The 112,563-nt window shown below is 68.3% G+C and carries 101 protein-coding genes and 1 riboswitch (1 of these 102 only partly in view); of the genes, 46 read left to right on the top strand and 55 right to left on the bottom strand.

Going from position 1 to position 112,563, the window contains the following annotated elements:
- Window positions 1–1,568, bottom strand: the 5' portion of a protein-coding gene (locus tag AC6CHY_RS15250) for a PucR family transcriptional regulator (protein WP_498227254.1). It extends 85 nt beyond the left edge of the window; only the first 1,568 of its 1,653 coding nucleotides appear in the window; the start codon lies at window positions 1,566–1,568; the stop codon falls past the left edge of the window.
- A 120-nt stretch (window positions 1,569–1,688) separates the two neighbouring features.
- On the opposite strand from AC6CHY_RS15250, the gene AC6CHY_RS15245 reads away from it, so the two are divergent.
- Window positions 1,689–3,182 (top strand): CoA-acylating methylmalonate-semialdehyde dehydrogenase, encoded by a 1,494-nt coding sequence (locus AC6CHY_RS15245; RefSeq protein ID WP_498227253.1) that lies wholly within the window; start codon window positions 1,689–1,691, stop codon window positions 3,180–3,182.
- Window positions 3,183–3,215: 33 nt separating this feature from the next.
- Window positions 3,216–4,589, top strand: a complete 1,374-nt coding sequence (locus tag AC6CHY_RS15240) for an aspartate aminotransferase family protein (RefSeq protein WP_498227252.1) — start codon at window positions 3,216–3,218, stop codon at window positions 4,587–4,589.
- Window positions 4,590–4,674: 85 nt separating this feature from the next.
- Here the strand turns inward: AC6CHY_RS15240 and AC6CHY_RS15235 are convergent, their stop codons facing one another.
- Complete coding sequence (locus tag AC6CHY_RS15235) at window positions 4,675–5,076, bottom strand: hypothetical protein (RefSeq protein WP_498227251.1); 402 nt, start codon at window positions 5,074–5,076, stop codon at window positions 4,675–4,677.
- A 329-nt stretch (window positions 5,077–5,405) separates the two neighbouring features.
- On the opposite strand from AC6CHY_RS15235, the gene AC6CHY_RS15230 reads away from it, so the two are divergent.
- Complete coding sequence (locus AC6CHY_RS15230; RefSeq protein WP_498227250.1) at window positions 5,406–5,999, top strand: hypothetical protein; 594 nt, start codon at window positions 5,406–5,408, stop codon at window positions 5,997–5,999.
- Window positions 6,000–6,108: 109 nt separating this feature from the next.
- On the opposite strand, the gene AC6CHY_RS15225 is transcribed toward AC6CHY_RS15230, so the two are convergent.
- The 9 genes from AC6CHY_RS15225 to AC6CHY_RS15185 all read right to left on the bottom strand — a co-directional run bounded on the left by AC6CHY_RS15225 (window position 6,109) and on the right by AC6CHY_RS15185 (window position 17,038).
- Complete coding sequence (locus AC6CHY_RS15225; RefSeq protein WP_498227249.1) at window positions 6,109–7,545, bottom strand: aldehyde dehydrogenase family protein; 1,437 nt, start codon at window positions 7,543–7,545, stop codon at window positions 6,109–6,111.
- An 89-nt stretch (window positions 7,546–7,634) separates the two neighbouring features.
- The gene (locus tag AC6CHY_RS15220; protein ID WP_498227248.1) at window positions 7,635–9,125 is read right to left on the bottom strand and encodes an APC family permease; all 1,491 of its coding nucleotides are present in this window, start codon (window positions 9,123–9,125) and stop codon (window positions 7,635–7,637) included.
- Window positions 9,126–9,223: 98 nt separating this feature from the next.
- Entirely contained in the window at window positions 9,224–10,195 is a 972-nt protein-coding gene (locus tag AC6CHY_RS15215; RefSeq protein WP_498227247.1) for a formylglycine-generating enzyme family protein, read from the bottom strand.
- Between the two features lie 45 nt (window positions 10,196–10,240).
- The gene (locus tag AC6CHY_RS15210) at window positions 10,241–11,839 is read right to left on the bottom strand and encodes a sulfatase family protein (protein WP_498227246.1); all 1,599 of its coding nucleotides are present in this window, start codon (window positions 11,837–11,839) and stop codon (window positions 10,241–10,243) included.
- On the bottom strand, window positions 11,836–12,624 hold the full coding sequence (locus AC6CHY_RS15205; RefSeq protein WP_498227245.1) for an ABC transporter ATP-binding protein: 789 nt from the start codon (window positions 12,622–12,624) through the stop codon (window positions 11,836–11,838). The genes AC6CHY_RS15210 and AC6CHY_RS15205 overlap by 4 nt, the downstream gene beginning before the upstream one ends.
- Window positions 12,625–12,683: 59 nt before the next feature.
- Complete coding sequence (locus tag AC6CHY_RS15200; protein ID WP_498227244.1) at window positions 12,684–13,463, bottom strand: ABC transporter permease; 780 nt, start codon at window positions 13,461–13,463, stop codon at window positions 12,684–12,686.
- On the bottom strand, window positions 13,460–14,296 hold the full coding sequence (locus AC6CHY_RS15195) for an ABC transporter permease (RefSeq protein ID WP_498227243.1): 837 nt from the start codon (window positions 14,294–14,296) through the stop codon (window positions 13,460–13,462). The genes AC6CHY_RS15200 and AC6CHY_RS15195 overlap by 4 nt, the downstream gene beginning before the upstream one ends.
- Window positions 14,268–15,266 (bottom strand): ABC transporter substrate-binding protein, encoded by a 999-nt coding sequence (locus tag AC6CHY_RS15190; RefSeq protein WP_498227242.1) that lies wholly within the window; start codon window positions 15,264–15,266, stop codon window positions 14,268–14,270. The genes AC6CHY_RS15195 and AC6CHY_RS15190 overlap by 29 nt, the downstream gene beginning before the upstream one ends.
- Before the next feature lie 83 nt (window positions 15,267–15,349).
- Window positions 15,350–17,038 (bottom strand): amidohydrolase, encoded by a 1,689-nt coding sequence (locus AC6CHY_RS15185; protein WP_498227241.1) that lies wholly within the window; start codon window positions 17,036–17,038, stop codon window positions 15,350–15,352.
- A 179-nt stretch (window positions 17,039–17,217) separates the two neighbouring features.
- On the opposite strand from AC6CHY_RS15185, the gene AC6CHY_RS15180 reads away from it, so the two are divergent.
- The gene (locus AC6CHY_RS15180; protein WP_498227240.1) at window positions 17,218–17,850 is read left to right on the top strand and encodes a TetR family transcriptional regulator; all 633 of its coding nucleotides are present in this window, start codon (window positions 17,218–17,220) and stop codon (window positions 17,848–17,850) included.
- On the opposite strand, the gene AC6CHY_RS15175 is transcribed toward AC6CHY_RS15180, so the two are convergent.
- On the bottom strand, window positions 17,811–18,740 hold the full coding sequence (locus tag AC6CHY_RS15175; RefSeq protein WP_498227239.1) for an AraC-like ligand-binding domain-containing protein: 930 nt from the start codon (window positions 18,738–18,740) through the stop codon (window positions 17,811–17,813). The genes AC6CHY_RS15180 and AC6CHY_RS15175 overlap by 40 nt on opposite strands.
- A gap of 133 nt (window positions 18,741–18,873) precedes the next feature.
- Entirely contained in the window at window positions 18,874–19,485 is a 612-nt protein-coding gene (locus AC6CHY_RS15170; protein ID WP_498227238.1) for a TetR/AcrR family transcriptional regulator, read from the bottom strand.
- A gap of 179 nt (window positions 19,486–19,664) precedes the next feature.
- Here AC6CHY_RS15170 and AC6CHY_RS15165 point away from each other — a divergent pair, with 179 nt between their 5' ends.
- Window positions 19,665–21,581: a primary-amine oxidase gene (locus AC6CHY_RS15165; protein WP_498227237.1), complete on the top strand. Its 1,917-nt coding sequence runs from the start codon at window positions 19,665–19,667 to the stop codon at window positions 21,579–21,581.
- 10 nt (window positions 21,582–21,591) lie between these two features.
- Window positions 21,592–22,062, top strand: coding sequence for a hypothetical protein (locus AC6CHY_RS15160; protein WP_498227236.1), 471 nt, complete (start codon window positions 21,592–21,594; stop codon window positions 22,060–22,062).
- A 74-nt stretch (window positions 22,063–22,136) separates the two neighbouring features.
- Here the strand turns inward: AC6CHY_RS15160 and AC6CHY_RS15155 are convergent, their stop codons facing one another.
- Window positions 22,137–22,835: a TetR/AcrR family transcriptional regulator C-terminal domain-containing protein gene (locus AC6CHY_RS15155; RefSeq protein WP_498227235.1), complete on the bottom strand. Its 699-nt coding sequence runs from the start codon at window positions 22,833–22,835 to the stop codon at window positions 22,137–22,139.
- Between the two features lie 132 nt (window positions 22,836–22,967).
- Between AC6CHY_RS15155 and AC6CHY_RS15150 the strand changes: the two genes are divergently transcribed.
- The 4 genes from AC6CHY_RS15150 (at window position 22,968) to AC6CHY_RS15135 (ending at window position 28,055) form a co-directional block, all read left to right on the top strand.
- Window positions 22,968–24,635 carry an amidohydrolase gene (locus AC6CHY_RS15150; RefSeq protein ID WP_498227234.1) on the top strand — a complete coding sequence of 556 codons (1,668 nt, stop codon included), beginning with the start codon at window positions 22,968–22,970 and terminating at the stop codon, window positions 24,633–24,635.
- A 77-nt stretch (window positions 24,636–24,712) separates the two neighbouring features.
- Window positions 24,713–26,179, top strand: coding sequence for an NAD(P)/FAD-dependent oxidoreductase (locus AC6CHY_RS15145; protein WP_498227233.1), 1,467 nt, complete (start codon window positions 24,713–24,715; stop codon window positions 26,177–26,179).
- A complete protein-coding gene (locus AC6CHY_RS15140) occupies window positions 26,176–26,574 on the top strand; it encodes a cupin domain-containing protein (RefSeq protein WP_498227232.1) in 399 nt (132 codons plus the stop codon). The genes AC6CHY_RS15145 and AC6CHY_RS15140 overlap by 4 nt, the downstream gene beginning before the upstream one ends.
- Window positions 26,571–28,055, top strand: coding sequence for a gamma-aminobutyraldehyde dehydrogenase (locus AC6CHY_RS15135; protein ID WP_498227231.1), 1,485 nt, complete (start codon window positions 26,571–26,573; stop codon window positions 28,053–28,055). Before AC6CHY_RS15140 ends, AC6CHY_RS15135 begins: the two co-directional genes overlap by 4 nt.
- On the opposite strand, the gene AC6CHY_RS15130 is transcribed toward AC6CHY_RS15135, so the two are convergent.
- On the bottom strand, window positions 28,042–28,734 hold the full coding sequence (locus AC6CHY_RS15130; protein ID WP_498227230.1) for a class I SAM-dependent methyltransferase: 693 nt from the start codon (window positions 28,732–28,734) through the stop codon (window positions 28,042–28,044). The two genes, AC6CHY_RS15135 and AC6CHY_RS15130, sit on opposite strands and share 14 nt — an antisense overlap.
- A 245-nt stretch (window positions 28,735–28,979) precedes the next feature.
- Between AC6CHY_RS15130 and AC6CHY_RS15125 the strand changes: the two genes are divergently transcribed.
- Window positions 28,980–30,296, top strand: coding sequence for a YibE/F family protein (locus AC6CHY_RS15125; protein WP_217390040.1), 1,317 nt, complete (start codon window positions 28,980–28,982; stop codon window positions 30,294–30,296).
- A 124-nt stretch (window positions 30,297–30,420) separates the two neighbouring features.
- Window positions 30,421–31,515 carry a metal ABC transporter solute-binding protein, Zn/Mn family gene (locus AC6CHY_RS15120; RefSeq protein ID WP_498227229.1) on the top strand — a complete coding sequence of 365 codons (1,095 nt, stop codon included), beginning with the start codon at window positions 30,421–30,423 and terminating at the stop codon, window positions 31,513–31,515.
- A 93-nt stretch (window positions 31,516–31,608) separates the two neighbouring features.
- Here AC6CHY_RS15120 and AC6CHY_RS15115 read toward each other — a convergent pair whose 3' ends face one another.
- The 9 genes from AC6CHY_RS15115 to AC6CHY_RS15075 form a co-directional block, all read right to left on the bottom strand.
- Window positions 31,609–32,754, bottom strand: a complete 1,146-nt coding sequence (locus tag AC6CHY_RS15115) for a baeRF2 domain-containing protein (protein ID WP_498227228.1) — start codon at window positions 32,752–32,754, stop codon at window positions 31,609–31,611.
- A 198-nt stretch (window positions 32,755–32,952) separates the two neighbouring features.
- Window positions 32,953–34,311: a magnesium transporter gene (gene mgtE / locus AC6CHY_RS15110; RefSeq protein WP_498227227.1), complete on the bottom strand. Its 1,359-nt coding sequence runs from the start codon at window positions 34,309–34,311 to the stop codon at window positions 32,953–32,955.
- 494 nt (window positions 34,312–34,805) lie between these two features.
- Window positions 34,806–35,327, bottom strand: a complete 522-nt coding sequence (locus tag AC6CHY_RS15105) for a GNAT family N-acetyltransferase (protein WP_498227226.1) — start codon at window positions 35,325–35,327, stop codon at window positions 34,806–34,808.
- A gap of 63 nt (window positions 35,328–35,390) precedes the next feature.
- Complete coding sequence (locus tag AC6CHY_RS15100; protein ID WP_217390035.1) at window positions 35,391–36,800, bottom strand: L-serine ammonia-lyase; 1,410 nt, start codon at window positions 36,798–36,800, stop codon at window positions 35,391–35,393.
- 157 nt (window positions 36,801–36,957) lie between these two features.
- On the bottom strand, window positions 36,958–38,277 hold the full coding sequence (gene glyA, locus AC6CHY_RS15095) for a serine hydroxymethyltransferase (RefSeq protein ID WP_498227225.1): 1,320 nt from the start codon (window positions 38,275–38,277) through the stop codon (window positions 36,958–36,960).
- The gene (gcvH, locus tag AC6CHY_RS15090; RefSeq protein WP_217390034.1) at window positions 38,274–38,654 is read right to left on the bottom strand and encodes a glycine cleavage system protein GcvH; all 381 of its coding nucleotides are present in this window, start codon (window positions 38,652–38,654) and stop codon (window positions 38,274–38,276) included. The genes glyA and gcvH overlap by 4 nt, the downstream gene beginning before the upstream one ends.
- 86 nt (window positions 38,655–38,740) lie before the next feature.
- On the bottom strand, window positions 38,741–39,853 hold the full coding sequence (gene gcvT / locus AC6CHY_RS15085) for a glycine cleavage system aminomethyltransferase GcvT (RefSeq protein WP_498227224.1): 1,113 nt from the start codon (window positions 39,851–39,853) through the stop codon (window positions 38,741–38,743).
- Window positions 39,854–39,892: 39 nt separating this feature from the next.
- On the bottom strand, window positions 39,893–42,730 hold the full coding sequence (gcvP, locus tag AC6CHY_RS15080; RefSeq protein WP_498227223.1) for an aminomethyl-transferring glycine dehydrogenase: 2,838 nt from the start codon (window positions 42,728–42,730) through the stop codon (window positions 39,893–39,895).
- 180 nt (window positions 42,731–42,910) lie between these two features.
- Window positions 42,911–43,011: riboswitch (glycine riboswitch) on the bottom strand.
- 147 nt (window positions 43,012–43,158) lie between these two features.
- Window positions 43,159–43,743, bottom strand: a complete 585-nt coding sequence (locus AC6CHY_RS15075; protein ID WP_498227222.1) for a hypothetical protein — start codon at window positions 43,741–43,743, stop codon at window positions 43,159–43,161.
- A 295-nt stretch (window positions 43,744–44,038) separates the two neighbouring features.
- Between AC6CHY_RS15075 and AC6CHY_RS15070 the strand changes: the two genes are divergently transcribed.
- Window positions 44,039–44,536, top strand: coding sequence for an NADPH-dependent F420 reductase (locus AC6CHY_RS15070; RefSeq protein ID WP_498227221.1), 498 nt, complete (start codon window positions 44,039–44,041; stop codon window positions 44,534–44,536).
- A gap of 317 nt (window positions 44,537–44,853) precedes the next feature.
- Here AC6CHY_RS15070 and AC6CHY_RS15065 read toward each other — a convergent pair whose 3' ends face one another.
- The gene (locus tag AC6CHY_RS15065) at window positions 44,854–45,795 is read right to left on the bottom strand and encodes a GlxA family transcriptional regulator (RefSeq protein WP_096222961.1); all 942 of its coding nucleotides are present in this window, start codon (window positions 45,793–45,795) and stop codon (window positions 44,854–44,856) included.
- Window positions 45,796–45,903: 108 nt separating this feature from the next.
- Here AC6CHY_RS15065 and AC6CHY_RS15060 point away from each other — a divergent pair, with 108 nt between their 5' ends.
- From AC6CHY_RS15060 to AC6CHY_RS15050, 3 genes are all read left to right on the top strand, one after another.
- Window positions 45,904–46,215, top strand: a complete 312-nt coding sequence (locus AC6CHY_RS15060; RefSeq protein WP_498227220.1) for a putative quinol monooxygenase — start codon at window positions 45,904–45,906, stop codon at window positions 46,213–46,215.
- 632 nt (window positions 46,216–46,847) lie between these two features.
- Window positions 46,848–48,173: an ISL3-like element ISPfr2 family transposase gene (locus AC6CHY_RS15055; protein ID WP_026138135.1), complete on the top strand. Its 1,326-nt coding sequence runs from the start codon at window positions 46,848–46,850 to the stop codon at window positions 48,171–48,173.
- A 103-nt stretch (window positions 48,174–48,276) separates the two neighbouring features.
- Complete coding sequence (locus tag AC6CHY_RS15050) at window positions 48,277–48,411, top strand: hypothetical protein (protein WP_498227219.1); 135 nt, start codon at window positions 48,277–48,279, stop codon at window positions 48,409–48,411.
- A gap of 93 nt (window positions 48,412–48,504) precedes the next feature.
- On the opposite strand, the gene AC6CHY_RS15045 is transcribed toward AC6CHY_RS15050, so the two are convergent.
- From AC6CHY_RS15045 to AC6CHY_RS15030, 4 genes are all read right to left on the bottom strand, one after another.
- The gene (locus AC6CHY_RS15045) at window positions 48,505–49,227 is read right to left on the bottom strand and encodes a VIT1/CCC1 transporter family protein (RefSeq protein ID WP_498227218.1); all 723 of its coding nucleotides are present in this window, start codon (window positions 49,225–49,227) and stop codon (window positions 48,505–48,507) included.
- Between the two features lie 77 nt (window positions 49,228–49,304).
- A complete protein-coding gene (locus AC6CHY_RS15040; RefSeq protein WP_498227217.1) occupies window positions 49,305–50,078 on the bottom strand; it encodes an SGNH/GDSL hydrolase family protein in 774 nt (257 codons plus the stop codon).
- A gap of 104 nt (window positions 50,079–50,182) precedes the next feature.
- Window positions 50,183–51,346, bottom strand: a complete 1,164-nt coding sequence (locus AC6CHY_RS15035; protein ID WP_498227216.1) for a serine hydrolase domain-containing protein — start codon at window positions 51,344–51,346, stop codon at window positions 50,183–50,185.
- A gap of 59 nt (window positions 51,347–51,405) precedes the next feature.
- Window positions 51,406–52,443 (bottom strand): RNase H family protein, encoded by a 1,038-nt coding sequence (locus AC6CHY_RS15030; RefSeq protein WP_498227215.1) that lies wholly within the window; start codon window positions 52,441–52,443, stop codon window positions 51,406–51,408.
- Between the two features lie 267 nt (window positions 52,444–52,710).
- On the opposite strand from AC6CHY_RS15030, the gene fdhA reads away from it, so the two are divergent.
- Window positions 52,711–53,931 carry a formaldehyde dehydrogenase, glutathione-independent gene (fdhA, locus tag AC6CHY_RS15025; RefSeq protein ID WP_217390026.1) on the top strand — a complete coding sequence of 407 codons (1,221 nt, stop codon included), beginning with the start codon at window positions 52,711–52,713 and terminating at the stop codon, window positions 53,929–53,931.
- Window positions 53,932–54,094: 163 nt separating this feature from the next.
- Here fdhA and AC6CHY_RS15020 read toward each other — a convergent pair whose 3' ends face one another.
- The 3 genes from AC6CHY_RS15020 to AC6CHY_RS15010 all read right to left on the bottom strand — a co-directional run bounded on the left by AC6CHY_RS15020 (window position 54,095) and on the right by AC6CHY_RS15010 (window position 57,178).
- Window positions 54,095–55,651: an SPFH domain-containing protein gene (locus tag AC6CHY_RS15020; RefSeq protein ID WP_498227214.1), complete on the bottom strand. Its 1,557-nt coding sequence runs from the start codon at window positions 55,649–55,651 to the stop codon at window positions 54,095–54,097.
- A 3-nt stretch (window positions 55,652–55,654) separates the two neighbouring features.
- Complete coding sequence (locus AC6CHY_RS15015) at window positions 55,655–56,131, bottom strand: hypothetical protein (protein ID WP_217390024.1); 477 nt, start codon at window positions 56,129–56,131, stop codon at window positions 55,655–55,657.
- A gap of 525 nt (window positions 56,132–56,656) precedes the next feature.
- Window positions 56,657–57,178, bottom strand: coding sequence for a GNAT family N-acetyltransferase (locus AC6CHY_RS15010; protein WP_498227213.1), 522 nt, complete (start codon window positions 57,176–57,178; stop codon window positions 56,657–56,659).
- A 123-nt stretch (window positions 57,179–57,301) separates the two neighbouring features.
- On the opposite strand from AC6CHY_RS15010, the gene AC6CHY_RS15005 reads away from it, so the two are divergent.
- On the top strand, window positions 57,302–58,036 hold the full coding sequence (locus AC6CHY_RS15005) for a class I SAM-dependent methyltransferase (protein WP_217390022.1): 735 nt from the start codon (window positions 57,302–57,304) through the stop codon (window positions 58,034–58,036).
- A gap of 13 nt (window positions 58,037–58,049) precedes the next feature.
- Here the strand turns inward: AC6CHY_RS15005 and AC6CHY_RS15000 are convergent, their stop codons facing one another.
- The 3 genes from AC6CHY_RS15000 to AC6CHY_RS14990 form a co-directional block, all read right to left on the bottom strand.
- A complete protein-coding gene (locus AC6CHY_RS15000) occupies window positions 58,050–58,967 on the bottom strand; it encodes an SDR family oxidoreductase (RefSeq protein ID WP_498227212.1) in 918 nt (305 codons plus the stop codon).
- Window positions 58,968–59,098: 131 nt separating this feature from the next.
- On the bottom strand, window positions 59,099–60,211 hold the full coding sequence (locus AC6CHY_RS14995) for a glutathione S-transferase family protein (RefSeq protein ID WP_498227211.1): 1,113 nt from the start codon (window positions 60,209–60,211) through the stop codon (window positions 59,099–59,101).
- A 215-nt stretch (window positions 60,212–60,426) separates the two neighbouring features.
- Complete coding sequence (locus AC6CHY_RS14990) at window positions 60,427–61,002, bottom strand: NADPH-dependent FMN reductase (protein WP_217390019.1); 576 nt, start codon at window positions 61,000–61,002, stop codon at window positions 60,427–60,429.
- A 127-nt stretch (window positions 61,003–61,129) separates the two neighbouring features.
- Here AC6CHY_RS14990 and AC6CHY_RS14985 point away from each other — a divergent pair, with 127 nt between their 5' ends.
- Window positions 61,130–61,597, top strand: coding sequence for a MarR family winged helix-turn-helix transcriptional regulator (locus AC6CHY_RS14985; RefSeq protein ID WP_498227210.1), 468 nt, complete (start codon window positions 61,130–61,132; stop codon window positions 61,595–61,597).
- A gap of 46 nt (window positions 61,598–61,643) precedes the next feature.
- Here the strand turns inward: AC6CHY_RS14985 and AC6CHY_RS14980 are convergent, their stop codons facing one another.
- Window positions 61,644–62,093 (bottom strand): cytidine deaminase, encoded by a 450-nt coding sequence (locus AC6CHY_RS14980; RefSeq protein ID WP_498227209.1) that lies wholly within the window; start codon window positions 62,091–62,093, stop codon window positions 61,644–61,646.
- Window positions 62,094–62,303: 210 nt separating this feature from the next.
- Between AC6CHY_RS14980 and AC6CHY_RS14975 the strand changes: the two genes are divergently transcribed.
- Window positions 62,304–63,995, top strand: coding sequence for an HNH endonuclease signature motif containing protein (locus AC6CHY_RS14975; RefSeq protein ID WP_498227208.1), 1,692 nt, complete (start codon window positions 62,304–62,306; stop codon window positions 63,993–63,995).
- 208 nt (window positions 63,996–64,203) lie between these two features.
- Here the strand turns inward: AC6CHY_RS14975 and AC6CHY_RS14970 are convergent, their stop codons facing one another.
- On the bottom strand, window positions 64,204–64,731 hold the full coding sequence (locus AC6CHY_RS14970; RefSeq protein ID WP_498227207.1) for a PTS mannitol transporter subunit IIA: 528 nt from the start codon (window positions 64,729–64,731) through the stop codon (window positions 64,204–64,206).
- A 62-nt stretch (window positions 64,732–64,793) separates the two neighbouring features.
- The gene (locus AC6CHY_RS14965; protein ID WP_217390015.1) at window positions 64,794–65,516 is read right to left on the bottom strand and encodes a TetR/AcrR family transcriptional regulator; all 723 of its coding nucleotides are present in this window, start codon (window positions 65,514–65,516) and stop codon (window positions 64,794–64,796) included.
- A gap of 137 nt (window positions 65,517–65,653) precedes the next feature.
- Between AC6CHY_RS14965 and AC6CHY_RS14960 the strand changes: the two genes are divergently transcribed.
- Together AC6CHY_RS14960 and AC6CHY_RS14955 are read left to right on the top strand one after the other, a co-directional pair.
- Window positions 65,654–67,339, top strand: coding sequence for a putative PEP-binding protein (locus AC6CHY_RS14960; protein WP_498227206.1), 1,686 nt, complete (start codon window positions 65,654–65,656; stop codon window positions 67,337–67,339).
- Window positions 67,340–67,468: 129 nt separating this feature from the next.
- The gene (locus AC6CHY_RS14955) at window positions 67,469–68,170 is read left to right on the top strand and encodes a class I SAM-dependent methyltransferase (protein WP_498227205.1); all 702 of its coding nucleotides are present in this window, start codon (window positions 67,469–67,471) and stop codon (window positions 68,168–68,170) included.
- A gap of 228 nt (window positions 68,171–68,398) precedes the next feature.
- Here the strand turns inward: AC6CHY_RS14955 and AC6CHY_RS14950 are convergent, their stop codons facing one another.
- Window positions 68,399–70,300: an ABC transporter ATP-binding protein gene (locus AC6CHY_RS14950; protein WP_498227204.1), complete on the bottom strand. Its 1,902-nt coding sequence runs from the start codon at window positions 70,298–70,300 to the stop codon at window positions 68,399–68,401.
- A gap of 105 nt (window positions 70,301–70,405) precedes the next feature.
- Between AC6CHY_RS14950 and AC6CHY_RS14945 the strand changes: the two genes are divergently transcribed.
- A complete protein-coding gene (locus AC6CHY_RS14945) occupies window positions 70,406–70,873 on the top strand; it encodes a MarR family winged helix-turn-helix transcriptional regulator (RefSeq protein WP_498227203.1) in 468 nt (155 codons plus the stop codon).
- Window positions 70,874–70,942: 69 nt separating this feature from the next.
- On the opposite strand, the gene AC6CHY_RS14940 is transcribed toward AC6CHY_RS14945, so the two are convergent.
- The 3 genes from AC6CHY_RS14940 to AC6CHY_RS14930 are packed head-to-tail and all read right to left on the bottom strand — an operon-like array spanning window position 70,943 to window position 75,263.
- Window positions 70,943–72,916: an SIP domain-containing protein gene (locus AC6CHY_RS14940; protein ID WP_498227202.1), complete on the bottom strand. Its 1,974-nt coding sequence runs from the start codon at window positions 72,914–72,916 to the stop codon at window positions 70,943–70,945.
- Window positions 72,917–72,924: 8 nt separating this feature from the next.
- The gene (locus AC6CHY_RS14935) at window positions 72,925–74,154 is read right to left on the bottom strand and encodes a FecCD family ABC transporter permease (RefSeq protein WP_498227201.1); all 1,230 of its coding nucleotides are present in this window, start codon (window positions 74,152–74,154) and stop codon (window positions 72,925–72,927) included.
- Window positions 74,151–75,263 carry a FecCD family ABC transporter permease gene (locus AC6CHY_RS14930; protein ID WP_498227200.1) on the bottom strand — a complete coding sequence of 371 codons (1,113 nt, stop codon included), beginning with the start codon at window positions 75,261–75,263 and terminating at the stop codon, window positions 74,151–74,153. Before AC6CHY_RS14930 ends, AC6CHY_RS14935 begins: the two co-directional genes overlap by 4 nt.
- A 56-nt stretch (window positions 75,264–75,319) precedes the next feature.
- On the opposite strand from AC6CHY_RS14930, the gene AC6CHY_RS14925 reads away from it, so the two are divergent.
- Window positions 75,320–76,114, top strand: a complete 795-nt coding sequence (locus AC6CHY_RS14925; protein ID WP_217390009.1) for an MBL fold metallo-hydrolase — start codon at window positions 75,320–75,322, stop codon at window positions 76,112–76,114.
- A gap of 54 nt (window positions 76,115–76,168) precedes the next feature.
- Here AC6CHY_RS14925 and AC6CHY_RS14920 read toward each other — a convergent pair whose 3' ends face one another.
- The gene (locus AC6CHY_RS14920) at window positions 76,169–77,215 is read right to left on the bottom strand and encodes an ABC transporter substrate-binding protein (RefSeq protein WP_217390008.1); all 1,047 of its coding nucleotides are present in this window, start codon (window positions 77,213–77,215) and stop codon (window positions 76,169–76,171) included.
- Window positions 77,216–77,455: 240 nt separating this feature from the next.
- Between AC6CHY_RS14920 and AC6CHY_RS14915 the strand changes: the two genes are divergently transcribed.
- From AC6CHY_RS14915 to AC6CHY_RS14890, 6 genes are all read left to right on the top strand, one after another.
- A complete protein-coding gene (locus tag AC6CHY_RS14915; RefSeq protein WP_498227199.1) occupies window positions 77,456–78,256 on the top strand; it encodes an SDR family NAD(P)-dependent oxidoreductase in 801 nt (266 codons plus the stop codon).
- Window positions 78,257–78,622: 366 nt separating this feature from the next.
- Window positions 78,623–79,567 (top strand): siderophore ABC transporter substrate-binding protein, encoded by a 945-nt coding sequence (locus tag AC6CHY_RS14910; RefSeq protein ID WP_498227198.1) that lies wholly within the window; start codon window positions 78,623–78,625, stop codon window positions 79,565–79,567.
- A 29-nt stretch (window positions 79,568–79,596) separates the two neighbouring features.
- Window positions 79,597–80,637, top strand: a complete 1,041-nt coding sequence (locus AC6CHY_RS14905) for an ABC transporter permease (protein WP_498227197.1) — start codon at window positions 79,597–79,599, stop codon at window positions 80,635–80,637.
- Window positions 80,630–81,679 carry an iron chelate uptake ABC transporter family permease subunit gene (locus AC6CHY_RS14900; protein ID WP_498227196.1) on the top strand — a complete coding sequence of 350 codons (1,050 nt, stop codon included), beginning with the start codon at window positions 80,630–80,632 and terminating at the stop codon, window positions 81,677–81,679. Before AC6CHY_RS14905 ends, AC6CHY_RS14900 begins: the two co-directional genes overlap by 8 nt.
- Window positions 81,676–82,434, top strand: a complete 759-nt coding sequence (locus AC6CHY_RS14895; RefSeq protein WP_217390004.1) for an iron ABC transporter ATP-binding protein — start codon at window positions 81,676–81,678, stop codon at window positions 82,432–82,434. The genes AC6CHY_RS14900 and AC6CHY_RS14895 overlap by 4 nt, the downstream gene beginning before the upstream one ends.
- Before the next feature lie 236 nt (window positions 82,435–82,670).
- Window positions 82,671–84,137 (top strand): amino acid permease, encoded by a 1,467-nt coding sequence (locus AC6CHY_RS14890; protein WP_498227195.1) that lies wholly within the window; start codon window positions 82,671–82,673, stop codon window positions 84,135–84,137.
- 78 nt (window positions 84,138–84,215) lie between these two features.
- Here the strand turns inward: AC6CHY_RS14890 and AC6CHY_RS14885 are convergent, their stop codons facing one another.
- The 3 genes from AC6CHY_RS14885 to AC6CHY_RS14875 form a co-directional block, all read right to left on the bottom strand.
- The gene (locus AC6CHY_RS14885; RefSeq protein WP_217390002.1) at window positions 84,216–85,544 is read right to left on the bottom strand and encodes a permease; all 1,329 of its coding nucleotides are present in this window, start codon (window positions 85,542–85,544) and stop codon (window positions 84,216–84,218) included.
- Entirely contained in the window at window positions 85,544–86,338 is a 795-nt protein-coding gene (locus AC6CHY_RS14880) for an ABC transporter ATP-binding protein (protein ID WP_498227194.1), read from the bottom strand. Before AC6CHY_RS14880 ends, AC6CHY_RS14885 begins: the two co-directional genes overlap by 1 nt.
- A 114-nt stretch (window positions 86,339–86,452) precedes the next feature.
- Window positions 86,453–87,040, bottom strand: a complete 588-nt coding sequence (locus AC6CHY_RS14875; protein ID WP_498227193.1) for a hypothetical protein — start codon at window positions 87,038–87,040, stop codon at window positions 86,453–86,455.
- A 113-nt stretch (window positions 87,041–87,153) separates the two neighbouring features.
- Between AC6CHY_RS14875 and AC6CHY_RS14870 the strand changes: the two genes are divergently transcribed.
- Window positions 87,154–87,414, top strand: coding sequence for a thioredoxin family protein (locus AC6CHY_RS14870; RefSeq protein WP_498227192.1), 261 nt, complete (start codon window positions 87,154–87,156; stop codon window positions 87,412–87,414).
- A gap of 61 nt (window positions 87,415–87,475) precedes the next feature.
- Here AC6CHY_RS14870 and AC6CHY_RS14865 read toward each other — a convergent pair whose 3' ends face one another.
- A complete protein-coding gene (locus tag AC6CHY_RS14865) occupies window positions 87,476–88,324 on the bottom strand; it encodes a sugar phosphate isomerase/epimerase family protein (protein WP_498227191.1) in 849 nt (282 codons plus the stop codon).
- Between the two features lie 203 nt (window positions 88,325–88,527).
- On the opposite strand from AC6CHY_RS14865, the gene AC6CHY_RS14860 reads away from it, so the two are divergent.
- Window positions 88,528–89,178 carry a YqaJ viral recombinase family protein gene (locus AC6CHY_RS14860; RefSeq protein ID WP_498227190.1) on the top strand — a complete coding sequence of 217 codons (651 nt, stop codon included), beginning with the start codon at window positions 88,528–88,530 and terminating at the stop codon, window positions 89,176–89,178.
- Between the two features lie 42 nt (window positions 89,179–89,220).
- On the opposite strand, the gene AC6CHY_RS14855 is transcribed toward AC6CHY_RS14860, so the two are convergent.
- Window positions 89,221–90,315 carry a mechanosensitive ion channel family protein gene (locus AC6CHY_RS14855; protein ID WP_498227189.1) on the bottom strand — a complete coding sequence of 365 codons (1,095 nt, stop codon included), beginning with the start codon at window positions 90,313–90,315 and terminating at the stop codon, window positions 89,221–89,223.
- Window positions 90,316–90,497: 182 nt separating this feature from the next.
- On the opposite strand from AC6CHY_RS14855, the gene AC6CHY_RS14850 reads away from it, so the two are divergent.
- From AC6CHY_RS14850 to AC6CHY_RS14840, 3 genes are all read left to right on the top strand, one after another.
- Complete coding sequence (locus tag AC6CHY_RS14850) at window positions 90,498–91,064, top strand: AMIN-like domain-containing (lipo)protein (RefSeq protein WP_217387640.1); 567 nt, start codon at window positions 90,498–90,500, stop codon at window positions 91,062–91,064.
- A 189-nt stretch (window positions 91,065–91,253) separates the two neighbouring features.
- Window positions 91,254–92,249: a PhzF family phenazine biosynthesis protein gene (locus AC6CHY_RS14845; protein ID WP_498227188.1), complete on the top strand. Its 996-nt coding sequence runs from the start codon at window positions 91,254–91,256 to the stop codon at window positions 92,247–92,249.
- A gap of 76 nt (window positions 92,250–92,325) precedes the next feature.
- The gene (locus tag AC6CHY_RS14840) at window positions 92,326–93,840 is read left to right on the top strand and encodes a DHA2 family efflux MFS transporter permease subunit (protein ID WP_498227187.1); all 1,515 of its coding nucleotides are present in this window, start codon (window positions 92,326–92,328) and stop codon (window positions 93,838–93,840) included.
- Between the two features lie 28 nt (window positions 93,841–93,868).
- Here the strand turns inward: AC6CHY_RS14840 and AC6CHY_RS14835 are convergent, their stop codons facing one another.
- The gene (locus tag AC6CHY_RS14835) at window positions 93,869–94,312 is read right to left on the bottom strand and encodes a DoxX family membrane protein (protein ID WP_217387638.1); all 444 of its coding nucleotides are present in this window, start codon (window positions 94,310–94,312) and stop codon (window positions 93,869–93,871) included.
- 200 nt (window positions 94,313–94,512) lie between these two features.
- On the opposite strand from AC6CHY_RS14835, the gene AC6CHY_RS14830 reads away from it, so the two are divergent.
- The 5 genes from AC6CHY_RS14830 (at window position 94,513) to AC6CHY_RS14810 (ending at window position 98,975) form a co-directional block, all read left to right on the top strand.
- Complete coding sequence (locus tag AC6CHY_RS14830; protein ID WP_217387637.1) at window positions 94,513–95,196, top strand: TetR/AcrR family transcriptional regulator; 684 nt, start codon at window positions 94,513–94,515, stop codon at window positions 95,194–95,196.
- Between the two features lie 22 nt (window positions 95,197–95,218).
- Window positions 95,219–95,812 carry a GNAT family N-acetyltransferase gene (locus AC6CHY_RS14825; RefSeq protein WP_498227186.1) on the top strand — a complete coding sequence of 198 codons (594 nt, stop codon included), beginning with the start codon at window positions 95,219–95,221 and terminating at the stop codon, window positions 95,810–95,812.
- An 87-nt stretch (window positions 95,813–95,899) separates the two neighbouring features.
- Window positions 95,900–97,132, top strand: coding sequence for an acyl-CoA dehydrogenase family protein (locus tag AC6CHY_RS14820; protein WP_498227185.1), 1,233 nt, complete (start codon window positions 95,900–95,902; stop codon window positions 97,130–97,132).
- Window positions 97,133–97,503: 371 nt separating this feature from the next.
- Window positions 97,504–98,334 carry an SDR family NAD(P)-dependent oxidoreductase gene (locus AC6CHY_RS14815; protein WP_217387634.1) on the top strand — a complete coding sequence of 277 codons (831 nt, stop codon included), beginning with the start codon at window positions 97,504–97,506 and terminating at the stop codon, window positions 98,332–98,334.
- A gap of 239 nt (window positions 98,335–98,573) precedes the next feature.
- Entirely contained in the window at window positions 98,574–98,975 is a 402-nt protein-coding gene (locus AC6CHY_RS14810) for a peptidase (protein ID WP_217387633.1), read from the top strand.
- A 26-nt stretch (window positions 98,976–99,001) separates the two neighbouring features.
- Here the strand turns inward: AC6CHY_RS14810 and hrpB are convergent, their stop codons facing one another.
- From hrpB to AC6CHY_RS14795, 3 genes are read right to left on the bottom strand one after another with little or no spacing between them, the layout of a single operon-like run.
- Window positions 99,002–101,644 (bottom strand): ATP-dependent helicase HrpB, encoded by a 2,643-nt coding sequence (gene hrpB / locus AC6CHY_RS14805; RefSeq protein ID WP_498227184.1) that lies wholly within the window; start codon window positions 101,642–101,644, stop codon window positions 99,002–99,004.
- 51 nt (window positions 101,645–101,695) lie between these two features.
- Entirely contained in the window at window positions 101,696–102,430 is a 735-nt protein-coding gene (locus AC6CHY_RS14800) for an ABC transporter permease (protein ID WP_217387631.1), read from the bottom strand.
- Window positions 102,427–103,209: an ABC transporter ATP-binding protein gene (locus AC6CHY_RS14795; protein ID WP_498227183.1), complete on the bottom strand. Its 783-nt coding sequence runs from the start codon at window positions 103,207–103,209 to the stop codon at window positions 102,427–102,429. The genes AC6CHY_RS14800 and AC6CHY_RS14795 overlap by 4 nt, the downstream gene beginning before the upstream one ends.
- 151 nt (window positions 103,210–103,360) lie before the next feature.
- Between AC6CHY_RS14795 and AC6CHY_RS14790 the strand changes: the two genes are divergently transcribed.
- On the top strand, window positions 103,361–103,888 hold the full coding sequence (locus AC6CHY_RS14790) for a universal stress protein (RefSeq protein WP_217387629.1): 528 nt from the start codon (window positions 103,361–103,363) through the stop codon (window positions 103,886–103,888).
- A 36-nt stretch (window positions 103,889–103,924) separates the two neighbouring features.
- On the opposite strand, the gene AC6CHY_RS14785 is transcribed toward AC6CHY_RS14790, so the two are convergent.
- The gene (locus tag AC6CHY_RS14785; RefSeq protein WP_498227182.1) at window positions 103,925–104,716 is read right to left on the bottom strand and encodes an alpha/beta fold hydrolase; all 792 of its coding nucleotides are present in this window, start codon (window positions 104,714–104,716) and stop codon (window positions 103,925–103,927) included.
- Between the two features lie 53 nt (window positions 104,717–104,769).
- On the opposite strand from AC6CHY_RS14785, the gene AC6CHY_RS14780 reads away from it, so the two are divergent.
- The 4 genes from AC6CHY_RS14780 to AC6CHY_RS14765 all read left to right on the top strand — a co-directional run bounded on the left by AC6CHY_RS14780 (window position 104,770) and on the right by AC6CHY_RS14765 (window position 109,387).
- Entirely contained in the window at window positions 104,770–105,957 is a 1,188-nt protein-coding gene (locus tag AC6CHY_RS14780; RefSeq protein ID WP_498227181.1) for an acetyl-CoA C-acyltransferase, read from the top strand.
- A gap of 281 nt (window positions 105,958–106,238) precedes the next feature.
- A complete protein-coding gene (locus AC6CHY_RS14775; RefSeq protein WP_217387626.1) occupies window positions 106,239–106,376 on the top strand; it encodes a hypothetical protein in 138 nt (45 codons plus the stop codon).
- Window positions 106,377–106,695: 319 nt separating this feature from the next.
- Window positions 106,696–107,760 (top strand): aldo/keto reductase, encoded by a 1,065-nt coding sequence (locus AC6CHY_RS14770; protein WP_498227180.1) that lies wholly within the window; start codon window positions 106,696–106,698, stop codon window positions 107,758–107,760.
- 217 nt (window positions 107,761–107,977) lie between these two features.
- Entirely contained in the window at window positions 107,978–109,387 is a 1,410-nt protein-coding gene (locus AC6CHY_RS14765; protein ID WP_498227179.1) for an NAD-dependent succinate-semialdehyde dehydrogenase, read from the top strand.
- Between the two features lie 118 nt (window positions 109,388–109,505).
- Here the strand turns inward: AC6CHY_RS14765 and AC6CHY_RS14760 are convergent, their stop codons facing one another.
- Entirely contained in the window at window positions 109,506–110,603 is a 1,098-nt protein-coding gene (locus AC6CHY_RS14760) for an SH3 domain-containing protein (protein ID WP_498227178.1), read from the bottom strand.
- A 497-nt stretch (window positions 110,604–111,100) separates the two neighbouring features.
- Between AC6CHY_RS14760 and AC6CHY_RS14755 the strand changes: the two genes are divergently transcribed.
- Window positions 111,101–112,279, top strand: coding sequence for an AI-2E family transporter (locus tag AC6CHY_RS14755; RefSeq protein WP_498227177.1), 1,179 nt, complete (start codon window positions 111,101–111,103; stop codon window positions 112,277–112,279).
- A gap of 93 nt (window positions 112,280–112,372) precedes the next feature.
- Here AC6CHY_RS14755 and AC6CHY_RS14750 read toward each other — a convergent pair.
- A partial coding sequence (locus tag AC6CHY_RS14750; protein WP_498227176.1) for an SH3 domain-containing protein occupies window positions 112,373–112,563 on the bottom strand: 191 nt, incomplete at its 5' end.

Raw genomic sequence — 112,563 nt, 5'->3', positions numbered from 1 at the left:
TTGTCCTCGAGCTTCTCGAGCCGGGCATAGAGCGCGGGCCGGCTCAGGAAGCCGGTGCGGGCCAGTGCGGACTTGTTGCCTCCGTGCTTGAGGTAGAGGCCAAGCAGCTCGAGCGCCGGTTCGTCCGGCGGGTCCAGGATGCCGGCCAGCTCGGCCTCGGCAAAGGACCTCAGGCGCGCATCGTCGTGCATCAGCGCGAGCACCCCGCGCAGCCGCACGTCGGCAAAGCGATAGAAGGGCCGGGCACGGGTGTCGAAGGTTGCCACGGTCTCGGCCACCTGGGCCGCCTCCTCCAGGCCGTGGGCGGCGTCCTTCACGCCCCTTCGTCCGCGCCCCACGCCCACGGACCAGTCGACTGCTTCCTGCACCCCCGCCAGTTGCCGGCAGATCCGCTCCAGCAGCGGTTCCTCCAGCTGCTTGGCACCCACGCCCAGCACCATGCCGATCTGGCCGCTTTGCAGGCTGGCGGCCAGCGCCGTGGCCCTGGCCGAATCCACCACGGCGTTGAGCGCATCCAGCAACGCGCGCTCGCGCAGCTGCACCCCCGTCGGTGTTTGCCCGGCGCGGACATCCAGCCGGAACACCACCGGGACGTAGTGCGGGGAGTCGGCCAGCCCCAGCGCACCGGCGCGGATCAACACCTCGGCCTCCCCCAGGGCATGTTGCTGGCGCAGTTCATGCAGCAGCCCCGCCCGGGCCTGGTGCAGCAATTCCTTTTGGTCGCGCCCGGCCAGGCGCGCGATCGACAGCGTCTGCCCGGCACGTTCCAGCACCATGGCCGCGTCCGAGTCGGAGCCCGGTTCGCCGGGGACCACGAGCCGGCCCCAGCGTTGGCCCTGGATGCCGACGGGCGTCTGCAGCCAGCTCTCCTCCCCCGCCCCGCGCCCCGTGCTTTCCAGGTACCCGACCCTGCGCGACCTCTCCGGCCAGTGCGCGAGCAGCCCCGGGTCGGGGTCCGCGCCGGCGGCAAAGCCCAGGACCAGGTGGGCCACGTCCTCCAGCACCACCGGCGCCCCGATGAGTTCGGCGGCACGCGCCACGATCCCCTCCTCGGTGGCGTTCTGCAGGCTCAGTGCGGTGAAGACCTCGTGGATCATCCGGGAGCGTTCCAGCGCGGCAAGCTGGTCCGAAACCAGCATCCGGTGCACCACCTCGGTGATCTCGACAAAGCGCACCCGCCGGTGCAGCAGGATGACAGGGAAGTCATTCTCCCCCGCCACCCGGCGCAGCGCGGCGATCGAGGCATCGTGATCCCTGCCGGCCCCGGCAACCAATTCGACGATGAGGCCGGCGGCCCGGCCCGCCCGCACCTGGGCCAGGAATCCGGCGACCCCTGCCCCGGCCTCCCCGAAGGCCATCCCGGTGGTCAACACCAGTTCCCCTCCGGAGAGCAGTTCTGACGGCTCGGGGGTTTCGGCCACATGCACCCAGCGCACGGGGTTGCCCAGCAGGTCCGAACCCGCCAGGACCTCGGGTTCCCCGGCGGAAACCGCAGGCAATTCAAGGACGCGGGCGATGCTCAGGGTCCCGGCAACGGGCGGCTTCTGGTGGCTGGCGACGGCACTCATGGACAAAGTGTATTGCTTTTACGCAAAGAGTTGACAGGTTGCCGGTGTCGCAGGTGTGTCCGGGACGACACAATGGATTCAACGCCGGATTGTCACCGCCTTGAAAGGAACCCGCGCACCATGCAGACGCTCTCCCACTGGATCGATGGAACCACCCTCGAAGTCCCCGCCGATTCCCGCTTTGCCGACATCACCAACCCGGCCACCGGCAAGGTCTCCTCGCGCGTGGCCCTGGCTTCAGCTGCCACCACCGGCGAGGCCATTGCCGCCGCGCATGCTGCGTTCCCCGCCTGGCGCGACACCTCGCTGACCCGCCGCGCGCAGATCCTGTTCAACTACCGCGAGCTGCTGAACAAGCGCAAGGCCGAGCTGGCCGCGATCATCACCGCCGAGCACGGCAAGGTGCTTGACGACGCCATGGGCGAGATCTCCCGCGGCCAGGAGGTCGTCGAGTACGCCTGCGGCATCCCGCACCTGGTCAAGGGCGGCTACACGGAGAACGCCTCCACCAAGATCGACGTCCACTCGATCCGCCAGCCCCTGGGCGTCTCGGCCATCATCTCCCCCTTCAACTTCCCGGCCATGGTCCCGATGTGGTTCTTCCCCATCGCCATCGCCGCCGGCAACACCGTGGTGCTCAAGCCCAGCGAGAAGGACCCGACCGCCGCCCAGTGGATGGCCGAGCTCTGGAAGGAAGCCGGGCTTCCGGACGGCGTGTTCAACGTGGTCCACGGCGACAAGGAATCGGTTGACACCCTGCTGACCGACCCGCGCGTCTCCTCCGTCTCCTTCGTGGGCTCGACCCCGATCGCCCAGTACGTCTACGCCACGGGCACCGCGCACGGCAAGCGCGTCCAGGCCCTGGGCGGGGCCAAGAACCACATGCTGGTTCTCCCGGATGCGGACCTTGACCTTGCGGCCGACGCCGCGGTCAACGCGGGTTTCGGCGCGGCCGGCGAGCGCTGCATGGCCATTTCGGCCATCGTCGCCATCGACTCGATTGCCGATGAACTGGTCGCCAAGATCGCCGAGCGCACCGCAACGCTGCGGGTGGGCGACGGGACCCGCGGCTGCGACATGGGACCGCTGGTCACCGCGGCACACCGCGACAAGGTCGCAGGCTACATCGACGCAGGCGAGGCCGCCGGCGCCACCATGGTGCTGGACGGGCGCAAGGTCAACCCTGACGCCGAGGGCGAGGGCTTCTTCCTGAACCCGACCCTCTTCGACAACGTCACCACCGACATGTCGATCTACACCGACGAGATCTTCGGCCCGGTGCTCTCCGTTCTCCGCGTGGATTCCTTCGACGAGGGCATCGAGACCATCAACGCCAACCCGTTCGGCAACGGCACCGCGATCTTCACGAACGACGGCGGGGCGGCCCGCCGCTTCGAGAACGAGATCCAGGTCGGCATGGTGGGAATCAATGTGCCCATCCCGGTACCGATGGCCTACTACTCCTTCGGCGGCTGGAAGAACTCGCTCTTCGGGGACACCCACGCCTACGGCGCGGAGGGCATCCAGTTCTTCACCCGCGGCAAGGTCGTCACCTCGCGCTGGCTGGACCCCAGCCACGGCGGCCTGAACCTCGGCTTCCCGCAGAACGCCTAGGCTCGACGTACCGCCAGAAAGGGCAAACACACCATGAGCATCGATGTGAACACCGAAACCATCGCCGCCGAGCAGATCGCCGTGGGCGCGCGCGCCCACGAGCTGGACCGCGCGCACGTCTTCCACTCCTGGCAGGCGCAGGGCCAGTTCGACCCGATGACCATCCTGAAGACCGAGGGTTCCTGGGTCTGGGACGGGGCGGGCAACAAGCTGCTCGACTTCTCCTCGCAGCTGGTCAACACCAACATCGGCCACCAGCACCCGAAGGTCGTTGCGGCGATCCAGGAGCAGGCGGCGCAGATCTGCACCGTCGCCCCGCAGTACGTCAACGACGCACGCTCGGAAGCCGCACGCCTGATCGCCGAGCTGACCCCCGGGGACCTGAACCGCATCTTCTTCACCAACGGCGGCGCAGACGCCAACGAGCACGCGATCCGCATGGCCCGCCTGCACACCGGCAAGCACAAGGTCCTGGCCGCGTACCGCAGTTACCACGGCGGCACGCACCTGGCGGTGAACGTCACCGGCGACCCGCGCCGCGTGGCCTCCGACAATGCCACCGACGGGGTCGTTCACTTCTTCCCGGCCTACCCGTACCGCTCCTACTTCAACTCCACCACGGACGCAGAAGAGACGCAGCGCGCACTGCGCCACCTGGAAGACACCATCATCCTGGAGGGCCCGAGCACCATCGGCGCCCTGGTCCTGGAATCGATCCCGGGCAGCTGCGGCATCTACGTGCCGCCGGCGGGCTACATGGAGGGCGTGCGCGAGCTGACCCGCAAGTACGGCATCGTCTTCATCGCCGACGAGGTCATGGCCGGCTTCGGCCGCGCCGGCAAGTGGTTCGCCGTGAACCACTGGAACGTGACCCCGGACCTGCTCACCTTCGCCAAGGGCGTGAACTCCGGTTACGTCCCGCTCGGCGGCGTGGCCATCTCGGATGCCATCTTCGAGACCTTCCGCGACCGTGTCTACCCGGGCGGCCTGACCTACTCCGGCCACCCGCTGGCCTCCGCCGCGGCGATCGCCACGATCAACGCCATGAAGGAAGAGGGGATGGTGGAGAACGCCGCCCGCCTCGGCGAGGACATCATCGGCCCGGCCCTGGACGAGCTCAAGGCCAGGCACCCATCCGTGGGCGATGTCCGCGGAACCGGCTGCTTCTGGGCCGTCGAGCTGGTCACCAACCGCGAGACCCGCGAGCCCATGGCACCCTACGGCGGCTCCTCGCCGGCCATGGCCGCGGTGACAGGTGCGTTGAAGAAGGCCGGCATGCTGCCGTTCGTGAACTTCAACCGCGTCCACGTGGTCCCGCCGCTGAACATCAGCGACGAGGACCTGCGCGCAGGTCTGGCCATGCTTGATACGGCCCTGTCGGTGGCCGACGGGTTCGTGGACGCCTAACCGGCTTCGCACCGACCATATTGGCCGTGCCCCGCGGGAACAATCCCGCGGGGCACGGCCAACGGCGGTTAACCGGCCGGTGCTGCTACCGGGCCTTCTGGGTCACGAGCACCTGCCAGAGTTGCCGTTCCTCGGCCCCGACCTCGATTTCCACCCGGTGGCGGCTGGTGCTCGTGAATGAAGTCCGGTTGACCTGGTTGACCTGGAAATCCTCGCAACGCGCGTCGAATCCGGTGCCGTCGCTGAACGCGATGCCGAAGGGACCGAACCCGTCACAGGTCCAGGAAACGAAGGTCTCGCCCTTCTCCAGGGTGTAGCCGCCTCCCGCGGACCCGTGATAGCCGGAGAGGTAGAACACCGCCGTTTCGCCGTCCTCGGGCACCAGCTTCGATATTTCCGGTGGTGTGGCCGGGCGCACGGTGTTCGGGGACCGCACCGTTGGCTCGATGCCGCCCGAGGGGCCCGGAACCTCGTCCGTCAGCATCATGCACCCGGACAACAGTGCAACAAGACCCCACGACCCGAACCATCTCCATGTTGTTTGGCGCCCCATGTCCTTCATGCCGCTCCGCCCCGGCCTTCTTCGCCGCCGATGCGCTTCGACGGCCCCTCGGGGATCGCTCCCCCCTGGGCACGAGCCTAGGGCAATTCCCAGCGGAGCGAAACCACCCGGCGAGGTCACCGAGACGGCTCCGAAAGCGGTACCTTCGTCCCGGATATTGCCGGCCGCCCTCCACCCGCGGGCCTAGCCGGACACCGGAAACGTGCGCCCTTCCTCCGATGTGCGCCGTGCGGTCCGCTTAATATGCTGAAGGCATGACACAGACAGCCCTCCCCCGGACATCGACGACGCCGCGCCCCAAGGCCCCGATGCTGGTCTCGGCCGCCGTCCTGGCCGCCCTGGCCCTGACCGGCTGCGGTGCGCTGGGCATCGAATCCACCTATGACAAGAGCGCCAGCCACGATTTCGCCACAGGAGCCGAAGGCAAGGAAAAGAACGTGCTTCCGGCCTGGGTCCCGGACTCGGCCACGAACGTCAAGGAGGTCGTGCGGACCACGGGGAACGAACGCATCCTGCGCATGGACCACGCCGGGGAGCTGCCCAGGGGTTGTGTTGCCGTCGCGCACACCGGCAAGCCAACCGTGGCGGAGCTGGCCGAGGGGCTGGAATCGGAGGACCCCGCCCCCATGCAGGAGATCGCCGAGCGGGTGGATTCCCAATACCAGACGCCCCTACTGGCCGCCGATTGGTGGCCCACCGGGCAGGAAAACCTGACCACCCACCTATGCGGGAAATGGTGGGTGGCCAGGGGCGCCGGCAGCCTCACGGGCTACGCCCCGGAGCTCAAGGGCATTGCCGAGAACATTCTCGCGGAGCAGGCCAGGGCGCAGCGCGCCAAGGTCGACTAGCCCCCGGCTAACGTTGCCTCGGTCGTGGAGGTGCGCGCAAAAAGGGGTCGGGGCGTGGTGCTCCCGCCTGGCTGGAGCACCACATCCCGACCCCTGCAGTGGTCCGACGCTAGCCGTTGATGACCTGCGGCTGGCCCAGGGCCTTGAGCCCGTCGACGCCGAACTCGACCCCGTAGCCCGAGGACTTGGCACCGCCGAACGGAATCCGCGGATCCACGCCACCGTGGCTGTTGATCCACACCGTGCCGGCCTGCAGGCGTGCGGCAACCTCGCGCGCCGCGTCGCGGTCGGCGGACCACACCGAGGCACCCAGCCCGACGTCCAGGGAGTTGGCCAGCTGGACCGCCTGCTCGATCGAGTCGACCTTGACAATCGGCAGCACCGGGCCGAACTGCTCCTGGAGAACCAGCGCGTTGTCGGCGGCGATGTCGGCGATCAGCGTGCTCGGGTAGAAGTATCCCGGCTGGTCCGCCTGCGGGTTCGCCCCGATCAGCACGCGGGCGCCGGAGTCGGTGGCCTGGCGCACCAGCGAATCGACGATGTCGTACTGGGCCTTGTTCTGCAGCGGGCCAAGCACGTTGGCCTCATCCAGGCCCACGCCCATCGGCATGTTCCTGGCGACCTCGGTCAGCGCCGCGCAGACCTCCTCGTAGATGTCCGCATGCACGTAGAGGCGCTTGAGCGCGGCACAGGTCTGGCCGGTGTTGATGAACGCCCCCCAGAACAGGGACTCGGCGATGGCTTTCGGGTCCGCGTCCGGCAGCACGATGCCCGCGTCGTTGCCGCCCAGTTCCAGGGTCAGTCGCTTCACGGTGTCCGCGGAGGAGCGGATGATGGCCTTGCCGGTGGCCGTGGATCCGGTGAACATGACCTTGTCGATGTCCTTATGGGTGCTCAGCAGCTGCCCCACGTCGCGGCCGCCGGCGACCACGTGCAGCACGCCGGCCGGGAGCACCTGGTTGATCACGTGGCCCAGGGCCAGCACGCTCAACGGGGTGTACTCGCTCGGCTTCATCACCACGGTGTTGCCCATGCGCAGGGCAGGGGCCAGCTGCCAGACCGAGATCATCATCGGCCAGTTCCACGGGCCGATGGCACCGACGACGCCGAACGGGCGGTAGTGCATCTCCGCGTAGGTCGTTCCGTCGTCCACGAGCACCTCGGCCTCGAGGTCGAAGGCGGCCGCGGCGCGCAGCCAGGCCACGGCGCCCCCGACCTCGAAGCGGGCGTTCGGGCCGTTCAGCGGCTTGCCCTGCTCGCGCGAGAGCAGGTGGGCCAGCGCCTCGGCGTTTGCCTCGATGGCATCCGCCGCCCGGTTCATCAGGGCGCGGCGTGCCTCGTGGCCCAGTCCGTCCCACCCCGGCTGTGCCGCGTGGGCGGAGGCGATGGCGGTCTCGAGGTCTGCGACCTCGTGCTCGGGTGCGCGGCCCACCAGCTCGCCGGTGGCAGGGTCGAGGATTTCGCGTCCCCCGGTGGCCGGCTGGATCGCGGCAAGCAGCTCGTCCGCGGTGGCGTAGGTGGCGACGGTGTTGGTTTCGGTGCTCATGGATCGTTCCCTTTTCTTGTCTCTGGGTTTGCCGGAAGTCGTGATTGTCGAAGCGGTCTGGTTGACCGCCCGGTGAGTTGTTGGTTGGTTCAGGGCTGCACGTTCTCCGCGTCGTCGGCGAGGTCGCCGCCGTGTCCAACGCCCGCGTAGATCGCCGGTTGGGTGGAGCGCAGCCTGAAGGCCCACAGCAGGCCGAGGATGCCCGGGGCCACGACGAGTGCCGGCAACAGCCAGCCCAGGACGCTGGCGCCCTGAAGGCCGATCAGCACGTCGAAGTTCGCCACGATGGCCCCGAAGAGGACCACGAGGGCGACACCGGCGACCAGCGGCGCCACCACGGTGGTCCACCGTCCCAGCCCGTGCGGTTCGCTGCGGAAGTAGCCGATCACCGCGAAACTGGTCAACGCCATGAGCATGACCAGCCCGAACGCACCGGTGTTGGTGAGCCAGGTGAACAGCGTGAACACCGGGAACATGACGTCCGCTCCCGCCCCGGCGATGGCGAAGACCACCAGGACCAGCAGCGCCAGCGCCGACTGGGTCAGCGAACCGAGAACCGGCGCGTGGCTGTGTGGGTTGGTCCTGGCCATGGCCGCCGGCAGCACGCCCTCGCGGCCCAGCGAGAAGAGGTAGCGGGCCACCACGTTGTGGAAGGCGATCAACGCGGCGAGCAGGCTGGTGATGAACAGCAGGTTCCCGAGGGTGACGAACCACCCCGGGGTGTGTGCTGCCAGGAACCCGAAGACCAGGCCCGGACCCGCGGCGGAGTTTTCGATGACGGCGCCGTGCCCCTCGCCCACGGCCATGGCCCACGCGGAGAGCGCATAGAAGACGGCGATGATGCCGATCGCGATCAGCGTTGCCCGCCGTGGGGTGTTCCGGGGGTCCTTGACCTCCTCGCCGTAGATGGCGCCGGATTCAAATCCCATGAACGCGGCGATGCTGAAGGCCAGGGCCGCACCGACGCCCGCGGTGAACAGGCTGGCAGGTTGCAGCGACTCGGTGGAGATTCCCTCGGGCGCGACCTTGAAGGCCAGCACGTCGTAGACGATGACGACGAGGAATTCGCAGGCCACCACGACGCCCAGTACCTTGGCGGAAAGGTCGACCTTGTTCACACCCAGGATCGCCACGACTGCCCAGCCGATCAGGGCGCACACCCACCAGGGGGCAGGGATCCCCCACGTCGTGCCCAGGAAATCGGCAAGCGCGAAGCCGAACATCCCGTAGATGCCGATCTGCATGGCGTTGTAGCTGACCAACGCCACCCAGGCGGCACCGATGCCGGTGGGCTTGCCCAGGCCGCGGGCCACGTAGGCGTAGAACGCGCCGGCGTTGCGCACGTGCTGGCTCATGGCCGTGTACCCCACGGCGAAGACCAGCAGGACCACGCCGAGCACGACGAAGGACAGCGGGATGCCCAGCACGCCGGTGACGGCGTAGTTGCTGGTGACTCCCCCGGCGACCACCGTCAGTGGCGCGGATGCCGCGATGATCATGAACACCAGCGCCGGCACGCCGAGCGTGCGTTTGCCCAGCCCCGGTGCCCGGGTGTCCGTCGAATCGGTTGATGTTGCCATGGGGATTCCTCCTTGAAGCGAATTTACCTCCAGCCTGCGCCGTGGAGGGCACCGAAGGCTTGGCTTTGCGTGAGCAACACTTGGCGAATCGTGCAGAGTTATCCTGCCGCCTCGCCTTCGGGCGGGCGGGACACCGTCCTGAACCCGCAGTGGCTGCTCGAGGAATCGGGCGAATTCCGGCTCCGCGCCGCCACGCGGTAGCGGTTGCAATACGAGTCGTGGCACAGGAACGAGCCCCCGCGCATCACCCTCCCCTCGCCGAAGGGCGGACCCTGCGGATCCAGTTCCGGGCTTCGCCTGTAGTAGCGGGGAAGAAACCAGTCGGCGCACCATTCCCAGGTGTTCCCCGCCATCTGCCACAGGCCGTGCCCGTTCGGTTCGAAGGACTCGACAGGGGCGGTGCCCGTGTATCCGTCCTCCCCGGTGTTGCGGGACGGGAACTCGCCCTGGAAGATGTTGCAGCGGTGCGCGCCACCCTCGGTGAGCGAATCCCCCCACGGATAGCGTGCGCCCTCCAGTCCTCCGCGGGCGGCATATTCCCATTGGGCCTCGCTGGGCAGTGCACGCCCCGCCCACTCGCAGTAGGCCAGCGCGTCGTTCCAGCTCACGTGCACCGCCGGGTGTCCGTCGGCGGCCGCCGAACCGGGACCCAGTGGCTCCCGCCAGCTGGCCCCGGGGACATCGACCCACCACGGCATCGACGCCACCGCCCGGCTGCCGGCGGGCCGGGCGGCCCGCTCACCCAGCTGGAGGTGGAACACCGCCGAGGAACCCAGGACCTCGGCCTCCGTCACGTACCCGGTTTCCGCCACGAACAGCGCGAACGCTGCGTTGGTGACGGCCGTGGCGTCCATCCGGAAACCCCCCAGCTGCACCGGGTGCACCGGGGTCTCGCCGTCGCCCGGGTAGCCCTCGGCGAAGTGGTCACCCATCAAGAAGGCACCGGCCGGCACGTGGACCTGTTTGATCCCGTGCCGCGGCGCGGCCCCTGCCTGCACCGGCGCCGCGGGCAGGGGCAGGGAGCGGGCCGGGAAGCGGGCCGGGGCCGCTGGTGGCTGGCAACAGGACACGTGATGCTCCTTGTCCGGGGTCGGTGGGGTGGGGCCGTGGCGCCGCTAGGCGGCGGCCGTCGGCGTGGGTGCGTTGTCGCAGACCATCGCCATTTCCTGGAGCAGCGCCAGTTCCAGCGACCGCTGCAGCTCCGCCGCGCCGGGTTCCCCCGCCACGTTGTGCAGTTCCTCCGTGTCGCTGCGGTGGTCGTAGACCTCCACGCCGGGTGCCCCGAAGTACCTGGTCAACCGACCCTCCCGGGTCACCACCGTGCGCATCCGCACCGGTGCCGGCAGCCCGTCGATGGAAAAGGGCTGGTCCTCCTCGATCAGCACCGCCTCGCGGATCGCATCCGCAGAACCGTCCAGCAGCGGGCGCAGGCTCAGGCCCTGGATCCCGTGGAACCGGCGCACCTGCGCCAGATCCAGCAGGGTGGGGGCCAGGTCGGCGGTGGACACCAGGGCGGTGCTGCGCCGGGCGGCGTCGGCACCGCGGCCGGGGATGCGGATGGCCAACGGCACCCGGGTGACCGATTCGTAGTGCACGAAATGCTTGAGCATCAGCCCGTGGTCCCCGAACATGTCGCCGTGGTCGGAGGTGAACACGATGATGGTGTCCTGCTCCTGGCCGGAGTCCTCCAGCGCGTCGAGGATCTTCCCGACCTGCTGGTCCATGAGTTCGATCAGCCCGTACTGGGCCGCGGCCGCGCGGCGGTACTGCTCCTCGTTGACCGCGAAGGTCATGGTGGCATCCGGGTGCGGGGTCCCGCGGTCCCGGACCATGGTGCGGATGTGCTGGGGGGAAGCGCTGTGGTCCTGTTCGAATCCGTTGGGCAGCGCCACGGACCCCGGCTCGTAGAGCGCGGAGTACTCCTCGGGCGGGGCAAAGGGGTGGTGCGGGTCGGGGAAGGAGACGAAGAGGAAGAAGGGGTCCTCCCCCGCCGCTGCCTCCTTGATCCGTTCGGCTGCCCGCTCCCCGACGTAGGTGCTGGGGTGGGCCTGCAGCGGGATGGAGGTGGTGTAGACCTGGTCCCAGCCCGGCAGCGCGTCGCGCCCTGCCGCATGGCCGCCCAGCGACCGGGGGTCCACGCCGCGCTCGCGCGCCCAGTGCACCCAGTGTCCGCCCGGGGCGTCCCCGTGTCCGATGACCAGGTCGACTTCCTGGTAGCCGTAGTAGTCCTCCGGCATCTGCACGTACCCGGCCTCGTGGCGCTCGCGGTTCTCCCACTGGTCCCAGCCGGCGCCGCGCTCGCGGGTGACAGCGCGCTCCACCGCGGCGTCCAGCAGCAGCGGATCGGTGTCGTGGATCTGCACCGACTGCTCCGGCTCGAAGTCCCACCCCATGTTCTGGTGGTGGAGCTTGCCCACGGCCGCGGTGCGGTACCCGGCCCGGGCCAGCGAGCGCACGAAGGTGGAGGTTTCGGGATCCAGCGGGATCCCGTTGCACCGGGTGCCGTGGACCGAGGGCCAGCGACCTGTCAACAGGCTGGCGCGGTTGGGCATGCAGGTCGGGTTGGCCACGAAGGCGCGGTCGAAGACCGCGGACCCTGCCGCCAGGCGGTCAAGGTTGGGGGTGCGCACCTCGGTGTTCCCGTTGAACCCCAGGTGGTCGGCCCGCAGCTGGTCGGCAATGATGAACAGGATGTTCGGCCGTGGCTCGGTCATGACTGGGCCCGGCGGATCAGCGAGAGCGTGCGGGTGCGCAGTTCGGCAAACGCGGGCAGGGCCCGGGTTCCGATCTGCTCGCGTTCGGCGGGCAGGTCGACGTCGATGACCTCCAGCACCCGGGCGGGCTTGGAACCGATGGCCACGATGCGGTCCGAGAGGTAGACGGCCTCGTCGATGTCGTGGGTGACCAGCAGGATGGTCATGCCGAAGTCCTTGCGGATCTTCAGGCACAGGTCCTCGAGCTCGAAGCGCGTCTGCGCATCGACCGAGGCGAAGGGCTCGTCCATGACCAGGATCTCCGGGCGGTAGGCCAGCGCGCGGGCAATGGCCACGCGCTGCTGCATGCCTCCGGAGAGCTGCCACGGGTACTTGTTCTCCGCCCCGGCCAGGCCGACTGCGGCCAGCGCCGTGTCGCAGCGCTCGGCCAGTTCGGCCGGGTCCAGGTGCAGGTGCCGCAGCGGCAGCACCAGGTTCTTGCGCACGCTCAGCCAGGGCATGAGCGAACGCGAGTAGTCCTGGAAGACCAGGGCCATTTCCTTGGGCGGTCCGGAGATTTCCCGACCGTCGATGCTGATGGTTCCGCCGGTGCTCGGGTGCAGCCCGGCCAGGCACTTGAGCAGCGTGGTCTTGCCGACTCCCGAGGGGCCGACGATGCAGACGACTTCCCCGGCGTCAACGGAGAAGGTGAGGTCCCCGATCACGTGTGCGGCGGCCGGGCCCGAGCCGTAGCTCTTGGCCAGGGACTGGACCTCGAGGCGCGGGAGTGAGGTTGTTGTTTTCAAGGGTTCCTCCGAAGAGTGGCGAGGCGAAAGGTGTTGGGGCTTGGGGAAGGCGGGGGCACTCATGCCGCACGCTCCAGGCGGCGCGAGCCGATGTACCAGCGCAGCACCCGGCCCTTGAGGAGCTCGAAGCCGATGTTCACGAGGAACCCGATCACGCCGAGCAGCAGGATGCCTGCCCACATGTCGGCGGACATGAAGGACTGCTGGGCCAGCAGCGTCATGGCTCCGATGCCCTGGGAGGACCCGAGCATCTCGGAGGCGATCATGACCACGAAGCTGACCTGCAGGCTCACCTGCAGGCCGGAAAAGATCTGCGGTCCGGCCGCCGGCAGGTACACGCGCAGCATGCGCTCGGAACGGGTCAGCCGGTAGACGGAGCAGACGTCCTTGAGCGAGCCGTCGATCCCGCGGATCCCGTCCATGGTGGCGATGAGGGTGGGGAAGAACGCGGCCAGCGCGATGTTGGCCACGCGCATTTCGGTGCCGAAGCCGATCAGCGTGATGACGATCGGGATCATCGCCACCGGCGGGATGCCGCGGAAGAAGTGGATGGTCGGTTCGAACATCCAGCGGACCGGCGGGATCATTGCCAGCACGAACCCGATGACGACGCCCGCGGCGATGCCGATCAGGAACCCGCTGAAGAGGTTGCCCATGCTCAGCAGGACATCGGAGGCGAAGTGCTCAAAGAGCCACAGGTCCGCGAAACGCTGCAGGATCAGGGACAGCGGCGGGAAAAAGCTGTTGGTCGAACTCTCCGAGAATGTCCACCACGCGGCCAGCAGCGCCAGCGGGCTGGCCACTCCCAGGAGAACCAGTGGGGCCTTGTTGTTTTTCACAGTGCTACCTCCCGGTGGGATGGGTGCCAGTGCAGGGCCTTGGCCTCGGCCCACGAGCTGGCCCCGTGGAAGGCCAGTCCCAGCAGGCCCAGGACGAAGACCAGGGCATAGAGCGTGGCGAAGTTGCCGGCCGCCTGGGCCTGGTAGATGGAGCGGCCCAGGCCAGGGGCCCCGCCCAGCAGCCCCGCCACCACGGCGATGACCAGGGCGGTGGGTGCCGCCACGCGCATGGCGGTGCCGATGAAGGGACTCGCGCTGGGCAGCACGATCCGCGCCTTGATCTCCAGCGGACCCATTCCGTAGGACCGTGCGGTGGCCAGGGCCACCGGGTCCGTGTCCTGGACTCCGGACGCCGTTTGCATGACGATCGCCAGCGAGCAGCCGAAGGCCACCAGCACGAAGGCCATCGGCCAGGTGGGTCCCAGGACCATGACGGCCAGGGGCAGGACGACGATCGGCGGGATCGGCTTGAGGAACTCGAAGACCGCCAAGGTCAGGCTCCGCACCAGCGCGGAGGTGCCGATCAGGACGCCCAGGCCGATCCCAAGCACCGCGCTGAACACGAGCCCGGCCAGGGCAATGAGGATCGTGACCGACAGTTCGGACCAAAATGCCTGGCTGACCAGCAGGGATGCCAGCTCGGCCGCGGTTTCCGGAACCGACGGGACCGCGTCCCCGAAGACCTTTCCCACGGACACGAGCTGCCAGGCGGCCAGCACCGCGAGGGCGCCGGCTGCGCCGTACAGGGCCTGGGTCCGGCGCGAAGCGCGCTTCGGGAGGACCAGCAGGCCGTTGGGTACCCGGCTACTTGTCGCTGAGGATGAGGCTGTCATCGATCTTTACCTCCTTGGCCAGGAAACCCAGCTCGGTCAAGCGCGTGTTGACCCGCTGGATGTCTGCGAGGCGCACCTCGGTGGGCCAGAACGTCAGGGCCGAGTTCTTCACGACCTCCAGCGGGGTGTCGGTCAATTCCGCGGCGACTTCCAGGGCCTCGTCGTGGTGGTTGTTGGCGTAGGCATTGGCCTTGTGGATGGCCCGGGCGAAGGCCTGCAGCTGCTCGTTCTTCTTGGTTGCGGTGGAATCGCCGGCGACCCAGAGGCCGATGGCTCCGCGCTCAAAGAACTCCACGCCAGGCGAGGAGAGGACCTTGCCGCCGGCGGCAACCGCCTTGGACGTGAACGGGGCGACCAGTCCGGCTGCGTCGATGCGGCCCTGGGCCAGGGACTGCACGGCCGAGGAGAAGTCAAGGACGATCCAGTTGATCTTCGACGGGTCCCCGCCGGCTTCCTGCACGGCGCGGGTGATGGTGACCTCCAGCTGGGCCTTGCGGGCCGGCACCGAAACGGTCTTGCCCTCAAGCTCCGCCGGCGAGGTGATGGGCGAGTCCTTTCCGATGATCAAGGCGGTGTCGTCGATCAGCGTCAGGTCGCCCTGGTCGAGGGCCTCGTCGGCGTAGCCGTCGGCGGCCGCGACGATCTTCAGCGGCACGCCCTGGGAGAGGGCATTGAACATCGGGATGGAGGGGGTGTAGGTCAGGTCCAGCTGCCCGCTCTGTGCCGCGGCGACGCCGGCGGGCGGGTTGGCCACGACGGAGGTCTCCACGACCAGGCCTTCGTCCTTGAAGTAGCCCTTGGACTTGGCCAGTTCGATGGCGGCATCGGACGTGAGCCCGATGGTGCCGACCTTCAAGGTGGTGCTGTCCCCGGAGGCCGGGGCGGCATCGGTGCCGGAGCCGCAGGCGGCCATGGCCAGGGTCAGGGAGCCCACGGCGAGCAGTGCCATGGAACGGAGGGATTTTTTCATTGTTGCTCCTGGTTTCTTGGTGCGCCACAGCATTGTGGGTCGCGTTGGTTGGTTGTTCCCGGTTCGGTGGACGAACGGTTCATTCACGTGGCCGAGTGGACGAGTGTGCCGTTGGAAATCGTGTGGGTGGCGGGATTTGTCCGCAGTGCGCGGATATCCCGGTCGATGGGGTTTGCCAGGATGCACAGGTCGGCGAGGTACCCGGGGGCCAGCCTGCCCTTGCGGTGTTCGGCGTGGTCCTGGCGCGCCGGTTGGATGGTCATCATTTCCAGGGCCTGGGCGAATCCCACGCGCTCGGGGTCGGTCGCCGCACCGGGCCCGGCGGTGGTGTCCCGGGTGACCGCGGCGATGACCGATTCCCGCCAGTCGGGCGTGGTGACCGGGGCGTCGGAGGCAATGTTGGTGCTGACGCCGGCCGCAAGCAGGGACCTCAGCGGCTGCTGTCCCTCGAACCTTGCCGCGCCCAGGATCCTTTTCATCAGGGCCCCGGCCTCGGAGCGGATGCTGGGGTTCGTGCTCAGCCCCACCCCGTGGCGCCTGAGGGCGTCAATGGTCTCGGGTCCGCGGAAGGCCCCGTGGATGATGTAGTGCCGCGCGTCGCGCGGGTTGCCCTGCTGGGCCGCGATGATGCCCCGCAGCGCGGCGTCGGTGGTCGCGTCCCCGGTGGCGTGGATCCCCGCCTGGAAGCCTGCATCGTGGATGCGGGCGATGATGCGGTGCAGCTCGGCCTCGCGCTCGGCCTCGGTGTTCCCGGCGATGACCATGGAACCGTGGCTGTGGCCGCAGGGCGTTTCGTAGGGTTCGGACATCCAGGCCGTCCCCGAGCGCGGGATTCCGTCGGCGAAGACCTTGACCCCGGCAATGCGCAGCAGCTCGTCGCTGATGCCGCGGCGGGCCAGGGTGCCGGGCAACCCCGAGGCAAGCCCCGCGCGGACGTCCTCCTCGTTGGCCCCTCCCGTGGAGGAAAACAGCAGCAGTACGTTGATGCGCATGCTCAATTCGTTCCCGGCGGCCAGGTCCGCCAGCAGCTCGAGGCTGCTCGTTGCGCTGGACCCGCCGAAAAGTCCCTCGCCGCCGGGGCCCAGGCCCGGTTCGGTCAGGGACGTGATGCCCATCGAGTGCAGGAGGCGCTGGTGGGCGAGGATGCATCGGCGCACGTCGGCGATTCCCAGGGCCGGAACGATCCTGCCGGCGAGTTCGACCGCGGCGTCCACGAGCAGGCCGTTGGCGCGGCCGTCGGGAAACGTGCCGACGACGCCGTCGGGGTAGCCCGCGGTCCAGGAGTCCAGGGAGGCCAGGCGTGCAGCGGTTTCGTTGAGCAGCAGCTGGTGCCCGGTTTGGTCGTAGGCGACCAGCGGGGCATCCGGGCGCAGGCCGAAGATGCAGTCGGGGCCCCCGTCGCCCAGGACGGCTTCGTCCCAGCCGTGGGCCCGGATCCATCCGTCGCTGCCGGGAACCGCGTCCCGGAGGATGCCGGCGACCTGGTCCCAGCTCGCCGCGGCCTTGCTTCCCACCGAAAGCGTTCCGTGTTCGGAGACCGCCGATTCCACGAAGTGCAGGTGGCCGTCGTTGATGCCGGGCAGGACGGCTCCGCCCTGCGCGTCGATGACACGCGTGGAAGGGCCGACGAGGTCCGCAATCCCCGCATCGCCGAGGGCCGAAATGTGCCCGCCGGTGATGGCAATGGCAGTGGCGTTCCCGGCCTCCGGGCCGGCACCGTGAAGCTGCCCGTTGACGACGACGATGTCTGCGCCGCGACTGGTCTTGGTCATGTGACAGCAGTCCCCTTTCCTGGAATTCCTGCGTCTGGATGTGATTCAGCTAACGTGACAACTAGAGTATGTCGTATGACTTAGTCGTTTGACCAGAAGTTTGGAAAAGTTTCTTTCCACGCCCTGTCGAGGGGGTCCGTAGGATGGAATGAAAGTTGCTCAGAAAGGCGCCCACCAAAATGGCCCACGTTTCCATCAAAGATCGCAGTCACCAGTTTGTAGAGGCGGCCGCTCGGGTAATTGCACGTGAAGGGATCGCCGCGGCAACGACGCGCAGGATCGCCGCGGAGGCCGACGCGCCCCTGGCCGCGCTGCACTATTGCTTCCGCAGCAAGGACGAGCTGCTCGACGAGGTCTACAATTTCCTGAGCCGGGACTACGCCCGGGAACTGGAGCCCATGGACAGCAACCTGGACCTGGAGGAATCGGTTCGCACCCACGCGACGCGGATCTGGCGGCGCATGCTGAACACCCCCCACGAGCAGGTCACGACGTTTGAACTGCTCCTGCGCCGCAACCGGCTCAAGTCCGACGACGAGGTGGAACGCGCAGCGGCCATCAACCGCTCGATGTACCAGGGCTGGATCGACTCGACGACCGCGATCTTCACCGAGGGCGCACGGGTCTCGGGCGTGGAGACGCCTCGGGACATGGACATCATTGCGCGTTCCTTCATCGCAAACGTCGATGGCATCAGCCTGCAGCACCTCTCGGATCCCGACGAGGAACGGTCATGGAAGCTGATCGAGATCCTGATCGACTCGGTCGTTTTTCAGGTACTCAAGCGGAACGCGGTGGGCGAACAGCCGTAGGCCGCACGGAAGACCCTGCTGAAATGGGCGCCGTCGGGCAACCCCCACCTCGCACCGATGGCACCGACCGGAATGTGCACCTGCATGGGATCCTCCAGGTCGCGGCGGCACCGCTCGAGGCGACGGGTGCGTATCAGTTCGGCCACGGTGTGGCCCGTTTCGCCGAATAACTTGTGCAGACTCCGCAGCGACATGTAATGTGCGGCGGCCACCGAACCCGGGGACAGCTCAGGGTCCGGAATATGGTCCTCGATGTAGTCCTGGATCGCGAGGACCTGGCGCAGCCGGGCCCCGTCGCCCAGCGCGTTGCGCTCGTGGATTTCACTGGCCAGCATGCTCCCGGCGATGTCGACCGCATTGGCGGCAAGGCGCCGCCCCACGGGGCCGGCCAATTGCGGCAGCATCTGGGCCAACTGGGCCAGGAACGGCGTGACAGCGCGCCCCAGCGGATTCCCCGAACCGAATGCGACCGCCGTCAGTTCCGCGACGTCGCCGACCGGAAGCCCCAGCTGGTGCTGTGGAAACATCAGCACCAGCGTGCGGAAATCCCCGTCAAAGAGCATCGTATAAGGCCGCTGGGTGTCATAGATGGCCAGCTCACCGGGGCGCAGCACGGTCTCCCTGCCGCCTTGCAGGAGCAGTCCATGGCCGGCGAGCTGCAGGTTGATCTTGAAGCGGGGGGCATCCCCCGCTGCAACCAGCTCCTCCGTCCTGCGGACCACATGGGCCGAGGCCGCGACCTCCATCACGCCAACCTGGCCCAGCTGGGCCCCGGAGACCGTCCCCTCGAATGGCTGGGCCCGGATGGGTTCGGAACACAGCGGCACGAAGGCGCTCGAAACGAGCGTCTTCCACGAGCTGAACGAATCAACATGCTGCACTTGGTACACGAGCTAGCGACCTTTCCCCAATCCGGCCACGCCCCGCACCGCGGACAAACCGGCGCGGGGTGAGTGGCGTCACATTGTTGCCAATGTACGCGGAATGGCCCCCAAAGTCACGTTTTTTCTCTGCTCGGAGGTTTTAACCCGCGCCGGGGACAGCCCGTGCCGCCAACGTGCGCAGGTGCGCCTCCAGCTGCTCACCCAGTTGCCGGGGGCTGTTGAATGCGGCGTCCAGGACCGCCACCACCTGCGCTCCCATGAGAAACGTCAACAGCGCCTCGCCGGCCGCCGCCGACCTGACCTCCGGCCGGATCTCCCCGATCTCGACACCGCGGGCGATCCAACGACCGATCCACAGCCGCCACTGGGCCATGGCCTCGTCGTTGACCGCGGCGAACTCCGGCTCATGGATGGCCATCTGCCAAAACGGGATCACCACGCGCGCCTCGTCCAGCCGGTCGACATCCAGCGGAAGCACTTCCATGGCGAACCTCCGCAATGCCTCGAGCCCCTCGAGCCCCGCCGTGGCACCCCGGATGCGTTCGTTGGTGCGACCGAAGACGTGCGTGAAGGTCGCCCGCATCAGGCTGGCCCGGGTGGGGAAGTAGGGCTTCAGCGCCCCGTTGGCGAATCCGGCCTCGGCGGCGATGTCCCGCAAGGTCACCCCGTCGAAGCCCCGGCGGGCAATGACCCTCCAGGTGACCTCGACAAGTTCGAGGCGGCGGGCATCATGGTCGACAATCTTTGGCATGCCACCCATCCTACGGATCCCCCCGCCACCCCGGGCGCAGCGCCCCGCCAATGCACCGACCCCTTGCCACGGAGGCGAAACGCAGTTATTCTCTACAGCTAGAGAATAAAAACGTGGTGCACGTCACCGCTTCCGGTAATGCACGTCTCGCACCACCATCCTTTTGAAAGGGCAAAGCCATGACCCTCAGCAACGCCACCGACCAGCAGACGGGCCTCGGCGCCTACTCGCTTGCCACCGAACAGGAAATCGCGGCAGTGCGCGCCATCCTCGCCGAGAACGGACACTTCCCCGACTCGGCCCGCGTTGCCTACCTGGGGCTTGAGGATCCGCGACGCGGCACCAAGGAAGTCGATCGCCGCTTCCGCGCCTTCCTCCTTGATGTCGCCGGCGCCGCTCCCAAGGACGTCGTGGTCTCCGTGACCCACGCCAGGGTGGAAAGCGTGATCGAGCTGGACACCGCCACCAGCGGCGAGCTGCCGGTGCTGGAGGAGGAGTTCGAGGTCGTCGAGCAGCTTCTCGCGCAGGACCCGCGCTGGCTCGAGGCGCTGGCCAAGCGGAATCTCGACGTGGAGAAGGTGCGCGTCGCCCCGCTGTCGGCCGGCGTGTTCGAGTACCCGGAGGAATCCGGCCGCCGCATCCTGCGCGGTCTGGCCTTCGTGCAGGACCACCCCGAGGACTCGGCCTGGGCCCACCCCGTCGACGGGTTGGTCGGCTATGTGGATGTGGGAAACCGCAGCGTGGACCAGGTCATCGACCTGGGCGTCGTCCCGATCCCGACCGAGCACGGCAACTACACCGACCCGGAGCTCACCGGAGAGCTGCGCACCACGCAGAAGCCGATATCCATCACCCAGCCCGAGGGCCCCAGCTTCACCGTCGCCGGGGGCAACCACGTCGAGTGGGAAAAGTGGAGCCTGGACGTGGGCTTCGACGTCCGCGAGGGCCTCGTGCTGCACAACATCTCCTTCGAGGACAAGGGTGCACCGCGGCGCATCCTGAACCGCGCCTCCATTGCCGAGATGGTGGTCCCCTACGGCGACCCGTCCCCGGTGCGCAGCTGGCAGAACTACTTCGACACCGGCGAATACCTGGTGGGCCAGTTCGCGAACTCGCTCGAGCTGGGCTGCGACTGCCTGGGCGAGATCCACTACATCTCCCCCGTGGTCTCCAACGCGCGCGGCGAGGCCCGCACCATCCGCAACGGCATCTGCATGCACGAGGAGGACTACTCGATCCTGGCCAAGCACTCGGATCTGTGGAGCGGCATCAACTACACGCGCCGCAACCGCCGCCTGGTGATTTCCTTCTTCACCACCATCGGCAACTACGACTACGGCTTCTACTGGTACCTCTACCTCGACGGAACCATCGAGTTCGAGGCCAAGGCCACGGGCATCGTGTTCACCAGCGCCCTGCCCGACGGGGAAACCCCCTACGCCTCCGAGCTGGCCCCGGGCCTTGGCGCCCCCTACCACCAGCATCTCTTCGGGGCACGGCTGGACTTCGCCCTGGACGGCGGCCCGGGCCGCGTCGAGGAGGAGGACGTCGTGCGGGTCCCGACAGGCCCGGAGAACCTGCGCGGCAATGCGTTCTCGCGCAAGCGCACGGTCTTCACCCGCGAATCCGAGGCCATCCGCGATGCCGACGGCACCAAGGGCCGCACCTGGGTCGTCTCAAACCCCGAATCGAAAAACCGCCTGGGCCACCCGGTGGGCTACAAGCTGCACCCCCAGGGCAACCCCACGCTGCTGGCCGACGAGGATTCCTCGATCCACCGCCGCGCCACCTTTGCCTCGAAGGCGCTGTGGGTCACCCCGGCCACCGAGGGCCAGCGCTACCCGACCGGCGACTTCGTAAACCAGCATGCCGGCGGTGCGGGGCTGCCCGAATGGGTCAAGGCTGACCGCAACATCGACGGCGAGGAGATCGTCCTGTGGCACACCTTCGGGCTCACCCACTTCCCGCGCCCGGAGGACTGGCCCATCATGCCGGTGGACACCGTCGGCTTCAAGCTGCGTCCCGAGGGCTTCTTCGACCGCTCGCCGGTCCTGGATGTCCCGGCCCCGGCAACCGGCAAGTCCTGCCACTCCTAGTCGGCACGCCATGACCACGAATCTTGCCGGCGCCCCCGCCGCGTGGCCCGCGCCGCGGATCGGGGCGAGCGTGCGGACCCGCGCGGCCCGGGTGACGGGGCCGGTGGCCTACGCGCGGAGCGTTGCCGCACTGGCCGTGGCACTGGGCCTGGGGCATGTGTGGGTCATGGTCGCGTTCCCGCACGGGCCGTGGGTGGGCGCCGTCCTGGGTGCCATGGTGCTGGTGTGCCTCAAGTGCGCGCACCGGGCCTGGGGAAACCCGGCGGCCCTTCTCGAACTGCTGGCCATGTCCGCGCTCATGGCCCTGGCGCACACCTTCATGGCACTGGGCGTCCACGGGCACCGGCACGGCGGCGAGGGCCCTGCCGCGGCCGCCGGCGCCGGCGCGATGCTGGGGGTCGCCGCGGCCGAGCTGGCGCTGGTGATGCTCTGCGCGATCGGCGTGCGGCTGGCCGCTTCCCGTTCGGCTGCCGGCCGGTAGCCGGAGGTCGACGCAGCACCGCCGCGGCGGGGCACCCGGATTCTTCCCGGTGCCTCGCCGTGGTCGTTTCGCGCTCAGGGTTCGAGCCGCGCGGCGATGCCTCCCAGCAACAAATCCAGCGCGAAGCGGTGGTTGTCCTCGTCCTGGACCGACGCCATGAGTGCCACTGCCGACACCGCCAGCGGGTATTGCTGCTCCGGGACCTCCGCGTAGCTGCGCACCCAGGCCTCGTCGTCCTGCGCTGATTTCTCACCCAGCAGCAGCAGGCCCGCACTGAATCCGGTCCAGGCCAGCATGAAGTCGCCGCAGGCCCGGTAGACCAGGGCCGCCTCCCGCCGCTCGAAACCCGCCCGCTCCAGGGCGGCGAGCACGGCCTCGATGAATTTCAGCTCTCCCTCCTGGCGGGTCACGCGCAAGGCTGCCAACGTGGCGACCTGCGGGTAGCGCAGGAAACTTGCCCGCGTCCGCAGCATCAGGTCCCGCAGCGAATCGTCCCAGCTCGGACTCGGACGGTAGCCCTCCATGCCCCTGGCAATGACGCGGTCGGCGAGCGCCAGCAGCAACTCGTCCTTGTCGGCGAAGTGGCGGTACAGCGCCGTGGGGTCGGCCCCGAGTTCCTTGCCGATCTTGCGGAAGGACAGCGCGTCAGGTTCGGTTCCGGCTGCCAGCTTCAGGCAGGCCTCGAGGATGACCTCCCGGCCCAGCCCCTGGGCGCGGCGGCGCGGGGCCGGCGCCCTGGCCCCCGATTCGTTGGCCGGTCCGTTGGTGTCCATCGATGGATTCAGCTCCCTTGCCGCTCACTAAAGTCAACACCGTTGACTTTAGGCCATGGTTGCGATTTTATGAACTGGGACACACCATCCGTCCAGCGGCCTTCCCCGCACCTCCCCGCCGAAAGGGCACCCGTGAGCGAGACCTGGCTATTTCATTCAGGCACCATATTCGACGGCCACACCACGCTCGGCCCGGGCAGCGCCGTCGCGGTGCGCAACGGCCGCATCCTGGCCGTGGGCCCCGAGGCGAACGTCCGCGCGGCGCTGCCGGAACCCCTGCACGACGTGTCCCTGGACGGCCGCGCCCTGTCCCCCGGATTCACCGACGCCCACGTCCACGCCCTGATGGGCGGGGTAGAGTCCCTGGCCTGCGACCTCGCCGCCGCCGCAGGCATCGAGGGCACCCTGGCGGCCATCGCCGCCTACGCCACCTCCACCGCCGGGGGCTGGATCACCGGCGGCGGCTGGTCCATGGCCGATTTCCCCGGCGGCACGCCCACCGCCGGGCTGCTGGACGCGGTCACGGGCGAACGGCCCGCCTACCTGATCAACCGCGACCACCACGGCGCCTGGGTCAACACCGCCGCCCTCCGGCTGGCCGGAATCACCGCTGCCACCCCGGATCCCGTCGACGGGCGCATCGAACGCGACGGGCAGGGAAACCCGACCGGAACCCTGCACGAGGGTGCCATGGACGTGGTCAACGCGCTCGTCCCCTCCCCCGACGACGCAACCCTGCGCGCGGGGCTGTTGGCCGGCCAGGAGCATCTCCACTCCTTCGGGATCACGGGCTGGCAGGAAGCGATCCTGGGCAACTACGCCGGATACGCCGATGCCTCGGGGATCTACCGCGGGCTCCAGGCCCGGGGCCTGCTCACCGGACAGGCCGCGGGCGCGCTCTGGGTTCCCCGCGAGACAACGCTTGAGGGCATACCCGCCCTGGTCGAGGACTTCCTGGCCCGCCGGAAGGAAAACGCCGCCGCCGGGTTCCGCACCACCACCGCGAAAATCATGGTCGACGGGGTCGCGGAGAACCGGACCGCCGCCATGCTCGAGCCCTACCTGCGCTCCTGCGATTGCGCCCCCGGCTCCCCGGGCGACACCGGACTGCGCTACCTCTCCGCCGAGGTGCTCACCGCGGTTGCCGTGGCGCTGGACGCCGCGGGTTTCGACCTCCACCTGCACGTCATCGGCGACGGGGCCGCCCGCATGGGCCTGGATGCGCTCGAGGCCGCCCGCGCGGCCAACGGCACCAGCGGCGGACGCCACCACCTCGCCCACCTGCAGGTCATCCACCCCGACGACGTGGCACGGTTCGGGGCACTGGGCCTGAGCATCAACGCCCAGGCGCTCTGGGCCTGCAACGACGAGCAGATGGTGGAGCTGACCACCCCGATCCTGGGCGAGGAACGCGCCGGCTGGCAGTACCCCTTCCGTTCGCTGATCGACGCCGGGGCGCACCTGGTCATGGGGTCGGACTGGCCGGTCTCCACGCCCAACCCGTTCGAGGCCATCCACGTCGCGGTCAACCGCACCGCGCCGGACCGCCCCGATGTCCCACCGCTGGTTCCGGAGCAGGCCATCACCGTGTTGGAGGCCATGCGCGGCTACACGGCCGGCAGCGCCTGGGTGAACCGCGACCACGAGGGTGGCAGCCTCCGTCCCGGGGCACGGGCCGACATGGTGCTGCTGGACGCCGACCCGTTCTCCATCCCATCCTCCGACTTGCACCGCGTGGGGGTGGAACTCACCCTCGCCGCCGGGCGCACGGTCTTTGCCCGTGCCTCCGCAAGCGTCTAGGGGGCCCGGTCCCTTCCGGCTCCCCACGCATTTTGCACATGAACGCCACGTTCGCTTCTTCCATGCAAGGAACCTCCATGAGCAGCATTCCTGCCACGTCCAACGCCAGCCCCGTCTCCTTTGACCGCTTCGAGGCAGCGATCGCCGAGTCCACCATCGACAAGTCCCTGTCCGGCATCACATACTCCCCCTACTGGCTGCAGCATCCCGACCGCCCGGTGGCCCTTCCCGCGCTGGAAGGCAAGGCGTCCACGGACCTTCTGGTCGTCGGCGGCGGCTACTGCGGCCTGTGGACGGCGCTGCTGGCCAAGGAAGCCGACCCGGCCCGCGATGTCACGCTGATCGAATCAGAGACCGTCGGCTGGGCCGCCTCCGGGCGCAACGGCGGGTTCTGCGAGGCATCCCTGGTCCACGGGGAATCCAACGGCGAGAGGCACCTTCCCCGGGAAAACGCCAGGCTCACCGAGCTCGGCGCCGAAAACCTGGCCGGCATCATCAGGACCGTCGAAAAATACAACATCGACTGCGACCTGACACCCAGCGGCGTGCTGACCGTCGCCACCGAAAAGCACCAGGTGCCCTTGCTGCGGGAAGAGGCGGCGGCCAACCCCGAGGCGCCCTTCCTGGATGCCGACGAGGTGAGGACCCACATCAACTCCCCGATCTTCGAGGGCGGAAGCTGGGATCGGCACACCACCGTGCTGGTCCACCCGGCCAAGCTGGCCTGGGGCCTGCGCCGGGTGTGCCTGGAGCTGGGGGTGAGGATCTTCGAACACACCACCGGCGAGGAACTCACCTCCACCCCCGGATCCATCGAGGTCCGCACCGGCGCCGGGCACATCACCGCCCAGCGGGTCGCCCTGGCCACCAACGTGTTCCCCTCGCTGCTCAAGCGCCACCGCCTGCACACCATCCCGGTGTACGACTACGCCCTGATGACCGAGCCGCTCACCGCAGCCCAGCGCGAGTCCATCGGCTGGAAGGGGAACATGGGCCTGGCCGACATGAACAACCGCTTCCACTACTCCCGCCCCACCCTCGACGAGAACGGCGGCTGGCGCATCCTCTTCGGCGGCTACGACGCCGTCTACCACTACGGGCGGGCAGTCAAGCACCAGTACGACAACAACCCCCAGACGTTCAGGAAGCTGGCCGCGCACTTCATCGGCACCTTCCCGCAGCTGGAGGGCATCAGCTTCTCCCACGCCTGGGGTGGGGCCATCGACACCTGCAGCCGCTTCTTTGCGTTCTTCGACACCTCGCACGGCGGCCGCGTCGCCTACTGTGCCGGATACACCGGCCTGGGCGTGGGCGCCACGCGCTTCGGGGCACGGGTCATGCTGGACCTGCTCTCCGGCGCCCAGTCCGAGCTGACCGAACTGGAGATGGTCAGGAAGAAGCCGCTGCCCTTCCCCCCGGAGCCGGTGGCCTGGGTGGGCGTGAAGCTGATGACCAACTCACTGGCCAAGGCCGATCGGAACGAGGGCAGGCGCGGCCCGTTCCTCAAGGCCATGGACGCTCTCGGCATGGGGTTCGACTCGTGAGCACCCCCGGCTTCCCGCACCTTCTGGGCGGCCAGGCGCTGCGCGTGAACCGCGTCCCCCTGGACCACGAGCCCGTCCCCTCCGACCGGGCCCCCGCCACACCCACCACGACCGCCGCCGTGTCCCTGGGTATGCTGGCCGGCACCGAGTTCGGCATCTGGGAGATGGGCGCCGGATCCATGTTCGATGTGGAGGCCGAGGAGGTCTTCGTGGTCACGGCCGGGCACGGCACCGTGGTCATCGCGCCCTTCGACGGGCACCCGGCACGCACCGCCGATCTGGTCCCGGGAACCGTCATGCGGCTGAGCGCCGGCATGCACACCACCTGGACCGTCACCGAACCGCTGCGCAAGATCTATTTCACCCCCATCGAAGACCACGGGAGCGATTCATGAGCACGACCACCCAGGGCCACCAGTACATCAACGGCGCGTACCGCGTCGGACGCGGACCGACCGCCAAGCGGGTCAACCCGGCCACCGGCCAGGTCGCCCAGACCCTGGACTACGCCTCGATTGCCGATGTGGAGGACGCCGTCGCCGCGGCCTCCGCCGCCTTCACGTCCTGGTCGCGGCTGACCCCGGGCGCCCGCGCCGACCACCTGCTGGCCTTCGGTGCCGAGCTGAAGACCCGCGCCGACGAGCTTGCCGAGCTGGAAACCGCGCAGACCGGCAAGTCAACCCGCATGGCCCACGAGTTCGACGTGCCCGGCACCATCGACAACGTGAACTTCTTTGCCGGCGCTGCGCGGAACCTGCAGGGCCAGGCCGCCGGCGACTACGCGGGGAACTCCACCTCGATGATCCGGCGCGAGGCCATCGGCGTCATCGGTTCCATCGCCCCCTGGAACTACCCGTTGCAGATGGCCGCCTGGAAGATCCTGCCGGCCATCGCCGCCGGCAACACCATCGTGCTCAAGCCCAGCGAGCTGACCCCCGGCACCACGCTGCTCTTCGCCGAGGCCGCAACCGCCGCAGGAATCCCCGACGGCGTCATCAACGTGGTCGTCGGCACCGGCCGCGAGATCGGCGAGGCCCTGGTCCGCCACCCGCACGTGGTCATGAGCTCCTTCACCGGCTCCACCGCCGTGGGACGGCGCATCATGGAAATGGCCGCGGCAACGGGGAAGCGCGTCCATCTGGAGCTCGGCGGCAAGGCACCCCTGGTGGTCTTCAAGGACGCCGACGTGGAGGCCGCGGCCCACGGCGCGGTGGCAGGATCCACCATCAACGGCGGCCAGGACTGCACCGCGGCAACCCGCGCCTACGTGCATTCCTCGCTCTTCGAGGCGTTCACCTCCCGCGTGGCCGAACTCATGGACACCATGGTCGTGGGCGACCCCGCCAGCGAAGACACCGACATGGGCTCGCTGATCTCCCACCGGCACCGCGACAAGGTCGCGTCCATGGTCGAGCGCGCCAAGGAGGCCGGCGCGACGGTGCGTGCCGGAGGCGTGGCCCCCGACGTGCCCGGCGCCTTCTACCGCCCCACGCTGATCACCGGCGCCGCCCAGGACAGCGAAATCGTGCAGGAGGAGATCTTCGGACCCGTGCTGGTCGCCCTTCCCTTCGAGACCGAGGACGAGGCCATCGAGCTGGCCAACGACACCCCGTACGGACTGGCAGCCTCCGCCTGGACCAACAACGTCAACCTCGCCATGCGTGCCGCCGCGGAGATCCAGGCCGGCTGCGTATGGGTCAACGAGCACATCCCGATCGTCTCGGAAATGCCGCACGGCGGCTACAAGGCCTCGGGCTTCGGCAAGGACATGAGCAGCTACTCCTTCGAGGAGTACACCAACGTCAAGCACGTGCTCATCTCCCACGACACCGACGTGCACAAGCAATGGCAGGACACGGTCTTCAGGCAGCGCTGATTGTCCGGGCCCAGGGGGCGGGTGCGGGATCCGCGGGACGTCCGCGCCCCGCCGGCCGGTCGGTGCCCCGGGACCCGGGACCCGGCTTGCGCGCAAGAATGGCGCCATGGGGCCGGTGGCCTGGATCCGTCCGCGTGTGGACCTCGAGGATGGCGAAACCGGCAGCCTCGAGTTCCCCGCAAAGACGCTGGACCGGCCACCGGTAGGCCGTCACGACCTGGTGCTCGAAGGCCTGAACGGCGGGTCCGTCGAAAAACCCCAGGAGAACCAAGCCGCCTGCCGTGACGCTGCGGGCAAATTCCCGCAAGATCGTGCCCACGTCCCGCGGTTGGGTGTGGATGATCGAGTACCAGGACAGGATGCCCGCCACGGACCCGTCCCGCATGCCCAGGGCTTCAAGGTTCCCGACCCTGAACGGCACGAGCGGGAATCTTTGCCGGGCACGATCGATGAATGCCGGGGAAAGATCGACACCCTCCACCTCGCTCCCGTGTTCTTGGAGGAAGTCCGTCCAATGACCCGGGCCGCAACCGGCATCAACGATGCGGCCGCCGGCCAGTTTCGCGAATCTGCGCACCAGCGCAAGATCCTCCGGATGGACATCGCCCATCGATCCGCAGGCCTCGATGTACTCGTCGGCCCTCTCCGAGTAGGCGGCGCAAACGCGGGAAGTGGACATGGGACCGAGTCTAGTTCCTGGCACGGGGTCCGGTCCCGCGCCTCCCATGCCATGTCGACTGCCCGTCCTCGCGACACCCCGAGGCTCGCGGCAGCTTGGAACGCGATTTGCACGCACGCCGTGACCACTCGCGGCGTGCTCGGCGAAAGCCATGGGGCCCTGCGCCCTGGCCGAATCGCTACACTGTTCTGGTGGGGGTCTCTTGGGGAGACACGGCACGCAATCGATCTGGAGCTGAACCTTTCATGGGTGGACACCACCACGCGGACGTACTCGTTGACCCGGCCCGGCGCCGACGCGCCAACCTCATCCTCTGGATCCTGCTCGCCCCCGTGGGGGTGCTGGCCCTGGTGGCAACCATCATGCTCTGGCCCAGCGGAAACATCACAAAGTCGCCACTCAACGACGTTTTCAACACCGCGAACGGGGTGGAGCTCTCCACCGGGACCGTTACCCGGACCGTGAGCGAGACCTGTCCCTCCACCGAGGGGTTGGATGAGGTCGGCGGCAAGGAACTGCTCTGCGACATTTCCTATGTCGCCCCCGAAACGGGCGGCGCGTCCTTTGCCCTGGAGGTTCCCCCGGAAACGACCCAGTCACGTCCGCTGGTGGCCGGCGACAAGATCAAGTACCTCGACCTGTCGCACACCACCGATTCCTCGGCACCCTATGTCTTCGTTGACTTCGTGCGCTCGACCCCGCTGGCATTGCTGGGCATCGCCTATGCGGTGGTGGTGTGCTGGGTGGCGCGATGGCGCGGGCTGCGCGCCCTGGCCGGACTCGCCGGCGGGTTGTTCTTCATCGTCAGCTTCATGATCCCGGCCCTGCTCGAGGGCAAGTCCCCCATGATTGTCGGGCTGACCACCTCCACCATTGTCATGTTCGCGGCCTTGTACTTCGCCCACGGCTTCTCGGCCAGGACCTCCACGGCCCTGCTCGGGACGCTGTTCGGCCTGGGGGTCACCGCGGCCATTGCCACCTGGGCCACGGATGCGGCGGCGCTGACCGGCGCCACGGAGGATTCGGCCCTGACCCTGAGCACCGTGGTGCCCGAGCTCAGCCTCTCCGGACTGCTGTTGTGCGGGCTGCTCATTGCCGGCATGGGCGTGCTCAACGACGTGACCATCACCCAGTCCTCCGCCGTGTGGGAACTGGCCGAAATCGCCCCGCATTCCACGGCGCGGCAACTTTTCGCTTCGGGGATGCGCATCGGCCGCGACCACATCGCCTCGACCGTCTACACCATTGCCTTCGCCTACGCCGGAGCCGCCCTGCCGATCCTGGTGCTGGTGAGCCTGTACAACCGCCCGCTGATCGACACGCTCACCACCGGACAAATGGCCGAGGAAGTCATTCGGATCCTCGTGGGATCCATCGGCCTGGTGCTGGCAATTCCCGTGACCACCGCCATCGCGGTGGCCGTGGTCAAGGCGGTCGGCCCCGGCGCCAAGGGCTCCGGCGAGGTCACCGGGCCCGGGGAAACAGCCGTTTCCCGCGCGTCGGGCCGTCGGGCCCTCAGGCCGGAGGGCGCCGACGCCACAGCGGCGTCCGGCATAGACTAACCGGCGTCCACGGAGTCCCGCCCCGTGGACGTTTTCCTCACAAGTAAACGATAATGGTTCTTGTTTAGGTTAGAGTGGATATCCGTACGCACTCGCCACATGTCCCCAAAGGATCGCTTCACCCATGAATCGTCGAACTCTTCGCCTTGTCCCCCTGGCCCTCGCCGGCACCCTCGCCTTGGCGGCCTGCGGCGGAAACGCCGCAAGCCAGGAATCGGTCCCCGCCGGGCAGGACAGGTTGCAGGTGGTCACCAGCACCACCGTCTACGCCGACCTGGTGAGCCGGATCGGCGGCGACGAGGTGGAGGCAACCCCCGTCATCAATTCCGTGTCGCAGGACCCGCATTCCTACGAGGCCACGTCGCGAGACAAGCTGGCATTGTCCAAGGCGCAGCTGGTCGTGGCCAATGGCGGCGGATACGACGCGTTCATGGACGTCCTGGCCAAGGACTTGAAGCTTTCGGACGCCACCCTCGTCAACGCCGTGGACACCTCGCCGATCGCGGAAGGCGAGGAAGGCGCAGCCGACGAACACGCGGACGAAGCGACAGCCCACGACGAGCACGCCGGCGAAACCGCCGAGGAGCATGCGGCACACGACGAGCACGCCGGCGAAACCGCCGAAGAGCACGCGGCACACGACGAGCACGCCGACGAAACCGCAGAGGCCGAGGGGCATGAGGGCCACGCCCACGGCGCCTTCAACGAGCACATCTGGTACGACCTTGAATCCATGCGCATGCTCACCGACGAGATCGCGAAGCGCATGGGCACCCTGAAGCCCGAGTCGGCCGCAGTCTTCACCGAAAATGCCGCGGCACTGACCAGCGACCTGAAGGGACTCGAGGCCCGAGTCGAGAAGCTGCACGGCGCACTGGACGGCAAGAAGTTCGCCATGACCGAGCCGGTCCCCTTCCACCTGCTCACCGACATGGGCATGGTGGATGCCACCCCGGAGGGCCTGAGCGAATCCATCGAGGGCGGCGGCGAGGTCTCCCCCCAGGCGTTCAACGAGATGGGCAAGCGCTTCGAGGCCGGGGACATCGACGTCCTGGCCTACAACACCCAGACTGAGAGCCCGCAGACCGAACGCATCCGCAAGCAGGCCGAGGGCGCGAAGGTCCCGGTCGTCGACTTCACCGAGACCCTGCCGGAGAACACCGACTACGTCTCGTGGATGGGTTCCAACATCCAGGCCATGGAGTCCGTGGCCAAGTAGCCGGGACCCGCAGGCGCCACAAGGCCCGGCGGCCGTCGAACCGATCTCCGGTTCGACGGCCGCCGGGCCCTTTCATGTCCTCTTCTCTTGCCCTCAGTCGCCCGCATCCGTGGTCTTGGGCCACCGCAGCAATGCGGCGATGCCCACGCCGTCGGGCAGCACGCCCTCGGGCACGTAGCGGATGGCGGCGTCCGTCAGCGCCGTGGCCCGCAGGAGCACCTCCGGCGCCGGCCAGGCGCCGATCACCGAGTCGGAGTGTTCCTCCGAGTCCTCGCCGCAGAGCCACGGGTCCGCGTCCAGGGCAATGAGCGTCTCATCGTCCTGGTACTGGCCCACCAGCACCGTTTCGGCCTGTGCCTGCTGCAGTGCCGCGACGACTTCGTCGAAGCCCAGGGCCAGTTCCGTCCGGCCGTTTCCACTGCGGTTTGCCACCCGGTCGGAGAGATCCTGCACGTCCCTGCCCAGGACCTCGTCGATCTGCTCCTGCACGGCGGCGGCAAACGCCGCCTGGTCCGCACCTCCGGTGCGCGTGTGCTGTTCGAGGATGCTGGTGATCGGCCGGTGGGCCGGTGCGAGCTTGCTGGCCACCAGTTCGCGGGCCTTGACGTCCCCGGCCAGCACAATGAGCTTCACGTAGTTTTCGCGGGCGAGCTCGTCGATCTGCTTGGCCAGGTCGTCGGCGTTGCGCCGCCAGATTTCCTCGGTCGAGGACTGGTTCTTCGGTTCGTCGTAGCGCCCCGGGACCTTGCGTGCGTGGTGCGCCTCGTCCGGGTCCCCGGTGACGCCGCGGCGGTCCTCGACACCCTGGACCGCGGAGTGGTAGAGCCGCACCTCGCCGCCGTCGCGGCCGGCTTCGGCGACCAGGTAGGGAAATTGCCCGCCGCGGGCCCGTGCCAAGGCCACCAGGTTGGGGAAGGGTCCGCAGTCGACGTCCGCAGACTCGACCTTCAGCCCATCGATGATCTCGTCGACAACGACTTCGCCGTTGTTCACCGCCACAAAGCGGGCAACGGGGGCCGCGTGCCCCTCGGCCGGCAGCAGGGCCGCCGTCAGGGCGCCAATGTCCGCCTCCGACGCCTGTTGCGATCCGAGCAGTTTTCCTACGTGTTCAGGGAGTGCATCAACCGCTTCCTGTGCCGCGGTTGTTCCTAGCGAAACGTCGACGAGAGCTGTACACCATTGGCCCTCTCGACGGTAAAGCGAGGCGTCGATTCCTGTGGAACCTGCGCGTGATGCCATGGGGGAGCTCCTTCCCACGCGGGGAAGCCCGCGTGCCGATTCGATCCGTCTGCTCACCGTAGCACCGGAACAGACCCCGCCGAAAGGGTCTGCTCAAAAGCGATTTCATTAGGTACGATGGTGCGATCCGTGCCCTGCGGGGGGCCGTCGGGACAGGTGCCTTAAGCCGCACGTCGAACGCCGGTTGGCCGCCCGTGGCTACAGACCCAGGATGGCGGTGGCGACCAGGAAGTAGATGACCAGCCCCGCCGCATCGACGAACGTGGAAATGAAGGGGTTGGAGAAAACCGCCGGATCCGCGCGCACCGCCTTGCCCAGCAGCGGCATCAGCCCGCCGATGCTCGCTGCCATGGTGCACACCCCCAGCAGCGTCAGCCCAATGACCAGGCCAAGGGGCACGCTGAAGGCCAGCGCCGCGATCGAGAAGCCGAGTGCCCCCAGCAGCAATCCCAGCAGCGCGCCGACCCGCACCTCCCTCACGAATACCTTGAGCACGTCCCGCGGGCGCACATCCCCCAGCGCCAGGGCGCGGGTGATGGTGGTGGCCGCCTGGTTTCCGGTGTTCCCGCCCGTGCCGATGAGCAGCGGGATGAACAGCGAGAGCACCACCTGCGCCTCGAGGGTCTCCTCGAACGCGCCGATGACCTGGACGGTCAGGGTCGCACCGAGGGCCAGCACCAGCAGCCAGACCACGCGGGCCCGGACGATCGAGCGCACCGGCGTCGCCAGGTAGGGACGGCGCAGCGGCTCGGTGCCTCCGGAGCGGGCGGCATCCTCGGACTCGGCCTCTTCCAGGATCCGCAGTGCGTCGTCCACCGTCAGGATCCCCACGAGGCGCTCCTCGTCGTCGACCACCGGCAGCACCAGGACCTTCGCGTCGGCACAGTAGCGGGCGGCCTCCTCGGCATCGAGCGAAGCCGCCACGGATATGGGCTTCTTCATGATCCCCTCGATCGGCTCCCCGGGTTCGGCCCGCAGCACATCGCGCAGCGATACCACTCCCACCAGGCGGCGGCCCGCGTCGGTGACGAGGATGGTGTAGACGCTCTCGGCCTCGTCGAGCAGGGCGCGCACCCGCGCCAGGGTCTCCCCCGCGCCGAGCCCGGGACGGGTGGTCACGAACTCCGGGCTCATGTAGCGTCCGACCGCGCCCTGCGGGTAGCCCAGCACCGTGCCGGTCAGCGCACGTTCCTTCGCGTTCAGGCCCAGGATCAGCCGGTTCGCGACCGCGGCAGGCAGCTCGTCGAGCAGGGCCACCCGGTCATCGGGGCTCAGGGAGGCAAAGACCTCCGCGACATCCTTTTCCTGCAGGCCGGACACCAAGTCGGCCTGGAGCGAGGCATCAAGGCGCTCGAAGACCTCCAGGGCACGGTCCTTGGGGAGCGTGCGGTAGGCCAGGGCCCTGTCAATGGTGTTCAGTCGCTCGAGTTGCTCTAGGGTTTCGGTGGTCCCCAGGGGATGGAAAACCCTTGACGTTGCGGCTATGTCGTTGGCGGCCAGCGCCTTGGCCAGTTGCTCCGAGCTGATATCGAACGAGCTCGCGGGGGTCTTGATCATGGTCCGGTTCCCTCCGGTGGACACCCACGCCGGCATCAGACCTCCGGGTCACGGAGGCGCGTTTTTGCAGCGGGTGTTGTGGGCTGGGGCAGTGTGTGAAACAGCAGCCGCGCAGCACCTGAAGGGCCGTTACGGGAAATCCCCATGGACGTGGAGCCTGGAGCCCTCGAAGCGGGTCCATTCCCGGCGCGAGGCGCCGGGCGGGTCTTATCCTGACTTCACCGACCCGGTGCTTGGCACCTGGCGGGGAATAGGACTGTCATGGCTGGATGGTGGGGAAATCCCGGGCACAGAGGTGTTGCCCGCGCGGCGCGGTAGATCGACTAGGCCCGTCTTCCATGCGTGCGGTCACCTCCATCCGTGTTGGGGCCGGGATATCCCCTGGCAGACAGCGCCGTGGCGTGGCCGCACCGGGGCCGGGCGTTTGTCCCATGCTAGGCCACGCTCCAGGTGTTCGGCCAATCCGGGTCTCCGCCCCCGGGCAGTGCGGGCGCTCAGCGACGCGGCGTCGCGCGGGTGGGAACCCAGTATCTCCGGGTGGGCCCGTCGCTGGCCTCGACGAGGTTCTCCAGCACTCCCCCGTTGGCCTCGATGGTGCGGGCCGAGCCGACATTGTCGTCCCTGCAGGTCACCAGCGCCGAGTCGATGTTGCGTTGCGCCAATTGGGCCAGCGAGAGGCGCAGGATGCCGGTGGCGTGGCCGCGCCTGCGATGCCCGGGGCGGACGGCGTAGCCGATGTGCCCGCCGACCGCGAGCAGGTTTTCGTTGAGTTCGAACCGGATGCAGGTCCTGCCCACCAGCGTGCCGTCGTCGAAGGCTCCCCAGAGTGCGGAGCGGACCCACCCGGGCAGCAGGCCCAGGCCCTGCTCGTGGGCAGCCAGCTGTTCGAGGTAGGACTCGAATCCCCGGCGGGCCGAGTAGCCGAGCAGGAAGTCGAAGTCGTCGGCGTCCAGCTCGGCGCGCGCGTCAAGTGCTGCTGCGGCGTCGGCGCCGGTGAATGGTCGGATTTCAAGCATGCTTCGAAGGCTACCAGCCCGAAACCATCCCCGGCGCCGCGGCCCCGTGGCGGGACTACGCCCCTAGCACTCGATCACGTTCACGGCCAGCCCGCCCATCGCGGTTTCCTTGTACTTGTCGCTCATGTCCTTGCCGGTCTCGCGCATGGTGATGATGACCTCGTCCAGCGTGACGTGGTGCTGGCCGTCGCCCATCAGCGCCATCTTGGCCGCATTGATGGCCTTGGAAGCGGCGATGGCGTTGCGCTCGATGCACGGGATCTGCACGAGCCCGCCGATGGGGTCGCAGGTCAGCCCAAGGTTGTGCTCCATGGCGATCTCCGCGGCGTTTTCCACCTGGTCAACGGTGCCGCCGAGGATCTCGGCCAGTCCGCCAGCGGCCATGGAGGACGCGGAACCGACCTCGCCCTGGCAGCCGACCTCGGCGCCAGAGATCGAGGCCTGCTCCTTGTAGAGCACGCCGATCGCGGCGGCGGTGAGCATGAACCGGACGATCACGTCCTCGCGCTCCTCCTGGTTCCAGTACTGGGCCCCGGGCGCATAGTGGGTCGCGTAGAACATCACGGCGGGAATGATGCCCGCCGCGCCGTTGGTCGGCGCGGTGACCACGCGCCCGCCGGAGGCGTTTTCCTCGTTGACGGCAAGCGCCACCAGGTTGACCCATTCCTGCCAGTACACCGGGTCGCGGTCCTTGTCTTCCTTGGCCAGGCGCTTGTGCCATTCGGGAGCGCGGCGGCGGACCTTCAGCCCGCCGGGCAACACTCCCTCGCGTTCCAGCGCCGAATCCTTGCAGTCCTCCATGACCTGCCAGATGTGCAGCAGGCCCTCCCGGATTTCCTCCTTGGAGCGGTAGACCTCTTCGTTGGCGGCCATGACCCCGGCAATGGACAGGCCCGAGGTGGCGCAGTGCTCCAGCAGCTTTGCCGCGGTGGTGAAGGGGTAGGGCTGCGCGTTGAGCGCCTCCTCGAGGTTGGCTGCAAGCTTTTCCTCGGCACCCTCGCGCACGATGAAGCCACCACCCACCGAATAGTAGGTGTCCTCGGCCAGGACGTTCCCCTCGGCATCCAAGGCAGCCATCTTCATGCCGTTGGTGTGCCGCGGCAGCACCGTGAGCGGGTGCTGGATCATGTCCTCGACCTTGTAGTCGATTTCCTTGCCCTCCCCCAGCGCCTTGCACAATTGCAGCTTGCCGGTCGCCGCCATGTCGTCAAGTCGCGTATCGACCTCGGCGGGCAGGATGGCCTCGGGCTCGTAGCCCTCGAGGCCCAGCATGATCGCGGTGAAGGTTCCGTGGCCGCGGCCGGTGGCGGCAAGCGACCCGTAGACATCTACACGCAGCGATGCGGTCTGCACGAGTTTTTCCTCGCGCACCAGCTTTGCGGCAAAGGCGTGGGCGGCGCGCATGGGTCCCACCGTGTGTGACGACGATGGCCCAATGCCGACGGTGAAAAGATCAAAAACACTGATAGCCATTGAACAAGCTTCCTTCGTAGGTACTGCTGCGGGAGTTCTCGATGGTGGACGGCGGAAACACGAGGCGTGTGACGTGCAACACGGCATGCGGTGCAAAGACCGCGAGCCCGGGACCGTTCTGGTCCCGGGCTCGCGGCGTCATGCAAGGAGTCCGGGACTAGACCAGTTTGGCCAGTTCCGGGTACAGCGGGTGGGCGTTGGCCAGGGCGTGCACGCGGTCCTTCAGGGCCGCGAGCGTTGCCTCGTTGTTCTCCTGGGTGCCGGCGATGAGGGTCTCGGCGATGATGTCGGCGACCTCCACGAAGGCTGCCTCGGAGAAGCCGCGGGTGGCCAGGGCCGGGGTGCCGATGCGCAAGCCGCTGGTGACCATCGGCGGGCGCGGGTCGAAGGGGACAGCGTTGCGGTTCACCGTGATCTCCACCTTCGCCAGCAGGTCCTCGCCCTGCTGGCCGTCCAGCTGGGAGTTCCGCAGATCCACCAGGACCAGGTGCACGTCGGTGCCGCCGGTGAGCACGCTGATGCCCGCCGCCGCGACATCCGGTGCGGTGAGGCGCTCGGCCAGGATCCGCGCCCCGGCCAGGGTGCGTTCCTGGCGCTCCTTGAACTCGGGCGTCGCGGCGATCTTGAAGGCCACGGCCTTGCCCGCGATCACGTGCTCCAGCGGGCCGCCCTGCTGGCCGGGGAACACCGCGGAGTTGACCTTCTTGGCGATGTCCGCGTCGTTGGTCAGGATGATCCCGCCGCGCGGGCCGGCAAGGGTCTTGTGCGTGGTGGAGGAGACGACGTGGGCGTGCGGCACCGGGGAGGGGTGCAGCCCCGCGGCCACCAGGCCGGCGAAGTGCGCCATGTCCACGAACAGGTACGCCCCGACCTTGTCGGCGATCTCGCGGAAGCGGGCGAAGTCCAGCTGGCGCGGGTAGGCGGACCAGCCGGCGACGATCATCTTCGGCTTATGCTCCAGGGCCAGGGCCTCGACCTTGTCCATGTCCACCACCAGGGTGTCCTCCTCGACCCCGTAGGGGACGATGTTGTAGAGGCGGCCGGAGAAGTTGATCTTCATGCCGTGGGTCAGGTGCCCGCCGTGGGCCAGGTTCAGGCCCATGATGGTGTCGCCCGGGCGGATCAGCGCGTGCATCACCGAGGCGTTGGCCTGCGCGCCGGAGTGCGGCTGCACGTTCGCGAACTCCGCGCCGAACAGCGCCTTGACCCGCTCCAGGGCCAGGGTCTCCACGACGTCGACCTCCTCGCAGCCGCCGTAGTAGCGCTTGCCCGGGTAGCCCTCGGCGTACTTGTTGGTCAGCACCGAGCCCTGCGCCTGCATCACGGCCAGGGCCGTGTGGTTCTCCGAGGCGATCATCTCCAGCCCGCGCTGCTGGCGCGCCAGCTCCGCGTCGATGCGCTCCGCAATCTCCGGATCCAGGGTCCCGATGTCCTGCGTCAGCGACGCAGGGGCAAGGGATTCGAACACTGCGGTCACGCTACGTCGCCGCCGTTTGCGGAGGCGTAGTCTGCTGCCGAGAGCAGCGGGCCCTCCTCGGTGACCTCAACGGTGAACAGCCAGCCGGCGCCGTACGGGTCCTCGTTCAGGATGGCCGGGTTGTCGATGGCCTCCTGGTTGACCTCGACGATGGTGCCGGTGACCGGGGCGTACAGGTCGGAGACCGACTTGGTCGACTCGACTTCGCCACAGGTCTCGCCTGCGGTGACGGTGTCGCCAACCTCGGGCAGGTCAACGTACACGACGTCGCCCAGGGCGTCTGCCGCAACCTGGGAGATGCCGACCTTGGTCGGGGTCGAGGCGTCGACCCATTCGTGTTCGGCCGAGTAACGAAGGGATGCGAGAACCTTGCTCATGGGGGTGTTTCCTCTCAAAGAATGTGGGTAAAGAAGTTAAGCCGGTTGATCGGTGGCGGGACGCGTCGCGCCCGCCACCGACAACGTTACTTGGCTCGGGTGTAGAACGGCAGTGCGACGACTTCGAATGCCTCGGGCTTGCCACGCAGGTCAACATCGACCTTCGTGCCGACCTCGGCGAACTCCGGGGCCACGTAGGCCAGGGCCACCGGGTAGCCCAGGGTCGGCGAAGGCTGGCCGGAGGTGACGGCGCCGATCTGCGCACCGTCGACGGACACCGGGTAGCCGCCGCGGCCGGCGCGACGCCCCAGGCCCTTCAGGCCCACCAGGGTCCGCTTGGCGCCTTCGGCCTTGATGGCCTCCAGTGCCTTGCGGCCCACGAAGTCCTCTTCCTTCTTGAAGGACACGATCGGGCCGAGGTTGGCCTCGAACGGGTTTCCCTCAAGGGAAAGCTCGTTACCGTACAGCGGCATGCCCGCTTCCAGGCGCAGCGAGTCGCGGCATGCCAGGCCGGCGGGGACCAACCCGTGGCTGGCGCCGGCGGCCATCAATGCGTCCCAGAGTTCCGCAGCCAGCTCGTTGGGCACGTACAGCTCGAAGCCGTCCTCGCCGGTGTAGCCGGTGCGGGCCAGCAGCACGTCGACGCCCGCGACAGCGGTTTCGTCGGCCGCGTAGTAGCTCATGTCGGAGACGAGCGACTTGGCGGATTCCGCCACCAGCTCGTGCAGGATGGCCACGGCGGCCGGGCCCTGCACGGCGATCAGCGAGGTTTCCGCCGACGCGTCGGTGACGGTGACGTCGAAGCCCTTGGCGCGCTCGGCCAGGGCGGCGGCAACCACCGGGGCGTTGCCGGCGTTGGGCACGACCAGGAACTTTTCCTCGCCGCGGCGGTAGGTGATCAGGTCGTCGATGATGCCGCCGTCTTCGCTGCAGATCACCGAGTACTTGGCCTTGCCGATCTTCATGACCGCCATGTTGCCCGCCAGCGCGGTGTTCAGGTACGTTGCGGCGTCGGGTCCCTCGACCCAGACCTCGCCCATGTGGGAGAGGTCGAACAGGCCGGCGGTGGCGCGCACGGCCTTGTGCTCGGCCAGTTCCGAACCGTACTTCAGCGGCATGTCCCAACCGCCGAAGTCGGTGAAGGACGCGCCAAGTTCCGCATGCTTGGCATGCAGGGAGGTTTTCTTCGGGTCGCTCATCAAGCTACCTTTCGTGGGGCTCAAAAATGAGTGGCTGAATTAGTTTTCGAAGGCTTCGGGTGCCGGGCAGGAGCAGATCAGGTTCCTGTCGCCGCCCGCGCCGTCGATGCGTCCCACGGCCGGGAAGTACTTGTCCACCTTCAGGTGCGACACCGGGAAGGCCGCCTGCTCGACGGTGTACTTGCGGTCCCAGGCGGTGTTGACCACTGCCGACACGGTGTGCGGGGCGTTGCGCAGCGGGGAGTCCTCGATGGCGAAGTCCCCGGCGAGCACCTGCTCCATTTCGCCGCGGATCGCGACCATGGCCTCGATGAAGCGCTCGATCTCGGCCAGGTCCTCGGATTCGGTCGGCTCCACCATCAGGGTGCCGGCGACCGGGAAGGACAGGGTCGGGGCGTGGAAGCCGAAGTCGATCAGGCGCTTGGCCACGTCCTCGGCGGTGACGCCGGTCTTGCTGGTCAGCTCGCGCAGGTCAAGGATGCACTCGTGTGCGACCAGGCCCTTGTTGCCGGTGAACAGGATCGGGAAGTGCTCGTTGAGGCGGCTGGCGATGTAGTTCGCCGAGAGGATGGCGGTCTTGGTGGCGTCGGTCAGGCCGTCGCCGCCCATCATCGCGATGTAGGCCCAGGAGATCGGCAGCACGCCGGCGGAGCCGAACATGGTGGCAACCACCGGCACGCCGTCGCGCGTGGAGTAGGTGCCCGAGGCATCGCCCGGCAGGAACGGGATCAGGTGCTCGGCAACGCCGATCGGGCCCACGCCCGGTCCGCCGCCGCCGTGCGGGATGCAGAAGGTCTTGTGCAGGTTCAGGTGCGAGACGTCGCCGCCGAACTGGCCCGGCTGGGCCAGGCCCACCAGGGCGTTCATGTTGGCGCCGTCGATGTAGACCTGGCCGCCGGCCGCGTGGACCTTGTCGCAGACCTCGCGCACGTCGGCGTCGTAGACGCCGTGCGTGGACGGGTAGGTGATCATGATGGCGGCAAGGGTGTCCTTGTTGGCCTCGATCTTGGCATCAAGGTCGGCCGCGTCGATGGATCCGTCGGCGGCGGTCTTGACCACGACGACCTTCATGCCTGCAAGCACGGCGGAGGCGGCATTGGTGCCGTGCGCCGAGGCCGGGATCAGGCAGACGGTGCGCGCGTCCTCGCCGTTGGAGCGGTGGTAGGCGCTGATCGCGAGCAGGCCCGCGTATTCGCCCTGCGAACCGGCGTTGGGCTGGATGGAGACGCCAGCGTAGCCCGTGATGGTGGTCAGCCGGCCCTCGAGGTCGGTGATCAGTTCGCGCCAGCCCTCGGTCTGGTGTTCCGGGGCGAACGGGTGGATGGAGGCGAATTCCGGCCAGGAGATGGATTCCATCTCGGCGGTGGAGTTCAGCTTCATGGTGCACGAGCCCAGCGGGATCATGGTGCGGTCCAGGGCCAGGTCGCGGTCCGAGAGGCGGCGCAGGTAGCGCAGCATCTGGGTCTCGGACTTGATGGTGTTGAAGATCGGGTGCGTCAGGTAGTCGCTGGTGCGCTGCACGGCGGCAGGCAGCTCGAAGCCCTCGGCGGCGAAGGACTCGCCCTCGATGCCGAAGACACCGGCGATGGCTGCCACGTGGGCGGCGGTGGTGGTCTCATCGGTGGAGATGCCCACGGTGGTGGAGTTGACGCGGCGCAGGTTGATGCCCGCGTCCTCGGCCTTGGAGATGACGGCGTCGGCGTTCTCGACGGTCACCTGGACGGTGTCGAAGAACGACTCGGCGGCAAGGCCCAGTCCGGAGCCGGAGAGCGCCGTGGCGATGGCGCGGGCGTGGTTGTGGGCACGCTGGGCGATGCGCTTGAGGCCCGCCGGTCCGTGGTAGACGGCGTACATCGAGGCGGTGATGGCCAGCAGCGCCTGGGCGGTGCAGATGTTGGAGGTGGCCTTCTCGCGGCGGATGTGCTGCTCGCGGGTCTGCAGTGCCAGGCGGTAGGCCGGGGTCCCGGCGTTGTCCTTGGACACGCCGACCAGGCGGCCGGGCAGCGAACGCTCCAGGCCGCTGCGCACTGCCATGTAGGCCGCGTGCGGGCCGCCGAAGAACAGCGGGACGCCAAAGCGCTGGGTGTTGCCCACGGCGATGTCCGCGCCCTGGTCGCCCGGGGCGGCGATCATGGTCAGCGCCAGGATGTCGGCGGCGACGGTGACCATCGCGCCGCGTTCCTTGGCGGCTGCAATGATGCCGGAGTGGTCGATGACGGCGCCGTTGTTGCCCGGCTGCTGCAGCACGATGCCGGAGATGTCGCCATCGGGCAGGCCAGCGGTCAGGTCCACGATCTCGACCTCGAAGCCCAGCGCGTCGGCGCGACCCTGGACCACGGCCACGGTCTGCGGGAAGAGGTTGGCATCGAGCACGGTCTTCGCGGTGGCCTTGGCCTTGTTGGCTCGGCGCATCAGCAGCACGGCCTCGGCGACGGCGGAGGCCTCGTCAAGCATGGAGGCGTTGGCGATCGGCAGTGCGGTCAGGTCCATGACCATGGTCTGGAAGTTCAGCAGCGCCTCGAGGCGGCCCTGGGAGATCTCGGGCTGGTACGGCGTGTACGCGGTGTACCAGGCCGGGTCCTCGAGCACGTTGCGCAGGATCACCGGCGGCGTGTAGGTGTCGGAGAAACCCTGGCCAATCATCTGGGTCTTCATCACGTTCTTGTTCGCCAGCACGCGCAGGTCCGCCAGGACCTCGGCTTCGGTGCGCGCAGCGGGAAGCTCCAGCGGTTCGGACTGGCGGATGTCGGCCGGAACGGCCGTATCGACGAGTTCGTCGAGGGAGGAATAGCCAAGCTGGGCAAGCATGGTGTCAATGTCGCTGCCCTGGGGGCCAATATGGCGGGCGACGAACTCAGCGGACGGGGTCACGGTCATGGGGAACTCCATTGGGTCATCGGCGTGTAGACACACCGAACGAGCTGCAAGTTCCTCCCCGACCCTGTTGCTTTGACCTGAGAGTTTCCGCGACGCACCGCCCCTTTGGAGGGCGGGGAACGCTTGCACCTTCGGTGAGCAGCACCGCCGAACGGCGTTGTTGCTACTTTCCAGAGTTGCCTCTTCGCGGCGGTACGGGGGCCTGAGAGTTTCCCGGGGAGGAATTGCTCCTACGGCGCCCGACCAACTTACGTTGAACGGGACTCTCCCGCCGCATGTCAGTGGCTGTGCCCCCTGCGAGGCACGTCTCCCATCCTACCGGCGATGCGTGAGGCAGACAACACAGACCCGCCCGGGGCAGGCGAAGCCGTCTTTTTCGCGTCACGGGCCGTCCCGGAGGGTCGAACTTGCACCCCGCGCCCGTCCATTCAGTCCTCTTCGCCGAGCCAGGAACTGCAATCAGGCATGGCCTCGAAGCGCGGCCCCACGTCAACCCGATAGGGCAGCCCCCAGCGATTGCGGTATTCAACGCGCATCGCCCGCACCGAGGATTCGCTTCCCGGGTCCACCGGCACCAGCGCCAGGACCACCGCCTCGTCGGGGCCGCTCCCGAGACGAGCGGGCAGCTCGACGCGCTCGAACCAGGCCGCGGCCTCGAGTGAGCCGTCGTCGACGACGGGATACCCCAGCGCGCCGATGCCGCGGGTCGCACCCTGCACGCCTGCACCGACCAGCTCATAGTTCACCGGGTCGACGAGCCTGACCGATCTCACGTCCAAGGACCACCCAGGCTTCACGACGATATATGGCGTGGTGTAGACGCCCAGGGAGGCGTCAGGAATGCCGGTGCTGTGGCAAACCCCGTTTCCCACCCCATGCTCAGCCACGGGATCCAGCAGGCGGTATCCGCTCCAGCCGGCCGCGGCAATCAGCACCGCGGCAATTGCCCCGAAGGCCAGGCCCCGAGGCAACCTGTCCCGATGGGCAAGGATTGTCGAACCCGACTCCCTCATGACGCCATGCCTTCCCGCATCCGGAGCCCTACCGGGGGTCCCATGGATATTCAGATCAGATTAACCCCTGCAGTCACCGATGGACAGGATCCAAGATCGATGGTTCGACTCCCCCGCCGACAAGGCAGCGTCGGATACATTCCAGCCCGGACCGGCATTCCCAACCCGCATTACCCCTCACAGCCGGCCGCACCCGGAAAGGATTTCAACCCACAGCAAAGAAATACTTGACACTTCAACCAAATGGGGGCTAGAGTATTACTTGAAGCTTCAATCAACAGGATTTGAGGATCAGATGAAGAACTTCCTCGCTCGACTCTTCGGAAAGAAGAACACCATGAACATCACCATCATCGGCACCGGCAACATGGGCCGCGCACTTGCAACCCGCACGATCGCCGCCGGCAAGAGTCTGCAGGTCATGGCCAGCACCAGCGAGACCGCTGCCGTGTTCGCTGCCGAATTCGGCGCGGGAGTCGCCAGCGGCACCACCTCCGAGGCCCCGGCCGGACGCATTGTCGTGCTCGCCCTGCCCTTCGACGCCGCCAAGGAATACGTCGCCGCCCAGGGCTCGGCGCTGGACTCGAAGATCCTCATCGACATCACCAACCCCGTGGACTTCGCAACCTTCGACTCGCTGACCACCGCTGCGGGCAGCTCGGCCGCCGAGGAAATCTCGGCCCTGACCACCGCCACCGTCGTGAAGGCCTTCAACACCACCTTCGCCGGACCACTAACCTGGCTCTTCCCAGATGAGGGTGTAGGTCGGCCGGGCGCGTCGGTCCGCAGATAGACGTCGAGGTCTCCCGACGATGGAGGTTCCTACGCCATCCATCCGAAAGACCTCGACGTGTCCGACGCTACCCCGCCGGCCGGCTTCGGCCGCCCTGACCTGACCGCCTTCGCGTCTCATCCCAATCGACCCTGATCGGGTCTGCTGATCCTCTCGACGAGAACGCAGCGACATCATAGCCACCCAACCCCGACCGTCCGGGAAGCCGGGGCACGTCGCATGGCCTGTGCTGCGGGCGTGTCGAGTGGGGCGTCCAGGGGCGACGCAGGAGCGTCGACGCGACGTGCTGAGAGGTGGTTCTAAGGCATGGCGATAGGTCAGGAACGGCGTCGCTCCCTGCGCAGGAGGGAGCGCAGAGTCTCGGCGTTCGCGTAGCCGACCCGTAGCGCGATCTCGGCGGAGGTGAGGTCCGTGGTTGCTGAGAGGTGCCGAGCTCGTTCGATGCGAAGCCGTTGGACGAAGCCGAGCGGAGTGAGGTTGAGCGCCGCACGGACTCGTCGTTCGAGGGTGCGCCGGCTGGTGCCGAGCGACTGCGCGACGAAGGCGACGTTGAACGGTTCGTCCAGGCGGGCGCGCACGAAGCGTTCGAACTCGACGACGATCGGGTCCTCGTGCCGGAGATGTTCGTAGGCGACGAAGGCCGCCTGCGACGGACGCTCGTCGATGATGAGGAGCTTGGCGACATGTTGGGCCAGGTCGGGGCTGATCGATCGCACGAGTGAGAGCGCGAGGTCGATGTGGGCGAAGGCGGCGCCGGCGGTGACGAGGTTCCCGTCGACCACGACCATGGTGTCGAGATCGAGGGCGACGGTCGGATAGCGCTTCAGGAACTCCGGCCCCAGGAACCAGCTGGTCGTCGCCCGCCGATGATGCATCCGTCCGGTCTCGGCGACGGCGAACACGCCGGTGCACGCCGCGGCGATCCGGGTGGTCGCCTCGTCGAGGCGCCCGAGCGAGGCGATGACCGAACGAGCATCTCGGCTCTGGAGGGCGTCGTTGGTAGCGGCGGCCGTAAGGGTTCCAAGCGCAGGGACGACGACCACGTCGAACTCTCCGGACTCCGACAGCGGGTGGTCCACCGACAGGGTCATCGATGCCGTCGTGGTCACTCGCCGTTTCGGTCCGAGGATGGCGAGTTCGATCGGGTCGATCCGCGGGTCGACATCGCCGCGGGCTCCGTCGGCCACCCGCACGATGTCGATGATCGACGCGATAGCCGAACCGAAGCAGCCGTCGATCGCGATCAGTCCGATACGCATGACGTAAACAATAGCAATACTGCCGTATACGCCACTTCTCACATGCCCTTGCTCGTCATACACTGAACTCGCTTCACCAAGAAACCTCGACACCTAGGAGAACCCCTCATGTCAACACCCGCATCACTTCCGTATGCCTTCGTCGCCAAGATCGTCGCGGCCGATAGACAGCACGACGCGCTCGCCGATCTGCTCGCCGGCGCTGTCGCGCTCGCCAACGAAGAAGTAGGAACGATTGTCTGGTTCGCGGTCAGGACCCACGCCGACACCTTCTGGATCTTCGATGCATTCCCCGACGAGGCCGCTCGCGACGCCCACGCCAACGGCGCCATCGTCGCAGCCCTGATGGCCAACCAGCACCTCCTCGGCGCAGCACCCGAGATCCTGGCGGCCGACGTCCTCGCGTCCAAGCTCCCGTAGTCCGCCAACGCACGAGACCATCGCGCCCCGCCGAGCCGTCGCCAGGTCGCGACGCAACGCCACGCTGCGTTGCCGAGCGGTGCGAGGCCTATCGGCACACGGACAGGATGCCGGCCGCGAGCGCTCAGCCTGCGAGGGGTCCGTCGCAGAGGAGAGCGACGTCGGTGTCGGGCAGAGCCGTGAGGCCAGCGCATCGCGCGACCACCAGAACCGAACAGCCCCTGCCCTGCGTTTCCGCAGGTCAGGGGCTGTTCGCCGGAGCCGCCTGTCGGAATCGAACCGACGACCGAATCACGTCGGCTTTGCGTCTATCGCTTGATGCGCCCACTGGGCGAACGAGCCGCTGACCTGCGCAAACGCCGAGCGTGGGGGACGCCGCCATCCGGTGGTGACCGACGACGACCGACCAGTACCGACCGTTTCACCGGAGCTTGCGGCGGCGTCGAAGCCGAGCAAGCTCCATTCCTTTAGCTCACCGCGCCCTCCTCCTCGCCGGTCCCGTCGTCGTCGAAGACGTTTCAGGGGTCTTCTCAGATGACGGTGTAGGTCGGCCGGGCGCGTCGGTCCGCAGATAGACGTCGAGGTCTCCCGACGACGGAGGTTCCTACGCCATCCATCCGAAAGACCTCGACGTGTCCGACGCTACCCCGCCGGCCGGCTTCGGCCGCCCTGACCTGACCGCCTTCGCTCGACTCGACGGCCTCGGTCTGAGCGTGACCGGACAACGACTTGAACCGGATCGTGCGGTCCTCGCGTGCCGCGTGGTGGAACCAGATCAGTGGTGCCGACGGTGCGGCAGCGAAGGCGCTGCTCGTGACACCGTGATCCGGCGGTTGGCCCACGAGCCGCTGGGCTGGCGACCGACCGTGCTGGAAGTTGTAGTGCGCCGCTACCGCTGTGCCGACTGCGGACACGTGTGGCGCCAAGACACCAGCGCCGCGGCGGAGCCACGCGCGAAGCTCTCGCGCACCGGGCTGCGGTGGGCGCTGGAAGGGATCGTGGTCGCACACCTCACCGTCGCCCGTGTCGCCGAGGGACTCGGGGTCGCGTGGGACACCGCCAACAACGCGGTCCTGGCTGAAGGCAAGCGGCTGCTGATCAACGACCCCACGCGGTTTGAGGGCGTGAAGGTCATTGGCGTCGATGAGCACGTCTGGCGCCACACCAGGCGTGGCGACAAGTACGTCACCGTGATCATCGACCTCACCCCGGTCCGCGATGGCGCCGGCCCAGCAAGGCTGCTGGACATGGTCGAGGGCCGGTCGAAGGCGGCGTTCAAGACCTGGCTCGCCGACCGCGACGACGCCTTCCGTGACGCGGTCGAGGTGGTCGCGATGGACGGCTTCACCGGGTTCAAGACCGCCGCTGCAGAGGAGATCCCGGACGCGGTCACGGTGATGGATCCCTTCCACGTCGTGCGCCTGGCCGGTGACGCCCTCGACAGGTGCCGGCGCCGGGTCCAACTCGCGATCCACGGGCACCGTGGGTTCAGGGACGACCCGCTCTACAAGTCGCGGCGCACGCTGCACACCGGCGCGGACCTGCTCACCGACAAGCAGAGCGACAGGCTACGCGCGCTGTTCGTTGATGACGCTCACGTCGAGGTCGAGGCGACCTGGGGTGTCTACCAGCGCATGATCGCCGCCTATCGCCACGAGGACCGGCAACGTGGCCGCGAGCTCATGGAGAAGCTGATCACCGACCTCAGCGCCGGCGTCCCCAAGGTGCTCACCGAGCTCACCACCCTGGGCCGGACCCTGAAGAAGCGAGCCGCTGACGTGCTCGCCTACTTCGAACGACCCGGCACCAGCAACGGGCCGACCGAGGCGCTCAACGGACGGCTCGAACACCTGCGCGGCTCCGCACTCGGGTTCCGCAACCTGACCAACTACATCGCCCGAAGCCTGCTCGAGACCGGCGGCTTCAGACCCCAACTCCTACACCCCCGATTGGGATGAGCCACTAACCTCCGGAACCGCCGACGGCGCCCCGCTGGATGTCTTCGTTGCCGGCGATGAAACCGCCCGCGGCGAGGTCGCGGCGTTCGTCGCCGCCGCCGGCATGCGGCCCTTGGAGGTCGGCGGGCTGCACCACGCCCGCGAGCTCGAGGGCTTCCAGCTGCTGGTCATGGCCATGCAGGTCAACCCGGCACTGCCCGATTTCAACTGGGGCACCGCACTGAAGGTCGTGGGCTGAACCACCACGCCCGCATGACCCCGATGGTCGAATGACGGAGCTGCCACCGGCAGTTCCGTCATTCGCGCGCCATGGAAGGACCCACCGGGCCGGCTAGATAATCCCGGAGACCCCCAGCCACGAACCAATGGCGAAGGTGACGGCGAGCGCCGCCGTCCCTCCGACCAGCACCCGCAGGGTCGGGCGCAGCACCGGGGCCCCGCCCAGCTGGGCGCCCAGCGCGCCGGTCACCGCCAGCGCGAGCAACACCGCCGCAAAGGTCACCGGGACCCTCAGCCCCACGGGCAGGAACACCGCGGTGGCAAACGGCAACACGGCGCCGACCGTGAAGGCGATCCCCGAGGCGATGGCGGCATTCCACGGATTGAGAACCTCGTCCTCGTCGAGCTGCAGCTCGGCATCAAGGTGTGCCTTGAGCACATCGTGCTCGGTCAATTCCAGGGCAACCTGCTGAGCCGTTGCGCGGCTCAGCCCCTTGGCCTCGTAGAGACCCGCCAATTCGGCCAGTTCCTCCTCGGGCATCTCGGCCAGTTCCCGGCGCTCCTTTTCAATGAGCGCCTTCTGCGAGTCCGCCGAGCTGGACACCGAGACGTACTCCCCCAGCGCCATGGAAATGGCGCCGCCGATCGCCGCGGCGGCACCGGCGGCCACGACCGGACCCGTGGCGGTGGTGGCTCCGGCAACGCCAACCACTACCGCCGCCACCGAAACGATCCCGTCGTTGGCACCAAGCACCCCGGCCCGCAGCCAATTCAGCCTTTCGGCCACGCCCTGGTCGTGCGGTTCGCCCTCGTGCCTTGTCTCCTGCTGGTCCATGGACACCAGCAAAGCACCAGGCGGCACTCCTTGGCCAGCATCCCGCCCTTTTTGGCCTCCGGGGCGCCGAAGGGGAGCTACTGCGCCGCCGTCCCCAGCGAGACATAGTCGGGATAGCGGGGGGTCAGGGCGTCTCCCGAGGATTTCCCGGTGAGCCGGCGCTTGACCCACGGGGCCAGGTATTCCCTGGTCCAGGCGGCGTCCCCGCGCAGCCTTTGCAGGCGCGAGGTGGCCGCGGCCGCCGAGAGTTCGGGCAATTCGATGTGTGCTTCGTGTTCCAGCACGCCGAGCACCTTGCCGGCCATCAACATGTGCCCCGCGGCATTCATGTGCAGGCGGTCAGTGGCCCAGTAGCGCCAGTCGCGGAATTCGCGCCAGCGCCAGTAGTCCGCAATCACCGCGCCGAACTCGTCGGCAATCTCGCGCACCGCCTCGTTGTAGATCGCGGTGCGGCCGCGGGTCTTCCCGAAGATGGCCGAGCCGCTCGAGTCAAAGCCCGTGAAGAGCACCAGGGTTGCGCCGGTGGCCGCCAATTGCGCCACAGCATCCCGGTATTTGACCATCAGGTCGTCGATGTCCACGGCGGGGCGCAGGATGTCGTTCCCGCCCATGTACAAGGTGACGAGCGTTGGCTTCAGCGCCAGGGCGGCCGGCAGTTGCTCGGCGACGACCTGGCCGATCTTCTTGCCGCGGATGGCCAGGTTCGCGTACCCCCATTCCGGGTCCACGCAAAGTTTTTCGGCCACGCGGTCGGCCCAGCCGCGCACGTGGTTGGGGCGCAGCTCATCCACGTCTCCCATGCCCTCGGTGAAGGAGTCGCCCAATGCCACAAATCGTTTCGCAAATTCCACCGCTCCAGCCTAGCGGGGCAGCGGCCCGGGTCAGGTTTCTGCCACGCTGGACGGTTCCCCGCCCGGGCCGGCATCGTGGCACCCCCGGCCCAAGGGTCCGGCAATCAGCCGGCGAGCAGCACCTGGCGGGCCAGCACGCTGAGCTGTCCGCCACGCGAGCCGGTGCCGTTGGCCTCCGCGCGCGCCGGGACGTACCCCAGCGCCAGCCCGTAGGCCGGATCGGCGTAGCCGAGGGACGCGTTGGCACCGTCGTGGCCGAAGGCCCGGGCGGAACCGAAGTCGTTGTCCGGGTGGGCCTTCATGAAGCCGATCGCGAACGCTCCGGGATTCCCGTTGGCCCGGGACAACCCGTACACCCGGTCCTGGCTCACCGCGGCAATGGTCTCGGCGGTGAGGAACGGGGCGTGCTCGTCGCCGGCTTCGTCGACGAACCCGGTGGTGGCCGCCGCATACAGCTTGGCCAGGCCACGGGCGTTGGCAACCCCGCCGAGGGCGGCCAGGCCGGCCTCGCGGATGGAGCGCACGTTGGGCACCTCCAGGATGTCGAAGCTCGGCCCCTTCGGGCCGTCGAAGCCGCCGGTGGAGTTCACGGCAAGTCCCAGCGGGGAGAACGGGTCGATGAACGGGGCCGGCGCGGCTGCATTGTCCTTGAGCACCGGGCGGAAGCGCGGCTCCAGCTCCTCTGGCAGGCCCAGGTAGAAGTCGATGCCGTGCGGGGCGCGGATGCGGCGCTCGAAGATGTCCTGCAGGGATTCCTGCGCGCAGCGGCGCGCGAGCTCTTCCATGAAGACGCCCATGGTCAGTGCGTGGTACGAATGGGTTCCGGCGGCATTCCACAGCGGGGCGGCGGCAGCGATGATGCCCGCTGCCAGCCTGGAGTCGACTAGTTCCTCCTGGGTGAACCCGCCCTCGACGCCGGGCAGCCCCGCCTGGTGGCTCAGCAGCTGGGCCACGGTGATCCCCGCCTTGCCCGCCGCGGCGAACTCCGGCCAGTACACGGCCACGGGGGCCTCCAGGTCCAGCAACCCCTGTTGCACCAGCAGCGAGATGACCAGCGCTCCGGCGCCCTTGGAGCAGGAGAACACCCCGGTCATCGACTCGCGCTCGCTGTTCTCCCCGACGGCGGCATCAAGCACCAGCGTGCCGGCCTGGTAGATGGCCAGCTGCGCGGAATAGCCCGGGTCGGCGTCGGCGAAGGATTCCAGCAGCTCGGCCACCGGGGCGAAGCGCTGGTCAATGACGTTGATCGTGTTCGTCTGCGTAGTCACCTGCACAACACTACCCATCGCCGGGCCGTTGCGCGCGCCGAAACGTTCCGCCGCAGCGCCTAGGCCGCCGGGGTTTCCTGCCGGTAGCGCAGCAGCCAGCGGTCATCGACCTGCTGCCAGAAGGACGAGCAGAGGATCACGTCGTCGCCGGCCAGCAGCCGGTACGCCAGCTGCACCTTGTTCTGGCCCCAGGGCGTGGCGGCGAGCACCTGCAGCGCGCCGCCGGCCGGCAGTGCATGGCCTCCGGTGAGCGCGGCGATGATGGTGGAGCGGTCGGTGAGCGAGCCGTCCCGGCTGATCTCCTGGAATTCCGGGTGCAGGAACGCCATGACCTCGTCCAGGTCCCCGCGCACCGCCGGCGAGAGCAGCTCGCTTTCCAGCTCGAAGACCATCTGCAGGTCCGCGGCGCTGCGCTCCGAGGGGTCGGTGGCGCGCGGGGCGGACGGCTCCGGGGCCGGGGCCGCCGGCGCGGATTCCCCGGCTGCCGGGGTCGTTGCGGTTGCGGCAATCGTGGCCGGCGGCGTCGTCGCGATGGGTGCCGCTGCGGCGTCCAGGTCATCTACGGCCAGCGGGTCGTGGGCGTCGGGCCCCGGGACCCCGCGGCCGGCGGCAGGTTCCCCGGAGCCCGGCGCCCCCTCGAGCCCGGGGCCCGCGTCGGGCTCCCTGCCGGCCTGGTAGGCGGTCGCCGCGTCGCGCGCCCGCACATCGGCGGCCTCGTTGAGCTCGTGGCCGGCATGGCCCTTGACCCACTCGAAGGTGTACTTGCGGCCCTTGATGGCGGCGTCGATCTCCTGGAGCAGGTCCAGGTTCAGCACCGGCTTGCCGTCGGACTTCTTCCAGCCCTTTTTCTTCCAGCCCGGCATCCACTTGGTCACCGAGTTGATCACGTACTGCGAGTCGCACAGGATGTGCAGGTCCTCGTCGGGCAGGTGGGCGGTGGAGCGGAAGAGGTCCAGGACCGCCATGAGCTCGCCCATGTTGTTGGTGCCGTGGGCCCACCCGCCGGCACGCCAGTGCTCGTCGTCGATGTACCAGGCCCATCCTGCCGGTCCTGGGTTTCCGAGGGCTGATCCGTCTGCGGCTGCGGTGATCGTCATGGTTTCAATCCTGCCACGAGCCCACCGACGCTTTCGCATCGGCCCACTTTGGCGGGCATTCACGCGACTATGGCCATGTCAGCCAGGGCGTCGTAGGCTGGGGCGACAAGGATGGGCCCGGGCACCGCGGCACCATGCACCACCGCCGGCGACGACCGAAGTGCAGCCGCCCGCGCCGGGGAATCCCCGGCACGGGGGCATTCCGTCCGTCGCCGGGTAGCCGGGGTCCCGTCCGCCACGCGAAAACTGCGGAAGGTACTGCTGCCCATGTCTGAAAACAAGGCCGTCGCCTACAAGTCGCCCGGTGTCGTCGAGGTCATCGACACCCCCTACCCGGGCTTCGAGCTCAAGGACGGCCCCGGGGTGAACGCCGCCAATGTGGGCCGGAAGGTCCCGCACGGGGTCATCCTGCGCACCGTGGCCACCAACATCTGCGGCTCCGACCAGCACATGGTCCGCGGCCGCACGACCGCTCCCCCGGGCCTGGTGCTGGGGCACGAAATCACCGGCGAGGTCATCGAGACCGGCCCGGACGTGGAATTCATCAAGGTCGGCGACATCGTCTCGGTCCCCTTTAACATCTCCTGCGGACGCTGCCGCAACTGCAAGGAGGCCAAGACCGGGATCTGCCTGAACGTGAACCCGGACCGGCCGGGCTCGGCCTACGGCTACGTGGACATGGGCGGCTGGGTCGGCGGCCAGGCCGAATACGTACTGGTCCCCTACGCCGACTGGAACCTGCTCAAGTTCCCGGACCGGGACCAGGCGCTGGAGAAGATCATGGACCTGACCATGCTCTCGGACATCCTGCCCACCGGCTTCCACGGGGCGGTCACCGCCGGGGTGACCGTCGGCTCCACCGTCTACGTGGCCGGTGCCGGGCCCGTCGGGCTGGCGGCGGCCGCGTCCGCCCAGCTGCTGGGCGCCGCGGTGGTCATCGTGGGCGACATGAACGAGGACCGCCTGGCCCAGGCCCGTTCCTTCGGCTGCGAGGGCATCAACGTCGGCGCCGGGGACCCGGCGGACCAGATCGAACAGCTGCTCGGCGTGCGCGAGGTCGACTGCGGCATCGACGCCGTGGGCTTCGAGGCCCGCGGGCACGGTCACGGCGCCGAGGCGCGGGAGGCGCCGGCAACGGTGCTGAACTCGCTCATGGACCTCACCGTCGCCGGCGGCTCGCTGGGCATCCCGGGACTTTATGTCACCGGCGACCCCGGGGCAGTCGACGATGCGGCGAAGAAGGGCAGCCTGTCCCTTTCGCTGGGCACCGGCTGGGCCAAGTCCCTGTCCTTCACCATGGGCCAGTGCCCGGTGATGAAGTACAACCGGCAACTGATGATGGCCATCCTGCACGATCGGATCCACATCGCCAAGGCCGTCAACGCCCAGGCGATCTCGCTCGCCGACGCGCCGCGCGGCTACGCGGAGTTCGATGCCGGGGCCGCCACCAAGTACGTCCTGGACCCCAACGGCTACCTCTCCAACTAGACCGCCGCCAGCGCCGCGGACGCCGGCGGGCTTTCGGACCCGCCGGCGGACGACGCCCGGTCACTGCCGCACCCGACGCGCGGGTGGGCGGGTGGGCGGGGAGGCGGCATCGCCACACAGCGAAGCACCCCGTCCTATTGAACGGGGTGCTTTGCTGTGTGGGTTAGTTCCGCTCGGCTACGGAATCATCCAAGGCCACCGCCGGTGCCGGCGCCTGGTCAGCGGTTGATCCCGCGCCGCCCAGGAGCCCCGAGAGCATTGCTGCCACATCGATCTCGGTGCTGCCCTTGATCATGGCAAGTCCCTCGGTGACGATGCGGTTGGCCTGCTTGACGGCATCCGAGGCTCCGTCCGAGCTGATCACCGTGTAGTTGTCGATGCCGGCCACGGCATCCGAGCTGGCCTTGACGATGTCCGGCAGGGCGCTGATGGCCAGGAACGCCAGCGAGGACTGGGTGTGGCCGGTCAGGGCCACGGCCTTCGCGTCCTCAGCCCTGGCGGTTGCCTCGCCAATGGCGGCAATCGAGGCACCCTCGGCTTCGCCTCGCAGGCGCACGGCGTCGGCTTCCGCCTTGGCATTGAGCTCAATCGCCGTTGCCAGACCCTGGGCCCTGAACACCTCGGCGTTCTTGGAAGCCTCGGCCTCAACGGTCTGGGCGGCGGCGCGGGCCTCGGCATCGGCGATGGACGCCTTCTTGGAGCCTTCAGCCTCGATGGCCTTGGAGTTGGCGCGCGCGGTGGCGCTGAACACGTCTGCATCGCGCTTGGCCTCGGCGTCGGTGCGCATCTTGTAGGCCTGGGCGTCGGCCGGCTTGTGCACCTCGATGTCCAGGCGTTCCTGCTCCACCAGGGCCTGTTCGGTCAGCGCCTTGCGCTCCAGCTCCGCGACGGTCACGTCCTGCTCCGCCTTGGCGATCCCCTTGGCCGCCTCGGCGATGGCTTCGGCTCGGTCCTGCTCGGCCTTGAAAGCGGCCTTCTTGATGGCCAGGTCCCGTTCCAGGGCGGCGGTGGCGCCTTCCTGCTCGATGCGGGCCGCCTCCGATTCCTGGAAGGCCTTTGAGGTGGCGACGCGGGCCTCGCGCTTGGCCCGCTCCAGGCCCGGCTTGCCGACTTCTTCCAGGTAATCGATGACGGTCGGCTTGTTGTCCGGGCCGATCACCGTGCGCGAGGGGGTGCTGACCGACGAGATGTTGAACGCGTCGATCTGGATCCCCTGTTCGGCGAACTGGGTGACCGCCGATTCCAGGGACTGGTCCTGGAATTCCTTGCGGTTGTTGTTGGCGTCCTCCACCGACATGGCCGAGACGATTCCGCGCAGCACGCCCTCGGCCGACTTGGTCACCGAGGCGTTCAGGTCCTCCTTGGAGTGCGTGAGGAAGCGCTGGACGGCCTTGCTCATTCCCTCCACCGAGTCGTCGAACTTGAAGTTCAGGCTGGCGGTCACCGAGGTGGTGATGAAGTTCTTGTCAACGCCTTCCACTGCAAGCTCCACCTGGCGCTGTTCGAGGGACATGACGTATTTCTGGTGGATGATCGGCAGGAAGAGCACAATGCCCTTCGTGAAGATCTGGACCTGGCCCTTGGCACCCTTGCCGGCGCGGATGATGGCCTGGTTGGGGGCGACAGTGACCAGTCGCGTGGTGGCATACCAGACGAGTGCGATCAGTACGGCGAGGATTGCTGCGACGGCGATGACCGTCCCGTTTACGGCAAAGTCCATGGGTTAAACTCCGTTCAGTTCAGAGGTGGATGCGACCCTGATGCGGTCTCCAACAACGGCCACGACGGCAATTGGTGTGCCCTGCTCGATGGGGCTGCTTGAAAAGGCGAGGCGCTGGTTGATTTCATTGGGGTGGTTCAGCTGAACCTTTCCAACGACGTTGTTGATGTCTGTGGTGGCGACGCCCAGAAGGCCGATGACTTCGTGGGGCTGTGCATCAGTTATGCTGGCCATCTTCCGGGCGAGTAGCGCTACTCCGATGATGCCGATGGCTCCCAGGAGGGAGCCCGCGAGGTAGGCCAGCAGCAGTGGGCCGTCGTTGAGCAATACGATCGCACCCGCGGCGCCGAAGAGCGTGGCTGCTGCCCCGACCGCTGTAGTGGAGATGATTCCGTCGAAGAGATCGAAAATCTCTCCCAGGGTCATGGACATGATGAGGAGCAGGAGGCCAAAGCCTCCGATCACTGCGAATGCAAGCATGCGGATTCTTTCGTGAGTCGTTTGCGGGCCAATAGGTGGAGCATGATCCAGGTGCGGCAAAGGCGGCGACTCTTGATTCCGGGCCTCCCACGGTGTGGATGTCCCCCGACGCATGGGCACGATTACCGGCCCGGTTCCCCTCACGATTGCCTCACTCAATATAAAGTCTATCGGTTTGCCGTAAAAACGTGAGGTAGGTGACGCCACAAGCGGGTCGGTCCATCTACGGCCCCCGCAAAAGGGGCGTCGAAGGGCGGGCCCAAGGCACCGGGCACCATGGGAGATGCGGGCGGAGCTCACTTTCACGGCGTGCGTGGCGATCACGGAGATGCGGCGCACGATCGGTGCCATGGCGCTCTGTCGGGCAGTGACGTTCGGTTCAGACGCGGTCAGGCGGCAGCCGAGGGCACGGGCCGCTGCGCAAGAATCCCGGCAGTGCATCCCCTGCCCCAGCGATGCCCGGCACCGAAGCGGTACACCGGCACCACGATTTGCGTCGTTGCCTCCGGGGCATCGACCGCGATTTCAGCTCGCGAACACCACCGAGTCCCGCGCCTCTCCTTCGATCAACTTGTGACCCTGCAGGTAGTCGATCTGGTGCATGCCGATCTTTTCCAGCACCCGGACCGAGGCGAGGTTCTCCGGCCGGCAGGTGGCCAGCACCCGGGTCGTCCCGCACGCGTTCCGGGCCAGCTCGAGCACGGCCGCCGCGGCCTCGGCCGCGTATCCGTGTCCCCAGGCATCGGCACGCAGCACGTAGCCGATCTCTGCCTCGCCCGGTCCCCGGACCAGGTCGGATCCGGCGGCCATCAGGGCTACCGAGCCGATCACGACCGAGTCGAGTGTCACCGCGAGGGTCACGGTCACCCGCGGCCGCGCCAGCCTCTCGTCCCGGCACTGGCGCAGGAACGCGGCCGTCTCCTCGCGGGTGTTCGGGCCCCATTCGACCATGGCGCACACCGCCGGGTCTGCGGCGTAGGCATGGACGGCGTCCAGGTCCACGGCGGTGAATTCCCGCAGGACCAGTCGCTTTGTGGCAATCTCCATGGATGACATCCTCCCACGGTCCGCCCGTGGTGCCGCGGGACACCGCGGGACGCCGCATCCCGGCCGCGGGGGCGGGGTGTTCGGCCCCGCGTGGCCGCGCCCGCGGGCAGTATGCTCATACCCATGGGCTCAATGCTGAGTGCAGCACAGCGGGCCGATCTATACGATGCGGAAAACCGCTGGGCTGCCGACGACGACTTCTTCCTGACCTTCATCAACGAACAACCCGCAAGCCGCGTGCTGGACCTGGGCTGCGGCACCGGGCGGCTGACGCTTGCCCTGGCCCGGGCAGGGCACCGGGTGACCGGCATCGATCCGCACCCCGGCTCGCTGGCCGCGGCACGGGCCAAGCCCGGCGCCGATGCGGTGACCTGGATCGAGGGCACCTCCACGGCACTGGGCGGAGATGATTCCTTCGATGCGGTCCTGATGACCGCACACGTCGCCCAGGCCATCATCGATGACCACAAGTGGAGCCGGACCCTGGCCGACATCCGGCGGGTACTGGTTCCCGGCGGCAGGCTGGTCTTCGACTCCCGGGACCCCCGGGCGCGCATCTGGGAACGCTGGACGCCCGCCACCACGCGGAACCAGTTCACCCTGCCGGACGGCACCAAATTACACCTGTGGGTCGACTCGGCGCCGCGCGGGGAGGGACTGGTGAAGATCACCGAGCACCGGCTCTTCGCCGATGGATCCCGCGAACTGGAGGACGCGGTGCTGGCGTTCCGCAGCGAGGACAGGTTGCGCCGGGACCTGGAAGCCGCGGGGCTGCATGTCGATGCGGTGCTGGGCGGCTGGAACGGCGAACCCGTCGGCCGGGGCGCCGGCGAACTCATCGTCGTCGCACACCGCTGAGCCGCCCGCCGGCTCAGCGATAGCCCGTGGCGTCGGCGGGCAACCCCGGGTCCTGCACCTCCACCATGTAGCGCCAGCACTCGGGGGCCGAGCCGTCCACATCGGTGAATCCGTACTCGCGGGCCAGCTCCCCGGAGGAGAAGGACCCGCCGCTGCGGGCCAGGACGCCGGGGTCCGCGGCCAGCGCCGCCACGGCACGGCCCACGAAGAGCGGGGATTCGCTGATCGCGGCAAAATGTCCGTGCTCCGCGGTCGCCGAGCGCCAGTTGGCTTCGGTGACGCCGAAGGCCTCCAGCATCATCTCCGAACGCAGCCAGCCCGGGCTCAGGGCCACGGCGGTGCAGCGGTGCGGCGCCAGCTCGCGGGCCAGGGTGAAGGCCATGCGCAGCGCGGCGTTCTTGGCCAGGTCGTAGAACGTGGAGAGCCGGTAATTCTCCCGGTTGTAGGCCGCGGTCCCGTCGGTCACCTCAATCACCAGCCCTCCGGGATTGCGCACCATCAGCCCCAGCGCATGGTGAGAGGTGATGAGGTGGGTTTTCACACCCAGCTCCAGCATCCGCAGCCCCGCGCCCAGGTCGTGTTCCCAGACCGGCTGGTTCCAGCCGATGAGCTTCTCCCCGCCCCAGATGTCGTTGACCAGCACATCCAGCCGGCCCTGTTCGGCCTCGATGCGGGCGATGAGCGCGGCGACGGCGTCGGGGTCCAGGTGGTCCACCGCCACGGCGATGCCTGCGCCCCCGGCCGCGGTGACCAGCTCGGCGGTCTGCTCGATGGTCTCGGGGCGGTCGTACTCGCTGCGCGCGGCCCGGGTGCTGCGTCCGGTGCAATACACCGTCGCCCCCGCCTCGCCCAGGGCGGTGGCGATGCCGCGTCCTGCGCCGCGCGTGGCGCCGGCAACCAGCGCGATCTTCCCGCCCAATGAACCGTCCATGGCTCCACGCTAGCCCCGACCCGCGGGGCACGGCATGCAGGGGCCGCGGATTCGCCCGGCCCCTGCATGCCGTGCCGCCGGGAACGCAGATGCCCCGCCCGGATGGGCGGGGCATCGACGGCGCGGTGCGCCTAGCTCGCGGGGTACAGCGGGTTGTGCCCCGCCGCGACCCGCTCGGATTCGCGGACCGGGCCCGGGGCGGTGCCGCCACCCCACGGGTTCCCGCCCAGTGCCTCGCGTCCGTGCGGCTCGAGCCAGTCGGACAGGTCCGGGCCGACCGGGACAATCTGCGTCGGGTTGATGTCCTCGTGGACCACGTAGTAGTGCTTCTTGATCTGGTCGAAGTCCACGGTGTCGCCGAAGCCGGGGAGCTGGAACAGCTCGCGGGCGTAGGCCCAGAGGTTCGGCATCTCGGTGAGCTTGTTTCGGTTGGTCTTGAAGTGCCCGTGGTAGACCGGGTCGAAGCGCACCAGCGTGGTGAAGAGGCGCACGTCGGCCTCGGTGACCGAGTCCCCCATCAGGAAGCGGCGGGTTGTCAGGCGTTCCTCGAGCCAGTCCATCGCGGTCCAGAGCCGGTCGTACGCCTGGTCGTAGGCCTCTTGCGTCCCGGCGAAACCGCAGCGGTAGACGCCGTTGTTGACCTCGGTGAAGATGCGCTTGATGACCGGCATCATTTCCTCGAGCTTGTCCGCAGGCAGCAGGTCCGGGGCGCCTTCGCGGTGGAATTCCTTCCACTGCGTGGAGAAGTCAAGGGTGATCTGCGGGTAGTCGTTGGTCACCACGGCACCGCTGGGCACATCGACGACGGCCGGGACGGTAATGCCGCGCGGGTAGTCGGCGAAGCGCTTGAAGTAGTTCTCCTGGATGCGCTCGGTGCCCAGCACCGGGTCCACCCCGCCCTCATCCAGGTCGAAGGTCCAGGAACGCACGTCGTGCACCGGTCCGGGGGTGCCCAGCGAGATCGCGTCCTCCAGCCCCAGCAGCCGCCTCACGATGATGGCCCGGTTGGCCCAGGGGCAGGCCCGGGCGGCGACCAGGCGGTAGCGTCCGGCTTCGACCGGCCAGAGCTCGGCACCCTCGGCGATGCCCGCGTGCACGTTGCCGATGCTTCCCTCGGTCGGCCCGCCGGAGGCGCGCACCGCCTCTGGATCTGCAACGATCCGGTCCTGGATGTAGTTGGTGTCGCGCGTGAATTCCGCGCCCGTCACATACGCACCGGCGGTGCTGTGCTTGTTTTCGCTCATAACCCAACCCTAGTTTCGTGTGCCTGATGCACCAAGGAGAAAAAGAATGGGCCCGCCCGGGAGGGAAAGATCCCGGGCAGGCCCTGGTCCCGTCCGGCCTGCGCACGCGTGCATGGAAGCACGCGGCGGCAGGCCCGGACGGGGGAAGCGGATGACCGGCCCCGCGCCACCCCAAGGTGCGCGGGACGGGTCATCCGAAACGTGGAGGCAAGGCCCTAGGCGGAAACCAGGGCTGCGTCGCGAACCGACTTCATGGCAACGGTCCACGGCACCAGCTGGTCGAGCACCGGGGCAAGCGAGGCTGCCTGCATCTCGGTGGGCTTGAACACCGAGAAGTTCTCGAAGTCGGTGAACAGCGAGAACATGCCGGTCTTCTGGACGTGGGCGATCTGCAGCTCGGAGAGGATGCCGCGCAGGTGCTCGACGGCGCGCACGCCGTAGGCCGAGCCGTAGGAGACGATGCCTGCGGCCTTGTTGGCGAACTCGGCGTTCAGGTAGGACAGCGCGTTGGCCAGGGCCGGGGCGACCGAGTGGTTGTACTCGGGGGTGACGAAGACGAAGCCATCAAACTCGGAGATCTTGGCGGACCAGGCCTTGGTGGCCTCGTTCTGGTAGTTCTGGTACGCGGCCGGGTAGGCTTCGTCCAGGAGCGCCAGGTTGAAGTCCGCGATGTCGACGAGCTCGTAGTCGGCGTCGCCGCGCAGCTGTGCCTGTTCCAGTACCCACTGCGCCACGCCGGTGTTGTTGCGGCCCGGACGGGTTGAACCGGTGATGATGGCAATCTTGGTCATGCGTGATCTCCTTGAATTGGGACGAGGCGCGCCCTGTTTGCTGACGCGTCAACTACAACTTGATATTTACATCCTGCCGCGAGAAGATTGACGTGTCAACTAAATTTCCCGAAGTGTGAGGCATGCCATGTCCGAGCCCCGATGGCTCAACGAAGAAGAACAACAGCTGTGGCTGGAGTTCCGCGAATTCCTCTGGGGATTCCCCCGCTCGATGGACCGCCAGCTCGCCCGCGATGCCGGGATGTCCAGCGGCGAATACTCGGTCCTTGCGGCCGTTTCGCAGGCCGCGCCCGACGCCCTGCGCCCCGGCGACCTGGCCACCTCGCTGGAGTGGGATCGCTCGCGGGTGTCCCACCTGTTGCGCCGCATGGAGGGCAAGGGCCTGATCGAGCGCTGCGCCTCCAGCTGCGATGGCCGCGGCCAGGACATCAAGCTGACCGATGCCGGCTGGAACACCATCCGCGGCGCAGCACCGGGACATGTGTCCTTCGTGCGGGAGACCCTTTTCGATTCACTCTCCGGGGACGAACGGGAGCGGTTTCGCGCCATGCTCGCCAAGATCCGGTCGGCGGCGGTCGAGCGCGAGCTCTGGTGACCCCGCCGGGCCACGGACGCGGGTTTCCCGGATCGGCGCGGCGGGCCTATTCCCCGTGTTCGGCGGTGGACGGCCACTGTCCCTGGGCAGTGAACGACGTCGCCCAGTAGTACGGATTCAACTCCCGCAGCGTGCGCATTTCCCACTCGGCTCCGCCGGCGGATCCCGGGACGGCCGCCAGGACCCCGGGCCCCCACACGGCAAGCCGCTCCTGGCAGATTCCGCACGGCGCCAGCACCTGGTAGGTTCCCTCAGCGGTTCCCCCGGTCACGCAGGCCGACGCCACCACCCGTTTCCCCAGCGTGTAGGCCTGAGCCACCGCGCCCGTCTCGGCGCACAAGGTCGCGGCCGCATTGAAATTGTCGAAGCTGACGCTGGTCAGGATTTCTCCGTCCTCCAGCACCACGGCGGCGGCCGCAACCGAATCCCGGGCCCCGGGCCACCTGGTCCGTAGCTGTTCGATGGCGGCTTCAACGAGTTTTTGGTTCGGGTCCATGCGGCAATTCTGCCACGGCAAGCACGTTCGTGGCCTTCGAAAGCGAAGACATCCCAAGAAGCCCGGTCTCGAAGACAACGGCCCGGTGCCCGCCACCCAGACACCCGGGACCGCTGCCCCGCGGTCCATCGCTGCCCTCCGCGCGACAGGTTTTCCACACCCCCGCGCACCTTGGCCCCGCCGCTTCCAAGGGCGTCCACAATGGGAGGCATGGATACGCAGGAGCTCATTGAGGCACTCACCGGCGACGGTGGCGATCCGGGACACCCAGTGTCGCCGGTGGAGAAGCTGCGCCTGCTCCATGCCCTGTCCCGACGCGCCGACGAACTCGCCGGCCAGCTGTCCACTGAGATCTCCTCCCCCACCCAGGCGGCGCTCTTGGCCCACACGGTCGAACGCACCCACCGGCAGACAGAGTTCTCGCAGATCCGCGCGGCGCACACCGCCCAACGCACCCTGGTCCAGGACCTGCCGACGCAGAACCTCGAACAGGTGCGGGCGATTGCCGAAGACCCGGACGCGTTCATCCGTGGCCGCACCGCGCTTCTTGCCGACCCGGCCACGGTGCCCGGTGGGCTGATGCCGTTCAAGGACACCACCGCTTTTCTCCAGGGAGCCCTGGGACTGGGCCACTTTGCCGCCCGCGACCGCCTGCACGCGGCCAACAGCCTGCTCCCCCGTACGGACATCCACGGCAACGCCTGCGGTCCGCGCTATCCCAAGCTCGCCGAGCAGGTGCATGCCGGCGCTGCCCGCCTGGGCGCCGCCACGGCCGCGGCCCGAAAGCTTGACAAGCTCGCCCCCTCGATCGCCGCCCATCCGGAGATGCCCGACCTCGCCGGGCGCCTCGAGGAACAGGTTGCCCAATCCGTCGCCGCCGGAATCCCGCGCGCCACCAACATGCTGTTTGATGCACTGGCCGACGAACTCGACAATGCCACCGAGCAGGAACCCTCACCGGATGAAATCCGTGCCAAGACGGGAATTTTCGTCACCAAACGCACGCGGCACTACACCTGGATGTCGATGTGCATGCTGAATGCGGACGCAGAGGTTTTCCTCTCCCACTTCGCCGCGTCGGGCAACCCCCGAACCCTCGCCGGAAACCGCGAGGCGCTGGCCTCGGCGGCCACCGGGATGACCCCCGCGGCCGGAACCCTAGCCGACGCCAACGGTGCCGCCACGGGCGGCAACTCCGCGGAAACCCCGGACGGCCCGGATTGGTTCACCCGCCCCGCAAACACCGAAAACGACTTTCTGGAGGCACCTGCACCCGGACCAGGCGACCCGCTCAACGGCACTGTCCCTGGCGCCGATGGCCTCACGCCTCCCCAACGGCATCTCCAGACCTTGCTCAACCTCATGCGTGCACCGAACAAGCCGCCGGGTAAGGGAACCACCGGGCTGCCCAGCGCCCAATTGGTCATTCACTGCCGGCTCGACACCCTCCTCGGACTGGCCAAGGGAGCTGGCTGGAGCGCGCACGGCCTGGAAATCCCCATCGGCGAGGTCCGAAGGCGGCTGGCCACCGACGGTGTGATCCCGCTGGTTTTGGGCGGCCAAAGCGAAATTCTCGATCTCGGCCAGGAGATGCGTCTGGCACCCGACTACATGCGGCGCGCCATCCTTGCCAGGGACGGAGGATGCTTCTACCCCGGTTGCACGGTCCCGCCCGAGCTCCTGGAAATGTGCCATATCGACGGATACGCCCAAGGCGGCCGCACCAGCGTCGGCAGAATGACCGGAGGGTGCAGCTGCCACCACCACATGGCCGACAACGGACTGCTCACACTCCTCGTCCACAACGGCTTGCCGCATGTCATCCTGCCCAAGCATCTCGACCCCGAACAGTTGCCTCGCCGCAACGCCTTCTGGCAGCGCCCCGAAGCCACGCTGTTCTAATACTCCCGAGAGCATTGTTGTCCGCAGTCAGCGTGCGGGCAACGCCTCGGTACAGGTTTTCCGGGAGATTCAGCGATTAGGTGCGAATACCACCAAATCCCAGTCCCCGCCCCTTACCGGGCACGGCCATCGGCCGACAAGCAAACAACCCCAGGCAACGTGGTGACGGACCACCGGCCCCCTGCCGCCGACCCGATTGCGCAACCCATTAGGATTCGTTGACCTTGCCAAAAATGTGGAGGATCTCCTCGCGGGTGACGGCGTTTTCCAGCCGCGAGACCAGTTCCCGGTCGGCAAAGACCCTGGCAACCGAGGACAGGATGGCGAGGTGATCGTTATTCACCCCGGCGATGCCCACCACGAACCTGACCTCCTGGCCGTTCCAGTCGATGCCTTCCGGATAGCGGATGATCGACACCGCCGTGCTGGTGATGTGCCCTTTGGCTTCGTTGGTGCCGTGCGGGATGGCCAGAAAGTTGCCCATGTAGGTTGACACCGTGGCCTCACGGGCATGCATCGAGGCCACGTACTGTTCCTTCACGGACCCGCGGCCAAGCAGCAGGTCCCCGGCCTCGTCGATGGCACCGTCGCGCGAGTGCGCGGTGCCGGTGAGCACGATGCTGTCGAGGACCAGGACCTGCGTGCGTGCCGCGCCAGCGGATTCCTGCGCGGCTTTCGCGGCCGTGGGAGGAACCGGCGGGTCGACATGCGCGGCGGATTCAGAGTGAGTGGCCATGGTTTTTCCTAATCAGTTGTCCTGCAGCGCCGCAGGAAAAGAATGTTGGCACGCCTGGATGCCTACGAGGTCTTGGAGATGCGATGCAGCCATTCCAGGAACATCTTCATCTCGGTGCTGGAGAGCTGCTGCGGGTTCGAGGATTCGAGGGCGGCATTCAGGGCGATGGCGGCCACCACGACGGAGGAGGTCTCCACCGGCGTTGCGGAGTCGGCAATGCCCGCATCCGATGACACCGCGGTGATGACGGCATCGCGGGTCATGTCGGAGAGCTCGAAGTTCCGCTCGGCCGCTGGCTCGGCGATGAGCATCAGGGTGACCCCGATGTTCGCCGCCAGGATGCTGCGCACCGCATCGGGCGGCGCCACGTTCAGGTGCCCTGCCTCCGCGGCCCGATCCAGCTTTTCGCGCAGCAATGCCTCGGCCTCGGCGACCCGGTTGGAGCGGCTCCCGGGCCGAACATTGCCGAACATCACCAGGTACAGGTGGGGCTGTTCGATGCCGAAGCGCACATGCTGGTCCCACATGCGCCGCACGTCGTCGAGCGGCTTTTCGGTGTTGGCACGACCGATTTCCCGGGCAAAATACTGTTCGAAGCCCACGGCTACGACCGCGTCGAACAGTCCTTCCTTGTCCCCGAAGTGGTGGTACAGGGTCGGCGCCGTCACCCCGGCCAACTCGGTGATTTTCCGGGTCGAAACGGCGGCCCCGTCAGAATTGGCCAGAAGCTCGACGGCGGCCTGCAGCAGCCTCTCTCTCGGCGGAAGCTGGAAGTCAAGACTCATGACTGCTACCGTATCACCTATAGCATTGCTATATGAAGGGGATCACACCTATGCCCATGCTCGAGTCCTGGAGTGATCGACGGCTGCCGCGCGCATCGGACAACCACCAGAGCAACCCACCGGATCGAGGAACCCAAGTGCTGAACTTCGCAGGAGTGGGCGTCACGCCCGGACGCGTCATCGGAACCATCCGCCACATGCCCCCGGCGCTCACCGAACCTCCCGCGGGGGATCCGCTCGATGGGCTGATGTCGGCCGACCAGGCCATCGCCGCACTCAAGGATGCGGCGGTGCGAGTGCAGGTGGAATTGCGCACCCGCGCGGCCGGAGCCAGTCCCGAGGCCAAGGCCGTTCTTGAGGCCACGGCCCTGATGGCCACCGACTCCATGCTGCTCAAGGGCGCCAACAAGATGATCAACGGCGGGCTCTCCGCCGAACGCAGCATCTGGCAATCGGGCGACACCGTCGCCCAGATGCTCATCACCCTGGGTGGGTACATGGCCGAACGCGCCACCGACGTCCTCGACGTGCGAGCCCGCATCGTGGCCGAACTGCGCGGGGTCCCCGCGCCCGGCATCCCCGATTCCGAGACCCCGTTCATCCTCATCGCCGAGGACCTGGCCCCGGCCGACACCGCCACCCTTGACCCGGCAAAGGTCATTGCGCTGCTGACCACCGGCGGCGGACCGCAATCGCACACCGCCATCATCGCCCGGGACCTGGGACTGACCGCTGTGGTCGCGGCTCCCGGACTCGAGTCGCTGGAAACCGGCACCGAGGTCTTCGTCGACGGCGCCGCAGGAACGATTTCCACCGAGCCGGGCGAGACCGAGCGCGAGGCCGTCGCCGCCTGGCTGAAAAACGCCGCACTGCTGACGGTCTTCGATGGAAACGGCGTGATGGCGGATGGCCACCCGGTCCCGCTGCTGGCGAATGTCGGCGGCGGCAAGGACGCCGTGAAGGCCGCGGCGGCCGGCGCCCAGGGCGTGGGCCTGTTGCGCACCGAATTCTGCTTCCTGGGCCGCGACGCCGAGCCGACCGTCGAGGAACAGGTCGCCGAATACAAGGCTGTCTTCGATGCCTTCGAGGGCAAGAAGGTCGTGGTGCGCACACTGGATGCCGGCGCCGACAAGCCGCTGCCGTTCCTCACCGACGCCTCCGAGCCGAACCCCGCACTGGGAGTGCGCGGCTACCGCACCGACACCACTTCCCCCGGCGTGCTGGCCCGCCAGCTCTCGGCGGTCGCCACCGCGGCAAACGGTTCCGGAGCCGAGGTGTGGGTCATGGCCCCGATGATTTCCACGCCTTCCGAGGCGGCCGACTTCGCCGCCATGTGCGCCGACGCGGGGCTGGCAACCCCCGGGGTGATGGTCGAGGTCCCCTCGGCAGCACTCAGCGCCGCCCCCATCCTCTCCACCGTCTCGTTTGCCTCCCTGGGAACCAACGACCTGACGCAGTACACCATGGCCGCCGACCGCCAGCTCGGCCCGCTGGCCGCGTTGAACAACCCGTGGCAGCCGGCGGTGCTGCGCCTGATCGACCTGACCGTCGCCGGTTCCCGGGCCGAGGGCAACAACAAGCCCGTCGGCGTCTGCGGGGAGGCCGCGGCCGACCCCGCGCTGGCAGTGGTGCTGGTCGGGCTGGGCGTCTCGACGCTGTCGATGTCCCCCAGGTCGCTGGCCTCCGTGGCAGCGGTGCTCAAGACCGTCACCCTGGAGCGAGCCGGCGAATTGGCACAGCTGGCCCTGGCCGCGCCGAGCGCCGAAGCTGCTCGTGCCACCGTCCGCGAGCACCTGCCGACGCTCACCGACCTGGGCCTGTAGCCGCCACCCCGCGGCACCGCGGCACCCTGCCCGCCAGCCACGGTCCAGGGCCTGCCCGGGATGGCGTGCCGGTGCTGTTAGCCTCGGGTAAAAGCGTGCCCCCGTTCCGAGACCCGGAGGAAATGCCAAATGCCGCAGGACACCAATTACGACACCTTTGCCGAGGCGTACTCGGCCGAAAACGAAACCAGCCTGCTCAACGGGTTCTACGAACGGCCGGCGATGCTGGAACTCGCCGGTGACGTGAGCAATCACCGGATCCTTGACGCGGGCTGCGGCTCCGGGCCGCTCGCGGCGGCGCTGCGTGACCGCGGTGCCCAGGTGACCGGATTCGACTCCAGCGAGGCGATGATCCGGCTGGCCCGCAAAAGGCTGGGTGCCGGGGCGGACCTGCTCACCGCCGACCTGGCCCGGCCCCTTCCCTTCGCCGATGATTCGTTCGACGACGTCGTCGCCTCGTTGGTGTTCCACTACCTGGAGGACTGGGTGGGCCCGCTGGAGGAGATCCGGCGCGTCCTGCGGCCGGAAGGCAGGCTCATCATGTCCGTCAACCATCCGATTCTCTACCCCTGGACGCGCCCCGGCACGGACTACTTCGTGCCGGCGAGGTATTCGGACGAGCACACGTTCAACGGCCAATCGGCCACGCTCACGTATTGGCACCGGCCGCTGCACGCCATGACGGATGCGTTTGCCGCGGCGGGGTTCCGGATCGAAACAGTCAGCGAACCGCCGTACTCGACCGACGCGCCGCCGGAAATCATCCCGCCGCAGTTCACGGGCCGGACGTCCTTCCTGAGCTTCATCTTCTTCGTGCTGCGCGCGCAGTGACGGCGGCGCTCCCTTGCGTCGGCAGGTAGGCACCTGGCCCTCCCCTTGAGTGCCGGCCTACCGAACGCCCCCGTTTGACCTGATACGCCAGAAATCCCGCGCATCACCGGAACGCCGCACCCATGCGCGGCCCGCCGCCAAGGCACCCGAGTGCCAAGGGCGGCGGTGACCGCCGGATGGGCAGCATGGCGTGAATTTCGGCTTCGGCCGCTCCCGGGCGCTGCCTGCTCAGCGGACGAGTTCGGTCGTTTTCTCCTCGCCCGCCGCCACGAGCCTGGCGAAGGGACCGCCGGCGTCGCGCAGCTCGGCGGGCGTGCCGCGTTCAACGATCCGTCCCGCCTCGAGGACCGCCAGCCGGTCCGCGCTTTCGACGGTGCTCAACCGGTGGGCGATCATCAGCGTGGTGCGCCCCACCGCCAACCGGTCCAGGGCTTCCTGCACCAGCGCCTCGGTCGTGTTGTCCAGCGCGCTGGTGGCCTCATCGAGCACCAAGACCCTCGGGTTGCGCAGGATGGTCCGGGCGATGGCCAGGCGCTGTTGCTCGCCGCCGGAGAAACGGTGCCCGCGCGCCCCCACCAGGGTGTCAATCCCCTCGGGCAGCGACGCCACCAGGTCGGCGATCTGCGCGGAGGCCAGCGCCCTCCACAGCGTGGCGTCGTCGGCCGCGGGGTCGGCCAGCAGCAGATTCTCGCGGATCGAGGCGTGGATGAGGTAGGTCTCCTGGGAGACCATGCCCACGATCCGGGCCAGCGTCGCGGGCGCCAGGTCCCGGATGTCGATCCCGTCGATGGTGATCCGCCCGCCGCTGGGGTCGTGGAGCCGCGGGAGCAACGAGCCGAGCGTTGACTTGCCCGATCCGGTGGGCCCGACAATCGCGGTGGTGGTCCCGGGAGCCAGCTCCAGGTCGATGCCGCGAAGCACCGGCGCGCCGTCGCGGTAGGAGAAGGACACGGACTCGAAGCGCACGCGTCCCCGGACGCTGTCGGGGTCCAGTTCCCGCGGGTTCGCCGGGGCCTTGATTTCCGGGTCCAGGTCCAGGTACTCGAAGATCCGGCTGAACAGCGCCATGGCGGTGACCCACTGGACCCCGACGTTCAGCAGTCCCATGACGGGGCGGAAGATCGCACCCTGCAGCGCGGTGAAGGCGACCAGCGTGCCGATGGTCATCGAACCGGAGGTGGCCGGAAACCCCGCCGCGAGGTAGATGACCGCGGGGATCGCGGCGAAGACGATGCCCATGGTGGCCATGCGCCAGCGCCCGGCCAGCTGGCTGCGCATCTCCAGGCCGATGAGCCGGTGCGAGGAGCCGGAGAACCGCTCGACGTCGCGGCCGGTGGTGCCCAGCGTCTTGGCCAGCCGGATGCCCGAGACCGAGAGGCCCTCCTCGATCTGCGTGTACATTCCGGCCAGCTCGGCCTGCCGTGCGCTGGTGATGTCCCGGCGCAGCAGCGCCACCTTGCGCGAGAGCCAGATCGCCGGGGGCAGCACCACCAGCGAGATCAGGCTCATCCGCCAGGACAGCGCCGCCATCGCGATCGCCGTGGCCACCGCGGTGGTGAGGTTGGAGGCGATGGAGGTTGCGGTGGACGTGATGACGCCCTGCATCCCGGCGATGTCGTTGGTCAGCCGGGACTGGACCTCCCCGCCGCGGGTGCGGGTGAAGAAGCCCAGCGACTGGGCCTGCAGGTGGGCGAAGAGCCGGGTGCGCAATGCGTGCATGACCTGCTGGCCCATCTTGGTGGCCACCCAGGTCTGCACCACGCCGATGGCCGCGGTGGCGGCGGCGACTGCCACGAGCCCACCTGCCAGCCAGGCCAGCAGCGCGGTGTTTCGGTGCGGCAGCGCATCGTCGATGATGGCGCGGATGAGGAACGGCTGGGCCAGCCCGATGACCGAGGCCGCGGAGATGAGCAGGACGACCAGGGCGATGGCGAGCTTGTGCGGGGCGAAGAGTGCGGCAATCCGGGAGGGCTTCACCGGGTGGAGCTTGACCTGCTTGAGGTCCGCGGGGTTCAGGCGGGCGACGGGGCCGCCCGGACCGCCGCCGCGGCCGGACTCGCCGGAGCCGTGCTGCTTGCCGGTGGAGGGGCCCGTTCGGGCCGCGCCGGAAGAGGATCTCGATTCCGACATGTGCACCACCTTTCGTGGTGGTTGTGGGTGCGGGGTTGGCACCGCGTCATCGATGAGGTTACCTCACTATGTGGTTGCCAGTCAACTTTGTTGTAGTCTGGGGGCATGCCCATCAGCAGCAATCTCGTGCCTCCCGGGGACCTGTCCGAGCTCTTCCACCGCGCCTCCCGCTCGCTGCGCCAGACGTGGTCGGCGCGGCTGGCCCCGTTCGAGCTGACCCCGCACCAGTCCCGCGCCATGAGGTCCCTGGCGCAGCACGGCAACTCCGCTGACCCGGCGGCCAGGGCCGGCATGCGGCTGAAGGACATCGCCGAGCACCTGCGCATCGCCCCGCGTTCCGCCACGGAGGTCATCGACCAGCTCGAGGCCAAGAAGCTGGTCCTGCGGCAATCCGACCCCGTCGACAGGCGTGCCACGCTGGTGTGCCTGACCGAGGAAGGACTGCAGCTCAGCGAGCGTGTGCGCGCGGCACGGCGCAGCCACACCCAGGAATATTTCGGGCGCCTCAACGCCCAGGAACGCGCGGAGCTTGCGCGCATCCTGGAAAAGCTCTCCGGCTCCCCCGAACGCTAGGGACCCCGGGCCGCGCACGGCGGACGGGAACCGGGGTCCGGAGGCCCGGGGCGCGCGGAACCGCGGCGGCTAGTTTTCGGACTTGCCGCGGCGCCAGTAGCCCATGAAGGCGACCTGCTTGCGGTCCATGCCGGCATCGCGCACCAGGTAGCGGCGCATCTCCTTGATCACCCCGGCTTCCCCGGCCAGCCAGGCGTAAAACGGCTGGGTGGACACCGTCGCGGTCTCCCAGAGGATCTGCTCGTCGATGTCGACGTCCTCGGGCTCCGCCCCGGTCATCACGGCACCGGCGGCGGGAATCGCCACGATGTCGCGCACCGCGGCGGCCAGCAGCTCGCCGTGCGGGTGGGATCCGCGCGGAAGCCACTGCACCGACACGCCCGATCGGGTCGAGGAGCCCTGGATGTCCCCGGTGTCCGGGACCTCGATCAGTGCATGTCCGGTGACCCCGGCCGGCAGGGACTCCAGGATGGAGCAGATCGCCGGGGCGGCTGTCTCGTCGCCGGCCAGCAGGACGCGCTTGGCCGCCCCGCGGCGGAACTCGATGCCGCCGTAGTTTTCGTCGCACAGCCCCGCATTGGGTCCCAGCAGCAGCATCGCGTCCCCGGCCCGGGCCTGCGCGGCCCACACCGTCGCGGGCCCGCCGACCAGCTTGCCGCCTTCGGTGCGCAGGTGCAGCACGAAGTCGATGTCGATTTCAGCGTGTTCGCCGCGGTTGTCCCGGTGCCCGGCCGGGCGCAGCGCCCGCACGGTGTAGGTGCGCATGTCCCCGCGGGTTTCGGCCGGCAGCGCCAGCCAGCGGCGGTACCATCCGCCGGCGTCCTCGGCATTGAGCCAGGCGCCCGGGCGCAGCGACGCGAATTCTGCGGGCGGCTCCGGCGCCTCGGCACCGGGCGCGGCGGCCGGCGGGATCAACAGCTTGATGCGCAAGTCCAGCGGCACGGCCCCGGCGCCGAAGTGCGCCAGGTCCACGCCGGTGAGGGTGATCCGCCGGTAGTTGTCGCTGAGCGCCTCGGCGGCCAGCACGCGCGTGGAGAACGCCAGCATTTCGCTGATTTCCTCGGCGCGCTGCAGCCCTTCGGCCGGGGCCGTTTCCGCGGCGTCGGCCATCCCGGGCGCCGCGCCGGAGCCTTCCGCCACGGCGACCGCGGGGACCTGGATGACCGGGGCGGCCGCCACGGGGCCGGCCTCCAGGTCGGCGTCGGGGTTCTGTGTGCGGTAGATGCCCCGGGCCGCCAGCACGGACTCGGCGCGCAGCACCCGGTGCCGGCCAATCGGCAGCACCAGCGGGGTTCCGGCCACCGGATCCGGGATGACCCGGCACGGCATGCCGAAGACGTTCTTGACCATGTCTTCGGTGACCACCGCGGCGGGGTGCCCGGCCGCGACGATCTTGCCGTGCTTCAGGGCCACCAGGTGGTCGGCATAGCGCGCGGCCAGGTTGAGGTCGTGCAGCACGATCACCACGGTGGTGCCGCGGGAGCGGTTGAGCTCGGAGATCACGTCGAGCACCTCCAGCTGGTGTGCCACGTCCAGGTAGGTGGTCGGCTCGTCAAGCAGCAGCAGCTCGGTTTCCTGGGCCAGCGCCATGGCGATCCAGACCCGCTGGCGCTGCCCGCCGGAGAGCTCGTCGATGGGCCGTTCGGCCAACTCGGTGGTGCCGGTGAGGTTCATCGCGCGGTCCACCGCCGCTTCGTCCTGGGCGGAGAAGCGCTTGAACCAGCCCTGGTGCGGGTACCGGCCGCGGCCGATGAGCTCGCGGACGGTGATTCCGTCGGGCGCGGTGGGGGTCTGCGGCAGCAGCCCCAGCATCTTGGCAACCTCGCGGGCCGGCCGGGAGTGGATGTCCTCCCCGTCCAGCAGCACCTGTCCCCCGGCGGGCTTGAGCAGCCGGGAAAGCCCGCGCAGCAGCGTGGATTTTCCGCAGCCGTTGGCCCCCACGATGATCGTCACCTCGCCCTTGGGCAGCTGCAGGGAAAGCTCGTCAACGATGCTCACCGAATCGTAGGCGAGTGTGAGGTCCTGTGCTTCGAGAAGTGCCATGCGTGCTCTCAGCTTCCTTCCTTGTTGGCGCGCACCAAGACCCAGATCAGGAATGGTGCTCCCAGTGCGCCGGTGACGACGCCGACTGGCAATTGTATGTCGTGCAGGATGTTGGTGGCGATGAACGTCGCCGCGGTGACCAGCAGCGCTCCCACGAGCGCGGCGGAACCCAGGTGGCTGCGGCCGGCGCACAGGCGCAGGGCCAGCGGCCCGGCCAGGAAGGAGACGAAGGCCAGCGGGCCGGTAACGGCGGTGGCCACCGCTGTGAGTCCGACCCCCAGCAGGATCAGCCCCAGCCGGGTGCCGCGCACGCCCAGCCCCAGCCCGGCGGCGGTGTCGTCGCCCAGTTCCAGGATCCGCAGCTTCGCGGCGGCGGGCACCAGCAGCGGCAGCAGGATCGCCAGCGCCGCCCCGAGCATCCCGGCCCGCTCCCAGGTGCTGGCGGACAGCGACCCGGTCAGCCAGCGCAGGGCGTCGGAGGCCATGCGGATGTCGGTGCGGGTGAGCAGGTAGGAGATGATGCCCTGCAGCATGGCGGCGACCGCGATTCCGGCCAGGATCAGCCGCGCCCCAGTGTGCTTGCCGGCATCGGCGATGGCGTAGATCAGCAGCGCCACGGCCAGCGCGCCGGCGCAGGCAATCAGTGAGAGCCCGATCCCCTGGGCGCCGAGGAACAGCATGCCCGCCACGGCCGCGGCGCTGGCGCCGTAGCCGACGCCGATGACGTCGGGGCTGGCCAGCGGGTTGCGCAGCATGCGCTGGAAGATGGCCCCGGAGGCGCCAAACGCGGCCCCGGCCAGGATCCCGACGGCGGCCTGGGGCAGCCGGTCCTCCCAGAGCATGAACGAGACCCCGGGAACGCGCTGGCCGGCCAGGGCCTGCAGCAGGTCGGGCACCGCCATCGGGTGGCGCCCGGCCACCAGGTTCAGGATGACGGCCACGACGATGCCGGCGGCGGCCAGCAGGTTCACCCGGGCCACCGGGCCGAGGCGGCGCCCGGCGCGGGGGCGGCGCACCGCGTTGCCCGGCGTTTTCCGGGTGCCAGGGCCGGACGCGGGGCCGGCACTGCGCGTGTGTCCGGGGCCCGGGACGGCGGTTGTGGCGGAAACGGCGGCCGGCTCGGCCCCGGCGGCGGGCACGAGGACCGTCCGGTCGGCAGCGGCGGAATCTTCGGCGGGTTCGAGGGGGGTCGGGGGGTTTGGGGCAACGCCCCGCCCGGCCAGCGTCGGGCGGCTCACAGCGTGACCTTCCTTCCGCGGCGCAACAGCCAGAGGAAGAGCGGCGCACCGAGCACCGCCGTCATGACACCGACCTGGATTTCGGCAGGCGGGGCGATGACCCGGCCCACGACGTCGGCACCCAGCAGCAGCACCGGCCCGGCCAACATGGACAGCGGCAGCAGCCAGCGGTAGTCCCCGCCGGCCAGGACGCGGATCGCATGGGGCACGATCAGCCCGACGAAGCCGATGGGCCCGGCCAGCGCGGTGGCGGCGCCGCACAGCAGCACCACACCCGCCGCGGACACCGCGCGCCCGCGGCCCACGCGGAACCCGAGCCCCACGGCCGAGTCGTCGCCCAGGGCCAGCGCGTTGAACAGCCGGGCGCCGGCCAGTACCGCAACGGCACCCAGGGCCAGGAACGGCGCGACCGCGAGCATCTCGGGCACCTCGCGGGCCCCCAGCGTGCCGACCTGCCAGAACCTGAAGCGGTCCAGCGCCTCCTGTCCGATCATCAAGATGGCGTTGGTCAGCGACCCGAGGCCCGCCGCCATGGCCGCGCCGGCCAGGGCCAGCTTCAGCCCCGTGGCGCCGTCGCGGCCCAGCGAAGCCACCACATAGACCAGCAGCGCGGCACCCGCGGCACCGACGAAGGCGAAAAGGATGTAGCCGTGCAGCGTGGTCACGGCGAAGAAGTGGATGCCGGCCACCACGGCCAGCGCGGCGCCGGCGTTGATCCCGAGGATGCCCGGGTCGGCCAGCGGGTTGCGCGTGATGCCCTGCATCCCGGCCCCGGCCAGCCCCAGCGCGGCCCCGATGAGCAGGCCGGCGATGGTGCGCGGGATGCGCGAGGCGACCACGGCGTGGTCGCCGTTGGACGGGTCAAGGTTGGCCAGGGCGTCAAGGACGGTGGCCGGGGCGATGGGCCGGGCGCCGATGAGCAGGGAGAGGAAGACCATCGCGGCGACCGCCGCCGCGAGGACGAGCCCCAGCAGCGGCGCCGGCATCAGGCCGGGGCGCCGGCCGGCCGCAGCCGAACCTGCATCCCGGGCGGGCGGCGCGGCAGTGGCCGGGGCCGCCGACGGAGGTGGTGCCACGGGACGGCGGGGGAAGGAAGGGCGCGTGCTCATGGATTGACCACCTGGTTTGGGTCCGTCGTTGGCGTCGTGGATCTAGACTGGTGGCCATGACCAAGCAGCAAGCCACCCGCGCCTCCGAGGCGGCCGAGTTTTACCTGGCTCCCAATCCCGGACCCATGTCGCTGGAGGGAACCAATTCGTGGGTCCTGCGCGCGCCCGGTTCCGAGCATTGCGTCATCGTGGACCCGGGGCCCGACGACGCCGGGCACCTGGCGGCGCTGGCCGCAGAATCCGTGGAGCTGATCCTCATCACGCACCGCCACCACGACCACACCGAGGGCATCGACACGCTGCACCGGCTCACCGGGGCCCCGGTGCGCGCCGTCCTGCCGGAACATTGCCGCGGCGGGGAGGTGCTTCGCGACGGGGAGGAAATCCACGCGGCGGGCCTGCGTCTGCGGGTGCTTGGCACTCCGGGACACACCTCCGATTCGCTCTGTTTCCTGCTGCCCGACGACGGGGCCAACGGCTCGATGCTCACCGGGGACACCATCCTGGGCCGCGGCACCACCATCCTCGATGCCCCCGACGGGACGCTGGCCGACTACCTGTCCTCGCTGGACAAGCTGGAGGCCGGCCCCGATGCGATGGTGCTGCCGGCGCACGGCCCAGTGCTCCCCTCGCTGCACGCGGTCGTGCGCGAATACCGGGCGCACCGGCACGAACGGCTGGCCCAGATCCGCGCCGCCTTGGCGCAGATCCGGGCCGTTGCCGCCGGTGGTCCCACCGTTGCCCAGGTCACCGACGCGGTCTACGCGGACGTGGACCCGTTGGTGCGACGGGCCGCCGAGATCTCCGTGGCAGCGCAGTTGCACTACCTTGAGGAGTCCGGAGCTTCCTGACATTGCGTGTGGGTCCCGCCTGATTGGTGCCGGTGCGTGGGTGGTGGGTGCAGGCTACTTGCCGGCGGCTGCCTGGGCGGCTGCTGCGAAGGCCGGAACGACCTTGTCGATGGCGTAGGGCACCGACAGCGGGGAGGCCGCCGAGATGGCGAGGACTTCCATGTCGTTGGCCGCGGCCACCAATCCGCCCTTGGAGACGGCGGGGATCTGGGCGAAGAGCTTGTTCTTGGCGATGGCGGCGGTGCCCGTGCCCTCGGCGGCCCAGGTGAAGAAGATGTCGGCCTCGAGCTCGTTGGCGCGTTCCGCGGCCCACGGCAGGTAGAACTCGCCGTCCTTGGCGTTGGCGTCAACGATTTCGGCCTGGGTCATGCCCAGGGCGGTGAGGAAGCGCGGGCGTGAGTCGCCCGTGGCGTAGAGGCTGATGGTGTTGTCGGACGGCTCCAGGTTTCCTGCGATGAACGTGGTGTCCTTGAAGACCGGATTCGCCTCGGCGGCGGCAGTGATCTTTGCATCGACGCCGGCGATGACGTCCTTGGCCTCGGCATCCATGCCCAGGGCCTGGCCGACCGCGGTGGTCACGTCCTGCCAGCCGGCAGTGTAGTTCGGTGCCACCGGGCCGATGACCGGGGCGATCTTCGAGAGCTTGTCGTACTCGTCCTTCGTCAGGCCCGAGTAGCCGGCGACGATCAGGTCGGGCTGTGCCTCTGCCAGTGCGGTGAAGTTCACGCCGTCCTTCTCCGAGTACTGCACCGGCGCCTTCTCGCTGCCGATCGAGGCGCCGAGCTCGGCGAGCTTTGCGTCCTTCCAATCGGTGGAGCCCTGCTTGTTGTTGCCCCAGGTGTCCTCGGCCATGGCCACCGGGACGACGCCCAGCGCCAGCACGGCGTCGGCGTTGACCCAGGAAACCGTGGCAATCCGCTCGGGCTTCTCGGTGATCTCGGTGGTGCCGTAGATGTGCTTGACGCTGACCGGGAAGGAGGCGGCAGCGGCTTCGGTGCTGCTGGCCGGGGCGCTGTCGGCGGCTCCGCCGCAGGCACTGAGGGTCAGGGCAAGGGCGGTGGTTGCTGCGGCGATGAGGCCTGCGCGTCGAGTGAACTTCATGTGAGTGTGGAATCCTTTGCGATTCAGCGTGGGAAAGCGATGGAAGCGGAGGAATCGGTGCCTGCTTCACGGTGAACGAGATGATCCAATTCACAAGCACCTGCCGAGTAAGGCTAACCTCACTAAAACCAAATACGCAACATGGATCGACCCTAATTGGTCTTCACGTGACGCGACGCTGGATGACAAACCCCCGTAATTTCGCATCCCGACCCCACCCCTGGTGACTAGGCTCACATTATGAACGAAATCCTTCCGCCGGAATCCACGAACCCGCACCGCAGTCGCGGCACGGCCCTGGTCACCGGAGCCACGTCGGGCCTGGGCGCCGAATTTTGCACCCAGCTGGCGGCCCAGGGCCACGATCTTGTCATCGTGGCCCGCGACAAAGAACGCCTCGATGAGGTGGCATCGCGCCTGCACGCCCGCTTCGCAGTCGACGTGGAGGTGCTGCCCGCGGACCTGGTCTCCGACGCAGGGGCCGCACGCGTCGCCAATCGTCTCGCCCGGGACTCGAGGCCGGTTTCAATGCTGGTCAACAACGCGGGATTCGGGCTGCCGGGCAACTTTGCCGACAACGACCTCGGCGGCGAACTCGGCCACTTGCGCATTCACACCCAAGCGCCCCTGGTCCTGATGCATGCGGCAATCAACGCAATGTCCACCCGCGGCGGAGGGCGAATCATCAATGTCGCCTCGGTTGCCGCGTTCACCCCGCGCGGCACCTATTCTGCGGCCAAGGCGCTGATGGTGAACTTCAGCAAGTGGGCCAACCTGTTTTATGCCGACCGCGGGATCTCCGTCACCGCCCTGTGCCCCGGCTTTGTCCGCACCGAATTCCACGACCGAATGGGGGCCGACAAGTCCGGGATTCCGGCGTGGGGCTGGCTGACGGCTCCGGACGTGGTGCGCCAGGGGCTAGGGGACAGCCAGGCGGGGAAATCCCTCTCGATCCCGTCCGCGCGCTACAAGCTTGCTGTAGCCGTGGCGCGCTTTGCACCCGATGCCTGGGTGGAGCGCCTGGCCCGGCGCGGCCGCTGACCCGACTCCCGGCTGCAGCCCGCCGGCGGCCACCGGTTGCCGCTTCCCGAGGCACGGGTGCAGGTCGACACCGGAGCCGCGAATCCACATCGGGCAAGGCGTAAAGCAACGTCACGTCGGCCCCGCGCGGCAATATGACGGAGATTACTTTCAACACCGAAAACCGAGCAGTTTTCGCGTGATGTCAGCTCTCATTAGGCTACCCTTGCCTGCCGGTCGGACGGCTACAACAACTCATGGAGGTTGTCGGGTTTGCTCATAGGTCTGCCTTATCTATAGCGTTTGAACCAAGTTCATTTACGCAACGAGGTGCTTCGCTAATTGCCGAACGCCCCGGGCACGCACCCACCATCGGAGTTAAACATCGTGAAGACCCCTGTTCGCGTCGTCCTTGGCGCATTTGCCGCCGGCGCATCCCTGTTGGCACTCACCGCTTGCGGGGGCTCCACCGAAGCCGGCGCGAATGCCGCCGATGCCAAGACTGTCAGCATCACCCACGCGCAGGGAACCACCGACGTTCCGGTCAACCCCGAAACCGTCTACACCTTCGACCTGGGCGTGCTTGACTCGATGACGGCCCTCGGGCTTGAAGCCGACGGCGTTCCGGAGGCCAAGTACCCCGAAGCGCTGGCCAAGTACAACGACGCCTCCGTCACGAAGATCGGTTCCATGAAGGAACCCGACTTCGAGGCGATCTCCAACGGCAACCCGGACCTGATCATCATCACCGGCCGCACCGCCCCGGCCTATGAGGAACTGTCGAAGATCGCCCCCACCGTCGACTTGACCGTGGATGCCACCAAGCCGCTGGAATCCTTCAAGGAGCAGGCCGGCAAGCTGGGTACGATCTTCGACCTCGACTCCAAGGTAGATGAGAAGCTCGCGGCACTCGACACCAAGATCACCGCCGCCAAGGCCAAGAGTGCCAACGCCGGCAAGGGCCTGATCATCATGACCTCCGGCGGAGAGCTGACCGCCTACGGCGCGGGCTCGCGCTTCGGCCTGATCCACGATGTGCTGGGCGTGGCCACCGTCGCCGACATCAAGTCCGAGGGATCACACGGCGAATCGATCTCCTTCGAGTTCCTCAAGACCAACAACCCCGACACGCTCTACGTCGTGGACCGCGACTCTGCCATGGGCACCTCCGGCGAGGCCGCCACGGCCGTCTTGGACAACGAGCTGGTCAAGTCCACCAACGCCGCCAAGAACGACAAGGTCGTCAACCTGGATTCCAACGCCTGGTACATGGTCGGCTACGGCCTGGACAACACTGCACGGATGATCGACGAGGTCGCCTCGGCCCTGTAGGCACCGCCTCAACCGATACCTCCAACACCATGAGCGCACCAGTACTCAACCGGCCGGCCGCCGCGGAGCAAGATCCCGCGGTGGCCGTTCGGCGTCCCGGAAAACCCGCGGAGACCACCTGGCTCCTGCTTGGCACCTTCGCTGTGCTCTTGCTTGCGGCAGTGAGCCTGTTCGTCGGGGTTTCCGACGTCACCCTGCCGCAGCTGCTGGCAGGCGATGCCGAGGCCTGGGACCTGCTGTGGATCTCCAGGGTCCCGCGCACCCTGGCGGTGGTGCTTGCCGGAACCGCGGTGGCCGTGGCAGGGCTGATCATGCAGCTGATGGTGCGCAACCGCTTCGTCGAGCCCTCCACCGTGGGCACCGTGGAGTCGGCAACGCTGGGCATCCTGGTGGTCACCGTCGCGCTTCCCGCGGCGCCGATCATGCTGAAGATGGGCGTGGCCGGTGTGTTCGCGCTCGGCGGCACCGCGCTCTTCCTCGCGGTGCTGGGCAGGCTGCCGGCCCGCAACACGCTGCTGGTGCCCATCGTGGGCATCATGCTCGGCGGGGTCATCGGCTCGGTGACCACCTTCTTCGCCTATCGCTACGACCTGCTCCAGACATTGAGCAACTGGATGATCGGCGACTTCTCCGGCGTCCTGCGCGGGCGCTACGAGCTGCTGTGGATCGTCGCCGCGCTCACGCTGGCCGGCTACCTGGCCGCCGACAGGTTCACCGTCGCGGGCCTGGGCGCCGACTTCACCACCAACCTGGGGATGAACCACAAGGCCATCATGCGCCTGGGACTGGTGCTCGTCTCACTGATCTCCGCCGTGGTCGTCACCACCGTGGGCGCCGTGCCGTTCCTGGGGCTGATCGTGCCGAATATCGTCTCGCTGCTCTTCGGCGACAACCTGCGCCGCGCCGTGCCCTGGACCGCTCTCTTCGGGGCCGGCTTCGTGCTTCTCTGCGACATCATCGGCCGCACCATCCGCTTCCCCTACGAGGTCCCCGTGGGCATGGTGATGAGCGTGCTTGGCGCCACCATCTTCCTGGCCCTGTTGCTGCGAACCAGGAAACGCAATGCCTAAGACCCTCTCCCCCTCATCCGCTTCCGCCCCCCGGAGCCCGGGTCCGGCCGGGGCGCGCACCGGCTTCTCGCTGCGCTCGCTGTCCCCGAAGACCATTTCGCCGCGCACGCTGATCATTGTCATGGCGCTGGCCACCGTGGCCTGCATCGCGGTCTTCATGACCCTGGAGCTGCGCGGCAACCTCTCCTACGCACTGACCCGCCGCGGCATCCGCGTCGGGGCCATGCTGGTGGTCGCCGTCGCGGTGGGCCTGTCCACGCTGATGTTCCAGACCGTGACGGCCAACCGCATCCTGACCCCCTCCATCATGGGGTTCGACGCGTTGTACATCCTGATCCAGACCGCGCTGGTGTTCGTGCTGGGATCCTCCACGCTGCTCACCGCCGATCCGGCGCTGAAGTTCGCCATCGAGGTGGTTCTGATGGTCGTGTTCTCCGCGCTGCTCTACCGCTGGCTGTTCACCGGAGGCACCGGCTCGCTGCACCTGATGCTGCTGGTGGGCATCGTCATCGGCACGCTCTTCCGCGGCTTCTCCTCGCTGCTGCAGCGCTTGATGGAACCGAGCGAATACATCGTGCTGCAGGATCTGTTCTTCGCCTCCTTCAACCAGGTCGACCCGGTGCTGCTGCTTATCTCCGCGGTCATCGTGGCACTGGTGGCCGGCGTGGTGTGGAAGCTGCGCAAGACCTTCGACGTGTTGGCCCTGGGGCGCGACACGGCCGTGAACCTGGGCGTGGACCACCGGCGCATCGTCACCCTGGTGCTGGTGCTCTGCTCGATCCTGGTGGCGATCTCCACCGCCTTGGTGGGGCCGGTGACCTTCTTCGGGCTGCTGGTGGTCTCGCTTGCCTACCAAATGGTGCGCAAGTTCTCGCACGCCGCCCTGATTCCCATCGTCTGCCTGATCGGGGCCATCACGCTGATCGGCGGCCAGCTGGTCCTCGAGCGCGTCTTCGGCTTCGCCACCGCGCTGAGCGTGATCATCGAGTTCGCCGGCGGACTGCTGTTCCTCTACCTGCTGCTGAAGGGCTCCCTGAAGTGATTTGCATTGATTCGGTGACCAAGTCCTACTCCGGGACCACCGTGGTGGATGCCGTGAGCACCACCATCCCCGCCGGCGGGGTCACCTCCATCATCGGCCCCAACGGCGCGGGCAAGTCCACGCTGCTCTCGCTGATTTCGCGGCTGGTCCCGATGGATTCAGGTGCCGTGTCGATCGCCGGCCTGGACATCGGACGCACCCCCAGCAAGCAGCTGGCCAAGTCGATGGCGATCCTGCGGCAGGAAAACCACATCACCATGCGCCTGCGCGTGCGCGACCTGGTGGGCTTCGGCCGCTTCCCCCACTCCGGCGGACACCCCACCGCGCAGGACGAGAAGCACATCCTTGCCGCCATGGAGCAGCTGGACCTGACGCAGCTGGCCGACCGCTTCCTGGACGAGCTCTCCGGCGGGCAGCGCCAGCGCGCCTACATCGCCATGGTGCTGGCCCAGGACACCGACTACCTGCTGCTCGACGAGCCGCTGAACAACCTGGACATGAAGCACTCGGTGGAGATGATGCGCATGATCCGCCGGCTGGCCGACGAGTTGGGCAAGACGGTGGTCATCGTCATCCACGACATCAACTTCGCCTCCTGCTACTCCGACACCATCCTGGCCATGCGCGAGGGCGTGCTGGTGCACCAGGGGACCCCGGCGGAGATCATGACCGGGGACGTGCTGCGCGACGTGTACGACATCGACATCCGCATCGAGGAGATCGACGGCAACCGGATCGGCGTGTACTTCGCCTGAGCCGCCGCACCCCGGTGCCCCGGCGATCCACGTCCGCACCCCGATGCAAAACAATTCATCGTGGTGAGTGTTTCAGCGCCCGGGCTCCGCTGTCCCCGGGGTAAGTTTAGCCACAGCGGGCGATTCCGGAAACTTCGACAATTCGCTATTTGACCTGCACTTTAACGATCATTTCGAGGGTCATTCGGGACGGCCGCCACGCTCGGCAGCTCACCGAATAATGCAAAGATTTATGCATGACCACGCAAAATATTGCATCGGGCACCGCGAGGCCCACACTGCGCCAGCAACTGGGCGCCCGCAAGCCCATCGAGTCGTTCATCGCCGAGGCCGGCAACGGCAGCGGGGACGGTCCCAAGCTGCGCCGCACGCTCGGGCTGCTGCACCTGACCATGATCAGCGTCGGCGCCACCCTGGGCACCGGCATCTTCGTGGTGCTCTCCTCCTCCGTGCCGATGGCCGGGCCCGCCGTCTGGATCTCCTTCGCCATCGCCGGGCTCGCCGCCCTCTTCGCCGCGCTGTCCTACGCGGAAATGGCCGGCGCTGTGCCCGTCTCCGGGTCCAGCTACACCTACACGTACGCGACCATGGGCGAGGGCCTGGCCTGGATCTGCGGGTGGTGCCTGGTGCTCGAGTACGCGGTCTCCGTCGCGGCGATCGCGGTGGGAGCCGGCGAATACCTCAACGAGATGGCCCGCTCGCTGGGTCTTGACCTGCCCGCCGCGCTGACCAATCCCCCGGGCACCGACGGCGGGGTGTTCAACATCCCCGCCCTGTTGATCGTCCTGTTTGCCACGGTGCTGCTGGTGCGCGGCACCCGCGAATCCGCCGTGGTCAACACCGTGCTGGTGTTCATCAAGATCGCCGTGCTTCTCTTCTTCATCGTCATCGCCTTCAGCGCGTTCACCTCCGGGAACTTCGACCCGTTGCTGCCCATGGGCACCGCCGGGGTCTCGGCCGCGGCCGCCCGCCTGTTCTTCTCCTACATCGGCTTCGATGCGGCCTCCACCGCCGGCGAGGAGGCGAAGAACCCGCAGCGGGACCTCCCGCGGGCCATCGTGCTGTCGATGGTCATCATCACCGCGCTGTACATCCTGGTGGCGGTCTCCGCGATCGGTGCCCGCCAGTGGACCTGGTTCGAGGGCAAGTCCGCCGCGCTGGTCCAGCTGCTCGAGGAGGTGACCGGGCAGGGCTGGGTGGCGCTGCTCTTTGCCGCCGGAGCGGTCCTGGCCATCGTCTCCATCGTGATCACCGTGCTCTACGGGCAGACCCGCATCCTGGTGGCGATGAGCCGCGACGGCATGGTGCCGGCGGTCTTCGGCCGCATCTCCCCGCTCAACGGGGCACCGGTGGCCGGCACCTGGATCACCGGCGGAGCCGTGGCCCTGGTCGCGGGCCTGGTGCCGCTGGGCCAGCTGGCCGACGCGACGTCCATCGGCACGCTCTTCGCGTTCTCGCTGGTGTCCCTGGCGGTGATCATCCTGCGCCGCACCCAGCCGGAGCTGCCGCGCACCTTCAAGGTGCCGCTCTACCCGCTGACCCCGATCCTGGCGATCCTGTTCTGCGGGTACCTGATGGCCAACCTCGGGGTGACCACCTGGGTGGTCTTCGGGGTGTGGATGGTCGTCGGCGCGGCAATCTACCTGGGCTACGGGCGCCGGCACTCGAAGCTCGCCGCAGGCTGGGACGGCTTCCGGAAGTAGACGCCGCGCACACGCCGCTGCCCGGGCACCGATTCACGGTGCCCGGGCAGCGGCGTTTCTAGTGGGTTCCTGCCGCCCCTAGCCGGAGTTTCCCGGCCTCGGCACGCCGCCGGGGGCCGTCAGGGCCACGGCCCCGCGCACCGCCAGCACCCCGGCCAGCAGCGTCAGCAGGATGATGCCCACCGAGATCGGGGCGACGATGACGGCCATGCCCGCCAGCGGGAAGACCAGCACGCCGCTGACGATGACCGCTCCGGCCCCAACCCCGATGACCGGGGCCATCACGGAGCCGACGCGTGCCTTTTCCATGGTGGCCCGTTCCAGGCCCAGCCGGTGGAGTCCGGAGTACAGGTCGGCCCGATCCAGGGTGGCAGCGGCCTGGGTGATGGCCGTGGAGCAGGCCACCGAGATGAACGAGGCGACCAGGGTGATCAGCACGCCGGTCATCACGTCGGCGGCCAGCAACGCGTCCGGGCTGCCGGGGTCGGACCCGGCACCCGCCGTATTCATCAGCGCCGCGCCGCTGCCGCCGACGACCGCGACGAAGCTGGTCATCGCGACGCCGGAGACCTGCCGCCAGGCCTGCGCCGGGTTTTCCAGGATCATCCGGGCGGCCAGCAGGTCGGCCGGGGCTTCGGCCTTCCTGAGCTTGGCGTTGCCGATGACCTTCACGGCCCACGGGCCCACCAGGTTCAGCGCGCCCAGGCCCAGCGCGAAGCCGCCGAGCAACACGGCAAGGATGACGGCCAGGGACGGGAAGGCCGAGAGCATCGAAAAGGCCAGGGACACCAGCGCGATCAGGGCCGCGACGACCACCGCGCGGATCCAGCGCGGCTTCGGGGTGGTGGTGCGGTTGCGCACGCCCAGCGGGGAGACGATGACCTTGCGCAGGCCCACCGCCGCCGAGATCGCGGCGATGAGCGCCACGGCCGCCACCACCAGGGCGACGATCCCCGGGGCCAGCCACATCGCGGACCCGATGGCCGAGCCCTGGAAATGCACCGTACCGACCGCCGGAGCGGCGGCGGCGTAGAGCAGCACCCCGCCCAGGGCCCCGGCCAGGGCGGTGGCGCTGGATTCGAGGATGGTGATGCCCACGACCAGCGACGGGGTGCCTCCGAGCAGGCGGACGGTGGACAGCCGGGTGTCCTGGCTGCGGGCCGAGAGCCGGGCGGCGGCCGCGCCGAGCACAGCCAACGGAACCAGCAGCAGCACCACCGCGAGCCCGGCCAGCATCAGGTACATGCCGGTCAACTCGTTGTCCACGCGGGTGAAGGACAGCGCACCGGCGGTGACGGTGAGCACCAGCGCGGAGACCAGGGCGTAGGCCCCCATGGTCAGCAGCAGCGGGGCGCGGCGCCCGCGGCCGGGCCGGCCCAGCATCCAGGCCAGGGACAGCGCGCTCATCACTTGGCCGTTCCCGGGATCGCGGTTCGCGGGCTTCCGGCGGCGGGGGCCGGATCGTGCCCGGCAAGTATGCGTCCGTCGCGCAGCCGGATGGTCCGGTCGCAGCGTGCGGCAACCCCGGCATCGTGGGTCACCATGACCAGGGTGTTCCCGCGTCCGACGGTGGAATCCATCAGGATCGCCAGGACCTCGGCCCCGGTGCCCGAATCCAGTGCGCCGGTCGGTTCGTCGGCAAAGGTCACCTGCGCGCCGGTGACCTGGGCGCGGGCAATGGCCACGCGCTGGGCCTGCCCGCCGGACAGCTGGCCGATGCGCCGTTCCTCCAGGCCGCCAAGTCCCAGCGCTGCCAGCCATTCGGCGGCCCGCGGCATCGCGGCGGCGCGCGGGGTCCCGTTGACCATCAGTGCCAGCGCCACGTTTTCCACGGCGGTGAGCTCCGGGATCAACAGCCCGGACTGGAAGACGAAGCCGAAGGACCCGCGGCGCAGCGCCGAGCGTTCGGTTTCCCCCATCGCGGTGACCTCCCGCGCCGCGCCGTTGGCCGGGGCGAAGAGCACCGACCCGGAGTCCGGGCGTTCGATGCCGGCCAGCGTGTGCAGCAGCGTGGACTTGCCGGAGCCCGAGGGACCCATGATGGCCACCGACTCTCCGGCGCGGATGTCCAGGTCCACGCCGTCGAGCGCCAAGGTCGATCCATAGGCGCGGCGCAGGGCCCGGGCGGAGAGCACGGGCGCCGGCGAGGGGTGGACCGCCAGGTCGGCGGCGGGGTGGGGTGCGGGATTTGCGTCGATCATGCCACCAGTTTTTCAAGGCCGCGACCGCGGGGCATCGGAGCAGGTGATGACTTGTCGGGCGCGCCTCTCCTACCCAGGGCGGAGACCGCATGTGGAGACCGGGGGCGGACGGGGCTAGAGCGGCGGCTGCCCCGGGCCGGCCGGATCGGGGCGGCCGCGGCGCAAGGGAATGGCGCATGCGGCGGCCAACGCCGCCATGCAGGCAGCGTAGACCAGGTTGTTCACGGCGAAATCCACGCGTTCGCGCGGGGTGGGCGGGGACGGCAAAAAGAACTTCGGACCGATAACCGCCAAAAGCGGAATGTGCCCGGCAACGACGGTGCCCGCCGCGATCCGTGCCCAGAGCGGACCGCGGCCGGCCAACACCATGCCGCCGGCCATGCCCAGCAAGGGGGTTGCGATGGCGTTGGATCCCTCCCCCGTTTCAATGAGCTTGCGCATGATCCCGGGCAGCGGCAGCGTGCAGGCCGTGAAAACCAGCGGGCTGGCCGAATACAAGTCGAGGTTTCGCCCCGGGTTCGCCGCCCGCAGCTCGGCGCTGTGTGCCAGCAACGCGCCGGTGACCGCCCCGGGAAGCATGATCCCCAGCATGGTGTTCCGGACGTTGATCCGCGAGCCGTCCGCGACGAGGTGCTTCATGTAGATGCGCATCGTTGCCGACCATGCCAGTCCGGCGGCAGCTCCCATGATGGTGCTTCTCATCGTCCCTCGCCCCGTTCAATTGGTGTTGGGTCAGATGATCCTCCCGGGATCCCTGCGGCGCAACGGCTGGCCCGCGGGAATCGAATGGGTCCGGCATCGGTTGTACCCCGGTAATGGAACTCGTGCTCTACACCTCCGCCTTCTGCGCACCCTGCGTGCGTGCCCGTTCCGTCCTCGGGAACGCCGAAAAGCTGCTGCCTCAGGCGCGCTTCCGGGAAGTGGACGTGCCCTCGAACCTCGAGGAGTCCGAGTCCGCCGGCATCCTCTCGACCCCCACGCTGGTGGTGCTCCGCGAGGGCACCGAGGTGTTCCGGGCCTCCGGGGTGCCCAGCGTGCAGCAGGTGCTGGCCGCCGCCGCGCTGGCCCTGGACTAGCACCGGCTCTGCGCCGGCGCCCGGGTCCGCTCCGCCCGCACCCGGATGCGGGCGCAGGGCGCTAGCGCAGCCCGCCGAGCTGAAGGTTCCGCAGGTATCCGAGGGAGTCAGAGGCGAGCGCATCCTGGCTGCTGGCCAGCGGACGCCAGGTGTGCGCACTGCCGGGCACGAAGGACTCCACGCAGAGCGGCCCGGTGTAGCCGGCCAGGTCCAGGGCGTGGATGAAGGCGTTGAAGTCGAAGTGGTCTGCCCCGACGGCTCCCCGGTTGTTCCCGCTGACCTGCACATGGGCGATGTGCCCCATGTCGCGGGCCACCGAGGCGGCGATGTTCCCTTCCTCGATGTTCAGGTGGTAGGTGTCAAGGAGCATGCCGAGGCCCGGTCCCAGCAGTGGCTCGAGGGCGTCGAAGGCCTGATCGACCGTGTTGATGAAACTGGTTTCGTAGCGGTTCAGCGGCTCGATGGCCAGGGTGACTCCGCGCTCCACCGCACGGTCGACCAACGGGGCGAGGTTGGTGCGCAGCTGGAGGTAGGCGTGCTCGCGTTCGGCCCCGGTCATCGCCCAGGTGCGCCCGGTGGAGGCGTGGAGCGGCCCGGCCACGGTGTCGGCGCCGAGCTCGGCGGCCACGTCGATGCACTGCGCCAGGTAATGCCCGGTGGCGGCGATTTCCGCTGCCGGCGCGGAGACCAGGTTGCGCAACGGGGTCATCACCCCGATCACCACCGGGGCCAGCCCGTGGCCGGCGAGGATCTCCCGGGCGGCGGCCGGATCCCAGTCGCCGGGGTTTTCCAGCGGCAACTCGATGGCCCCGAATCCCAGGCCCGCGGCATGGGCGGCCAGTTCCGCGAGGGAGGCATCGTCCAGCCGCCGGGTCCACACCCGGGTGCTCACGCCCAGCTTGCGTTCCATGGTTCCTGCTCCCCTGCAGTCGGCCTGCGTATCGGTTGCCCCGGGCGCGCGCGGAACGTGCGCCGATGCCCTTGGTGCCCATGCTACGTCCGGCCGGTTGCCCCTGCCAGTGCGGGGCGGTGCGCAGCGGCCGGGACCCTGCCCGCCGGTGCGCGGCGCGCCGCCGGTTCGCGGTGCGGGGTTTTATTGTGAAGAATGGGTCGGTGATCCCCTCGCCTGTTGAACCCGCCCCCGCCGCCTGCCTGCAACGGATCGTCGCCGATTCCTCGGACCGGATCGCATGGCTGCGGGCCCGTTCCCAGGGCATCACTGCCACCGACGTGGCCAAGCTTTCCACCCCGAAGTCCATCCAGTCGGCGGCCTGGGACAAGCTGCACGGATCGGGCTTCGGCGGGAACCCGTACACCGACCACGGGCGGGCCCGTGAACCGGTCATCGCCGCGTGGGTGCAGGAGAACTTCGGGATCCTTCCCTCCAGCCAGCTCTTCCACGCCGCGGAGAACCACATCCACCTCGCCACCCCCGACGGGTTGGGAATCCGCGAGACGGGCCGGGTGGAGCTGGCGGAGATCAAGACCACCAACAAGCCGTTCAAGACGATCCCGCGGAACTACCTGCGCCAGGTTTTCTGGCAGCAATACGTGCTCGGCGCCGAACGCACGCTTTTTGTGTGGGAGCCGCACAAGGACTTCGTCCCGACGCATGCCGAACCGCTGACCCGCTGGGTCGACCGGGACGACGCGGCGATCAGGGACCTGATTGCCAAGGCCGATGAGATGGTGGCGGTCCTGCGCGAACGCACCGCCGCGGCCCGCGCGCGCGCCGACTACGGGCCCGCCGCACTGTACCTCTAGGCTGCCCGGGCGCGGGGTCGGCGGACCGGCGAGCCCCTCGACTCAGGCCGGGGCCGCGCCGGGCATCAGCGGCTTGGGAAGGGCATCGGGGTAGTCCCTGCCCAATTCGGCAATCAGGTGCTCGCGCACGTAGTTGCGCAGGTCGTAGAGGTCCCCGGGGTTCCTGGCGCTGAGCGCAATCGTGACCTTGAGGATGCCGCCGATGGCATCTGTCACGTTCAGGTCCCCGGTCCGCCCGTCCCACAGGTCGGTGGATTCCAGCAATTGCCGGGTGCGGGTGCGCAGGTGCTCGATGGGCGCGTTCCAGTTCAGGTCCAGCAGCACGAAGCCGCTGATCTCGGTGCTGCGGCGGGACCAGTTCTCAAAGGGCGTCGTGGTGAAGTGGGTCGAGGGGATGATCATCCGCCGTCCGTCAAGCAACAGCACCACCACATAGGTGAGGGTGATTTCCTCGATGGTGCCGCGCTCGGTTTCCACCACCACGGTGTCGTTGACCCGGATCGCGTCGGTGAAGGCGATCTGCAGGCCGGCGAAGACGTTGGCCAGCGAGGACTGGACGGCGAGCGCCGCGACCACCGAGATCAGGCCGGCGGAGGCCAGCAGGCCGGCTCCCAGCGCCCTGACCTCGGGAATCGTGAGCAGGGCGCCGGCCACTGCCAGGGTGATGATCAGCGCGGTGACCACCCGGCGCAGCAAGCCGACCTGGGTCTGCATCTTGGCCAGCCGCCGCGGGTTGCCGTCGTCCTGCCCGTACCTGGCCAGCAGGATGTCCTCGAGGATCCCGATCGCGGCGATCAGCAGCCAGGCGATGGAGCTGATCAGCCCGAGCAACAGCAGGAACTGCCAGATCGTCACCCACTGGTTGGGGGCAAACGAGACACCCACGGTGACCTTGGTGAACGCGAAGGCCAGGGCCAGCAGCAGCGGCATCCGGCGCAGGGTGCGCTCGGGGGGCATTCCCTGGATCCGCCGGAGCATGCGCTTGAGGATGAAGGACACGACCACTGTGATGAGCACGGCGGCCAGTAATCCGATTGCAACAACAACCCACGGTCGGATGGTCTCAGGTAATGCGTTCGTGTTCTCCACGGCCTCGTTCAGGGCATCGTCCAATGTTCCGGTGGCAAAGATCTGCATATCAACAAGGTTGTCATACGCCGTTGGGTGTCGGCTGGATGTCCCCGCCATTCCTCCGTCACATCTCCTGCGTGTTGCAATGCCATGGATTGTGCATAACCCCTCTTGCGGCGCCATTTCCCGGCGCGCATGCTGATTTCACCACCCCCTCCACCCGAATTTCGCCCCTAGCGAGGAACATCATGAAATCCCGGATCGCCGCCGGACTGGCCGGCGCACTACTCATTGCGGGACTGGGCATCTCCCCGGTTTCCCCGGCCGCGACCGCCACCGCTGTCACCGCGCCGTATTGCGGCATCACCTGGGGATCGCTGGCCGACTCCGTTGCCGGATACTCGTCCGCCACCATCACCAACGTCCGCACCGGCCGCCACACCTGCTACGACCGGATGGTCATCGACCTCAAGGGCAGGGTGAAGGGCTACGACGTGCGCTACGTCAACGCCGTCTACACCGAGGGCGAGGGCCGGCACGTCCCGCTGGCGGGCGCCGCCGACCTGCGCATCATCGTGAAGGCACCTGCCTACACCAGCTCCGGGGTCCCGACCTACAACCCGGCCAACCGGACCAACGCCAAGGACGTTTCCGGCTACACCACCTTCCGGCAGGTCGCGTTCCTGGGCAGCTACGAGGGACAGACCTCCTTCGGCCTGGGCGTCCGCGCCCGGCTTCCGTTCCGCACCTTCGTGCTCACCGCCGCCGACGGGTCCACCAGCCGCCTGGTGATCGACGTGGCCCATCGTTGGTAGCGGCGCGGGCATCCTGCGGGCACCGGCCCCGCACCACGGTTTCGTGGTGCGGGGCCGGTGCCCTTTCGCGTGCCGCCGCACCCCGGCCCGGCCACGGGCAAGGGGGGCCGGGGACGCCGCGTGCGGGTGCTGGATGACAAAATGACGTCATCCGGGACGCGGCGCAGGCAGATGTGACACGATTCATCCATGAGTATCGCCCGCCCGTACAAGCAAGTAGACGTCTTCTCATCCTCCCCCTACACCGGCAACGGCCTGGCCGTGGTGCTTGACGGCGAGGGGCTCAGCGATGCCCAGATGCTGGGCTTCGCCAATTGGACCAACCTCGCCGAGACCGTGTTCCTGCTTCCGGCAACGCATCCGGATGCCGACTACGGGGCGCGGATCTTCACCACCACCACCGAGCTCCCCTTCGCGGGCCACCCCACCCTGGGCGCTGCGCACGCGTGGCTCGAGGCCGGAGGGGAGCCCAAGAACCCCGCCGGGCTGATCCAGGAATGCGGGGCCGGGCTCATCGAGGTCCGCCGCGTCCCCGGCGAGCACCCCGAGGACCCGGAGTCCCTGGCGTTCAAGGCCCCGCCCATGGTGCGCACCGGCGAGCTCGAGGAGGACGTGCTCGAATGGGCGCTGGGCGGACTCGGGCTGGCACGCGAGGACGTGCTGGCGCACCAGTGGCTGGTCAACGGCCCGAACTGGGCCGGCCTGTTGCTGCGCGACGCGGACCTGGTGCTGTCGCTGGAACCGGACTATTCGGCCCTGGAAGGGCTGGAGATCGGCGTCATCGGCGCACACACCGTCGGCGGGGTCCCCGCCCGTTCCTACGACCCGAATGTGCCCGAGGCCCGGCCGGCCGGGGCGCGCGAGGAACTGCGCCCCGTGTCCGCCGCCGACGAGCGGCGCGGCTCCCAGCGCTTCCGCAACGTGGTCACCGGCGCGCCGGCCGACTACGAGGTGCGCGCCTTCTGCCCGGGCGAGGGCCTGCAGGAGGACCCGGCCACCGGGTCGCTGAACGCGGGCTTCGGGGCGTGGCTGACCGGCTCCGGGCTGGCCCCGGCCACCTACACCGTGCGCCAGGGTACCCGGCTGGGCCGCTCGGCGATCCTGCACGTGGATTCCGACGCGCAGGGCGTGTGGATTGCCGGGCATTCGGTGACCTGCATCGACGGCGTCGTCAACCTGCCGTAGGCCCGAAGAAACAGTTCACTGTGAGGTGCGGCTCAAATCCCTGTTGCGGGCCGGCGCCCGGGCGTACACTCGGGCGGTGAATGTGAACCAGCGCGTGACGGATGCCCAGACCGACAAGCTTGCCTGGGGCGCCCTGTGGGCGCTGGTGATCGGCTTCTTCATGATCCTGGTCGACTCGACCATCGTCTCCACCGCCATGCCGGCGATCATGAACGGGCTGGACACCGACATCAACGGGGTCATCTGGGTCAACAGCGCCTATCTGCTGGCGTTCGCGGTGCCGCTGCTGATCACCGGGCGCCTCGGGGACAGGTTCGGCCCGCGCACCATCTACCTCATCGGCCTGGTCATCTTCACGCTCGCCTCGCTGTGGTGCGGGCTCTCCGGCGACATCACCACGCTGATCGTTGCGCGCGTGGTGCAGGGGCTGGGCGCCTCCATGATGAGCCCGCAGACCATGACGTTCATAACCCGGATGTTCCCCTATGCCCGCCGCGGCGCGGCCATGGGCGTGTGGGGCGCGGTGGCGGGCATCGCCACGCTGGTGGGCCCCATCGCCGGCGGCGTCTTCGTCGACACCCTGGGCTGGGAATGGATCTTCTTCGTCAACGTGCCCGTGGGCGTGCTGGCGATCTGGCGGGTGCTGCTGAAGGTGCCCGAGCTGCCGCGCCACGCACACTCCTTCGACTGGCTGGGCGTGGGGCTCAGCGCCGTGGCCATGTTTGCGCTGGTCTTCGGCATCCAGGAGGGCAACACCCATGACTGGGGCCTGTTCCTGGGACCCGTCGGCTCCTGGCACCTGATCATCGGCGGGCTGGTGCTGCTGGGGCTGTTCATCTGGTGGCAGGCGGCCAACCGCGCCGAACCGCTGGTGCCGCTGGGGTTGTTCAGGGACAGGAACTTCTCGCTCGCCAACATCGCCATCGCCTTCATGGGGCTGTCCATCACCGCCATGAGCTTCCCGATGATCCTCTACCTGCAGTCGGTGCGCGGACTCACCCCGACGCTTTCGGCGCTGATGCTCGCGCCGATGGCCCTGGTCGCCGGCGGCCTGGCCCCGGTGATCGGCAAGAACGTGGGCAGGGTGGAGGCCAAGTACTTCGCGATCCCCGGGTTCTTCCTCTTTGGCGCCTCGATCACCGCCTACGGGCTGATCCTGCGCGCCGACACCCCGTTCTGGGTGCTGCTGCTGCCGCCGGTGGTCATGGGGCTGGGCTCGGCCATGATCTGGCCCGCTGTCTCGCTGACCGCCACCCGCGACCTGGGACAGGCCGAGGCCGGTGCCGGGTCGGGGATCTACAACACCACCCGGCAGGTCGGTGCGGTGCTGGGTTCGGCGCTGATCGCGCTGATGATGGAATCGCGCATCGCCGTGGAATCGGAGAAGGCGGTTGCCGCGCTTGAGGCGCAGGGTCCCGCAGCCGTGGCTACCGGGCCCCTGGCCGAGCCGGGAACCGGGGAAGCGGTGCCCGAATTCCTACACCAGGCCTTCTCCCTGGCCCTGGGCCAGTCCCTGCTGCTGCCGGGCATCGTGGCCATGGCCGCGGCCCTGGTGGCCGCGATGTTCCGCAGGGGCGCGCGCGGCAACTGAGCCGCGCGCGCCCCTGGCGGCGCCGGCGCTACTTCTTGGCGGCGACTTCCTTGATCTTGGTCTTGGCCTTGCCGCGGCCGAAGACCAGGGCGGCGGCGATGCCGGCCAGCCAGAAGTCCTTGGCCATCGGCACTCCGTTGGGCGTCGGGCGGATGCCGTCGGACTCGGTCAGCCCCGGGGTCTTCAGGTACGTGGCGACCAGGCCGGCCGCGAAGGCACCCAGTCCCAGGCCGGCCAGGCGCGAGGGGATGAACGGGGTCAGCAGGGCCGAGCCCACGGCGATTTCCCCGAAGGCAAGCGCCTTGGCGAAGACGGCTGGTTCGACCTTTTCGACCTGCGGGATGGCGTTGGAGGCCATGGACTGCAGGCCCTCGGCCGACTCGGCGGGCATCCGCAGCTTCCCGATGCCGCTGTTGAGGATGTAGGCCCCCGAGACGAGTCGTAGTGCGGCGTTGGCAATGTTGAAGCCCATGTGGTTTCTCCTGGTCGTGGTCGCGGTTCTGCTACTTCTCTTCCCACCCTATGGTTAGGCCCTCCGCTACGGCTAGAGCTCCCCCGGTGTGGCGCAGGACAACTACGGGCACCGGCGGCAGATGTGGCTTGGAGCACATTCCTGGAATCGGGTGTCGCCAAGGGGGCGCCGAAAACCGGCGGCGTGCTAGATTCTCGTGCATGATCACCTCCTCCGCGGTGCCCGATGCCGCACTGCGCCTGCTCGTCGAAAAGGGCTTCGACGCCACGAGCGTCGATGCGCTGGCCCAGGCGGCGGGCATCTCGCGTTCCACCTTCTTCCGCCGCTTCGGCTCCAAGGAAGAGATGGTCTTCGCCGACATGGAGACGATCATCCACCACCTCGAAACCGTGCTTGCCACCTCCTCGGCCGGCCCGGTGGCCTCGCTGGTGCACGCGGGGTTGACGGTCTTCGACCAGCACACCGCCAGGCCCGAGGCCGCCGGCCTGCGCCACCGGCTGCTGCTGGACGTGCCCTCGCTGCGCGACCGCGAGCTGGTCTCGATCCACCGCTATGAGCGGGTGTTCCGCAACCACCTGCGCGACCGCGGGCTGTACTCGCTGCCCAACGGCCGGGCGATGTCCATCGCGTTCGCCGCCGGGGTGGTCTCGGTGCACAACGACCACCTGCGCCGCTGGCTGCGCCACCCCGAGGACACCCGACGCCCCGAGCTGGAACGCGAGCTGCTGGCCCTGGGCGCCGTGTTCACCCCGGCCCTCGAGCCGCAGGCCGCGGCGCCGGCGCCCGAGCCGACCACGGTGGTCATCACCATCGCCGGCGGCGCCCCCGACACCGAGACGGTGCTGGCCCGCGTGCGCGAGGCCCTGGACCGCCCCCACGGCTGAGCCGGACGCGAGGCACCCCACGGTGGAATCCCCACGCTCAAGGCTTCACTCCCTCCCCGGCTGGCCGCGGGCGACAGAACGGCTCTTGCTGCGCCCCGCCGCCGCATCGGATGCCGAGGCCACGTGGGCCTACCGCCGGCTGCCGGAGTCCTCCCGCTGGGTCACCTCCGCGTGGAACGACCTTCCGGACTACCGCCGCTCCTTTACCGACCCGGCACACCTGCGCGACAGGCTCGTCTTGGAATCCGCCGGCAGCGTGGTCGGGGAGGCGGTAGTTCGCCTCGGGGACGCATGGTCCCAGCGCGAGGTCGCGCACCTGGCAGCGGGCACCGAGGCGGAGCTCGGGTGGTCGCTGGACCCGGCGGCCGGCGGGCGCGGGCTTGCCACCGAGGCGGTGTCCCTCCTGCTGCGCCTCTGCTTCGTCGATCTGGGCCTGCGCCGGGTCCACGCCCGCTGCTTTGCCGCCAACGAGCCCTCGTGGCGGCTCATGGAACGCGTGGGGATGCGCCGGGAGAGCCACCTGGTCGCCGGCGCCCTGCACCGCGACGGCACCTGGAGGGACGGATACGCCTACGCACTGCTTGCGGACCAGTGGCGCGCCACACAAAACGGCTGAACCGCAGTTTCTTGACCTGACACTGAGTTCCAGTATGCTGATGCCCTAGCGACTTTTCCGCTGCCGACGAAAGGGCACCACCGCGCCATGAGCACTGAAGCCAGCCTGAGCACCGATTTTCCCGCCGGTGTCGTTGAACCCGAGTACGAACTCTGGGGCGAGGTGGACGTCGATCCGGCCGGTCTCTTCGAGGACATCGACGCGGCAGACCGTGCCTACTGGGACAGGGCGCGCGCCTTCGGGCTGGACGAGGTCCGCCCGGTCATCGACGAATACTGGAACAACTCCGACTACCCGCTGGGCCTGGCCAAGCGCCTGGGCGAGCTCGACCTGCTGCGCGACGGGCTGGGCCTCGAGGGCTACGCGGAAATGAGCGTCCTGGCCGCCGGGCTGGTGAACATGGAGCTCTCGCGTGCCGACGGCTCGGTGGGCACCATCGCCGCCGTCCAGGCCGGGCTTGCACTGCGCTCCATCACCGAGTGCGGCTCCCCCGGGCAGATCGCCGAGTGGGGCCCGAAGCTGGCCAACGCCGAGGTGCTCGGCGCCTTCGCGCTGACCGAACCGACCCACGGATCGGACTCGGTGTCCCTGGAGACCCGCGCCGTCCGGGTCGAGGGCGGCTACCGGATCAGCGGCGAGAAGAAGTGGATCGGCAACGGGTCGGTCGGCGGGATCACCATCGTGTGGGCGCGCGACGAGCAGGACAAGGTCCGCGGCTTCATCGTGCAGCAGGAGTGGGAGGGCTACACCGGCACCACCATCGAGGGCAAGCTGTCCTTGCGCGCCATCTGGCAGGCGCACATCCGCCTGGAGAACGTCTTCGTCCCCGATTCCCACGTGCTGCCCGGGGCCAACAGCTTCAAGGACACCTCCAAGGTCCTCTTCGCCACCCGGCTGGGCGTCGCCTGGTCCGCGGTGGGGCACGCGACAGCCTGCTACGAAACCGCGGTGCAGTACGCGGCCCAGCGCATCCAGTTCGGCCGCCCGCTGGCAGCCAGCCAGATCGTGCAGGAGCGCCTGGCGCGCATGCACTCCGAGCTGGCCACCATGCAGCTCACGGTCATGCAGGCGACGCGGCGCGAGGAGGCCGGAACGCTGAGCCCGGTGCAGGCCTCGCTGGCCAAGTTCACCTGCACCCGGCTGGCCCGCGGCATCGCGTCCAACGCGCGCGACCTGCTCGGCGGCAACGGCATCCTGCTGAAGCACCGGGTGGCGCGGCACATTGCGGACATCGAGGCGATCCACACCTACGAGGGCACCGAGACCGTCCAGGCGCTGATCATCGGCCGCTCCATCACCGGGATCTCCGCCTTCGCCTAGATCCGTCGCCCCGGGGCCCCGGGCCAACGCCGCGTGCGGCCCTGCCTGCCGGAGCCACCTGCGGGCGGGGCCGTCGCCGAACGCATTGTCGCTTCCCAGGGACACCCGGGCCATGTCAGGTCAGCGTTCGCTGGTGGCTGCCGGTTTGCGCTTTGGCTTCCCGCCCTGGGCATCGGCACTTTGACTGTGCTGTGGCGACGCCCTGGCAGGGCCATGACCGGCCGGGCGGAACGTGTTGCCGCGTGGTTGTCCGTCCGCCGTCCGCGCGCAAAGCTGCCCGGCGTCCCGCGGATTGTGGTTGATTTGCATCTGGCTTGCCAGCGTAGGCTTCACGGTGGAGGCCCTGCTCCACCTCCCTCGAAAGGAACCGCATGGACCGGCAAACCATCGTCATCACCGGTGCGAGCGACGGGATCGGGGCCGAGGCAGCGCGGGCACTGGCCCGGCTGGGCCACGAGGTGGTCGTGGTGGGAAGAAACCGCGAAAAAACCGCCGCCGTTGCGCGCGAGCTGAACGCACGCCACTACCTCGTCGACTTTGCCGAGCTGGACGAGGTCAGGTCCCTCGCCGCACTGCTGCTCGAGAGACACCCCCGAATCGATGTCCTGGCGAACAACGCGGGAGGGATCTTCACGCCCGCCCGGCAGGTGACCGACGACGGGTTCGAGATGACCTTTCAGGTCAACTACCTCGCCCCGTTTCTCCTCACGCACCTGCTTCTCGACCGGCTGACCTCGTGCCGGGGTGCGGTCATCAACACCTCCAGCCTGGCCAACCGCCTGTACGGCAGGATTGACCTCTCCGACCTGAACGCGGAGGGCCATTACGACCCCACGCGCGCCTACGGAAACGCCAAACTGGCACAAATCCTGTTCACCCGGGAACTGCACCGGCGCCAGGGCGGCCAAGGCCTGGCCACCGCGGCGTTCCACCCGGGGATCGTCGGCACCGGGTTCTCCCGTGCCCCCGGAAGCTCCATGGAAGGCGTCTACGGAAACCGGCTGATCTCCAAGCTTCTCGCAACACCCCGGAAGGGAGCCGACACCCTCATCTGGCTGGCTTCGACGGCGAGGGACGGAACGTGGCCGTCGGGAGAATACTTCACCCGGCGGAGGGCGGCCCGGGCCAATCCCCAGGCCAAGGACCGGCGGCTTGCCGAGGCGCTCTGGAACCGGTCCGAGGACATGCTGCGGATTCCTTGAGACGCGGCCTCGCCGAACCGTGGTTCTCCAGCGGATTCCTCCCGCAGCCGCGGCCCGGCCGGAAGCAGCCGAACGGCGCCGTGGGTCTGGCGTCCGGCCATCCGGCGGGGGCCCGGTAATGCCCCGACCGCCGTGTCGCGGCTGCCGGGCGGCGTTCGTTGGGGAAGGATGGTGAGGCCAACCAGCATAAACAGTTAGGACCGTGCATGGCCCCCGGTTCCACGGACAGACAGAGCACGGTGTCAATTCCCGGACAGGCTACATTCTCCATCACCGACGCGGCCCTTGAGATGGTCGGCGTGTTCGGCGGTTCCCTGCATTGCTACCAGGGGGCGGGCGGCTGCCACGCCCAGGGGCTGTATTTCTCGCGGACCCGGCCCAAGAAATTCCTCGCCGCCACCCTTGACGCTCCGGCGGCGGTGGACCAGGGCATCTCGATCACCGTGAGCCATGAGCTGGCCGCACGGCTCGAGGGTGCGGTGCTGGACTTCGGCAACCACAACCGCATGCAGCGCTTCATCTGGGCGGCCATGCCCGCCGCCAAGGGCCCCCTGTGCACCTGCCGGCGGTCCATGGGCAAACCGTCCGGCAAGCGCGCCACGTGCCTGGACGACATCGGCACGGGACTGACCGACCTCTGAGAGCCGCCGTGGCCGTCGTGCGTTGGCTAGGCGCCGGCCATCCGCTTCTTGACGTGCTTGGTGGCCGGGGCGGTCCACGGGTCCTCGGGCCACGGGTGCTTGGGATAGCGTCCCCGGTTTTCCGCGCGCACCTGGGCATAGGGCCCCGACCAGAACGACGCCAGGTCGTCGGTGACCGCCAGCGGGCGTCCGGCCGGGGAGAGCAGGTGGAACAGCACCGGGACCCTCCCGCGCACCAGCGCCGGCGAGGTCGCCAGCCCGAAGCATTCCTGCAGCTTCACCGCGACCACCGGAGGCGCGGTAAGGTCGGCGGCGTCAGGATAGTCGATGCGGATCTTCGATCCGCTGGGCACCGTCAGGCGTTCGGGGACCAATTCGTCCAGGGCCGTGGCCTCGGGCCAGGGCAGCAGGCGGCGCAGCGCATCGGCCAGGTGCAGGGATCCCGGGGACTTGCCCGCGGCGAGGGCCTCGAGTTCAGGGGCCAGCCAGGCCTCGGCGGTTTCCAGCAGCGAGGCGTCGTCCATCCCCGGCCACGGGTCGCCGAGCTCGCGGTGGACCATGGCCAGCCGGTTGCGCAATGCCGTGGCGGTGGAGGAGAACCGCAGCATGCCCAGCCCGTTGGTCCGCAGGGCCTCGAGCACCGCGGCGCGGCCCTGGGCACGGGTGGGGGTCATGGGCGTGCTGGAAAGTTCGATGGCCCCCAGCCGGTGTTCGGCCCGGGCGGTGAGCTTCCCGTGGGCGAAGACGGTGTTGACGGCCTCGGTTTCCAGGTGGGCGGCGGCCAACAGCGCGGTTTCTTCGTCCAGCGGCGCCGCGGCGCGGATCAGTGCGCCGGTGCCCGCAGCGTCGCGTCCCGCGGCCCGTGCCACCTCGGCCACGGCGATCCAGGCGTGGTGCCCCAGCGGGCTTCCGGCCGGCAGTCCCGCCCGGGTGCCCGAGGCCAACAGGTAGGTGGTGCCGGAGGCGTTCTCCACGCGTCGGGCCACCTGCCCCGGGAAGGCCAGGGCGACGACCAGGCCCAGAGGGTCCCCGGTGAGGGTGCCCCGGGAAGAGTCGCCGGTGCCCGGCGTTTGCCTGGCAATCCGTTCCAGCCGGGCGGATTCGCGCTTCCAGGGGCCGGAGCCCGGGTGCCCTCCGTTGCGCAGGGACACCAGCAGCGCCGCAAGGTCGGCGCCCTGGGCACGGTGGTCCCCGGCCAGCAGCGCGACGATGCGTGCGGTGGCGGCGGCCCCGGCCAGCGCGGTGCCGTCAAGCAGGGCGCGCCCGAGCCGCGGGTCCGCCGGGATGCCGGCCAGCGTCCGGCCCAGCGCCGTGGCGTGCCCGTGTTCCTCGATCGCCCCCAGCTGTTCGAGCACCGTGGTGGCCGCCTGGAGGCTCGAGGCAGGAGGGGCCTCGGGCAGGTGCAGGCCGGCACCTCCCGGCGCGCCCCAGCAGGCGAGGATGAGGGCGGCGGCGGTGAGGTCCGCAACGGTGATCTCGGCCCGCGGGTGCGCCGGTGCCGCGGCGAAGGTCTTCTCCTCGAAGCAGCGCACCACGGTGCCCGGGCCCTGGCGTGCTGCGCGTCCGGCCCGCTGGATGCTCGAGGCCCGCGAGGCCGAGACCGTGACCAGCCCGCTCATCCCCCGGGCCGCGTCGCGGCGGGGTTCCCGGGCCAGCCCGGAGTCGATGACCAGCCTGACCCCGGGGACGGTGAGCGAGGATTCGGCCAGCGAGGTGGAGACGATGATGCGCGGCGCCCCGCCCGGTTCGCGCCCGGAGACCGCCCGGTCCTGCAGTGCCGGGGGCACCTGCCCGTGCAGCTCCAGCACCTCGGTGCCCGGCACCCGGGTGCGCAGCTGCGCGGCGACATCGGCGACCTCCCAGGCGCCGGGGACGAACACCAGCGCGTCGATGGTCCCGTCCCGGCCCAGCGCCTCGGTGTGCGCCGCGGCGGCGGTGGCGGCCACGTGGGTGAGGAAGGTGCGCGAGACCCCGCGGTCGGTCAGCCGCGGTGCGGCGGCCGGCACCCACCGGGTTTCCAGCGCGTGCAGCGCGGCGGGGCAGTCGATGACCGGGGCGGCCCCGGTCCCGGTCGCGTCCCCCAGCAGCCGGGCGAAGCGCGGGGCGTCGAGGGTCGCCGACATGGCCACCAGCACCAGGTCCCCGCGCAATTCGTGGACCTCGCGCAGCATGCCCAACAGCAGGTCGGTTTCCAGCCCGCGTTCGTGCACCTCGTCGACGATGACCGCATCGACGGCTTCCAGCCCCGGGTCCGCCAGCAGCCGGCGCAGCAGGATGCCCGGCGTCACGAACTCGACGACCGTGCCCGGTCCGGCGGTGCTTTCCCCGCGCACCGTGAAGCCCACGCGCTTCGCGGCTGCGCCCGCATCCAGGGAGGCCAGCCGGCGGGCCGCGGAGCGGGCGGCGACGCGGCGCGGCTGCGTGACCACGATGCGGGCAGGTGCCCCGGTGCGCGCGGCCACGACGTTGGCGACCAGCGGCGGGACCAGCGTGGTCTTGCCGGTGCCCGGCGGGGCCTGGATGACGGCGGTGGCGCCGGCCCTGCCCGATTCCAGCGCGGCGGCGAGCTCGGGCAGGGACTGGGCAAAGACCAGGCCCCGCCCGATGGCTGCCAGGTCGAAGCCGTGGTCGGGTGGGGGATTTTCCTGCCGGATCTGCTGCGTGCTCACCCGCCCCATTATCCAGTGTCCGGATCCAGTGTCCGGACCGGGGACTGATTGTCAGGGGGTGCGGCGGCGCAGCGTCATCGACCCCACCGCGATGGCCGCCAGGATCCACGCGGCCACGAACCCGATCCGCAGCCAGATGTAGCCCGCGTCCTGGTCGTCGCGGGCCACCGCGTTCAGCGCATCGATGGCGTGGCTCAGCGGCAGCCAGTCCCCGATGTCCTCCAGCACCTGCGGCAGCTCGCCGCGGGGCAGGAAGATCCCGCCCAGCAGGATCTGCGGGAAGACGAATGCCGGCATGAACTGCACCACCTGGAACTCGCTGCGCGCAAAGGCGCTGGCCAGCAGGCCCAGCGAGGTCCCCAGCAGCGCGTCGGCGATGGCCACGGCGAAGAGCAGGCCCAGGTTCCCGGCGACCTCCAGCCCGCAGACCCACACGGCGAAGCCGACGGCGATCGCGGTCTGCAGAACCGACAGCAGCCCGAAGGCCAGCGCGTAGCCCATGATGAAGTCGGCCTTGCCCAGCGGCAGGGAGAGCAGGCGTTCCAGGGTGCCACTGCGCCGTTCGCGCAGCGTGGCGATGGAGGTGACCAGAAACATCACGATGAAGGGGAAGAGCGCGATCATAGCCGGGCCGATGCGTGGGAAGACCGGGGTGTCGGTGAAGATCCAGGCGACCAGGCCCACCAGCAGCGCGGGGACCAGCAGCAACAGGGCAAGGGTGCGGTGGTCGTGGCGCACCTGGTTCAGCACGCGCGCGGCGGTGGCAAGGATGCGCGGGATGTTCATGGGGTCCCCCCCGTGGCGCGGTGCTTGGGAACGTGCGGCTCGGCCCCCGATGTTCCCGGCTGCCCCGCATCGCGGATCAGCGCGAGGAAGGCGTCCTCGGCATTGTCGGTGCCGGTGCGCGCCAGCAGCGATTCCGGGGTTTCCCTGGCGATGATCTCGCCCTCGCGCATGAGCAACAAGCTGTCGCAGCGGGTGGCCTCGTCCATCACGTGGCTGGAGACCAGCAGCGTGGTGCCTTCGGCGGCGAGTTCGGCGAACAGCTCCCACAGCGCCACCCGGAGCACCGGGTCCAGCCCGACCGTTGGCTCATCCAGGACGAGCAGTTCGGGGTCCCCGAGCAGCGCTATGGCCAGCGAGAGCCGGCTGCGCTGGCCGCCGGAGAGGTCCGCGGCCATGGACTTGGCCTCCGAGCCCAGGTCGGTGCGTTCAATGACCCGGGCAACCTGGGCGGGCGGGGCGCCGACGATCTTGGCGAAGTAGGACAGGTTGTCCGCGACCGGCAGGTCCTCGTAGACGCTTGCTTCCTGGGTCATGTAGCCCACACGGTGGCGCAGCGCCGCGGACCCGGCGGTGTCCCCCAGCACGGTCACCGTTCCGGCGGAAATGACCTGGGTGCCCACGATCGCGCGCATCAGAGTGGATTTCCCGCAGCCGCTGGGGCCCAGCAGCCCGACGACCTCGCCGCGCGGGACCAGCAGGTCAAGGCCGGGCAGCACGAGTCGCTTCCCGCGCAAGACCTTCAAACCTGTGATCGAGATTGCCGCCGCCTGTGCGTCCATTTCTTGAGTCTTGCCCCTGTTCCGTCCCCGGTCAAGGTGTGGTTGCCTACCCGGGTGCGGTGCCGCACCTACCGATGTTCCCGGTCTCCCGGGCATACTGGAGGCAAGACAAGCATCAACCCCCGCCCCGGTTGATTTCCAGGAGTAAACGATGCGCGAGCCAGAGGAATCCCGCACCCTTCGTTCGGCCGCCCCGGTGCTTGTGGGCGTCTTCCCGGGACAGCATCCCGAGGTCCTGGAAACCGCGGCCCGCCTTGCCTCGCTCTTGCGTCAGGACCTGGTGTGTGCCTATGCCCTCACGGGGCTTGACCTGACCGAATGGAACGTCAAGACGCGAATCGACTTTGATTCCCTGCACCGCGACGAGCGCGAGGAACTCGGTTCGGTGGCCATCGAAGGCCTGCGACTACGGCTTGGCGAGGTCCTGGCGGCCTATCCGGTGCCGTGGAAGCTGCGCATCCTGGTGGGCGAGCCGGCCAGGGCCCTGGGCGAATACGGTGTGGAGCTGGGCACGTCGTTTCTGGTCGTGGGTTCCCCGCGGCGAAAACGCTTTCCCTTCGCCGCCCCACGGCTCCGTGCCTCGACGCTGATCCGCGTCCTGTCCCGTCGGCAGATTCCCGTGCTGGTGGTCCCACCGTTGGTGTTGCGGTCCCCGCCGCCGGCCCCGTACCTGCCCTGAACCCTCGCCCGGGCTCCGGCGGCAGTCGGGCACTCGTCAGGAATTTGCGCGCAGGAAGGGCAGCAGTTCGTCCAGGATCGGCTGCGGCGGAAACAGCGTCCCGCCGTGGGTGCGCCCGGCGAGTTCCACCAGCCGGGCGTTGGGCATCACCGAGGCCATGACGCGGGAATGATCGATGCGCGGCACATCCCTGGTTCCGGTCATCAGCAGCGTCGGGGTGGCCAGCTGGTGGAGCAATGTCTCGCTGACTGCGCTTCCGGCCTCGGTGGATTCGAAGTATGCAGCCAGCGCCAGGGCGTCGTTGGAAGCGAAGGCCAGCCGGGTTGCAGGGTCAAGCTTCCCGCCGCCGGCCTCCATGCCGGCGATGAACGCGTCCATGTCGCTCGTCTTCAAGGCCTCGAGGTAGCCGTCGAAGAAGAGCGTGCTGATGTGCTGGGCCTCGATGGCGTGGGTGCCCCCGAGCATCGTCAGGGAACGGACCATGGAAGGATGCTTGATGGCCAGCGACAGGCCCGCGCGCGAGCCAAAGGAGTAGCCCACGATGTGGATCGATTCGTGCCCGGTCGCCGCCAGCACCGCCTTGACATCCTCGAGGACCAGGTCCATGGCGTAGGCGGCAGGATCGTGCGGCTTACCCGACCGTCCGTGCCCGCGCAGGTCCATGCGGATGGTGTCGAATTCCGGTTCCAGCGCCCTTACGTAGCCCAGGCCGCGCCAGATCGAGCGGGAGAGCGCCGAGCCGTGCAGCAACAGGACCGGAGGGGCCCCTGTGTCGCTGGCGTCAAAGTAGATAGTCTGGGCATCAACCGGGTTCACTGCATGGGGCATGAGAATGAGCTTATGGCACCGAACCGGTCTTTTCCCAAGCGAAGGAAACATCCATGAATGACGACCTGACCCCCGTGCTTATTGGCGGTGCGCGAACTCCCTTTGGAAAGTTCCGCGGGGCCATCTCCTCCCTGCCCGCCACCGATCTCGGAGCGCATGCGATCTCCGCCGCCCTGGAACGCAGCGGGGTGGCGGCGGACGATATCAACCACGTCATCATGGGCCAGGTCATTCTGGCCGGAACCGGGCAGGGACCGGCCCGCCAGGCTGCCCTGAAGGCGGGCATCGGCTGGAACGTCCCCACGGTGACCATCAACAAGCTCTGCCTTTCGGGGCTGACCGCCGTCATCGATGCCGCCCGGATGATCCGGGCCGGCGAGGCCGAATTCATCGTCGCCGCCGGCCAGGAATCCATGTCCAACGCCCCGCACCTGGTCCGCGGCATGCGAACACCCGTGGCCATTGGCGACCGACCGCTGGAGGACTCGCTGAACCACGACGCGTTGGCCGACCCGTTCAGCGGAGAGCTCATGGGCTCGGCCACCGAGAGCGGAAATGCCAAGCTGGGCATTGGGCGTGCGGCCCAGGACGCCTTTGCCGCGGCTTCGCACCAACGCGCGGCGGCGGCCAAGGCGCATCTCGACGCCGAGATCGCACCAATCACCATCCCGCAGCGACGCGGGGGCGAAGTAGTCGTTTCCGCGGACGAGGGAATCCGCCCCGACGCCACGGAAGAACAGCTAGCCACGCTGCGCCCCGCCTTTTCCTCGGATCCCGGAGCAACCATTACCGCCGGTTCCTCCTCGCCGCTTTCGGACGGTGCCGCAGCCGTTGTGGTTGCCTCCAAGGGCGCAGCCCGCCGGGCAGGGCTGGATTGGCTCTGTGAGATCGGTGCCCATGGCCAGACCGCGGGGCCCGACGGCCAGCTGCACTCCCAACCGAGCACGTCGATCCTCGCCGCCCTGGCCAAGGATGGAATGAACGTCGCTGACCTTGACCTGATTGAGATCAACGAGGCCTTCGCCTCGGTGGTCCTGCAATCCGCCATGGACCTCGGCGTGGATCCGGCCAGGATCAACACCGAGGGCGGGGCCATTGCGATGGGCCACCCGGTCGGTGCCTCCGGCGCGCGACTGGTCCTGCACCAGGCCATGGAATTGGCCAGGCGCGGTTCCGGCACCGGGGTGGTATCCCTGTGTGGCGGCGGCGGACAGGGCGATGCGCTGATCCTGCGCCGCTGATTTCACACGTTGTTACCCGGCGGTATACAGCCCGTGCAAAGGTTGGTTCACTAGAGTTTTTATTACCTCATGAAGGTGCGAGTGATGAGAGCGCCGGTCGGGCACAAGGCAAATCCCCCTAGCCTTCCGACCGGTGCTCAACCTCTTAACGCGGGTTTTGGGCAAGGTCGGGTGCCGTGGGTTTCAGGCCCCTCGACAAGCACGGCACTTCGGACCAAACTGAAGATACCGCACCCCGCGAGTACGGGGCGGCACGTTCTACGGACCAAGGAGTACGCGTGATGAGTGAACAACCAATCGGCGACGAAGAAGAAACTGCCGCAGAACCGGAACATGTGGCCAGCGAGCACGACGAGGCGCTGGTCGAGGAATGGGAAGACGAATCCTTCCCGGCCTCGGACCCGCCGTCAAACTACTGACTCACGGCTGACTAACAACGAATCTTCAGCAACCATCCAGATATCCAAAATAGGCTGAAGCTACCTTCTCAAGGTGCGAGTGATCAGAAGAACCGGTCGCGGCGGAGTTTCACCTCCTTAGCCGCCACGACCGGTTCTTCGCTTTTAATCGCCATCCACCGGCCCACGCCGGGCCACACCCCGTCGCAATGTCGGCCGCGCCGCGCCCCGGGGCCCGATGTCGTGGACGTTGGGGGCTCCTGGGGACAAGAATGGGAATAGGGAGCCGAACCCGCTTCCGTGAGTTTTCATCCACAATTTCCAGGAGAACACCACCACCATGGCCGACGAACTCCGGTATGCCCCCGTTCCCGAAACCCACGCACCCTATGTGGCCGCCTCGGACCGCTACGAATCCACCGGCTACCGCCGAGTGGGCAACTCGGGCTTGGTCCTCCCCCCGATTTCGCTGGGGCTGTGGTGGAACTTTGGCGACAACCGCCCCTTTGACACCCAGCGCGAGGTGCTGCGCCACGCCTTCGACCACGGGATCACGCACTTCGACCTGGCCAACAACTACGGTCCGCCCTACGGCTCGGCCGAAGAGAACTTCGGCCGCATGCTCCGGACGGATTTCAAGGCCTACCGCAACGAGCTGATCATCTCCTCGAAGGCCGGCTGGGACATGTGGCCGGGCCCGTATGGCAATCTGGGCTCGCGCAAGTACATCATGGCCTCGGCCGACGAGTCACTGGCCCGCATGGGCCTGGACTACGTGGACATCTTCTACTCGCACCGCCCGGATCCGGACACCCCGATCGAGGAAACCATCGGCGCGCTGGACACCCTGGTCCGCCAGGGCAAGGCGCTCTACGTCGGCATCTCTTCATACTCCCCCGAACGCACCGCACAGGCAGCACGCGTTGCCAAGGAGATGGGCACCCCGATGGTGATCCACCAGCCCTCATACTCGATGCTCAACCGCTGGGTCGAGGACGGACTGCTGGACACCCTGGTGGAACACGGCATGGGTTCAATCGCCTTCTCCCCGCTGGCCCAAGGGTTGTTGACCGGCAAGTACCTCAAGGACGATTCGGCCACCCCCTCCGGCGGACGCAATTCCCTTGCCGGGCACCTGACCGGGGAAAACCTGTCCAAGGCCCGCGGCCTGGCCAGGGTCGCCGAGTCACGCGGCCAGTCCCTGGCCCAGCTGGCCATCGCCTGGCTGCTGCGCGACGGCGGGGTGACTTCGGTCCTGCTCGGCGCGTCCTCGACCGCGCAACTTGACGAGAATCTCGGGGCCCTGGGCAACACCGCGTTCAGCGCGGAGGAGCTCGACATGATCGACAGGATCGTTGCCGGCGAGGCCGACATCGATGCCCGGCGCAAGGCTTCCACTAGCTAAGTCCTCGGAACAATCCTCGGCAAAACCCTGCGGCATTCGAATTTCGCAGGGTTTTGCTTCGTTAACGACGAATACCGAAGCTTCCGGGTTCACCCACGGCGGATATGACCACGCCTGATGCGTGACGGGCTTCACAAATCGTCGTTTTCACGACATGATGGACGGGTACGTGGGGCGCAACGAAGATTCCCGCCGCCCAGTGACTACCAGAAGGAGCATGGCTGTGACCGCCAACGCCCAGACGCCGACTTCCACCGGCTACCGAGTCCTCAACCCCGCCACCGGTGACGTGGTCGAGGAATTCGCCACCGCCACCGACGCCGAGGTCCAGGACGCCATTGCCGCGGCCGAATCCGGCTACCAGGCATGGAAGGACATCGACATCAACGAGCGTGCAAAGATCGTGGCCCGCGTGGGCGAGCTTTTCGCCGAACGCGCCGACGAGCTTGCCGCGATCATCACCCAGGAAATGGGCAAGCCCCTCTCCGAGTCCAAGGGAGAGGCGGAGTTCTGCAAGGACATCTTCGAGTACTTCGCAACCGAGGGCCCGACCCTGGCCGCGGACACCGAGATCAAGACCATCGGCGGCGGCAAGGCCATCATCCAGCGCCTGCCCGTCGGCCCGCTGCTGGGCATCATGCCGTGGAACTACCCGTACTACCAGGTCGCCCGCTTCGCTGCCCCGAACCTGATGCTCGGCAACACCATCGTGCTCAAGCACGCCGAGACCTGCCCGCGTTCGGCCCTAGCAATCCAGCAGATCATGGACGACGCCGGCGTGCCGGCAGGCGTGTACAACAACGTCTTCGCCTCCCACGACCAGATTTCCACGATCATCGAGGATCCGCGCATCCAGGGCGTCTCGCTGACCGGCTCCGAGCGCGCAGGGGCCATCATCGGCGAGCAGGCGGGACGGAACCTGAAGAAGGCCGTGCTGGAACTGGGCGGTTCGGACCCGTACGTCATCCTCGACTCGGCGGATATTGCCGGGGACGCAGCCACCGCGTGGGCGACCCGCATGGAGAACACCGGCCAGGCCTGCAACTCCAACAAGCGCATGATCGTCATGGAGGACATCTTCGATGACTTCGTCGGCGAGCTGACCAAGCTGGCCGGCGGCCTGACCCCGGGCGACCCGGCCGCCGAGCTCGAGGGCACCTTCGGTCCGCTCTCCACCCGTGGTGCCGCCGAGGCGCTGGCCGCACAGGTCCAGGACGCCGTCGACAAGGGCGCAACCCTGCACGCCGGCGGCACCCTGCACGAGGGTCCGGGCGCTTACCTGGCCCCGACCGTGCTCTCAGGGATCACCAAGGAGATGCGCGCGTACTACGAGGAGCTCTTCGGCCCGGTGGCCGTGGTCTACAAGGTTTCTTCCGACGAGGAAGCCCTGGCGCTGGCCAACGACACCCAGTACGGCCTGGGCGGCGCGGTCTTCTCCACCGACCCCGAGCGTGCTGCCAAGGTTGCCGCGGGCCTGCAGGTCGGCATGGCCAACGTCAACGCGCCGGCGGCCGAAGGAGCGGATATGCCCTTCGGCGGCGTGAAGCGCTCGGGCTTCGGCCGCGAGCTGGGCCCGCTGGGCATGGAGGAGTTCGTCAACAAGCGCCTCTTCTACGTGGCGGGCTGATTCCAGGCCATCACCTGATCGCGCTGGCCGCGGTTGGCATCCCCTTCGATGGATGCCAACCGCGGCCAGCGCCGTTAAAGCCCCGCCGATGCGTCAGTCTGCCCGGCCCTGCGGAATGTCAGCGCCCGGTGTACTCGAAGTGCCAGGCCTCGGCGTAGGGCGAACCCTCTTCAAGGATCTTGCGGTGCACCCAGTTGTACTTCTTGGAATTGGCCTTCAGCCACTTGTAGTACTTGCCCCTAAAGGAATAGCCGTAGGTCTCGGGCACGTCGATGGCCGTTCCCCAGCCGTGGTTTGAAGTTCCCGGGCGCGCTGCGACATACGGGCCCAGTTCTTCCCAGTACGCCTCCTGGGTGGCACGGGTCCGGTATGCCAGGTCGATGTCGAGGTTGTGGCCGAACTTCTTCTTGAACGCGGTGTTGAGCCGGTTCAGGTCCTTGAGCGCCGGGGCAGCAATGAGCGTCTTTTCCTTGTCCCAGGAGATCGCCACCAGCATCCGTTCCGGGATCTTGCCGTTCTTCTGTGCCCGTACCTGCTTCGCCGAATATTTCCCCGGAGTGGTGTGCGCCCTCGAGGTGCGGGACAGCTGGCTGGTTTTCATCCACCCGCTCATGCCCTGCGTCCGCACGAAGATCCAGCCCTTGACCGACCCGGCCGTTTTTTCCATCTTCGCATCCCGGTACACGACGGAATTCCGCGGGATGTCCCCGATGCGCTTCTTACCGTTCACGCTTTCATACAGGTCGCCACCGGAAACCTTGGTCCAGTACCGGTCGGTTAGGCCTGCGCGGTTGGAGGTGTACTTTTGGTCGATGTAGATTTCCCGGCCGGGCTTCTTGGCGACGATCGAAAGGTATTTTCCCTGAACCCATCCGGTCTTGCCGCGACTGGTGATCCGGGCATATCCGCCGGAGATCTTCTTGACCGTGTAGATGCCGCTCTTGGGCACCGTGGCCAGGGCCGTGGATGTGCTGCTTGCCTTTTGCCGCAACGTCAGCCGGGCCGTGGTCTTGCCAAGCTCCCCGGTCTTGATGGCCCTGGACACCGTGCGCAGGTAGGTGCTGGAAGCCCAGCCGGTTTTTCCGGAGTAGCGCACCTGGCTCCAGCCCGACCTGGTGGCGGTCACACTCAGCCGAGTGCCCTTGGGCATGGTTGCCAGCTTCTGGCCCGAGGTTGAGGGGGCCGAACGCAGGTTCAGGTTTGCGGTGGTCTGCACGATCCTTGGGGTGCCGACGCGAACCACCTCCGGCGGCTGCAGGATGCTTGTGGCAAGTTCGGCCGATGCAGCAGGGTGCTGCAGAGCCGCCATCGGTGCCGCTAGTGCCGGCACCGGAACCAGCCCGGCAAGGACCAATGCCGTACCAAGAAACAGCGCCGTCCCTGCCCGATTAGCCGATGTTGAACCGGCTCCTTTTGATCTCCGTTGCATTGCTCCCCCGACCACTAGATTTTCGCTTCATGTCGGATGCCCGGCACTCGACGCCCACTAGTACATTATTAGACTAACCTTTTTGCTAAGAGGTTATTTCGGAGATCTGCTCTGTGCCCACAGTGCATAGAGTAGACCTGTTGCCAATTGCGAGGAGTCACTGGATGTCAGCGAAGCTCAGTTTCAAGAAAAGGTCACGCCAGGATCCGCCCGCGCCGCCGCAGGCAGCGTCTCCCGCCGTCGCACACCCGGCACACACGGTGTCCGGAATATGGATCGATCCCTTGGGCCGCATTGCCACGCGCTCGATCCAATTGCTGGTGGTTCTGATCCTGGCCTCGGCGGTCGTCTACAGCCTCCTGAAGTTGAGCGTCATTGCCCTGCCGATCCTGATTGCCTTGATTCTTTCCTGCGCACTGTGGCCGCTGGTCCGGCTCCTGCGCAAGGTCATGTCTCCCCTGCTGGCGGCATGGTCGGTATTCCTCGGGTCGCTGCTTGTGCTCGGCGGCATCGGAACCGCTCTGGTGTATTCGGTGCTGGCCGAATGGCAAACCTTGGTGGACAAGGGCGTCGAAGGCTTCAACAAGCTCCAGGGGATGCTGAACCAGTTGCCCTGGAACATTTCCGAGGAGCAAATCGACGACGCCGTCAACCAAGTTACAGGCTTCCTGACAAGCTCCCAGTTTGGCGCCGGGGCCCTGAGCGGGCTCTCCGCCGCCGGCAATTTCTTCACAGGCCTGGCTCTGTTGTTGGTGATCCTGTTCTTCTTCCTGAAGGACGGAGACAAGATCTGGGGCTTCTACCTCTCTTGGATGCCTGACCACCAGATGCACCGTTGGCTGTCCACCGGTGCGCGCACCGTGGAGACCCTGGGCGGCTACATGCGCGGTACGGCTACCGTGGCCGCAGTGGATGCCATCGGCATTACCGTCGCCCTGCTCGTCCTGAGGGTCCCGTTGGCCATCCCTCTGGGTGTCGTGGTCTTCATGAGCTCCTTCATCCCGTTGGTGGGTGCCACCTTTGCCGGAATCCTGGCCACGTTGATCGCTTTGGTGACCAACGGCCCCGTGGTTGCACTGATTGTCTTGGGTGCGGTGATCGTGGTGAACCAGCTTGAGGGAAACTTCCTGCAGCCCGTTGTCATGGCCCACGCGTTGAACCTGCACGCCCTGGTTATCCTGCTGTCGCTCGCCGCCGGGACGGTGCTTGGCGGCTTGGTCGGCGCAGTGCTGGCAGTCCCCCTGACCGCCGTTGCCTGGGCGATCGTGAAGATCTGGTCCGACAGGGACTTGCCGGGGCTCGACCCTGGTGCTGCTTCGGAGAAAAAGGAAACGCCCGAGGACGTCACCCCGGAACAGCTCTTGGCGCATGCAGAGGCCGCTGCGGCGGCCAAGGCGCAGGACGCCAACGCGGCGCGCGCGGCAGCCTCCGAGTCCACGCTGGATCGTCCAAAAGGTTCCTAGAAACCGTCCATGAAAAAGGCCGTGGAACCTACCTCCTGGGTTGGTTCCACGGCCTATTTTCATGCGGTACTGCCGACTCTGCTCGGGCTTTTCCTAGCGAAGGTACCTGGAGCTAACCCACCCGGTTTTCCCTGAATAGCTGGTTTGCGTCCAACTTCCTCGGGTTGCCTTGACGGTGAGCTTCTTGCCCTTTGGGATCACCAGCAGCGACCGTGTCGACGTGCTCGTTCCGGCACGAAGGTTAAGACGGTCGGTGGTTGTCCTTGTCTTTGCCGGGGCCTTGA

The organism is Paeniglutamicibacter sp. GQ140, from assembly GCF_059759235.1.
This window is presented reverse-complemented; position numbering and strand designations above follow the sequence as displayed.

What these genes read in the sequence shown, in the direction of transcription:
- AC6CHY_RS14770 (WP_498227180.1), top strand. Translation starts at nt 106,696, where the DNA reads ATGGCCGACGAACTCCGGTATGCCCCCGTTCCCGAAACCCACGCACCC.
- AC6CHY_RS14800 (WP_217387631.1), bottom strand. Translation starts at nt 102,430, where the DNA reads ATGAACATCCCGCGCATCCTTGCCACCGCCGCGCGCGTGCTGAACCAG.
- AC6CHY_RS15145 (WP_498227233.1), top strand. Translation starts at nt 24,713, where the DNA reads ATGAGCAGCATTCCTGCCACGTCCAACGCCAGCCCCGTCTCCTTTGAC.
- AC6CHY_RS14785 (WP_498227182.1), bottom strand. Translation starts at nt 104,716, where the DNA reads ATGCCCCATGCAGTGAACCCGGTTGATGCCCAGACTATCTACTTTGAC.
- AC6CHY_RS14865 (WP_498227191.1), bottom strand. Translation starts at nt 88,324, where the DNA reads ATGGAACGCAAGCTGGGCGTGAGCACCCGGGTGTGGACCCGGCGGCTG.
- AC6CHY_RS15155 (WP_498227235.1), bottom strand. Translation starts at nt 22,835, where the DNA reads ATGGACACCAACGGACCGGCCAACGAATCGGGGGCCAGGGCGCCGGCC.
- AC6CHY_RS14890 (WP_498227195.1), top strand. Translation starts at nt 82,671, where the DNA reads ATGACCACGCAAAATATTGCATCGGGCACCGCGAGGCCCACACTGCGC.
- AC6CHY_RS15015 (WP_217390024.1), bottom strand. Translation starts at nt 56,131, where the DNA reads ATGCTTGCATTCGCAGTGATCGGAGGCTTTGGCCTCCTGCTCCTCATC.
- AC6CHY_RS14835 (WP_217387638.1), bottom strand. Translation starts at nt 94,312, where the DNA reads ATGGGCTTCAACATTGCCAACGCCGCACTACGACTCGTCTCGGGGGCC.
- AC6CHY_RS15230 (WP_498227250.1), top strand. Translation starts at nt 5,406, where the DNA reads ATGACACAGACAGCCCTCCCCCGGACATCGACGACGCCGCGCCCCAAG.
- AC6CHY_RS15105 (WP_498227226.1), bottom strand. Translation starts at nt 35,327, where the DNA reads ATGCTTGAAATCCGACCATTCACCGGCGCCGACGCCGCAGCAGCACTT.
- AC6CHY_RS14885 (WP_217390002.1), bottom strand. Translation starts at nt 85,544, where the DNA reads ATGAGCGCGCTGTCCCTGGCCTGGATGCTGGGCCGGCCCGGCCGCGGG.
- AC6CHY_RS15060 (WP_498227220.1), top strand. Translation starts at nt 45,904, where the DNA reads ATGTCAACACCCGCATCACTTCCGTATGCCTTCGTCGCCAAGATCGTC.
- AC6CHY_RS14955 (WP_498227205.1), top strand. Translation starts at nt 67,469, where the DNA reads ATGCCGCAGGACACCAATTACGACACCTTTGCCGAGGCGTACTCGGCC.
- AC6CHY_RS15070 (WP_498227221.1), top strand. Translation starts at nt 44,039, where the DNA reads ATGAAGAACTTCCTCGCTCGACTCTTCGGAAAGAAGAACACCATGAAC.
- AC6CHY_RS14775 (WP_217387626.1), top strand. Translation starts at nt 106,239, where the DNA reads ATGAGTGAACAACCAATCGGCGACGAAGAAGAAACTGCCGCAGAACCG.
- AC6CHY_RS14900 (WP_498227196.1), top strand. Translation starts at nt 80,630, where the DNA reads ATGCCTAAGACCCTCTCCCCCTCATCCGCTTCCGCCCCCCGGAGCCCG.
- AC6CHY_RS15170 (WP_498227238.1), bottom strand. Translation starts at nt 19,485, where the DNA reads ATGCCAAAGATTGTCGACCATGATGCCCGCCGCCTCGAACTTGTCGAG.
- AC6CHY_RS15030 (WP_498227215.1), bottom strand. Translation starts at nt 52,443, where the DNA reads ATGACGATCACCGCAGCCGCAGACGGATCAGCCCTCGGAAACCCAGGA.
- AC6CHY_RS14845 (WP_498227188.1), top strand. Translation starts at nt 91,254, where the DNA reads ATGAGTATCGCCCGCCCGTACAAGCAAGTAGACGTCTTCTCATCCTCC.
- AC6CHY_RS15065 (WP_096222961.1), bottom strand. Translation starts at nt 45,795, where the DNA reads ATGCGTATCGGACTGATCGCGATCGACGGCTGCTTCGGTTCGGCTATC.
- AC6CHY_RS15240 (WP_498227252.1), top strand. Translation starts at nt 3,216, where the DNA reads ATGAGCATCGATGTGAACACCGAAACCATCGCCGCCGAGCAGATCGCC.
- AC6CHY_RS14920 (WP_217390008.1), bottom strand. Translation starts at nt 77,215, where the DNA reads ATGAAGTTCACTCGACGCGCAGGCCTCATCGCCGCAGCAACCACCGCC.
- AC6CHY_RS14975 (WP_498227208.1), top strand. Translation starts at nt 62,304, where the DNA reads ATGGATACGCAGGAGCTCATTGAGGCACTCACCGGCGACGGTGGCGAT.
- AC6CHY_RS14915 (WP_498227199.1), top strand. Translation starts at nt 77,456, where the DNA reads ATGAACGAAATCCTTCCGCCGGAATCCACGAACCCGCACCGCAGTCGC.
- AC6CHY_RS15075 (WP_498227222.1), bottom strand. Translation starts at nt 43,743, where the DNA reads ATGAGGGAGTCGGGTTCGACAATCCTTGCCCATCGGGACAGGTTGCCT.
- AC6CHY_RS15125 (WP_217390040.1), top strand. Translation starts at nt 28,980, where the DNA reads ATGGGTGGACACCACCACGCGGACGTACTCGTTGACCCGGCCCGGCGC.
- AC6CHY_RS15120 (WP_498227229.1), top strand. Translation starts at nt 30,421, where the DNA reads ATGAATCGTCGAACTCTTCGCCTTGTCCCCCTGGCCCTCGCCGGCACC.
- AC6CHY_RS15020 (WP_498227214.1), bottom strand. Translation starts at nt 55,651, where the DNA reads ATGGACTTTGCCGTAAACGGGACGGTCATCGCCGTCGCAGCAATCCTC.
- AC6CHY_RS14830 (WP_217387637.1), top strand. Translation starts at nt 94,513, where the DNA reads ATGATCACCTCCTCCGCGGTGCCCGATGCCGCACTGCGCCTGCTCGTC.
- AC6CHY_RS15245 (WP_498227253.1), top strand. Translation starts at nt 1,689, where the DNA reads ATGCAGACGCTCTCCCACTGGATCGATGGAACCACCCTCGAAGTCCCC.
- AC6CHY_RS15220 (WP_498227248.1), bottom strand. Translation starts at nt 9,125, where the DNA reads ATGGCAACATCAACCGATTCGACGGACACCCGGGCACCGGGGCTGGGC.
- AC6CHY_RS14795 (WP_498227183.1), bottom strand. Translation starts at nt 103,209, where the DNA reads ATGGACGCACAGGCGGCGGCAATCTCGATCACAGGTTTGAAGGTCTTG.
- AC6CHY_RS14780 (WP_498227181.1), top strand. Translation starts at nt 104,770, where the DNA reads ATGAATGACGACCTGACCCCCGTGCTTATTGGCGGTGCGCGAACTCCC.
- AC6CHY_RS14820 (WP_498227185.1), top strand. Translation starts at nt 95,900, where the DNA reads ATGAGCACTGAAGCCAGCCTGAGCACCGATTTTCCCGCCGGTGTCGTT.
- AC6CHY_RS14815 (WP_217387634.1), top strand. Translation starts at nt 97,504, where the DNA reads ATGGACCGGCAAACCATCGTCATCACCGGTGCGAGCGACGGGATCGGG.
- AC6CHY_RS15010 (WP_498227213.1), bottom strand. Translation starts at nt 57,178, where the DNA reads ATGGAGATTGCCACAAAGCGACTGGTCCTGCGGGAATTCACCGCCGTG.
- AC6CHY_RS15135 (WP_498227231.1), top strand. Translation starts at nt 26,571, where the DNA reads ATGAGCACGACCACCCAGGGCCACCAGTACATCAACGGCGCGTACCGC.
- AC6CHY_RS14790 (WP_217387629.1), top strand. Translation starts at nt 103,361, where the DNA reads ATGCGCGAGCCAGAGGAATCCCGCACCCTTCGTTCGGCCGCCCCGGTG.
- AC6CHY_RS15160 (WP_498227236.1), top strand. Translation starts at nt 21,592, where the DNA reads ATGACCACGAATCTTGCCGGCGCCCCCGCCGCGTGGCCCGCGCCGCGG.
- gcvP (WP_498227223.1), bottom strand. Translation starts at nt 42,730, where the DNA reads ATGACCGTGACCCCGTCCGCTGAGTTCGTCGCCCGCCATATTGGCCCC.
- AC6CHY_RS14940 (WP_498227202.1), bottom strand. Translation starts at nt 72,916, where the DNA reads ATGGCACTTCTCGAAGCACAGGACCTCACACTCGCCTACGATTCGGTG.
- gcvH (WP_217390034.1), bottom strand. Translation starts at nt 38,654, where the DNA reads ATGAGCAAGGTTCTCGCATCCCTTCGTTACTCGGCCGAACACGAATGG.
- AC6CHY_RS15195 (WP_498227243.1), bottom strand. Translation starts at nt 14,296, where the DNA reads ATGACAGCCTCATCCTCAGCGACAAGTAGCCGGGTACCCAACGGCCTG.
- AC6CHY_RS14880 (WP_498227194.1), bottom strand. Translation starts at nt 86,338, where the DNA reads ATGATCGACGCAAATCCCGCACCCCACCCCGCCGCCGACCTGGCGGTC.
- AC6CHY_RS14950 (WP_498227204.1), bottom strand. Translation starts at nt 70,300, where the DNA reads ATGTCGGAATCGAGATCCTCTTCCGGCGCGGCCCGAACGGGCCCCTCC.
- AC6CHY_RS15190 (WP_498227242.1), bottom strand. Translation starts at nt 15,266, where the DNA reads ATGAAAAAATCCCTCCGTTCCATGGCACTGCTCGCCGTGGGCTCCCTG.
- AC6CHY_RS14925 (WP_217390009.1), top strand. Translation starts at nt 75,320, where the DNA reads ATGACCAAGCAGCAAGCCACCCGCGCCTCCGAGGCGGCCGAGTTTTAC.
- AC6CHY_RS15185 (WP_498227241.1), bottom strand. Translation starts at nt 17,038, where the DNA reads ATGACCAAGACCAGTCGCGGCGCAGACATCGTCGTCGTCAACGGGCAG.
- AC6CHY_RS14850 (WP_217387640.1), top strand. Translation starts at nt 90,498, where the DNA reads ATGAAATCCCGGATCGCCGCCGGACTGGCCGGCGCACTACTCATTGCG.
- AC6CHY_RS14855 (WP_498227189.1), bottom strand. Translation starts at nt 90,315, where the DNA reads ATGCAGATCTTTGCCACCGGAACATTGGACGATGCCCTGAACGAGGCC.
- AC6CHY_RS14870 (WP_498227192.1), top strand. Translation starts at nt 87,154, where the DNA reads ATGGAACTCGTGCTCTACACCTCCGCCTTCTGCGCACCCTGCGTGCGT.
- fdhA (WP_217390026.1), top strand. Translation starts at nt 52,711, where the DNA reads ATGTCTGAAAACAAGGCCGTCGCCTACAAGTCGCCCGGTGTCGTCGAG.
- AC6CHY_RS14875 (WP_498227193.1), bottom strand. Translation starts at nt 87,040, where the DNA reads ATGAGAAGCACCATCATGGGAGCTGCCGCCGGACTGGCATGGTCGGCA.
- AC6CHY_RS14965 (WP_217390015.1), bottom strand. Translation starts at nt 65,516, where the DNA reads ATGAGTCTTGACTTCCAGCTTCCGCCGAGAGAGAGGCTGCTGCAGGCC.
- AC6CHY_RS14765 (WP_498227179.1), top strand. Translation starts at nt 107,978, where the DNA reads ATGGCTGTGACCGCCAACGCCCAGACGCCGACTTCCACCGGCTACCGA.
- AC6CHY_RS14995 (WP_498227211.1), bottom strand. Translation starts at nt 60,211, where the DNA reads ATGAGCGAAAACAAGCACAGCACCGCCGGTGCGTATGTGACGGGCGCG.
- AC6CHY_RS15180 (WP_498227240.1), top strand. Translation starts at nt 17,218, where the DNA reads ATGGCCCACGTTTCCATCAAAGATCGCAGTCACCAGTTTGTAGAGGCG.
- gcvT (WP_498227224.1), bottom strand. Translation starts at nt 39,853, where the DNA reads ATGAGCGACCCGAAGAAAACCTCCCTGCATGCCAAGCATGCGGAACTT.
- AC6CHY_RS15130 (WP_498227230.1), bottom strand. Translation starts at nt 28,734, where the DNA reads ATGTCCACTTCCCGCGTTTGCGCCGCCTACTCGGAGAGGGCCGACGAG.
- mgtE (WP_498227227.1), bottom strand. Translation starts at nt 34,311, where the DNA reads ATGATCAAGACCCCCGCGAGCTCGTTCGATATCAGCTCGGAGCAACTG.
- AC6CHY_RS15235 (WP_498227251.1), bottom strand. Translation starts at nt 5,076, where the DNA reads ATGATGCTGACGGACGAGGTTCCGGGCCCCTCGGGCGGCATCGAGCCA.
- AC6CHY_RS14970 (WP_498227207.1), bottom strand. Translation starts at nt 64,731, where the DNA reads ATGGCCACTCACTCTGAATCCGCCGCGCATGTCGACCCGCCGGTTCCT.
- AC6CHY_RS14945 (WP_498227203.1), top strand. Translation starts at nt 70,406, where the DNA reads ATGCCCATCAGCAGCAATCTCGTGCCTCCCGGGGACCTGTCCGAGCTC.
- AC6CHY_RS15050 (WP_498227219.1), top strand. Translation starts at nt 48,277, where the DNA reads ATGCGGCCCTTGGAGGTCGGCGGGCTGCACCACGCCCGCGAGCTCGAG.
- AC6CHY_RS15000 (WP_498227212.1), bottom strand. Translation starts at nt 58,967, where the DNA reads ATGGACGGTTCATTGGGCGGGAAGATCGCGCTGGTTGCCGGCGCCACG.
- AC6CHY_RS15045 (WP_498227218.1), bottom strand. Translation starts at nt 49,227, where the DNA reads ATGGACCAGCAGGAGACAAGGCACGAGGGCGAACCGCACGACCAGGGC.
- AC6CHY_RS15225 (WP_498227249.1), bottom strand. Translation starts at nt 7,545, where the DNA reads ATGAGCACCGAAACCAACACCGTCGCCACCTACGCCACCGCGGACGAG.
- AC6CHY_RS14930 (WP_498227200.1), bottom strand. Translation starts at nt 75,263, where the DNA reads ATGAGCACGCGCCCTTCCTTCCCCCGCCGTCCCGTGGCACCACCTCCG.
- AC6CHY_RS14985 (WP_498227210.1), top strand. Translation starts at nt 61,130, where the DNA reads ATGTCCGAGCCCCGATGGCTCAACGAAGAAGAACAACAGCTGTGGCTG.
- AC6CHY_RS15210 (WP_498227246.1), bottom strand. Translation starts at nt 11,839, where the DNA reads ATGACCGAGCCACGGCCGAACATCCTGTTCATCATTGCCGACCAGCTG.
- AC6CHY_RS15115 (WP_498227228.1), bottom strand. Translation starts at nt 32,754, where the DNA reads ATGGCATCACGCGCAGGTTCCACAGGAATCGACGCCTCGCTTTACCGT.
- AC6CHY_RS14990 (WP_217390019.1), bottom strand. Translation starts at nt 61,002, where the DNA reads ATGACCAAGATTGCCATCATCACCGGTTCAACCCGTCCGGGCCGCAAC.
- AC6CHY_RS15005 (WP_217390022.1), top strand. Translation starts at nt 57,302, where the DNA reads ATGGGCTCAATGCTGAGTGCAGCACAGCGGGCCGATCTATACGATGCG.
- AC6CHY_RS15100 (WP_217390035.1), bottom strand. Translation starts at nt 36,800, where the DNA reads ATGGCTATCAGTGTTTTTGATCTTTTCACCGTCGGCATTGGGCCATCG.
- AC6CHY_RS14905 (WP_498227197.1), top strand. Translation starts at nt 79,597, where the DNA reads ATGAGCGCACCAGTACTCAACCGGCCGGCCGCCGCGGAGCAAGATCCC.
- AC6CHY_RS15165 (WP_498227237.1), top strand. Translation starts at nt 19,665, where the DNA reads ATGACCCTCAGCAACGCCACCGACCAGCAGACGGGCCTCGGCGCCTAC.
- AC6CHY_RS14980 (WP_498227209.1), bottom strand. Translation starts at nt 62,093, where the DNA reads ATGGACCCGAACCAAAAACTCGTTGAAGCCGCCATCGAACAGCTACGG.